117 protein-coding genes, 5 tRNA genes, 1 other RNA gene and 2 pseudogenes (2 of these 125 cut by a window edge) are annotated in these 115,343 nt (G+C 38.6%); 58 read left to right on the forward strand and 67 right to left on the reverse strand.

What is annotated here, in order from left to right; genetic code table 11:
* The 7 genes from ccoG to aroC form a co-directional block, all read left to right on the forward strand.
* Positions 1 to 929: the 3' portion of a cytochrome c oxidase accessory protein CcoG gene (gene ccoG, locus ETP70_RS00285; RefSeq protein WP_151899292.1), read on the forward strand. 517 nt of this gene lie to the left of the window's left edge; the window shows 929 of its 1,446 coding nt (coding positions 518–1,446); its start codon lies beyond the left edge, outside the window; the stop codon is at positions 927 to 929.
* A 134-nt stretch (positions 930 to 1,063) separates the two neighbouring features.
* A complete protein-coding gene (locus ETP70_RS00290) occupies positions 1,064 to 2,128 on the forward strand; it encodes a YeiH family protein (protein WP_151899293.1) in 1,065 nt (354 codons plus the stop codon).
* A 92-nt stretch (positions 2,129 to 2,220) separates the two neighbouring features.
* A complete protein-coding gene (locus ETP70_RS00295) occupies positions 2,221 to 2,691 on the forward strand; it encodes a hypothetical protein (RefSeq protein WP_151899294.1) in 471 nt (156 codons plus the stop codon).
* Positions 2,688 to 3,734: a tetratricopeptide repeat protein gene (locus tag ETP70_RS00300; protein WP_151899295.1), complete on the forward strand. Its 1,047-nt coding sequence runs from the start codon at positions 2,688 to 2,690 to the stop codon at positions 3,732 to 3,734. Before ETP70_RS00295 ends, ETP70_RS00300 begins: the two co-directional genes overlap by 4 nt.
* Positions 3,709 to 4,143 (forward strand): ribonuclease HI, encoded by a 435-nt coding sequence (rnhA, locus tag ETP70_RS00305; protein ID WP_151899296.1) that lies wholly within the window; start codon positions 3,709 to 3,711, stop codon positions 4,141 to 4,143. Before ETP70_RS00300 ends, rnhA begins: the two co-directional genes overlap by 26 nt.
* Before the next feature lie 13 nt (positions 4,144 to 4,156).
* On the forward strand, positions 4,157 to 4,840 hold the full coding sequence (gene rnc, locus ETP70_RS00310) for a ribonuclease III (RefSeq protein WP_151899297.1): 684 nt from the start codon (positions 4,157 to 4,159) through the stop codon (positions 4,838 to 4,840).
* A complete protein-coding gene (aroC, locus tag ETP70_RS00315) occupies positions 4,837 to 5,910 on the forward strand; it encodes a chorismate synthase (protein WP_151899298.1) in 1,074 nt (357 codons plus the stop codon). Before rnc ends, aroC begins: the two co-directional genes overlap by 4 nt.
* Positions 5,911 to 5,913: 3 nt before the next feature.
* Here aroC and ETP70_RS00320 read toward each other — a convergent pair whose 3' ends face one another.
* The 18 genes and pseudogenes from ETP70_RS00320 to ETP70_RS00395 all read right to left on the reverse strand — a co-directional run bounded on the left by ETP70_RS00320 (position 5,914) and on the right by ETP70_RS00395 (position 18,406).
* On the reverse strand, positions 5,914 to 6,654 hold the full coding sequence (locus tag ETP70_RS00320) for a DUF4395 domain-containing protein (protein WP_151899299.1): 741 nt from the start codon (positions 6,652 to 6,654) through the stop codon (positions 5,914 to 5,916).
* 22 nt (positions 6,655 to 6,676) lie between these two features.
* Positions 6,677 to 7,645 (reverse strand): DUF302 domain-containing protein, encoded by a 969-nt coding sequence (locus ETP70_RS00325; RefSeq protein ID WP_151899300.1) that lies wholly within the window; start codon positions 7,643 to 7,645, stop codon positions 6,677 to 6,679.
* A 91-nt stretch (positions 7,646 to 7,736) separates the two neighbouring features.
* Positions 7,737 to 8,180 carry an MOSC domain-containing protein gene (locus ETP70_RS00330; RefSeq protein WP_151899301.1) on the reverse strand — a complete coding sequence of 148 codons (444 nt, stop codon included), beginning with the start codon at positions 8,178 to 8,180 and terminating at the stop codon, positions 7,737 to 7,739.
* Positions 8,181 to 8,277: 97 nt separating this feature from the next.
* Positions 8,278 to 8,592, reverse strand: a complete 315-nt coding sequence (soxZ, locus tag ETP70_RS00335; RefSeq protein ID WP_151899302.1) for a thiosulfate oxidation carrier complex protein SoxZ — start codon at positions 8,590 to 8,592, stop codon at positions 8,278 to 8,280.
* A gap of 48 nt (positions 8,593 to 8,640) precedes the next feature.
* Entirely contained in the window at positions 8,641 to 9,093 is a 453-nt protein-coding gene (locus ETP70_RS00340; RefSeq protein ID WP_188110005.1) for a thiosulfate oxidation carrier protein SoxY, read from the reverse strand.
* A 17-nt stretch (positions 9,094 to 9,110) separates the two neighbouring features.
* Entirely contained in the window at positions 9,111 to 10,268 is a 1,158-nt protein-coding gene (locus ETP70_RS00345) for a c-type cytochrome (RefSeq protein WP_230973281.1), read from the reverse strand.
* Positions 10,269 to 10,429: 161 nt separating this feature from the next.
* A pseudogene (locus ETP70_RS12790) lies at positions 10,430 to 10,615 on the reverse strand (sulfite dehydrogenase); the annotation flags it as partial.
* A gap of 86 nt (positions 10,616 to 10,701) precedes the next feature.
* A pseudogene (locus ETP70_RS00350) lies at positions 10,702 to 11,613 on the reverse strand (molybdopterin-dependent oxidoreductase); the annotation flags it as partial.
* A gap of 277 nt (positions 11,614 to 11,890) precedes the next feature.
* On the reverse strand, positions 11,891 to 12,160 hold the full coding sequence (locus ETP70_RS00355) for a hypothetical protein (RefSeq protein ID WP_151899304.1): 270 nt from the start codon (positions 12,158 to 12,160) through the stop codon (positions 11,891 to 11,893).
* Entirely contained in the window at positions 12,160 to 12,297 is a 138-nt protein-coding gene (locus ETP70_RS12335) for a hypothetical protein (protein ID WP_188110006.1), read from the reverse strand. Before ETP70_RS12335 ends, ETP70_RS00355 begins: the two co-directional genes overlap by 1 nt.
* A 3-nt stretch (positions 12,298 to 12,300) precedes the next feature.
* A complete protein-coding gene (locus tag ETP70_RS00360) occupies positions 12,301 to 12,900 on the reverse strand; it encodes a DUF2231 domain-containing protein (RefSeq protein WP_151899305.1) in 600 nt (199 codons plus the stop codon).
* Positions 12,901 to 12,995: 95 nt separating this feature from the next.
* A complete protein-coding gene (locus ETP70_RS00365; RefSeq protein ID WP_151899306.1) occupies positions 12,996 to 14,042 on the reverse strand; it encodes a DUF6781 family protein in 1,047 nt (348 codons plus the stop codon).
* A 9-nt stretch (positions 14,043 to 14,051) separates the two neighbouring features.
* Complete coding sequence (locus ETP70_RS00370) at positions 14,052 to 14,327, reverse strand: HP0495 family protein (RefSeq protein ID WP_151899307.1); 276 nt, start codon at positions 14,325 to 14,327, stop codon at positions 14,052 to 14,054.
* A complete protein-coding gene (moaC, locus tag ETP70_RS00375; RefSeq protein ID WP_151899308.1) occupies positions 14,308 to 14,778 on the reverse strand; it encodes a cyclic pyranopterin monophosphate synthase MoaC in 471 nt (156 codons plus the stop codon). The genes ETP70_RS00370 and moaC overlap by 20 nt, the downstream gene beginning before the upstream one ends.
* A 51-nt stretch (positions 14,779 to 14,829) precedes the next feature.
* A complete protein-coding gene (gene mobA / locus ETP70_RS00380; RefSeq protein ID WP_151899309.1) occupies positions 14,830 to 15,411 on the reverse strand; it encodes a molybdenum cofactor guanylyltransferase MobA in 582 nt (193 codons plus the stop codon).
* Entirely contained in the window at positions 15,412 to 16,536 is a 1,125-nt protein-coding gene (locus tag ETP70_RS00385) for an OmpA family protein (protein ID WP_151899310.1), read from the reverse strand.
* Between the two features lie 31 nt (positions 16,537 to 16,567).
* Complete coding sequence (gene leuC / locus ETP70_RS00390; protein WP_151899311.1) at positions 16,568 to 17,827, reverse strand: 3-isopropylmalate dehydratase large subunit; 1,260 nt, start codon at positions 17,825 to 17,827, stop codon at positions 16,568 to 16,570.
* 75 nt (positions 17,828 to 17,902) lie between these two features.
* The gene (locus ETP70_RS00395; protein WP_151899312.1) at positions 17,903 to 18,406 is read right to left on the reverse strand and encodes a hypothetical protein; all 504 of its coding nucleotides are present in this window, start codon (positions 18,404 to 18,406) and stop codon (positions 17,903 to 17,905) included.
* A 178-nt stretch (positions 18,407 to 18,584) separates the two neighbouring features.
* On the opposite strand from ETP70_RS00395, the gene ETP70_RS00400 reads away from it, so the two are divergent.
* The 4 genes from ETP70_RS00400 (at position 18,585) to ETP70_RS00415 (ending at position 23,231) form a co-directional block, all read left to right on the forward strand.
* The gene (locus ETP70_RS00400) at positions 18,585 to 19,808 is read left to right on the forward strand and encodes a NifS family cysteine desulfurase (RefSeq protein ID WP_151899313.1); all 1,224 of its coding nucleotides are present in this window, start codon (positions 18,585 to 18,587) and stop codon (positions 19,806 to 19,808) included.
* A gap of 185 nt (positions 19,809 to 19,993) precedes the next feature.
* A complete protein-coding gene (locus tag ETP70_RS00405; protein WP_151899314.1) occupies positions 19,994 to 20,974 on the forward strand; it encodes an iron-sulfur cluster assembly scaffold protein in 981 nt (326 codons plus the stop codon).
* Positions 20,975 to 21,030: 56 nt separating this feature from the next.
* Entirely contained in the window at positions 21,031 to 21,630 is a 600-nt protein-coding gene (locus ETP70_RS00410; protein ID WP_151899315.1) for a 2OG-Fe(II) oxygenase, read from the forward strand.
* Entirely contained in the window at positions 21,627 to 23,231 is a 1,605-nt protein-coding gene (locus tag ETP70_RS00415; RefSeq protein WP_151899316.1) for a sensor domain-containing protein, read from the forward strand. The genes ETP70_RS00410 and ETP70_RS00415 overlap by 4 nt, the downstream gene beginning before the upstream one ends.
* Here the strand turns inward: ETP70_RS00415 and ETP70_RS00420 are convergent.
* Positions 23,228 to 24,370 carry a sensor histidine kinase gene (locus ETP70_RS00420; protein ID WP_151899317.1) on the reverse strand — a complete coding sequence of 381 codons (1,143 nt, stop codon included), beginning with the start codon at positions 24,368 to 24,370 and terminating at the stop codon, positions 23,228 to 23,230. The two genes, ETP70_RS00415 and ETP70_RS00420, sit on opposite strands and share 4 nt — an antisense overlap.
* On the reverse strand, positions 24,363 to 25,016 hold the full coding sequence (locus tag ETP70_RS00425) for a response regulator transcription factor (protein ID WP_151899318.1): 654 nt from the start codon (positions 25,014 to 25,016) through the stop codon (positions 24,363 to 24,365). Before ETP70_RS00425 ends, ETP70_RS00420 begins: the two co-directional genes overlap by 8 nt.
* A gap of 26 nt (positions 25,017 to 25,042) precedes the next feature.
* Between ETP70_RS00425 and ETP70_RS00430 the strand changes: the two genes are divergently transcribed.
* A complete protein-coding gene (locus ETP70_RS00430) occupies positions 25,043 to 25,822 on the forward strand; it encodes a TrmH family RNA methyltransferase (protein WP_151899319.1) in 780 nt (259 codons plus the stop codon).
* On the opposite strand, the gene ETP70_RS00435 is transcribed toward ETP70_RS00430, so the two are convergent.
* The 5 genes from ETP70_RS00435 to ETP70_RS00455 are packed head-to-tail and all read right to left on the reverse strand — an operon-like array spanning position 25,809 to position 33,606.
* Entirely contained in the window at positions 25,809 to 27,524 is a 1,716-nt protein-coding gene (locus ETP70_RS00435; RefSeq protein WP_188110007.1) for an ATP-binding protein, read from the reverse strand. The two genes, ETP70_RS00430 and ETP70_RS00435, sit on opposite strands and share 14 nt — an antisense overlap.
* Complete coding sequence (locus tag ETP70_RS00440) at positions 27,517 to 28,482, reverse strand: two-component system response regulator (RefSeq protein ID WP_151899321.1); 966 nt, start codon at positions 28,480 to 28,482, stop codon at positions 27,517 to 27,519. The genes ETP70_RS00435 and ETP70_RS00440 overlap by 8 nt, the downstream gene beginning before the upstream one ends.
* A complete protein-coding gene (locus tag ETP70_RS00445; protein ID WP_188110008.1) occupies positions 28,483 to 30,096 on the reverse strand; it encodes an ATP-binding protein in 1,614 nt (537 codons plus the stop codon).
* Positions 30,083 to 31,633, reverse strand: coding sequence for an ATP-binding response regulator (locus ETP70_RS00450; RefSeq protein ID WP_151899323.1), 1,551 nt, complete (start codon positions 31,631 to 31,633; stop codon positions 30,083 to 30,085). Before ETP70_RS00450 ends, ETP70_RS00445 begins: the two co-directional genes overlap by 14 nt.
* A complete protein-coding gene (locus tag ETP70_RS00455) occupies positions 31,630 to 33,606 on the reverse strand; it encodes an EAL domain-containing response regulator (protein ID WP_151899324.1) in 1,977 nt (658 codons plus the stop codon). The genes ETP70_RS00450 and ETP70_RS00455 overlap by 4 nt, the downstream gene beginning before the upstream one ends.
* A 96-nt stretch (positions 33,607 to 33,702) precedes the next feature.
* Between ETP70_RS00455 and ETP70_RS00460 the strand changes: the two genes are divergently transcribed.
* Both ETP70_RS00460 and dbpA read left to right on the forward strand, forming a co-directional pair.
* Complete coding sequence (locus ETP70_RS00460; protein ID WP_151899325.1) at positions 33,703 to 34,362, forward strand: response regulator transcription factor; 660 nt, start codon at positions 33,703 to 33,705, stop codon at positions 34,360 to 34,362.
* Between the two features lie 27 nt (positions 34,363 to 34,389).
* The gene (gene dbpA, locus ETP70_RS00465; RefSeq protein WP_151899326.1) at positions 34,390 to 35,748 is read left to right on the forward strand and encodes an ATP-dependent RNA helicase DbpA; all 1,359 of its coding nucleotides are present in this window, start codon (positions 34,390 to 34,392) and stop codon (positions 35,746 to 35,748) included.
* Here the strand turns inward: dbpA and ETP70_RS00470 are convergent.
* The gene (locus ETP70_RS00470) at positions 35,745 to 37,577 is read right to left on the reverse strand and encodes an ABC-F family ATP-binding cassette domain-containing protein (RefSeq protein ID WP_151899327.1); all 1,833 of its coding nucleotides are present in this window, start codon (positions 37,575 to 37,577) and stop codon (positions 35,745 to 35,747) included. The genes dbpA and ETP70_RS00470 overlap by 4 nt on opposite strands.
* 81 nt (positions 37,578 to 37,658) lie before the next feature.
* Between ETP70_RS00470 and ETP70_RS00475 the strand changes: the two genes are divergently transcribed.
* On the forward strand, positions 37,659 to 37,886 hold the full coding sequence (locus tag ETP70_RS00475) for a hypothetical protein (RefSeq protein WP_151899328.1): 228 nt from the start codon (positions 37,659 to 37,661) through the stop codon (positions 37,884 to 37,886).
* 5 nt (positions 37,887 to 37,891) lie between these two features.
* Here ETP70_RS00475 and ETP70_RS00480 read toward each other — a convergent pair whose 3' ends face one another.
* Both ETP70_RS00480 and ETP70_RS00485 read right to left on the reverse strand, forming a co-directional pair.
* A complete protein-coding gene (locus ETP70_RS00480) occupies positions 37,892 to 38,431 on the reverse strand; it encodes an RBBP9/YdeN family alpha/beta hydrolase (RefSeq protein ID WP_151899329.1) in 540 nt (179 codons plus the stop codon).
* A gap of 2 nt (positions 38,432 to 38,433) precedes the next feature.
* Positions 38,434 to 39,318: a DUF234 domain-containing protein gene (locus ETP70_RS00485; protein ID WP_151899330.1), complete on the reverse strand. Its 885-nt coding sequence runs from the start codon at positions 39,316 to 39,318 to the stop codon at positions 38,434 to 38,436.
* Between the two features lie 145 nt (positions 39,319 to 39,463).
* On the opposite strand from ETP70_RS00485, the gene ETP70_RS00490 reads away from it, so the two are divergent.
* The 8 genes from ETP70_RS00490 to ETP70_RS00525 all read left to right on the forward strand — a co-directional run bounded on the left by ETP70_RS00490 (position 39,464) and on the right by ETP70_RS00525 (position 47,156).
* A complete protein-coding gene (locus tag ETP70_RS00490; protein ID WP_151899331.1) occupies positions 39,464 to 39,748 on the forward strand; it encodes a hypothetical protein in 285 nt (94 codons plus the stop codon).
* A gap of 162 nt (positions 39,749 to 39,910) precedes the next feature.
* A complete protein-coding gene (locus tag ETP70_RS00495) occupies positions 39,911 to 40,351 on the forward strand; it encodes an HvfX family Cu-binding RiPP maturation protein (RefSeq protein WP_151899332.1) in 441 nt (146 codons plus the stop codon).
* Between the two features lie 3 nt (positions 40,352 to 40,354).
* Positions 40,355 to 42,106, forward strand: a complete 1,752-nt coding sequence (locus tag ETP70_RS00500; protein ID WP_151899333.1) for an FMN-binding glutamate synthase family protein — start codon at positions 40,355 to 40,357, stop codon at positions 42,104 to 42,106.
* 68 nt (positions 42,107 to 42,174) lie between these two features.
* Positions 42,175 to 42,366 (forward strand): hypothetical protein, encoded by a 192-nt coding sequence (locus tag ETP70_RS00505; protein WP_230973282.1) that lies wholly within the window; start codon positions 42,175 to 42,177, stop codon positions 42,364 to 42,366.
* Entirely contained in the window at positions 42,350 to 42,838 is a 489-nt protein-coding gene (locus ETP70_RS00510; protein ID WP_188110009.1) for a gluconate 2-dehydrogenase subunit 3 family protein, read from the forward strand. The genes ETP70_RS00505 and ETP70_RS00510 overlap by 17 nt, the downstream gene beginning before the upstream one ends.
* A gap of 13 nt (positions 42,839 to 42,851) precedes the next feature.
* The gene (locus tag ETP70_RS00515; RefSeq protein ID WP_230973324.1) at positions 42,852 to 44,516 is read left to right on the forward strand and encodes a GMC family oxidoreductase; all 1,665 of its coding nucleotides are present in this window, start codon (positions 42,852 to 42,854) and stop codon (positions 44,514 to 44,516) included.
* Positions 44,513 to 45,688: a peptide-methionine (S)-S-oxide reductase MsrA gene (msrA, locus tag ETP70_RS00520; protein ID WP_151899335.1), complete on the forward strand. Its 1,176-nt coding sequence runs from the start codon at positions 44,513 to 44,515 to the stop codon at positions 45,686 to 45,688. Before ETP70_RS00515 ends, msrA begins: the two co-directional genes overlap by 4 nt.
* Positions 45,689 to 45,755: 67 nt before the next feature.
* A complete protein-coding gene (locus tag ETP70_RS00525) occupies positions 45,756 to 47,156 on the forward strand; it encodes an MBL fold metallo-hydrolase RNA specificity domain-containing protein (protein ID WP_151899336.1) in 1,401 nt (466 codons plus the stop codon).
* A 3-nt stretch (positions 47,157 to 47,159) separates the two neighbouring features.
* On the opposite strand, the gene ETP70_RS00530 is transcribed toward ETP70_RS00525, so the two are convergent.
* From ETP70_RS00530 to ETP70_RS00560, 7 genes are all read right to left on the reverse strand, one after another.
* Positions 47,160 to 47,528 (reverse strand): HvfA family oxazolone/thioamide-modified RiPP metallophore, encoded by a 369-nt coding sequence (locus ETP70_RS00530; protein ID WP_151899337.1) that lies wholly within the window; start codon positions 47,526 to 47,528, stop codon positions 47,160 to 47,162.
* Positions 47,529 to 47,540: 12 nt separating this feature from the next.
* Complete coding sequence (locus ETP70_RS00535) at positions 47,541 to 49,844, reverse strand: copper-transporting P-type ATPase (protein ID WP_223176107.1); 2,304 nt, start codon at positions 49,842 to 49,844, stop codon at positions 47,541 to 47,543.
* Between the two features lie 14 nt (positions 49,845 to 49,858).
* On the reverse strand, positions 49,859 to 50,068 hold the full coding sequence (locus tag ETP70_RS00540; protein ID WP_151899338.1) for an SHOCT domain-containing protein: 210 nt from the start codon (positions 50,066 to 50,068) through the stop codon (positions 49,859 to 49,861).
* Positions 50,069 to 50,078: 10 nt separating this feature from the next.
* The gene (locus tag ETP70_RS00545; RefSeq protein WP_151899339.1) at positions 50,079 to 50,459 is read right to left on the reverse strand and encodes a DUF302 domain-containing protein; all 381 of its coding nucleotides are present in this window, start codon (positions 50,457 to 50,459) and stop codon (positions 50,079 to 50,081) included.
* Between the two features lie 126 nt (positions 50,460 to 50,585).
* Positions 50,586 to 51,788: a hypothetical protein gene (locus ETP70_RS00550; protein WP_151899340.1), complete on the reverse strand. Its 1,203-nt coding sequence runs from the start codon at positions 51,786 to 51,788 to the stop codon at positions 50,586 to 50,588.
* Positions 51,789 to 51,930: 142 nt separating this feature from the next.
* Positions 51,931 to 52,614, reverse strand: a complete 684-nt coding sequence (locus tag ETP70_RS00555; protein WP_188110010.1) for a copper resistance protein B — start codon at positions 52,612 to 52,614, stop codon at positions 51,931 to 51,933.
* A gap of 10 nt (positions 52,615 to 52,624) precedes the next feature.
* Positions 52,625 to 54,340, reverse strand: a complete 1,716-nt coding sequence (locus ETP70_RS00560; protein WP_151899342.1) for a copper resistance system multicopper oxidase — start codon at positions 54,338 to 54,340, stop codon at positions 52,625 to 52,627.
* Between the two features lie 296 nt (positions 54,341 to 54,636).
* Here ETP70_RS00560 and ETP70_RS00565 point away from each other — a divergent pair, with 296 nt between their 5' ends.
* The gene (locus ETP70_RS00565; RefSeq protein WP_188109952.1) at positions 54,637 to 55,875 is read left to right on the forward strand and encodes an IS110 family RNA-guided transposase; all 1,239 of its coding nucleotides are present in this window, start codon (positions 54,637 to 54,639) and stop codon (positions 55,873 to 55,875) included.
* Between the two features lie 317 nt (positions 55,876 to 56,192).
* Here the strand turns inward: ETP70_RS00565 and ETP70_RS00570 are convergent, their stop codons facing one another.
* A complete protein-coding gene (locus ETP70_RS00570; RefSeq protein WP_151899344.1) occupies positions 56,193 to 57,554 on the reverse strand; it encodes a protein-disulfide reductase DsbD family protein in 1,362 nt (453 codons plus the stop codon).
* 12 nt (positions 57,555 to 57,566) lie between these two features.
* Positions 57,567 to 57,953, reverse strand: coding sequence for a FixH family protein (locus ETP70_RS00575; protein WP_151899345.1), 387 nt, complete (start codon positions 57,951 to 57,953; stop codon positions 57,567 to 57,569).
* 136 nt (positions 57,954 to 58,089) lie between these two features.
* On the opposite strand from ETP70_RS00575, the gene ETP70_RS00580 reads away from it, so the two are divergent.
* From ETP70_RS00580 to ETP70_RS00605, 6 genes are all read left to right on the forward strand, one after another.
* Positions 58,090 to 58,572 (forward strand): putative iron-sulfur cluster-binding metallochaperone, encoded by a 483-nt coding sequence (locus tag ETP70_RS00580; RefSeq protein ID WP_151899346.1) that lies wholly within the window; start codon positions 58,090 to 58,092, stop codon positions 58,570 to 58,572.
* A 35-nt stretch (positions 58,573 to 58,607) separates the two neighbouring features.
* Positions 58,608 to 58,922 (forward strand): nucleotidyltransferase family protein, encoded by a 315-nt coding sequence (locus ETP70_RS00585; protein ID WP_151899347.1) that lies wholly within the window; start codon positions 58,608 to 58,610, stop codon positions 58,920 to 58,922.
* Positions 58,915 to 59,277 carry a HepT-like ribonuclease domain-containing protein gene (locus ETP70_RS00590; protein WP_151899348.1) on the forward strand — a complete coding sequence of 121 codons (363 nt, stop codon included), beginning with the start codon at positions 58,915 to 58,917 and terminating at the stop codon, positions 59,275 to 59,277. Before ETP70_RS00585 ends, ETP70_RS00590 begins: the two co-directional genes overlap by 8 nt.
* On the forward strand, positions 59,274 to 59,921 hold the full coding sequence (locus ETP70_RS00595) for a response regulator transcription factor (protein WP_151899349.1): 648 nt from the start codon (positions 59,274 to 59,276) through the stop codon (positions 59,919 to 59,921). Before ETP70_RS00590 ends, ETP70_RS00595 begins: the two co-directional genes overlap by 4 nt.
* Positions 59,914 to 61,029, forward strand: a complete 1,116-nt coding sequence (locus ETP70_RS00600) for a sensor histidine kinase (RefSeq protein WP_151899350.1) — start codon at positions 59,914 to 59,916, stop codon at positions 61,027 to 61,029. Before ETP70_RS00595 ends, ETP70_RS00600 begins: the two co-directional genes overlap by 8 nt.
* Positions 61,030 to 61,096: 67 nt before the next feature.
* Positions 61,097 to 61,609, forward strand: coding sequence for a ferritin-like domain-containing protein (locus ETP70_RS00605; protein WP_230973283.1), 513 nt, complete (start codon positions 61,097 to 61,099; stop codon positions 61,607 to 61,609).
* 9 nt (positions 61,610 to 61,618) lie between these two features.
* On the opposite strand, the gene ETP70_RS00610 is transcribed toward ETP70_RS00605, so the two are convergent.
* Complete coding sequence (locus ETP70_RS00610) at positions 61,619 to 64,741, reverse strand: efflux RND transporter permease subunit (protein WP_151899352.1); 3,123 nt, start codon at positions 64,739 to 64,741, stop codon at positions 61,619 to 61,621.
* A gap of 124 nt (positions 64,742 to 64,865) precedes the next feature.
* Here ETP70_RS00610 and ETP70_RS00615 point away from each other — a divergent pair, with 124 nt between their 5' ends.
* A complete protein-coding gene (locus tag ETP70_RS00615) occupies positions 64,866 to 66,140 on the forward strand; it encodes an MFS transporter (RefSeq protein WP_151899353.1) in 1,275 nt (424 codons plus the stop codon).
* Positions 66,141 to 66,148: 8 nt separating this feature from the next.
* On the opposite strand, the gene ETP70_RS00620 is transcribed toward ETP70_RS00615, so the two are convergent.
* Genes ETP70_RS00620 through ETP70_RS00635 form a run of 4 tightly spaced genes read right to left on the reverse strand, consistent with a single transcriptional unit; the run spans position 66,149 to position 68,880 of the window.
* A complete protein-coding gene (locus ETP70_RS00620) occupies positions 66,149 to 66,421 on the reverse strand; it encodes a type II toxin-antitoxin system RelE/ParE family toxin (protein ID WP_151899354.1) in 273 nt (90 codons plus the stop codon).
* Entirely contained in the window at positions 66,414 to 66,662 is a 249-nt protein-coding gene (locus ETP70_RS00625) for a prevent-host-death protein (RefSeq protein WP_151899355.1), read from the reverse strand. The genes ETP70_RS00620 and ETP70_RS00625 overlap by 8 nt, the downstream gene beginning before the upstream one ends.
* Positions 66,663 to 66,706: 44 nt before the next feature.
* The gene (locus ETP70_RS00630) at positions 66,707 to 67,705 is read right to left on the reverse strand and encodes an efflux RND transporter periplasmic adaptor subunit (protein WP_188110011.1); all 999 of its coding nucleotides are present in this window, start codon (positions 67,703 to 67,705) and stop codon (positions 66,707 to 66,709) included.
* On the reverse strand, positions 67,702 to 68,880 hold the full coding sequence (locus ETP70_RS00635; RefSeq protein WP_151899356.1) for a TolC family protein: 1,179 nt from the start codon (positions 68,878 to 68,880) through the stop codon (positions 67,702 to 67,704). The genes ETP70_RS00630 and ETP70_RS00635 overlap by 4 nt, the downstream gene beginning before the upstream one ends.
* A 154-nt stretch (positions 68,881 to 69,034) precedes the next feature.
* Here ETP70_RS00635 and ETP70_RS00640 point away from each other — a divergent pair, with 154 nt between their 5' ends.
* Positions 69,035 to 69,373: a hypothetical protein gene (locus tag ETP70_RS00640; RefSeq protein ID WP_151899357.1), complete on the forward strand. Its 339-nt coding sequence runs from the start codon at positions 69,035 to 69,037 to the stop codon at positions 69,371 to 69,373.
* Positions 69,374 to 69,421: 48 nt separating this feature from the next.
* The gene (locus tag ETP70_RS00645; protein ID WP_151899358.1) at positions 69,422 to 70,906 is read left to right on the forward strand and encodes a sensor domain-containing diguanylate cyclase; all 1,485 of its coding nucleotides are present in this window, start codon (positions 69,422 to 69,424) and stop codon (positions 70,904 to 70,906) included.
* Here the strand turns inward: ETP70_RS00645 and ETP70_RS00650 are convergent.
* Together ETP70_RS00650 and ETP70_RS00655 are read right to left on the reverse strand one after the other, a co-directional pair.
* Complete coding sequence (locus ETP70_RS00650) at positions 70,889 to 71,794, reverse strand: A/G-specific adenine glycosylase (RefSeq protein WP_230973284.1); 906 nt, start codon at positions 71,792 to 71,794, stop codon at positions 70,889 to 70,891. The two genes, ETP70_RS00645 and ETP70_RS00650, sit on opposite strands and share 18 nt — an antisense overlap.
* A gap of 29 nt (positions 71,795 to 71,823) precedes the next feature.
* On the reverse strand, positions 71,824 to 73,596 hold the full coding sequence (locus ETP70_RS00655; RefSeq protein ID WP_151899360.1) for an ABC transporter ATP-binding protein: 1,773 nt from the start codon (positions 73,594 to 73,596) through the stop codon (positions 71,824 to 71,826).
* Positions 73,597 to 73,698: 102 nt separating this feature from the next.
* Here ETP70_RS00655 and ETP70_RS00660 point away from each other — a divergent pair, with 102 nt between their 5' ends.
* Both ETP70_RS00660 and ETP70_RS00665 read left to right on the forward strand, forming a co-directional pair.
* The gene (locus tag ETP70_RS00660; RefSeq protein WP_151899361.1) at positions 73,699 to 73,953 is read left to right on the forward strand and encodes a hypothetical protein; all 255 of its coding nucleotides are present in this window, start codon (positions 73,699 to 73,701) and stop codon (positions 73,951 to 73,953) included.
* Positions 73,954 to 74,094: 141 nt separating this feature from the next.
* Positions 74,095 to 75,096 (forward strand): cytochrome-c peroxidase, encoded by a 1,002-nt coding sequence (locus ETP70_RS00665; protein ID WP_151901467.1) that lies wholly within the window; start codon positions 74,095 to 74,097, stop codon positions 75,094 to 75,096.
* A gap of 13 nt (positions 75,097 to 75,109) precedes the next feature.
* Here the strand turns inward: ETP70_RS00665 and gltX are convergent, their stop codons facing one another.
* On the reverse strand, positions 75,110 to 76,498 hold the full coding sequence (gene gltX, locus ETP70_RS00670) for a glutamate--tRNA ligase (protein ID WP_151899362.1): 1,389 nt from the start codon (positions 76,496 to 76,498) through the stop codon (positions 75,110 to 75,112).
* 174 nt (positions 76,499 to 76,672) lie between these two features.
* Between gltX and ETP70_RS00675 the strand changes: the two genes are divergently transcribed.
* From ETP70_RS00675 to ETP70_RS00695, 5 genes are all read left to right on the forward strand, one after another.
* Positions 76,673 to 77,509, forward strand: coding sequence for a peptidylprolyl isomerase (locus ETP70_RS00675; RefSeq protein WP_151899363.1), 837 nt, complete (start codon positions 76,673 to 76,675; stop codon positions 77,507 to 77,509).
* Between the two features lie 3 nt (positions 77,510 to 77,512).
* Positions 77,513 to 77,950 carry a deoxycytidylate deaminase gene (locus ETP70_RS00680; protein WP_151899364.1) on the forward strand — a complete coding sequence of 146 codons (438 nt, stop codon included), beginning with the start codon at positions 77,513 to 77,515 and terminating at the stop codon, positions 77,948 to 77,950.
* 221 nt (positions 77,951 to 78,171) lie between these two features.
* Entirely contained in the window at positions 78,172 to 78,405 is a 234-nt protein-coding gene (locus tag ETP70_RS00685) for an addiction module protein (protein ID WP_188110013.1), read from the forward strand.
* Between the two features lies 1 nt (position 78,406).
* Positions 78,407 to 78,700: a type II toxin-antitoxin system RelE/ParE family toxin gene (locus tag ETP70_RS00690; RefSeq protein ID WP_151899366.1), complete on the forward strand. Its 294-nt coding sequence runs from the start codon at positions 78,407 to 78,409 to the stop codon at positions 78,698 to 78,700.
* 131 nt (positions 78,701 to 78,831) lie between these two features.
* Positions 78,832 to 79,020, forward strand: a complete 189-nt coding sequence (locus ETP70_RS00695; protein ID WP_151899367.1) for a hypothetical protein — start codon at positions 78,832 to 78,834, stop codon at positions 79,018 to 79,020.
* Positions 79,021 to 79,097: 77 nt separating this feature from the next.
* Here ETP70_RS00695 and arsC read toward each other — a convergent pair whose 3' ends face one another.
* On the reverse strand, positions 79,098 to 79,457 hold the full coding sequence (gene arsC, locus ETP70_RS00700) for an arsenate reductase (glutaredoxin) (RefSeq protein ID WP_151899368.1): 360 nt from the start codon (positions 79,455 to 79,457) through the stop codon (positions 79,098 to 79,100).
* A gap of 40 nt (positions 79,458 to 79,497) precedes the next feature.
* Between arsC and ETP70_RS00705 the strand changes: the two genes are divergently transcribed.
* Complete coding sequence (locus ETP70_RS00705) at positions 79,498 to 80,037, forward strand: GAF domain-containing protein (RefSeq protein ID WP_230973285.1); 540 nt, start codon at positions 79,498 to 79,500, stop codon at positions 80,035 to 80,037.
* Position 80,038: 1 nt separating this feature from the next.
* A complete protein-coding gene (locus tag ETP70_RS00710; RefSeq protein WP_151899369.1) occupies positions 80,039 to 80,533 on the forward strand; it encodes a GAF domain-containing protein in 495 nt (164 codons plus the stop codon).
* Between the two features lie 21 nt (positions 80,534 to 80,554).
* Here ETP70_RS00710 and ETP70_RS00715 read toward each other — a convergent pair whose 3' ends face one another.
* The 10 genes from ETP70_RS00715 to ETP70_RS00760 all read right to left on the reverse strand — a co-directional run bounded on the left by ETP70_RS00715 (position 80,555) and on the right by ETP70_RS00760 (position 89,364).
* Entirely contained in the window at positions 80,555 to 80,788 is a 234-nt protein-coding gene (locus tag ETP70_RS00715) for a DUF1931 family protein (RefSeq protein ID WP_151899370.1), read from the reverse strand.
* 12 nt (positions 80,789 to 80,800) lie between these two features.
* Positions 80,801 to 81,781 carry a lytic murein transglycosylase gene (locus ETP70_RS00720; RefSeq protein WP_151899371.1) on the reverse strand — a complete coding sequence of 327 codons (981 nt, stop codon included), beginning with the start codon at positions 81,779 to 81,781 and terminating at the stop codon, positions 80,801 to 80,803.
* Positions 81,771 to 82,430, reverse strand: coding sequence for an N-acetylmuramate alpha-1-phosphate uridylyltransferase MurU (gene murU / locus ETP70_RS00725; protein WP_230973286.1), 660 nt, complete (start codon positions 82,428 to 82,430; stop codon positions 81,771 to 81,773). The genes ETP70_RS00720 and murU overlap by 11 nt, the downstream gene beginning before the upstream one ends.
* 292 nt (positions 82,431 to 82,722) lie before the next feature.
* Positions 82,723 to 83,667, reverse strand: coding sequence for an aminoglycoside phosphotransferase family protein (locus ETP70_RS00730; protein ID WP_151899372.1), 945 nt, complete (start codon positions 83,665 to 83,667; stop codon positions 82,723 to 82,725).
* The gene (locus tag ETP70_RS00735) at positions 83,654 to 84,748 is read right to left on the reverse strand and encodes an anhydro-N-acetylmuramic acid kinase (RefSeq protein ID WP_151899373.1); all 1,095 of its coding nucleotides are present in this window, start codon (positions 84,746 to 84,748) and stop codon (positions 83,654 to 83,656) included. Before ETP70_RS00735 ends, ETP70_RS00730 begins: the two co-directional genes overlap by 14 nt.
* 305 nt (positions 84,749 to 85,053) lie before the next feature.
* The gene (locus ETP70_RS00740; protein ID WP_151899374.1) at positions 85,054 to 86,568 is read right to left on the reverse strand and encodes a sodium:solute symporter; all 1,515 of its coding nucleotides are present in this window, start codon (positions 86,566 to 86,568) and stop codon (positions 85,054 to 85,056) included.
* Positions 86,561 to 88,243, reverse strand: coding sequence for a glycoside hydrolase family 3 N-terminal domain-containing protein (locus ETP70_RS00745; RefSeq protein ID WP_151899375.1), 1,683 nt, complete (start codon positions 88,241 to 88,243; stop codon positions 86,561 to 86,563). Before ETP70_RS00745 ends, ETP70_RS00740 begins: the two co-directional genes overlap by 8 nt.
* Positions 88,244 to 88,259: 16 nt before the next feature.
* A complete protein-coding gene (locus tag ETP70_RS00750) occupies positions 88,260 to 88,805 on the reverse strand; it encodes a 5'-methylthioadenosine/S-adenosylhomocysteine nucleosidase family protein (RefSeq protein ID WP_151899376.1) in 546 nt (181 codons plus the stop codon).
* A 196-nt stretch (positions 88,806 to 89,001) separates the two neighbouring features.
* An RNA gene (gene ffs, locus ETP70_RS00755) (signal recognition particle sRNA small type) lies at positions 89,002 to 89,099 on the reverse strand.
* Between the two features lie 28 nt (positions 89,100 to 89,127).
* Positions 89,128 to 89,364, reverse strand: a complete 237-nt coding sequence (locus ETP70_RS00760) for a hypothetical protein (protein ID WP_230973287.1) — start codon at positions 89,362 to 89,364, stop codon at positions 89,128 to 89,130.
* A 74-nt stretch (positions 89,365 to 89,438) separates the two neighbouring features.
* Here ETP70_RS00760 and rpmI point away from each other — a divergent pair, with 74 nt between their 5' ends.
* The 4 genes from rpmI (at position 89,439) to ETP70_RS00780 (ending at position 93,145) form a co-directional block, all read left to right on the forward strand.
* Complete coding sequence (gene rpmI / locus ETP70_RS00765) at positions 89,439 to 89,633, forward strand: 50S ribosomal protein L35 (RefSeq protein WP_151899377.1); 195 nt, start codon at positions 89,439 to 89,441, stop codon at positions 89,631 to 89,633.
* 107 nt (positions 89,634 to 89,740) lie between these two features.
* Entirely contained in the window at positions 89,741 to 90,100 is a 360-nt protein-coding gene (rplT, locus tag ETP70_RS00770) for a 50S ribosomal protein L20 (protein WP_151899378.1), read from the forward strand.
* A gap of 223 nt (positions 90,101 to 90,323) precedes the next feature.
* Complete coding sequence (locus tag ETP70_RS00775; protein WP_151899379.1) at positions 90,324 to 92,597, forward strand: methyl-accepting chemotaxis protein; 2,274 nt, start codon at positions 90,324 to 90,326, stop codon at positions 92,595 to 92,597.
* A gap of 224 nt (positions 92,598 to 92,821) precedes the next feature.
* Positions 92,822 to 93,145 (forward strand): hypothetical protein, encoded by a 324-nt coding sequence (locus ETP70_RS00780; RefSeq protein ID WP_151899380.1) that lies wholly within the window; start codon positions 92,822 to 92,824, stop codon positions 93,143 to 93,145.
* A gap of 24 nt (positions 93,146 to 93,169) precedes the next feature.
* Here the strand turns inward: ETP70_RS00780 and ETP70_RS00785 are convergent, their stop codons facing one another.
* Positions 93,170 to 94,141 (reverse strand): IS30 family transposase, encoded by a 972-nt coding sequence (locus ETP70_RS00785; protein ID WP_151899381.1) that lies wholly within the window; start codon positions 94,139 to 94,141, stop codon positions 93,170 to 93,172.
* 82 nt (positions 94,142 to 94,223) lie between these two features.
* Here ETP70_RS00785 and ETP70_RS00790 point away from each other — a divergent pair, with 82 nt between their 5' ends.
* The gene (locus ETP70_RS00790) at positions 94,224 to 96,320 is read left to right on the forward strand and encodes an EAL domain-containing protein (protein ID WP_151899382.1); all 2,097 of its coding nucleotides are present in this window, start codon (positions 94,224 to 94,226) and stop codon (positions 96,318 to 96,320) included.
* A gap of 2 nt (positions 96,321 to 96,322) precedes the next feature.
* Positions 96,323 to 97,342, forward strand: a complete 1,020-nt coding sequence (locus tag ETP70_RS00795; protein WP_151899383.1) for a GGDEF domain-containing protein — start codon at positions 96,323 to 96,325, stop codon at positions 97,340 to 97,342.
* A gap of 7 nt (positions 97,343 to 97,349) precedes the next feature.
* Here the strand turns inward: ETP70_RS00795 and ETP70_RS00800 are convergent, their stop codons facing one another.
* Genes ETP70_RS00800 through hrpB form a run of 3 tightly spaced genes read right to left on the reverse strand, consistent with a single transcriptional unit; the run spans position 97,350 to position 103,660 of the window.
* Positions 97,350 to 100,202: an EAL domain-containing protein gene (locus ETP70_RS00800; RefSeq protein ID WP_151899384.1), complete on the reverse strand. Its 2,853-nt coding sequence runs from the start codon at positions 100,200 to 100,202 to the stop codon at positions 97,350 to 97,352.
* Complete coding sequence (locus tag ETP70_RS00805) at positions 100,199 to 101,119, reverse strand: cytochrome-c peroxidase (RefSeq protein WP_151899385.1); 921 nt, start codon at positions 101,117 to 101,119, stop codon at positions 100,199 to 100,201. Before ETP70_RS00805 ends, ETP70_RS00800 begins: the two co-directional genes overlap by 4 nt.
* Before the next feature lie 36 nt (positions 101,120 to 101,155).
* Positions 101,156 to 103,660 (reverse strand): ATP-dependent helicase HrpB, encoded by a 2,505-nt coding sequence (hrpB, locus tag ETP70_RS00810; RefSeq protein ID WP_151899386.1) that lies wholly within the window; start codon positions 103,658 to 103,660, stop codon positions 101,156 to 101,158.
* A 188-nt stretch (positions 103,661 to 103,848) separates the two neighbouring features.
* Between hrpB and ETP70_RS00815 the strand changes: the two genes are divergently transcribed.
* Positions 103,849 to 105,309 (forward strand): sulfurtransferase, encoded by a 1,461-nt coding sequence (locus ETP70_RS00815; RefSeq protein WP_151899387.1) that lies wholly within the window; start codon positions 103,849 to 103,851, stop codon positions 105,307 to 105,309.
* Positions 105,310 to 105,380: 71 nt separating this feature from the next.
* Here ETP70_RS00815 and ETP70_RS00820 read toward each other — a convergent pair whose 3' ends face one another.
* The 7 genes from ETP70_RS00820 to ETP70_RS00850 all read right to left on the reverse strand — a co-directional run bounded on the left by ETP70_RS00820 (position 105,381) and on the right by ETP70_RS00850 (position 106,915).
* Positions 105,381 to 105,926: a hypothetical protein gene (locus tag ETP70_RS00820; RefSeq protein WP_151899388.1), complete on the reverse strand. Its 546-nt coding sequence runs from the start codon at positions 105,924 to 105,926 to the stop codon at positions 105,381 to 105,383.
* Complete coding sequence (locus ETP70_RS00825) at positions 105,914 to 106,327, reverse strand: thioredoxin fold domain-containing protein (RefSeq protein ID WP_151899389.1); 414 nt, start codon at positions 106,325 to 106,327, stop codon at positions 105,914 to 105,916. The genes ETP70_RS00820 and ETP70_RS00825 overlap by 13 nt, the downstream gene beginning before the upstream one ends.
* Before the next feature lie 59 nt (positions 106,328 to 106,386).
* A tRNA-Ala gene (locus tag ETP70_RS00830) sits at positions 106,387 to 106,462 on the reverse strand.
* A gap of 43 nt (positions 106,463 to 106,505) precedes the next feature.
* Positions 106,506 to 106,594, reverse strand: a tRNA-Ser gene (locus tag ETP70_RS00835).
* A 25-nt stretch (positions 106,595 to 106,619) separates the two neighbouring features.
* Positions 106,620 to 106,693 (reverse strand) — tRNA-Cys (locus ETP70_RS00840).
* A gap of 19 nt (positions 106,694 to 106,712) precedes the next feature.
* A tRNA-Leu gene (locus ETP70_RS00845) sits at positions 106,713 to 106,799 on the reverse strand.
* Between the two features lie 41 nt (positions 106,800 to 106,840).
* Positions 106,841 to 106,915, reverse strand: a tRNA-Gly gene (locus tag ETP70_RS00850).
* A 142-nt stretch (positions 106,916 to 107,057) separates the two neighbouring features.
* Between ETP70_RS00850 and ilvD the strand changes: the two genes are divergently transcribed.
* The 9 genes from ilvD to nosZ all read left to right on the forward strand — a co-directional run.
* The gene (ilvD, locus tag ETP70_RS00855; protein WP_151899390.1) at positions 107,058 to 108,749 is read left to right on the forward strand and encodes a dihydroxy-acid dehydratase; all 1,692 of its coding nucleotides are present in this window, start codon (positions 107,058 to 107,060) and stop codon (positions 108,747 to 108,749) included.
* 15 nt (positions 108,750 to 108,764) lie between these two features.
* A complete protein-coding gene (gene thrS, locus ETP70_RS00860; protein ID WP_151899391.1) occupies positions 108,765 to 110,573 on the forward strand; it encodes a threonine--tRNA ligase in 1,809 nt (602 codons plus the stop codon).
* Complete coding sequence (infC, locus tag ETP70_RS00865; protein ID WP_188110014.1) at positions 110,570 to 111,088, forward strand: translation initiation factor IF-3; 519 nt, start codon at positions 110,570 to 110,572, stop codon at positions 111,086 to 111,088. Before thrS ends, infC begins: the two co-directional genes overlap by 4 nt.
* Positions 111,089 to 111,216: 128 nt before the next feature.
* Positions 111,217 to 111,729: a YeeE/YedE thiosulfate transporter family protein gene (locus tag ETP70_RS00870; protein WP_151899392.1), complete on the forward strand. Its 513-nt coding sequence runs from the start codon at positions 111,217 to 111,219 to the stop codon at positions 111,727 to 111,729.
* Positions 111,719 to 112,324, forward strand: coding sequence for a YeeE/YedE thiosulfate transporter family protein (locus tag ETP70_RS00875; RefSeq protein WP_230973288.1), 606 nt, complete (start codon positions 111,719 to 111,721; stop codon positions 112,322 to 112,324). Before ETP70_RS00870 ends, ETP70_RS00875 begins: the two co-directional genes overlap by 11 nt.
* A 71-nt stretch (positions 112,325 to 112,395) precedes the next feature.
* Positions 112,396 to 112,845 (forward strand): hypothetical protein, encoded by a 450-nt coding sequence (locus tag ETP70_RS00880; protein ID WP_151899393.1) that lies wholly within the window; start codon positions 112,396 to 112,398, stop codon positions 112,843 to 112,845.
* A gap of 7 nt (positions 112,846 to 112,852) precedes the next feature.
* Positions 112,853 to 113,521 carry a Crp/Fnr family transcriptional regulator gene (locus tag ETP70_RS00885; protein WP_151899394.1) on the forward strand — a complete coding sequence of 223 codons (669 nt, stop codon included), beginning with the start codon at positions 112,853 to 112,855 and terminating at the stop codon, positions 113,519 to 113,521.
* Positions 113,514 to 114,467, forward strand: coding sequence for a hypothetical protein (locus ETP70_RS00890; protein ID WP_151899395.1), 954 nt, complete (start codon positions 113,514 to 113,516; stop codon positions 114,465 to 114,467). The genes ETP70_RS00885 and ETP70_RS00890 overlap by 8 nt, the downstream gene beginning before the upstream one ends.
* 109 nt (positions 114,468 to 114,576) lie before the next feature.
* A protein-coding gene (gene nosZ / locus ETP70_RS00895) for a Sec-dependent nitrous-oxide reductase (RefSeq protein WP_151899396.1) crosses the window boundary here: on the forward strand, positions 114,577 to 115,343 show its 5' portion. The gene runs 1,840 nt beyond the window's last position; only the first 767 of its 2,607 coding nucleotides appear in the window; its start codon is at positions 114,577 to 114,579; the stop codon falls past the right edge of the window.

Raw genomic sequence — 115,343 nt, forward strand, 5'->3', positions numbered from 1 at the left:
AGCATTTGACGATGATTGGTTTTGTTGTAGGGATTGCAGCATTTTTGATTTATGACATTGTATTTTTAAAAGAAAATTTTTGTATTTATGTCTGTCCATATTCCCGTGTACAGTCAGTACTCTATGATGAACACACAGTTATGGCGATTTATGACTTTAACAGAGGCGGACATATCTATGACGAGCATCACCATAAAAAATTTGAAAAACAAAAAGAGTTGCAAGCAGCAGAACCAAATGCCGAATGTACGACATGTGAAAAATGTGTAACAGTCTGTCCTACTCATATTGATATACGTGAGGGACTGCAACTTGAATGTATAAACTGTCTGGAATGTGTTGATGCCTGTACAACAGTTATGGGTAAACTTGGAAAACCATCACTCGTGACATGGTCAAGTGAGTATGAGATTGCTGAGAAAAAGGGAAAAACAAAATATTTCCGTCCAAAAATCATAGCATATATGGTTTTACTTGTGGGTCTTATGTTTGCACTTGGATATATGAGTACGACAAAAGAGCATATGCTGTTAAATATCAATAAAGAGACAAGACTTTATTCTGTCAAGCATCTTGCAAATAATAAATTTGCAGTTGAAAACTCTTATGTCTTTTTATTGCAAAATACTGAGAATGAACCAATGAAGTTTTTCTTTGAAGTTATTCCTCCAAAAGGAATGGAAGGGAAAATTCAAATAGTAAAACCGTCAAAACCTTTCAGAGTGGTACCTGGTGTTAAAAAGAAAAAAATTGTAACACTTAGAACAACAGAGATGTTGGTTGATGACAAACGCAAGGATACTATTATTCCTATTACTATTCATGCATATGCTTTGGATAAAGACGGAAAGCCTAGCAAACTTATTTCTGTAATGAGACATACAATTTTCGTCTTTCCTAAAGAGAATGTCCTTTTAGACTCAAAATAAATTTAATAATAAGAAATCACACCATGGTGTGATTTCTATCAAATTCTTCGCAAATAAATAATTTGTTTTCTCCTCAGCATAAAATTTGCTATAATTCGCCTCTATTTATAAATTTATAATAAAAGGTAATAACTATGGCATTCTCAAAAGAAAATAGAAAAGGTACTGTTTCAGGTATCATCTTTGTTGCAATTTTTGCAGCTGCTGCAACATCAATAGCGCAAATTGCATTTGTCAAATCACTTGGCATCTCTCCTCTTGTTATCGGTATAGTATTAGGTATTTTTTATGCAAATACTTTACATAACCATATTCCGAGTGCCTGGGGAACCGGTATTACGTTTTCAGGCAAAAAAATTCTTCGTTTTGCAATCGTATTTTATGGTTTTCGTATAACATTTCAGCAGATTATGGATGTGGGGCTCAGTGGTTTTACCGTTTCACTGATTATGCTTTCCACGACTTTTTTACTGGGAACATATTTAGGTATAAAAGCGTTTAAGATGGATAAAGACACATCAATGCTTACAGCAGCAGGTGCCTCTGTCTGTGGTGCTGCAGCAGTTCTTGCAACAGAACCTGTTTTAAAAGCAGAAGGGTATAAAACTGCAGTAGCGGTTTCAATGGTTGTGCTCTTTGGTACAATTTCTATGTTTTTGTATCCTGTTTTGTATGCATCAATTATTGAGCCGGCAACAGGATTTTTGCATATGACTCCGGAACAGTTTGGTATCTATACGGGTGGAACTATTCATGAAGTGGCACAGGTTGTAGCCGTGCCTGCTTCTATTCCAGGTGCACCTGAAATTATGGCAAACTCTGCAGTGATTGTTAAAATGACTCGTGTTATTATGATTGCACCAATGCTTATTGTTTTGGGAATTTATTTGTCTATGCAGGCAAAAAAAGAGGGAAAATCTGGCGGTAAATTACAGCTTGTTATCCCTTGGTTTGCAGTATATTTTATAGGTATGGCCGGATTTAACTCTTTAGATTTGGTACCGCATACTATTGTTGATACTATCAATACAATTGATACTTTTCTTTTAACGATGGCAATGACAGCACTGGGTATGGGAACAATCTTTTCCAAATTCAAAGGGCTTGGTTTGGCACCGCTGTATACTGCCGGTGCGATGTTTGCATGGCTGGTTATAGGCGGTTTTGTGGTGACTAAGTTTGTAACAGCTGCTCTTTAGCAGCTGTTGCAGCTTTGGCAATGAAGCTTCTTAATATACTTATTTAAATAAATATTATATAATATTTATACTAGTTCACAAGGAGTTTAATTTTGTCATATATTCCAAATACATTAAACTCTTTTTGGCTTTGGAAAGAGGTTTATGTAAAACTGGGGATTTCTAATCCTGCCTATAAATATTGGAAAAACACTCCAACGTTAAAATTGAATAATAAATATATTTTTATTCAAAAACAGACACTTCCAAAAAAACATGAACATGTTGAAAATATTCTAACAGATCTTTCGGGGTATTTGCCAATTAAATATGCATCAGATCAGTTACATGTAAATGAACACTTGTTCGTAAGTGATAAAATGGCACTTCATACAGAGTTTGAGTATAAGTTTGTCGAAGATGTAAAATTTGTAAATGTAAAAAGATTTTTCAGAGAATATGGAATTAAAGTGAACAAAAATTCCATTGTACAGTTAGGGAAAATCAAAGATTTGGAAATATCTTCGGATGCAATATTTTATAATTTGAAAAATGATTACGGATTGGTGGTATATAATTCATGAATACTTTTTTTATAGAGTTTCGAGACCCTCTTTTTTCCATTATTATTTTCTTTACCATTATATTTATAATTACTTTTTTTTCTTATTGGTGGGGGAGATATAAAAGAAAAGAGGACTCTAAACAAATAAGTAAATTTTTGGAACAGTTTCGTACCTTACCATCACATAACGAATTGAAAATTTTAATAGCTGAAGGAGGGCTGTCAGAAAAATCATGGCTGCTTCTTGCGAGTGCATACTATAAAAACGGCGATTATGAAAAAAGTATAGAGATATATAATGAAATATTAAAACTCGGAAATAAAAGAAATACGAGAGAAACAATGTTCTTACTTGGAAAAACATATTTTAAAGCAGGATTTTTAGAACGTTCCAAGCAGGTTTTTTTAGAAATTCTGAAAAAGAATCCCCGTACACCGGAAGCTTTGCATTATTTGCTTCTTGTGTATGAGTATATGAAAGATTATAAATCCGCTTTGGAAGTTTTAGAGCCGTTGGATGAACTTCAAGAAGATGTTATTCTTGAACGTGCATATCTGCATGTTTTGGAAGCTCTTGATTCGCCGAATATGACAAAAGAAGAAAAAGTCCAGAAGTTGTTGGAGATATATAAAAATACTCATCGTCTGGCTTATTTGATATTTGATTATATTTTTCAGGTAGATCCGCAACTTGCCTGGAAAAATATTGACATCTCTAAAAGCGAACTTTTGACAGAACTCTTCTGGCGATGTGATTCAAAAGATTTGAATTTGGATATAATTACAGACAATGGCTATCTGCGGGAACTTTATACTGCAAGAGGTGATGTGAAACTTGCATACAACAGCAGTATATTTGAGCTTGATGTGCTGATAAAACTTGAGGGAAAATCAAATGCAACACTCAGTTTTGAGTATGTGTGTGATAACTGTAAAGGGACATATCCTTTTGCTTTCAGCCGTTGCAGTTCATGTCATGCGATAGATACAGCAAGAGTGGAGTACAGTTTAAGTAAAGATTACGCTAAGGAATTCAGTGAAGAAAATAACTCTTTTCAGTGACGGCAGTGCCTTGGGAAATCCAGGTCCTGGAGGTTATGGTGTTATTTTGCGATATGGTAAAAGTGAAAAAGAGCTTTGGGGCTCGGAACTCCATACTACAAATAACAGAATGGAACTCAAAGGTGCAATAGAAGGGCTTCGTGCTCTAAAGGAGCCTTGTGAGGTCGATATAATTTCTGACTCCTCTTATGTGGTGAAAGGAATCAATGAGTGGTTGCAAAACTGGATTAAAAGAGATTTTAAAAAAGTAAAGAACCCTGATTTATGGAAAGAATACATAGAAGTGGCAAAACCGCATAAGATTCATGCCATATGGGTACGGGGACATGACGGTCATGAAGAAAATGAGCGATGCGATGTATTGGCAAAAGAAGCGGCGCAAAAAGCCAAAGAGGCTTTAACACAATGAGGAGAAGGTATTTATGCATAAAAATATAAAGACATTGGAAGAAAAATTAGGATATGAGTTTCGTGACAAAAAGCTCATTATCGAAGCGCTGACACATAAAAGCTATAAGCAGCCCTACGATAATGAGCGATTGGAATTTTTGGGTGATGCCGTATTGGACCTTGTGGTCGGAGAGTATCTTTTTAAAAAGTTTCGGACATCTGATGAAGGAAAACTCTCCAAAATCCGAGCATCACTGGTCAATGAAACAGGTTTTGACAAACTGGCACGGGCTTTGAATCTGGGTGATTATATACTGCTTTCAAATGCTGAAGACAATAATGGCGGACGCGAAAAATCTTCTCTGCTTTCAAATGCTTTTGAAGCTATAATGGGTGCAATATATTTGGAAGCCGGTTTGGCAGAAGTACGAAGAATAGCCATTGATTTAATAGAAAAAAATCATGATGAGATCTCTTTGGATTCTTTGTTCCGTGATTTTAAAACAACACTTCAGGAATTGACACAGGCCCGCTTCGGGATAACGCCGGAGTATAAAGTTTTGGCATCACGTGGTCCTGATCATCAAAAAGAATTTGAAGTGGGTGTATTTATAGAAGATAAAGAGTATGCCAGAGCAAAGGGAAAGAGTAAAAAAATTGCACAACAAGAGGCAGCGAGAGTTGCTGTAGATATGTTAAATAAGGAAAAAAAGTGAACAGTTTTGGAATGAAATTACGATTTTCAACATTTGGAGAGTCTCACGGAAAAGCATTAGGCTGCCTTTTGGATGGTGTTCCTGCGGGCTTGAATATTGATGAAGAATATATTCAAAGTGAACTTGACAGAAGAAAACCCGGAAAGAGTAAATTTGAAACCGCCAGAAAAGAAGCAGACAAGGTTGAAATCTTAAGCGGTGTGTTTGAGGGAAAAAGTACAGGTACTCCAATTGCAATGGTTATATACAATACAAACCAAAAATCCAAAGACTATACAAATATAAAAGATGTGTTTCGTCCCGGGCATGCAGATTTTACCTATTTTCACAAATATGGTATACGAGACTACAGAGGCGGGGGGCGCAGCTCTGCGAGAGAGACTGCTGCAAGAGTAGCAGCAGGGGCTATTGCAAAACTAATGCTTCAAGAGCTTGGTATTACAGTGCTTAGCGGTATCAGTGAAGTTGCAGGCATACAGGCAGAAGATTTTAATTATGAAGGTGCGAAGAAAAGTGTAATTTATGCACTTGATGCCAATAAAGAAGAAGCACAAAAAGCAGCAATACTTAAAGCAAAAGAGGAGCATGATTCTGTCGGCGGTGTTTCGCGTGTTCTCATCAAAGGCACACCCGTAGGTTTGGGACAGCCTCTTTACTATAAACTAGACGCTGTTTTAGCGGATGCTATGATGGGTATTAATGCTGTAAAAGCTGTTGAGATTGGAGATGGTGTATTGAGTGCCAAGGTACACGGTTCCCAAAACAATGATCAGATACGTGCAAACGGATTTGAATCCAATCATTCGGGTGGAATACTCGGTGGTATCAGTAACGGGGAAGATATAGTGCTTAATGTCTATTTTAAACCAACGCCATCTATTTTCAAAGAGCAGCATACTGTTACAACAGCAAATGAAGAAGTTGATTTTTCACTCAAAGGCAGGCATGATCCTTGTGTTGCTATTCGCGGTACTATTGTATGTGAATCAATGGCTGCTTTGGTTATAGCTGATATGATACTGCTCAATATGGGTTCAAAAATGGATGGTGTCATTAAATATTATAAATAATATTTAAAAATCATCATCTCCAAATTCTTTTTCCATTGCTTTTTGATACTTTAATTCTTCTTCTTTTTGGAGTTGTTGTTTTGTTAAGACGGCTTCATGAAGAAACGCACCGAAAAATGTCTTTGGTTCTAATTTTGCCAAAGCAAGATAAATACCGCTGATAAGGGCAATGATTGTTATACCTGCTACTGCTTTTTGTATAGGATTAAATCTCTGTATAGGTTCTTTTATTCGCATTTCACAGGTTCCGCCCGGGCAGAGTGTTGGATTTTTTCTTGTGATAAACTTGTAAATCATACAGCCTACACATATCGAAAAAGCACTTTCGAGAAACATTAATGCAAGGCACAGTACACAGATGAGTACTTTGTAAAAAGTAATATCCCAGTTGAGAACAAACCATTGCATCATAGGCAAAGATATCAGCCAGCCAAGAGTCCAGGCAAAGCGTTTTTGGAGACCGCCTACATATTCCGGTTTTTGATTTTGTACAGCCAGTTTTCCCAGCAGTAAAGAGGGCGAGTATTTGGGAGAAATCATCCTTGCTGTAAAGTCAATAAACAAAAATGTCAAGTAGACTCTTGCTACGATGACATGTCCAAATCCTATTCCTATAAAAATTACAAGCATTCCCAGCAAGCCAAGTATGCCAGCAGCAGCTCTTGCCTCACGCTCGTTAATGACGGTTACATCATAACCCGGAACTCTTTCTCCGTAGTCTAGTAAAAAACTTTTTAAATTCATAAAATACCTTTAGTTGTAATAATTATTCTGTCATTTCTTTTAAAATTTTGACAATCATCCCCTGGGCCTCTTTTAACGGACGGATAGATTCTTCGTCTTGTATGTCGAGTGTATTTATCCAGTTTTCAACACCCAAAAATCCCATATACATCTTTGATTCATTTTTTTTCTTGTAAAGATAAAAAGAACACGGTGCCCAGGCACCTGCTTCGGGATGAAGTTTTGAAACAGGGTATATTACATCAAATTTGCAAATGGAATATGTATGAAAAAAATCATATTCATGAAAATCGTAATCATCAAATATTTCTTCTTGCAGATTAGTATAGTTTGGAAACAAAAATCCCAAAGGTTCTAATTCACCTTCAAATTCTGCTTCAAAATCTTCTATATAGTCTTCCATTGGCAGGTCGGTCTTTACTTCTGTGGCCATATCAATTGCAAATGATTTTTTTGGAAATTTTACAGTGTAATTTAAGTCTTTAAAATGTCCGTCTGGCATTGCTTTTTTCAGTCCTGTTTGTATCAAAGCAGCATATTCTATTAGATCCGGATCATTTTTCGGGATACCTGTCGCTCTTGACATTCCGTTGAGCGTCAAGGTTGCTATATTCATATTGCCGTCTCTGTCTTCCCAGATAGACATAGTTAAAGGTGTCAATGCACCAAATTTTGGATATTTCTTGATAATCTTATATGTGAGTTCACTGTTTATATACATAGCAAGGTTGTAAGTTTTATAATGCACTTTACCAAATCTGGTTTTAAACGGCTTATTCATATCATTGTTTCCGGGAACACTCAGTCCAATGGCATCAAAAGCAGCTTCTATTGTTTTGGGAGTAACCTTTTTGTTTGTATTGTGTGTTGTAAAAACCTGCACATCCTGTGTTTGGACAGGTTTGGAAGGTGTTGCGGTAGATGTAGCATTACAGCCGTTAATAGACAGCGTTGCTAAAACAACCATTATCAGAGTGTATATCTTTTTCACTTAGTCTCCTTGAGTTTTCTATTGCATAATACGGATTAAATTTATACAGTGTAACTTTATCATTATTGTTATATAAATAATATTAATAGAGTCAAATACTTACTGTATCTCCGACTTTAATTACGCAAGGACCACTTATTATTTTTGCAAATATACCTCTGTCGTTTTTTAGCAGTTTAGGCAACTTTGGGTTTATGATGGACAAGCCTTTGCACAGAGTGCAGTTTTGTGTTATTTCCAATGTTGTATCACCTATTGTAAAGGTCTCCCCTGTATTTAAATGGTAGGGGTTGATATCAATTAAAATATTTTCGCCCAGTGCTCCGTCTGATAGGTTTATGTTTGTATCATATGCCATATTGTAGCTTTGGATAGAGGTAATTAAAATAGCTCTTTGATCATTTTTATTGTAAAATTTGTCATTTAGAATTCCGTGTTCGTCGGCATCTATATGAGAGGTGTTTATTCTTGTTTTATCTGTATCATTTTTTGTGATGAATAATTTCAGAACTTTACCCTGCAGGTTTTTCTTCATCTGTTTTTGCTCATTATTTGTATTTGTTGTAGTTGTTGTAAAAAATTGAGAGTATGAGAGCCAATGTAGTAATTGGCTCTTAAAAAAGAGGGTAAAATTATTTAATTTTACCTTTGCCTTTGTAAGTTTTACCTTTAAGGTCAACTGCTAACATTTCAACCTTATCACCTTTTTTACCAATTCCTTTAAATTGAAATTTGAAAATAGGATTTTTAGATAAGAATTGTGAAGTAGACATATCTAAAACAGTCTCACCATTGACTGTAGCAGTTAAATGAGTAATAAAGTTTGCGTTATCTCTGCTACCGGTTTTCTTTTCTGCCATATTGTAAGTCATCATTTGATGTTTAACCATTGCTTTAACTTTAACAACACCGCCTTTTAATTTTGCTTTTACTTTAATTCCAGCCATTGTATTTCCTTATTTATTTTATTTTTTTTGTATCAAAATGAGAAGGAATTATCCTTCACATCCACCAAGAGCAACATCAAGAGTTTTCTTAGCAGCGTATAGTTTGCCGTCTTTACCCTCAGCAACGATTGTTATCGTACCGGATTTAGCCATTTTGATTTTAATAGAATATTTGTTTACACTGTACTTGTTTGTTTCTACGACAAGTACTGCTGCTTCCGGATTTGCATCTTGAAATACAGAAATTGTTTTTACATCTTTGTCAGTTGAAAAATCAACCGGAATTGCACCACCGTTACTTGCAACATCAGGAGCAGTAAGTTTCACGCCTTCCATTGTTAATGCATTTGAACCATACATTGCTTTTATAGCATCATCAACAGTTTTTGCTGTCCATACAGTCGGTTTGAGTTTTCTGTAGTCTTCTGCTCTTACACTTGCCGGTACAACCGCTAACGCCAGTGCGCCTAAAGTCATGCTTAAAAATTTTCTTCTTTCCATCATTTTATCCTTTTTGTTTATTTACTTTGGTTGATAATATAGTCAACAACTGATTTGAATTGTTTGTCAGAGAGTGATGAACCGCCTTTAGGAGGCATTCCTGTATCAGTCCCTTTTAAACCATTTTCATATACTTTATCCATTCCTTTTACAAGCAACGGTGCCCATGCGGACTTGTCCCCAGGTGCTGGAGCAGCACCTGTGTCATGGCACATTGCACAGTTTGCCGCATATGCTTTTTTCGCATCAAAACTGCTCTCTTCTTTCTCTTTTGGAAGATCTCTTACTGCAGACAAAGGCGGATGAAAGTCACTGATTCCGGCACCTTTTATATAAACAACTTTTGCAGTCGGTTCCTGGCAGTTTTTCATACATCTTGATGCAGGGTTTTTGACATCATATTTCTGTCCGCCAAAGTTTTTTGCATTTGCATAATACTTACGTACATTTTCAGGACCATTCGGACCAGCGATATCCGGTTCAAATCCGTCTCTGTTTGGCATTTTTATTTTTAGGAATTTTTCACGATTAAGTACATACTCATCATCAACTTCCACACCGTCTATTTCCATTTCATTGGCATTTAATATATATGCAACCAAAGCATATACTTCATCATCACTGAGACTGTCAGTCAACGGATGAGGCATCGCATCTTTGATGTACCACCATAGAGTACTTGCCTGTGGCCAGTATGTACCAAAAACACGTACTGGACCGTCAGTATCTGGTTTGATTCTTTGATTTGTTAATGTTTTATGCAATTCATAGGCATTTCCTTTGGATAAAGCAGGATAGCCACCGCCGCCTGAACCAAAGTCACCATGACACATGACACATTTTGCTTCATAAATATTTTCGCCTTCTTCTACACTTCCCTGACCTTCCGGTAAACCGGTACCGTCAGCCATGACATCAGAATTCCACTCATCATATTCCGCTTTTGTCGGAGTACGGCCATATTTTACATCTGCATTATGCGCATTTGTATTGACATAGTATGGTCCTGTTTTTCCGTTTACAACAGGATAGTCTACTCCACCGTCAATAGAAGCTTTTGTAGGCACATTTGAACCTGCAGGTGAAGCATTTTCCACACATGCAGAAAGTCCCAGTGACAATACAGCTGCAGTAGAAATTGAAATTAATAATTTTTTATTTAATGTAAACATCATTACGCTTTTCCTTCTATTACTAACTCGCCATTTGCTTTACGCCCTAATTGAGAACGTACTTCAACGTGAGTTATCTTTCCGTCTTTTTCAACTTTCCATGTTTCCACTGCATTTCTATGGTACACAGCTTCTACACCTACAGTAAGAATTTCCTGGTCAACTGTCGGTTGGATGTATCCTGCATCATCTCTGGCACGAGAAGTAAGGAAGAGTTCCTGTCCTTTTTTGTATGTATGCATATAGCTCCAGCGTGTCCAGCATTTAGGAAGAACCAAACCTTTGAGTTTTGCTTCAACATAATTTCTTCCACCGTCAAAAGAGAGATCCACACCTGTAATTGTTCCCATTTCCCACCATCTTCCAGGTCTGTCCAGTCAATTTCCGGAGACGGAGAAGTTACTGTTGAGTTTACTTCATTTGCATAGAAGTGTTGGATAGCCTTTCCGGTTGGTTTCAAGACTGTGTATTTAGATGTTTCTTCTTTACAGTACCAAGGCTCACTTGCGAAGTCTAAACGTCTTAGCCATTTTACACAGAGATTGCCTTCCCAGCCCGGAACAAGTAAACGAATCGGATATCCTTGTTCAGGACGCAGTGCTTCACCATTTTGACCCCATACAATCATGGCATCATCCCAGACTTTTTCCATTGGAATGGTTCGACCCATTTTTGAGGAGTCTCCGCCTTCTGCAAGCATCCACAGTGCCTCTTTTTTTACACCCAGGTCTTTGAGGATGTCTTTAATGTAAACACCTGTCCATTCTGCACAGGACATAAAGCCTTTTGCAAACTGTAAAGAGTTGTATTGTGGACCTCTCCATTCTTGACCGCCGTTTGCAGGACACTCAATAAAGTGAGTACGTGTTACACTTGGGTAGCGCTTCAGCTGTTTCATAGTAAGAACCAGAGGTTTTTCAACCAAACCGGTAATCATAAGTCTGTGCTCATTCGGGTCAATATGTGCCACACCACCGTGACAACGACTGAAAAAGAGGCCGTTTGGTGTGATGATTCCGCTTGACTCTTGTAAAGGCGTAACCGCAATAGATGCTCTGAAGTTACCCGAAGCAAGGAGCTTCGTGTATCTTCTTGTTACGTTATGCTCATACTTGGATGGCATTCCGTAAAGATTCTTTGTTACAGGATCTCCCCATTTTGTTCCCCACGGTGTAGGTTCTAAAATAGCGGGATCGCCTGCTTCTTCTGATGCCAGCAGAGAAGTTCCAGCAAGTGCAGTTACAGATAATGCAGCTGTTTTTCTGAAAAAGTCTCTTCTGCCAAGACTTGAGTCGTTACTGTTGTCAGTAGCAGACTCTACATCTTGTTGAGATTTTTTTATATCCACAATGTTCTCCTTGGTAAGTTGTTATTCTGTTTAATACTTTTAATATCTCATTAATTTCCAGGCAATACAAATAATTGCTGATTTGTATTATGCCATTGTATGCTTAAATTATAAATACATAGCAAAAGGTATTATACAAAAAAATGAGACAAAAATGTGATATTAGCACCTAAAATGCACTAATTGGTTACTTATTGAAACACTCTCCATATATAACTAAAAATAATATTTGTACAGGTTATTTTTGGAATAACATAAACTTATTAGATAATAAAAATTATTTTTCAACTATACCCAGCACAAGATAGGTTTCAGAGGCTTTGTCAATGAAAAACGGTATTATAAATCCCTGGTGCTCAAGGTCTTTTATGTTTTCATCATTAAAATAGACAGACTGCTTGTATTTTTGTGCTTTTGTCGGAATATTGATTATTACAGTATCCAAATACATTTTAAAGTTTTTTGTTGCCATAAAATCTTCTTTTGCGAATTTTTGCAAAATATCCTGTAGCTGTTTTTCAAACAGGTCAGTGCATAGTATTTGCATCATTTGGCCTTTTCGTTAAGCCAGTTTGAAAGTTTTTGTGTGCAAGGATAGAACTCTTTTACAGAGTTCTTGTCCTGTTTGTATTTTTCAAATGCTTTTTGCATCTTTTTTTTTGCATCTTCATTAATCTTTTGCATTATCTACTCGTCATCATCTTCTTCTTGGGTTTTTGGTGTATTGCCATAAATAGCATCCACTTCTTCTGAAAGTGAACTAATCTCATCTATTGCGTCTTCATAGGCTTCCACTTTTTCATCACAGTCCTCAGTGGCTTCAGCATTAGCTGTTGCTTCATGGAGAGAATCTTCTATCATATAGGCTTTAAAAGGCATACCGTAGTTGTAAACTATTTCTCCACCGTGTTTTCCTTGCAAAAGTGTTGTTGCTGTTGCTGCAAGTAAAAGAAGAATGGCCAATGCCTGCACAGCAAAATTTTTCATTTTATATCCGACTATCTGCACCAATGCGATAATACCCGTTGCTATTGCCAGATACAGCCCAAGCTCTTTATGTTCCAGGAGTTCTTCTTTACCGGCTTTGCTCAGATAATCAAAAATTTCCGGTCCGGCCTGATTCCCTGTATACCAGGCTACTGTCATTGCAAGTGCTGCCGCAAGTGTCATTATAAGAGAAGTTTTCGACATCATTTCACTTTTGCTGTAAAGATAAACAAGTCCAAAAACTGAAGCAACTACAGGTAAAGCCATCGCAAAGTGTACGGTTGCAGGGTGTAACATCATAGTAAATCCTTTGTATTTGAGTTTAGAAAATTATATTAAAACATTCAAATTTATTTTTTAGTTAATTATAATAATAAATTATCTTAAGATGAAATTTATCTATCTTTTTTTTCCATCGCATCTTTGGCTGACTTTATTGCACTGCCAAGTGCTGCCCGGGCAACTTCCCATGCCTGTATGCCCATTTTTTTGGCTTCCTGTGCCTTTGGCGAATGCAGGGCATTGTCTGCTTTCTTGGCTGCAATTTTTGCAAAGGCAGAAAACTTTTCTTTGATAACTTCAGCTGTTTCTTTGGAGATAAGAATAAGCTCTTCGAGATCATAACGCATTTCTTTGTTAAGTTCGAGAAGGATTTTTTTAATGTATTGTGAACTTTGGGAAGCCTGCGTGATGATTATCTGTGAAAAAAGTGTATCTGTCTGATGCAAATCTTCTATGATAGTATCATAGTCTTCGATAAGTATATGTTTGGCTTCTACAGGCATAAATGCAACTCTTTGTTTAAATCTGTCAATAGATTTGATCAATCCGCTTCGCATACCTTTGAGTGTGGCAGAGAGAATCTCTTGGGCTCTTGTCGGTGTTGCTTCTGCAACTTCTATAGTCGTTGCAAGAATTGTGGAGAGGATTTTTCTCACACGTATTGTATTGAGAGAACCTTCTTTTATAGACTCAAAGGTAATATCTTTTATAACCTCTTTGATTGATTCGTTTACATCACCGTCTGTATCTTTTTCCAGTGCTGTAATAATGGCTGATTCCACCATTTCGCTGAGCATATCATACAGATCAATGGACTGCAGTTTGATTTGATGTAACATATGAACAGCTTTGTCATCTTTGAGTTGCTCTTCAATAGCATTGAAAACCTCATATTTTGCTATTTGCAGCTCTTCTGATTTTTTGTGCAAAGCTCTTTCGATGGCTTCTTTTTGTTCCAAAAGCTTTTCAACCTCTTCTTTCAAAGTATGTGTTTCTTCTTCAACAAAAGTATTTGTTAAGGCTTTCATCTCATCCAGTGAGATGTTTTTCAGATCTACTTTTGCATCGGACAATGCATGTCCGATTCTTTTTTCTATACTTTTAAATTTATGACTGTATGCTTCTTTGAGTTTTGTTTGCAGGGTTTGATTTTGATCCATGGGTTACTCCTAAAGTACCATTTTAATATCTTGATGATTTTTCAAAGCATCATATATAAATTTTCTGTCATCTTCGTTATGAACAAGTAAATCAAGGTTCATGCTGACATATTTGCCTGTTTTAGACTTGTTTGAGTCTGTAAGTTTGTGTGAGCGTTCATCAATGACCTCTTTTATGGCATTTTGCAGAGCCTCTTTTTCACTTGCAATGACTTTATAGCACCAGTTACAAGGATATTCAAGTTCCAATTGTTTGTCTTTGAGTTTATCGTTTAAAGTCTCCACTTTTTCCTCCTGATTTAGATTCAAGTTGAACATTCTGTATCACCATTCCTTTGTCGATAGCCTTTACCATGTCATAAATTGTCAAAAGCCCGATGCTGACTCCTGTTAATGCCTCCATCTCAACACCTGTCTGTCCTGTGAGTTTCGCAGTAACTGTAAGCTTAAATCCGGGAAGCTGTGTCAGTTCTTCTACCTCACAGTTTATGCCGCTTAAATTTAAAGGATGACACATAGGAATGAGTTCGCTGGTTTTTTTCGTCCCCATAATAGCTGCAATAACGGCTGTTTGCAATACAGGACCTTTTTTTGTCTTTTCGCTGACTATGGCATCGTAGGCATCTTGACTCATTTTTATGATACCGCTTGCTATTGCTACTCTTGTTGTATTGTTCTTATCACTTACGTCAACCATTTTAGGTCTTTGGTTTTCATCAAGATGCGTTAAATTCATTACTAAACTGCTCTCTGTTAAATTATTTTGTACTATTATAGCAAAGTGCCGTTAATAATGCGTGAGAATTTCAAGAGCTTTTTGATAATCTTTAGGGTGATTCATATTTAAAAAGGGTTTTGAATCAGGAAAATAAACATAGCTTGTTTTGGAATTTTTTAAAAGAGAACCAAGTTTATGATTGTTTTCATGAAGCATCTGTAAAAATTTTGGTTGTAAATTTTTGGAATAGATCCCGCATAAGGGCTGTGCACCCTCATCTGTTTTGGCAATAACCGCATCAGAAGCAGAGTTGTCGGCAAGTATGATTTTTTCTATTTCTCTTTGGGAGACAAAGGGGGTGTCAACGCTCAGAACAAATATTTTTTCTGCACTGAATGTATCAAATACTGTGACAAACCCAAGAGTAGGAGCGAAAACAGAAGAAACTTTTTTATCTTCTATGAAGTTCGCATCAAAAGAAAAAACTGATTTGTTTTTGCAGGAGATATAGACCTTTGTAAAAATTTTACCCAGTCTGACGTATTGGTACTCTGTCAGGGTACTGAAACCGGCAAAAGGGAGAAGCGATTTGTCCTCTCCCATTCTACTGCTTTTGCCGCCTGCAAAGATGACACAGGGAATATCGAACATTTAGTTGAGTGTTAAGTTTGCTTCAATACGTCTGTTTTGTGCGCGACCTTCAGCCGTTTTATTACTTGCAATAGGGTTAAGCTCACCCATTCCTACCGTTGTCAGTCTTGAAGCAGGTACTCCTTTTTGTACAAGAAGTTTTTTTACTTCATCGGCTCTTTTTTGAGAAAGTTTTTTGTTATAAGCTTCGCTTCCTCTGCTATCAGTATAGCCGACTATCTCAGCACTGTAGTTTTTGTATTTTTTCAAAAAGTTTGCAAATGCATCTATTTTTGCAAGAGATGTTTGCTTGACTGCATACGAATTGCTTTCAAAATGAATGTCTAAGTTAATCGTTTGAGGACATCCATCTACATTTACCGGAGTTCCTACAGGAGTGTTGGGACATTTGTCTAAAGAATTTTCTACTCCGTCATGGTCATCATCAAGAGAAATTTTGCAACCGTTTATATCAACTGTACTGTTTGGCGGAGTATTTGGACATTTGTCGAGGGCATCATAAATGCCGTCACCGTCACTATCTACTTCCGGTTTTTCTATGAGGATAACTTTTTCTTCGACAATTGTAACAACCTCAGGGGTTGTTTGTGCTTTTTGTGCACCAAAAGAGTAAGTAAGACCGACAAGACCTACAAGGTTGCTGTCAGCATTTCCGGCATTGTTTGAAGCAATTTTTGCCATATAAATAGCTTCTAATTTAAGCGCCCAGTTTTGAGTAAAAGGGATTTTCACTCCTGCCCCTGCATCTAAAAACATACCGGTTTCATTATTTCTGTTTGTATCAGAAATATTTTCAATGCCTACACCCATTTTTGCAAAAGGGATGACGGTATGTGTTTTTTCAAAAGTATACACGCCATTAAAAGCACCACGGGTAATTTGTGTATCTCCACCTGACTTATAATCTACGCCGCGAGAATGAAATACTGAAAATTCCGGGCTTATTTTACTTTCTAAAGTATTGAATTGTACTTCAACGCCTCCTGTAAAATAGCCGTCATCTTTAATGCCAAGATTGCCTTCTGCGATATCGTATCCTATCATTGGAGAGATTTCGTATTTGTAATCGCTCGCTTGAATCAGTGTCCCTGCCAATAAAAGTGGTAGCAAAAATCTTTTTTTCATAAAATATTCCTTATTTGTTATTAATATATCATTATCTCGGGTCTGTAATATACCCTGTAATTGCTGATGCGGCGGCAACGGCTGAGTTGGCCAGGTAGACTTTTGAAGAGCGGCTGCCCATACGACCGACAAAGTTTCTGTTGGTCGTACTGATTGCTACTTCATTGTCCCCTAAAATACCCATGTATCCGCCGAGGCAGGCACCGCAAGTAGGATTGCTCACAACACCGCCGGCATCGACAATGATGTCGATATAGCCCAAATGGTTTGCTTCACGCAGGATTTTTTGTGTTCCCGGTGTGACAATGAGACGGACATCAGGATGGACTTTTTGTCCTTTGAGTATCTCGGCGGCTACTTTGAGGTCAGCAAGCCGGCCGTTGGTACAGCTTCCGATAAAAGCCTGGTCCACTTTGATTTTATCTTCGACCGCTTTTTTGACAGAGTGACCGTTTGACGGCAAGAAAGGATAGGCAATAACGGGGTCAAGGTTTGCAACATCAATCTCTAAAACCTGAACATACTGGGCATCTTCGTCAGAGTAGTGAATACGAGGCTCACGGGCTAAATTTTTATCTGCCAAAAACTCTGCTGTAATCTCATCATAGGCTACGATACCGTTTTTTGCACCGGCTTCAATCGCCATATTGCACATAGAAAATCTGTCATCTATCGTAAGGTGTTTAATCGTACTTCCTGTAAATTCCAAGGTTTTGTAGAGTGCACCGTCGACACCGATAAGACGGATAATCTCCAGGATAATATCTTTTCCTGTTGTATATTTTCCGGGTTTGCCTGAGAGTACAACTTTGATAGATTCGGGTACTTTGAACCAGTTTCCGCCGGTAATCATAGCAAATGCAAGATCCGTTGAACCCATTCCTGTTGAAAATGCACCGAGTGCTCCGTGCGTACATGTATGTGAATCGGCACCGATGATGACATCACCCGGAACAATCAGCCCTTTTTCCGGTAATAAAGCATGCTCGATGCCCATATCCTTTTCATCAAAATAGTTTTTGAGTTGGTGTTTTTTTGCAAAATCGCGGGAAATTCTTGCCTGATTCGCTGATGCAATGTCTTTTGCCGGGATAAAGTGATCAAGAACGATAGAGAAACCGTCCGGGTTTGCCAGTTTTTGTGCACCACTCTCTTCAAAAGCTTTGATAGAAATAGGTGTAGTAATATCGTTTCCGATAACCATATCAATATCGCAACGGATAATTTCACCCGCTTTGACTTCACGACCGATATGCTGTGAGAATATTTTTTCAGTTATAGTTTGCCCCATGATGGTTACCCTCTTATAATATAATTAATTTCGCGATTATAACATAAGAGATTTAAAGTGATATTTCAGGAGATGCTAGATTTGATATTTAATGGCTTTTTTAGTAAATTCGGTTGAATAAAAAAACAGAGCAATAAAAACAGGGTTAAATACGATAACATCATCTTCAAGCGTTTCAAAAACAGTAAAACTGAAACCTTCTCCGTCATTGGGATTTTGGGGAGTGATGACAAACTTCAAAGGTGCAAGTGCCCGCGACATGTTGATGATGCTCTTTTTTACTTTTGAATTTGTCCCGTGTAAGATATTGAAATCTTTTTCTTCAGCCTCTCTGTGCGCAACGAGAATATTTTGAATCAGATCTATTTTGTCTTTAAAAACTACTTTGTTCCATTTTATGATTGTATTGTTTGAAGCAATTTGGCAGTTCTTTTGCATAAGCGGATGCGGTTTTTTTGCACGCATGGCTTCAATGAGTGCAAGTAAATAGTTTACGCCACCTATATTTTTGGCTGCTTTTGTTAAAAAAAGATGTAAAAACTCTTTTTTCTTTTGGTCTAGATTGTTAAAATTACACATTGTTTTTTCCTTGTTAATTTGTTATTATAACATTATTATTGGCTGTTTGAATTCTTAAACAAAATGTAAACTCAGTTTGGCTTAAGCAAATCATAATGACAAAACTATTATGATGTCAAAAGTAAAAGAAGACAAAAATAGTCTGATTTAAAATATAACCCAATTAAGAGGTAAAAATATGCAAGTTTATTTAGACAATAACGCTACTACAATGACGGACCCGCAGGTAGTAGAAGTAATGCAACCATTCTTTAGTGAAATTTACGGAAATCCCAATTCGCTTCACAAGTTTGGTACAGCATCACATCCATACCTGAGAAAAGCAATAGACCAGGTTTATACAGCACTCAATGCGAGTGACAATGATGATATCGTATTCACATCATGTGCAACAGAATCAAACAACTGGGTATTAAAGTCCATCTATTTTGACAAAATTGTCAATGGAGAAAAAGACCATATCATTACAACAGAAGTTGAACATCCTTCAGTGCTTGCTACATGCAGATGGCTGGAAGAGCAGGGCGTGAAAGTAACTTACCTTCCTGTCAATGAAGAGGGTATTGTTGAGTCACATACGGTAAAAAGCTTCATCACGGACAAAACCGCACTTGTAAGTGTTATGTGGGCTTCAAACGAAACAGGGATGATTTTCCCTATTAAAGAGATTGGTGAGATTTGTAAAGAAAAAGGGGTTCTTTTTCATTCGGATGCTGTTCAGGCAGTCGGAAAAATTCCTGTTGACCTACAAGATGTACATGTAGATTTTTTAAGCATGTCTGCGCATAAATTTCATGGACCAAAAGGTATCGGGGCACTTTATATTAAAGATTCACAGCCTTTGACTCCACTGTTTCACGGTGGAGAGCAGATGGGTCACCGTCGTTCTGGAACATTGAATGTTCCCTATATAGTAGGCATGGGAAAAGCTATCGAACTTGCTACAACAAACATTGAAAAGACAATGGCTTCTATTCGTGCAAAACGTGACAGACTTGAAGATGCACTTTTGGAGCTCAGTGATACTTTTGTTGTCGGCAGCCGTGAAAACCGTACACCAAATACAATTCTTATTTCCATAAGAGGTGTTGAGGGCGAAGGGATGCTTTGGGACTTGAATAACGGTCAAATCGGGGCATCTACAGGTTCAGCATGTGCTTCTGAAGATTTGGAAGCGAACTCTGTTATGCTTGCAATCGGTGCTGACAATGAACTTGCACACACAGGTATCAGACTATCACTTTCGCGTTTTACAACAGATGAAGAGATAGACTACACAATAGAGCATTTTAAGAGTGCGGTGGCAAGACTTCGTGCTATATCGAGTTCGTTTGCAAAAGTAGCACCGACTCCGGGCGGCGAAGCCGGGGAGTGTCACATTCCTCACCACATGGCACATTAATAAGTAAGTGTTGCCATGTTTTTCTCTATAAAATTCCGAGGGCGAATCCTCCCTACGGTCTGAGCCTCTTCATTTTACAGAGAAAAACATTATGGTAAAGCAACGGGTTGCGCGAGCGTTGGCGTGACATGAGGGAATAAAAAAGGTTCCCTTAAATTTATGAAATAAATCAAAGGAAGAATAGTATGGCAAAAGCAGATATGTTAGGCGAGTCTCTATGGGACGCGTATTCAAATAAAGTAACTACATTAATGAACAATCCCCAGCATCAAGGGGAAATTACACCGGAAGAAGCTGAAGCACACGGAAACAAGCTCATCGTAGCAGATTTCGGAGCGGAGAGTTGTGGAGATGCAGTAAGACTCTACTGGGAAATTGATCCAAAAACAGACAAAATTGTAAACTCAAAATTCAAATCATTCGGTTGCGGTACGGCTATCGCATCAAGTGATGTAATGACAGAGCTTTGTATTGGTAAAACAGTACAGGAAGCGGTAAAAATTACAAATATTGATGTGGAAAAAGCACTGCGTGACGATCCGGATACTCCGGCAGTTCCACCGCAAAAAATGCACTGTTCGGTAATGGCATATGATGTTATTAAAAAAGCAGCTTCATTGTACCTCGGTGTAGATGAAGAGAGTTTTGAAGATGAAATCATTGTATGTGAATGTGCACGTGTTTCACTCGGAACGATTCAGGAAGTTATTAAACTGAATGACCTCAAAACAGTTGAAGAGATTACAGACTATACAAAAGCCGGCGGTTTTTGCAAGTCTTGTATCAAACCGGGCGGTCATGAAGACAGAGAGTGGTATCTGGTTGACATTTTAGAGCAGACTCGCAAAGAGATGGAAGCAGAAAAAATGAAAGCAGCTGCAGATGCGATGAGTGCAGGCGGCGGAAATTTTGAAGAGATGACACTTGTACAGCAAATCAAAGCTGTTGATGCTGTCATTGATGAGAGCGTCAGACAGTTCCTGATTATGGATGGCGGAAATGTGGAAATCATAGACATTAAAAAGAATGATGACAACATTGATATCTATATCCGCTATCTCGGTGCATGTGACGGTTGTGCCTCATCTGCTACGGGTACACTCTATGCAATTGAATCAACACTAAAAGAAAAACTTTCTAACAAAATCAGAGTTTTGCCTATCTAATTTTCTTCTCTGACTCTCCTCTTGACGGAGAGTCTTCTTCTTGCTACAATACTTCCATGTATAAAAAGCTTTACTCAAAAATAACAGATGCCCTGGTCGACAACGGCTATATTATTTTAGAAAATGTGTTTGAACCTGCACTTGCAAAGCAACTTTTACAGATGTCACAAAATATCAGACAATACAAACAGGCGGGAATTTCCCATCACTCTACGATCAATACAAATCGCAGAAAAGATAAAATATACTGGATAGATGCAGAGAATGAGCCAACTGCCAGGTACCTGGATTTTATGAACGGACTTCAAAATTATTTGAACCGGCAGCTTTATCTTGGGATTAAATACTATGAGGCACATTTTGCTTTATACCAGGCAGGTGATTTTTACGAAAAACATCTTGATGCTTTTGGCGGTACAAAAAACCGTGTTGTTACGACTGTCTATTATCTTAACGAAGCGTATGCGTCTCAAAATGGAGGAGAGCTGGTCATGTATGACAAAAATGATAGACAAATGCAAACAGTTACGCCTCTTATAAATACTCTGGTTGTATTTTTGAGCGAAGAGTTTCCTCATGAAGTTCTGGTTTCCAAGAAAGAGAGATACTCTATTGCAGGTTGGTTTAGAGTTGATGAAAGAGGAGTGAATATTTGAGCTTGCCATATCATGATGAAATTCAGAAACTCAAGCAGTATAAGATGATTTTGGATCATAACAGTATTGTCTCCAAAACGGATGTCAATGGCATTATAACCTATGTGAATGACAAATTTTGTGAAGCTTCCGGTTACTCCAAAGATGAACTGATCGGGAAAAATCATCGCATTATCAAACATCCCGACAACCCGGAACATATCTATCAACATATGTGGGATACGATAAAAAATAAAAAAATATGGCAAGGTACGCTTAAAAACAGAAAAAAGAACGGAGAGGCCTATTATGTAAAGTCAACTATTGCCCCTATTCTGAACTCCTATGATAAAATTATAGAATATATCGCTGCTAGAATTGATGTGACGGACCTTGTGCACAAAGATGAAATCATTAAAAATCAGTTTATGGACGAACTTACCGGTTTGCAAAACAGAACGGCATTGTTACACGATTTAAAGCTAAACGGAGAGAATAAAGCCTCTTTGGTTCTTATCAATATAGACAGGTTTTCAGATATTAATGATTATTTTGGATATGAAGTCGGAGATGAGGTGCTAAAAAGTTTTTCACAGACTCTGTTGCAGGCCCATAAAAAAGTCTACAGAATAAGTGGTGATGAATTTGCAATCTTGTGTGAGCATACATTAAACAATACGACGAAGCAGGCAATTACAGCAATTCTGGATACCCTTCAAAACAGCAGTTACTCTTTTGAAGGGATGAACATCTCACTGTTTCTCTCTTGCGGCGTCTCCTATGGAAAAAAGAAAGATATTTACAAATTCTCCCATATTGCCTTAAAAGACAACAAAAGAACAAACAAAAAAGTGACATTTTTTAATGAAAATCCGGATCTGCAAAACCGTATCAAAGAAAATCTTGAAATAATAACAAAGATTAAAAATGCGATTGACAATGACAGGTTTGTCCCATACTATCAGGGTATTGTAGATAACAAAACACAAGAGATTGTTAAATATGAAGCGCTTATCCGCTTACAGGAAAAAGACGGGAAGATTATTTCTCCTGTCTTTTTTTTAGAACATGCCAAAAAAGCCAAACTCTATACACAATTGACAAAGATTATGCTTGAAAAAGTATTCCAAAAATTTGCTGATTCAGCGTGCTCATTTGCAATCAATTTTACACTTGAAGATATAGAATCACAAGAGGTTGTGCAGACTTTGGTGGAGAATCTGCAGAAGTATGCATGCGGAGAGCGGGTAACTGTAGAGATTGTGGAATCCGAGGGGATAGAAAATTTTGATGAGGTCTCAAATTTTATAAAAAAAGTAAAAATGTATGGATGTAAAATTGCTATTGATGATTTTGGAACAGGATATTCAAATTTTTCATATCTTGGAAAACTTGATATAGATTTTATAAAGATTGACGGTTCTCTGGTTTTGAATATGCATCAGGGTGGTGCTGAAATGGCAACCCTGGAAAGTATTTTGCATTTTGCGAAAAAAATGCAGATTAAGACAATAGCAGAGTTTGTTAAAGATGAAGAGACATATGAAACATTGCATCAAATGGGTGTTGACTATTCACAGGGGTACTACTTTTGCAAACCGCAGGAAAATTTGAGAGATTAAACAAATATAAGTGTAATTTTGGTTCCTAAATTTTCTTTGGACTCTATGTTTATTTGAAAGTTATACTCTTCTATGATACTCTGGACAATATTTAAACCGACTCCAAATCCGCCGGCATAGGAATTTGCCCGTACAAAACGGGTAAAAATTTCCTGCAGTTTTTCTTGTTTGATACCGATGCCTTCATCTTGAATGACAAAAGAGTTGTGTGTGGTTGTGATTTTTATCTTTGTGTTGGGATGAGAATATTTTATGGCATTGCCAAGCAGGTTGTTTATAATCATTTTTGCTTTTGTCGGTGCTATTTTAAGCGGACAGTTTTGCAAATCGGTTTGGACAGTAATATTTTTTTTCTCCACAAGTTCACTGAAATAAGCAATATCTTCTTTGATAATTTCATCAAACAGAAGAGAAACGGCCTCTTCACTCTCATTGTCAAAACTTAAAAAGCTGAGTGATGCATATATGTCATAAAGCTGTTTTGTACTGATGGAGATGTTCTTGACCGTTTTTTCATCATACTCCTTTTTTGCTTTTAATCTTGAAGTACTCATCATAATTGCTGTAATGGGTGTATTTAATTCATGGGTTGTGTCTTTGACGAAATCCTCTATCTCCTGCATTTTGTCTTTGAGCGGTTTGAGAAAAATATAGGATAAAAAGACGGCGATGACAATGATGAGAAAAGCTGTAATAATGACAGCATAGGCAATCTTGTTTTTTATCACTTCTATATTTTTTACACACTCGTCACTTTGTACAACAATGTACTTTACATGTAAATGTCCGGCTGTCCTTTGGGTGATGAGAGTGAAAATATCATCTTTCATGTAAAAATCTTTTGAAAAATCAACCGCTTGGACAACTCTCCCGTATAACAGGTGTTTTTGTGCATCAAAAAGGGCGATAGCTTCTTTTTGAAACGCATCAAGTTTGAATTTTTTATGGTGCATATGGGCATCAATGACTTTGGCACTGACAATGTCAGCGATGTGGTTCATTTTGTAAAAATTGGCATTTTTTTCCATGGCTACCTGAGATGTGTAAAACCAGTAAGCCGCCAAAGACAAAAACATAAAAGAGCTAAGAAGATAAAGAGAGAGAAAAGAGTAGAAGGATTTTTTTGTTATTTTATTCAAAAATATACCCTTCCCCTCGAACAGTTTTTATTTTTTCTTTGCCTATAATTTCTCTGAGTGTTCTGATGTGCGAACGAAGCGTAGCATCACTGGGCAGCGAATCAAAGTTCCAGATATTCTGCACAAGTTCTTCGTTGGTAATGAGGCGGGATCTGTTTTTTAAAAAATAGGATAAGAGCAGTGTATCTTTGGCAGTGAGAGAGATTTTTTTGTTGTTTGCATGTACTGTTTTTTGCACAGGGTAAAATAGAGTTTCGTCATCCAGGATGATAAACTTGTTATTTTCAATATTGAAAACTCTTTTGATGCTGAGTATTCTGGCATGCAGTTCTTCAAGTTCAAAAGGTTTTTTAATGTAATCATGCGCACCGGCGTCAAAAGCACGCTGCAGGTGTTTTGTATCTCTGTAGGCGGTGATAAAAACAGTGGGGGTTTTGTTGCTGAAAGCTCGGAGTTCTCTGAGGAGGTCTATGCCGTCTTGACCCATCACATTGATATCAAATATAAACAGGTCATATTTGGAGTTTTCAAGATGTACATAGACTTCCTGCGCATTGTAAGCATAATCCACATGCCACTCTTCTCGCAAAAAATCCAGCAAAATATCGGACAAAACAGGGTCATCTTCCATTAAAAGTATGTTCATAAGTTATTTTATCCTAAAATAATGAAATGATTATAAAAATTGATAATATTAATACAGATGAACTGCAGATTTACAAAGAACTCAGAGAGAATGCTTTTCGGAGTGACAGAAGTTTTATAGCTGACAGTCCGAAAGTCGTCAATCTTTTGCTTGAGAGTGATTTGGAGATAAAAAGTATACTTGCAACGCAGGAGTATTATGATGAATTTATGCCTCTTGTGCAGTCAAAAAATATTCCCAAAGTCTATCTCACAACGAAAGAGGAGATGAGCAGGATTGTCGGGCATAAGATACATCATAACTGCATGGCACACGGCATACGTCCTGATGATATTACTTTAGAGGGGGCAGGTGAGCGTATCATCATGCTCGATAATATCACTTCAAGTGAAAATGTAGGCTCGATTGCCAGAAGTGCTGCCGCACTTGGCGTAACGAGTTATTTTTTGCCAAAATCCTCACCTCATCCGTTTAACAGGCGTGCTCTGCGTGTCTCTATGGGCTATGCGCACAGGCTGGGCATACATGTCTATAAAGATATTTTTGAGACGATTGCTGCTTTAAAATTTGCCGGTTACCGAGTCTATGCCGCAGAAGTTACCGAGGATTCCACTCCCTTGTCCTCTTTACATGTAAGCGGCAAATGGGTACTTCTGATGGGACATGAGGGTCAGGGAATCGCACAGGATATTTTGGATCTCTGTGATGAAATTGTCAGTATAGAGATGCAGGCGGGCATTAAAAGTTTTAATGTAGGTGTGGCTGCATCCATTCTTATGTATAGCTTTGTGCTTAAGAAACAGTAATACTAAAAAGAGCACCTTTGTCGGTATTGCGAACACAGAGTATGCCCGCACAGTAGTTTTCAATGATAATTTTACTCATATAGAGCCCCAGTCCTGTTCCAGTATCATCTTTTGTGCTGAAATAAGGGTCAAAAATTTTGTTCATAATATCCTGAGGAATACCTCCTGCGTTATCTTCTATTGTAATTTCAGTCTGATTATGCTGCAGTGTCAGTGTAATGTATATATTTTTATCTTCAATATTATTTTCAATTAATGCATCTTTGGCATTGTTTAAAATATTAATGATCACTTGTCCGAGAATATCACTTTGCATTGTAAGTGTTTTTGTATTTTTGTTTTCATAGGTAATGGAGATATTCTTTGCCTGAAATACCGGTTTTACAAGATTGATACTGTGAGTGATAATTTCATCTATAGAAAATTCCAACTTGTCTTTTGGCCGAAAGTAGTGCATAAAATCGTTTGTGACTTTTGTCATTTCCTGGAGTTGTTTTTTTGCATTTTTGTCAAAATACTCAATAAAATCATCATTGAGTTTAGACTGTTTGTACTTGTGCCTGACTGTTTGCATAAGCATAGAAAGTGCATTGAGTGGTTGTTTCCATTGATGCGCAATCATATTCATCATATTCCCCATCTGTGCCAGTCTGTTCTGCTGCAGCATGTGTAATTCCTGTTCTCTCTGTTTTTCTACTTCTTGTCTGACCTGCTGCTGAAGGTTTTGATTGAGTGCTCGTAGTTTGTCTTGGGCATCTTTTCTTCTTTTTACTTCGTGTTCGAGCGAGAGGTTTATGAAATAAAGGTAAATAGAAAATGGTAAAATAATTCCAAAGGCAATGGCTAAATAAATAAGTGTCTGCTTATCGAAATAACGCTCTTTTTCTTTAATATAGCCCCATTTCAGGTAAAGAGACTGCAACTCCTGTTGGGGTAAATTGGTCACCGCTTTACTTAAAATAACATTAAGCACAGGCAGACTGCTTTGGCTTGCTATACGAAGTTGATAAAGGTAGTCCAAATCACCGGCAACCCGCAGGTTTTGAATATTATACTGACTCATATAGTAGCTCGCTCTCACAGGTTCACTGATGGTTGCCTCTGCTGTTCCTGCTGCTACAGCCTGCAGGGCTTTGAGCTCTGTTTCGCAGGGTTTTATCACAATAGAGGGATATTTGTTTTGAATGTATGCAAAAATTGCACTTTTGTCAACAAGTGCAACACTCTTTGCCTGCAGTGACTCAATATCAGAAACCAAAAAATTGTCACGCTGCGTGATGATTTTGTTTTGCTGTGTGAGAATAACATCTGTAAAATCCAGATACCCCAGACGTTCCTGAGTTTTTTGCGCTGCAAAAACTATATCGATTTTCCCTTTTTTTGCAGCGTCCATTAATGCATGCCATGTAGGAAAAGAGATGTATTTAAAAGAGATACCCAACTCCTGTTCAAGGAGATGAAAAAGATCCAAAGAAAAACCGGCAGTTTTGCCATCAGGAGATATAATAACCTGGTTTGGAATGTTGGTAATACCGACAGTCAGGGGCTTCTTTAAAGTACGCAGCCATGTTTTTTCTTTTTGATTTAAGAAATTTTTTGTTGTTATCTGTTGAGGTTTTGAGAGCTCTTTAAGCTGCATGAGGAGAAAAAAACTCAAGAGGATTACAAAGGCAATGAAAAAGAGATAGCTTTTTTTATACATCTGAACTCCGCTCTTGAGTTGTGGGTGCTGTAGAAGAATCGCCGAGTTTAAAATGAGATTTTGCCTCTTTCTTTGCTGCATACATTGCCATATCTGCACTGTGTAAAAGTGCCTCTTTTGAGCTGCCCTGTATTGGGTAAACTGCTATGCCTATACTGCATGTAATGTGAAATGTATACTTTTGAAATACTACAGGAGTGCTTACAGCCTGTATAATTTTCTCGGTAAGACTCTTTGTATCAGAGATCCTTTTTACACTTTCTACAATTAAAGCAAATTCATCACCTCCTATGCGGGCAAAGGTGTCTTCGATGCGAATAACTTTTTTTATATTTTGCGCGACAGACTGCAGCACTGCATCTCCTGCTGAGTGTCCGTATTGATCATTAATACTTTTAAAATTGTCCAAATCAATAAAAAAAAGAGTAAAGTTTTCATGGGAGTGTTGTGCTTTATTTACAGTTTCATTGAGTTTGACACTAAAGAGATGTTTGTTTGCAACCTGTGTCAATGTGTCGTAATGTGCAAGCGCATACAAGACCTCGAGCTCTTTTTCTTTTGCCTTTTTGGCATCTATGTCATTTTGAAGATTCCTGGCAATAGCGTGGAGTCTGTCATAGAGCATTTCTATGTCAACCGGTTTTGGAATAAAATAGTCTATACCTGTATTGATCGCTTCAAGCAGTTTTTCTCTTTCATCAAATGCAGAGAGAATGACAATCGGTTGCCATTTGTCGATTTTTTTAATTTCTTTGGAAAGTGTCAGTCCATCTGAGTGGGGAAGCACAATATCTGATAAAATAATATCAGGTTTTTTTTCTTTATAGACAGCTAAAGCCTCTTCTGCGTCAAATGCCTGGTAAAATGCTTTGAAATCATCCGCTAAAAGCATCTTCATATGTTCCTGTGCCTGCATGTCATCTTCAACATACAAAAGTGTAAAATTCTTTAAGTTCATTTATTTTTTTCCTTTTGGCAGACGGATAACAAAGTTGGCTCCCTCGTGGGTATTGAAAACTTCTATTGTAGCATGTAACTGTTCCTGCAAGACCATTTTTGCCATATACAAACCCAGACCTGTTCCGTTTTTTTCCTGTTTTGTTGAGAAGTAAGGGTCAAAGATTTTGTCTTTTATGGCTTCGTCAATTCCCCCGGCATTATCCTGTATGGCAAGGAGTAGCTCTGTGCCGGTATCTTCAAGTGTTATCTGTATCTTTTTTTCATTTTGTGTTGTTTGCAGCAGAGCATCTTTCGCATTGTTGAGAATATTTAAAAGAACCTGGTTCAGGGCATTTGGATTTGCAAAGAGTTCATAATCCTGTGCGGCATTAAATTCAATGAAAATTCCTTCATTCTTAAAAATATCGGCCGTAATATTTAAAACTTCATTGATAGCATCCTTAAGAGAAAAGGCATATATCTGATCTTCCTGTTTGAAAAAGTTTTTAAAATTATCTATAGTGTCAGACATTAAATCTATCTGTTTTTTAGAGTGGCTTTTAAAATACTCTATTGCCTTGTCATCAAGTTTTCCTTTGGCATGTTTTGAAATTGTCAGTTGGTTGATGAGGGCAAGATTATTCAGGGGTTGTCTCCACTGGTGGGCTATCATGCTAATCATCTCTCCCATTTGGGCAAGTCTGCTTTGCTGGTAGAGAAATAATTGCTGTTCTTGGCTTTTTTTTACTTCTTTGGCAATGGTTTCTTCAAGTGTTTTCGTGTATCTCTTTCTCTCTTCAACAAGCATTCCGATGGTGAGGATTACAGAGACATGGACCAGAATAAAAAGGTTGTAGTTGATGACATTGTCTATATGGTTGTTGAGAGTAAACGCCCCAATATCCAGATAAACCGTATAGGATGCAATGAGAGCTACAAGTACATTGAAAAAAGTTCCGTATACCAAGCCTTTGTATGCACTCGCGAGAGCGACAACAGGAAGTGTTAAGCTCAAAAGAAGAAAACTGTTTTCAATGCCAAATACTATCTGGAGTATATACACATAGGCACCAAACAGCCCTGCGCAGAGAAAAAATTCTTTCCATTGGATTTTTTGAAAGTTTGTAAAAAGGAGGAGTAAAAAGGGTGTAAAAACCAACTGCCCCATTACATTGCCAAACCACCATGAAAAAAGATAGAGCGAAAACTTTTCAATAGAAATATAATGTGCCATAAGCAGTACGGTGTTTGAAAGTAAAGCACTCAAAGGCTGCAATACAAAAAATATCAGCAAAACCAATCCAAAAATATCACGAAATTTTTCAAGGCTGACACGGAGATGAAATTTTTTAAATAAAACAACAGCCAGGTAGGCTTCGGCTGTATTTATAAGAGCAATGCTGAGTGATACCGCAAATGAGATTTCATTGCCAAGGGCTAAGAAAAACTGTCCAAGAAAAATCCCCGGGAGAACTTTTTTGCCGAAATACAGGGCAAATGCCAAAGCAATGCCTTCTGCTGCAAAAAGTCCGACATTGATAATCGAGTTTCCGCTTAAAAGACTGAGGCTGAGTGTTCCGCTTGCATAGTATAAAAAAGCAAGAAGAAAAATAAGGAGACTATTGCGTATCATTCTCTTCTCCTTCATAAACAGGCATTTCTATAATAAATTCGGCACCCTCTTTTGTGTTTTTGACAGAAAGATTTCCTCCGCTGTGTTTTTCTATAATCATTCTTGACATATAGAGACCGAGGCCTGTTCCGTTTTTTTCTGTTTTTGTAGAAAAATAGGGCTGAAAAATTTTGTCTTGTATATGTGAAGGAATGCCTCCTGCATTATCGATGATATGTAAGCTGTTTTTGTCAATCTTCAAAGTGATTTTCGGATGCCTAATGTTGTTTTGGACTAAGGCATCCTGCGCATTTTTTATAATATTTAACACAACCTGTACAAGTTCATTTTCAAAGGCCAAAAACTGTTGGGGTGCAGTAGTCTTTTTTTCAAAATGTATATTTTTTTGTTCGAGACTGTGTTGAACCAAAGCAGTGACAGTACGAAGAATTTTTTCAAAATCTGTCACTTTTTTTTCTTTTTGCGGTTTAAAAAAGTTTCGAAAGTCATCAATAGTATGACTTAAATAGTTGATATAGTTTTGCAGTTTTTCAGAGATTTTTTTTGCTTCTTCTGCATTAAGTTTGTCATTTTGCGCTTTGAGTTCAAGTACGATTGCCGCCGTTGCCATAGCATTGAGCGGTTGTCTCCACTGGTGGGCAATCATGGCTATCATTTCACCCATTTGGGCATGGCGGGACTGGGTGAACATAATTTCATCTTTTTTTCTGTTTTTTTCAACCTCTTCATAAACAAGGCGTTCAAGGTTGTCATTTGTGTATTTGAGCTGAAAGTTTGCTTCTGCCAACTCTTTCTCTTTTTTGAAGTAATCTATCCACAGGTCGACTTTGAGGATAAACTCTTCAAACACATAAGGCTTTTTTAGAAAATCATTGGCTCCGTTTTTTAATACATCCCGAATAATATCCGGCGTGGAAGTTCCCGAAAGTACAATAATGGGAATAGACAAAAACCGGCTGTCTTTACGTAAAAGTTTTAAAAATTCCAGGCCGTGGATATCCGGGAGCTCCATATCCAGAATGATAAGATTATACTCCTCTTTTTTGAGCTTTTCAAAGGCTGTTTTTGCTTTCATCGCTGTGTGCACATTATAGTTTCTGGGTTCAAGAACTGTTTTGATCTGTTTGCAGATAAATCGGGAATCATCGACTACCAAAATTTTATCTCTCTTTTTTGTACTGATTGTGTGAATTATTTTTACTATTTCAGAAATAGAGTATAAAAAATTGGTATCTTTGATAATGTAATCAAGTATACCGTACTGAAACAGTTCTTCGCGAAGATCTGCATCTTGAGAAGATGTCAGGACAATAACTTTTGTTTTTGTCAAAGACTGTATATGGGCTATGAGCTCAGAACCTTCTCCGTCAGGCAGATGTAAATCTAAAATGATAAGCTGAAACTTCAGTGTCGTCAAAAACTCTTTTGCCTCGGCAAGTGTATGGGCCTGTGAGATCTCAAAACCAAGAAGTGTCAGCTCTTTTTTTATGAGATTGTTTATGGTACGGGAATCTTCTATTACTAAAATATTTTTCATAACAACGGCTCCGGTTTTCCAAAATAGTATCCTTGAGAAAAGTCAATTCCAAGCTTTTTGACTATCTGAAAAATGGCTTCATTTTCAATAAACTCTGCAACAGTTTGCAGTTTCTGCTCTTTTGCGAAAGTAACGATACTTTTTACTGCAGAAAGGGAGTAGGTGCTTGTTTCTATATCGCGTATCAGGCACCCGTCTATCTTGAGAATATCCGGCTGATACTCTAAAAGTCTTTCAAAGTTGGAATATCCGGCTCCAAAATCATCAATGGCAATTTTCACCCCGTATTGCTTTATCTCTGCAATGAATTGTTTGACGGTTTCAAAGTCTTTGATCCGTTCGTCTTCAAGCAACTCAAAAACTATTCTGTGGGCACTCTCTTTGTATTTTTGTAAAAGGGAGAGAATTTTTTTGCGCATACTCAGCAGTTCAATATCCAGGGCAGAAAGATTGATGGAGATATCTGCCTCACAATGGCGTAAAACAGTAAAAGAGTGTTCTAAGACGATATTCGTGATTTTGAGATAATAATTACTTCTTTTGGCAGTTTCCAGAAAAAAGTAAGGTGAGAGCACTGTACCGTCTTCTTTGACCAGCCGCACCAGGGACTCATATTTTTCTATTTTCTGTGTGTTGTTGTTGATGATGGGCTGAAAGTAAGAAATAATTTTTGAACTTCGAATGGCATCCTTAATCATATGCACTGTTCTTATATTCTCTTGTGCTTTTCTCTGCTCATGGGAGGCAAAATTATTGGCAAGTAAAAAACGCTGCTTCTCTTTTACAAGCTTTTTCATGCCGAGTTTTACCGATTCGTAAAGTTTGTCATTTTCATAGGCGAAAGTGAGTAAAATTGCAATATCATACTCAAGATCTTCAAAAGCAATGGTATCATCGCGGACCTGCTGTTGCAGTGCCTGTAACTCCTGTACAAATAATGTTATATTGTCGGTGTGTTCTTTGGCATCAAGTATAAAAGCATATTCTCCGTTTTGCAATTGATATATTTTGTCAAAACTGTATTTTTTTGCAAAAGTATTCTGTAGATATATTCGTGCTTTTTGCTCAAGAATATAGAGCGTATTTGTATCATAAAAATCCTCAAGATCATCATAGTCTTCAAGTTTGATATAAACCAGTAAAGGATCATGGGCATTTTTGAGTTCGTTTTTGAGTTGTTTGAGCGGATGCATAATGTCTGTAATATCGTGCCGCAATGAAATATACTCAAGAATGTTTCCCTCTAAATCAAGAATCGGTTTTACTGTTGCATCAAGATAGTAACTTTTTCCGTTTTTCGTTCTGTTTCTTATGCTGCCTTTCCAAATCTTTTTTTTATTTTTTATGGTATCCCACATTTCTTGAAAAATTGATTTGGGATTGTCCGGGTGGCGTATAATGTTGTGATTTTTTCCGATAAGTTCCTCTTTTGTATATCCGGAAATTTCACAAAAAGCATCATTGACATAGGTGATGATGCCTGCTGTATCTGTTTTGGAAACGATAGCGCTGTTGTTTGTTGCTTCTTGATACTCTTTGAGGAGATGAAGATTCTGTTTGGCCTGCAGTGCATATTTGTATCTTTGTGTTACCTGAAAGATGGTACTGGAGAGCTGTTTCATATCAATGGGTTTTAAAAGGTAACCGTTAATGCCGATTTGTATGCTCTGGAGAAAAAAGTCCTCTTCGTTATGGGCTGAAAGTATGATAATAGGGACTTCTTTGTTAATGGCTCTTATTTTTTTTGCCATTTCCAGGCCGTTCATGTGGGGCATATTTATATCTGTAATAATGATATCTATAGACTCTTTTTGAAATTTTTCCAAGCCCTCCTGCCCGTTTTGTGCGACAATGATAGTATCGAAAAAATCCTCCAAAAGCATCGTTGTAATCTCTCTTGCATCAATGTCATCCTCAACATACAAGACTTTTAAACTCTGCGAATACTTAGTGACTTCTTGGATTTCAATCATAACAACACCCTTTAAAACAGATTTATAATTTTAAAATACAAATCTAAGCAAAATTACACTAAAATCTGTTAAATCTGTATTTAACTGGGAAAACACATGCAAAAGGGCAAAATATTACTTGTAGAAGATGATGAACTCTCTTCGGAACTTATTTTCGAATATTTGAGTGACTGCGGGTTTTTTGTTGAGGCTGTATTTACGGCGACTGATGGTGTGGCAAAAGTAAAAAATGAGCCGTTTGATCTTGTATTACTTGATATAAATCTGCCTGATTTTGACGGGTTTGAAGTCTTGAAAAGTCTTAAAAATCACTCTTCTGTGCCGATTATTGTGACAAGTGCCTACAGTGATACACAGAAAAAACTTTTGGCTTTTAGATACGGAGCGAGTGACTATATGACAAAACCTTTGGATCTTGAAGAACTTGAGGCTAGAATATGGCTACAGCTTGGAAAAAACAGTGCGATTAAAACAGAAGACGAAAAAAAAATCTTTGAAATAAAAAACAATCATGTCTATTTTCAACAAAAACAGCTTGATCTGACGACTATTGAGTTTGAACTCCTCTCCTTGCTTATCAAAAACAAAAACAGTGTTATGCAGAGGGAAAAACTTGTCAATGCCCTCTCCTCTATCAGTTCGCACCGTTCTTTGGATAACCATATAAAAAATATTCGTAAAAAAATAGGCGATACCGGAACAAAAGCCCAGTATCTTAAAACGGAGTACGGTGTTGGCTATAAATTGACATTTTAGCTATAATTACAAAAAAGAAACTACTCAATGAACTTTACTACACTTCCGCTTTCTCCAAAAATGCTTCAGACTATAGAATCACTCGGTTACACACAGATGACTGCCATTCAGGCTCAGGCACTTCCTGCTGTATTGGAAGGACGTGATGTTATTGCACAGGCTAAAACAGGCAGCGGGAAAACAGCTGCTTTTGGTATAGGACTGTTGCATCATCTGGATGTGAAAAAGTTTCGTGTGCAGTCTTTGGTATTGTGCCCGACCCGTGAACTTGCCGATCAGGTTGCCAAAGAGCTGCGCCGTCTTGCACGGTTTCAGCATAATATTAAAATTTTGATGCTCACAGGAGGAGAGTCTTTTGGCAGACAGCTTGGCTCTTTGGCACATCAGGCACATGTTGTCGTGGGAACACCCGGGCGTGTTTTAAAGCACTTGCAAAAAGAGAGTCTGGATCTGAGCAATCTCAAGACTCTTGTTTTTGATGAAGCAGACAGAATGCTTGATATGGGGTTTATAGAAGAGATAGATGCTGTGCTTTCTTTTGTGCCCAAGCAAAGACAGACGCTGCTTTTTTCCGCCACTTATGATGATGAAATTTTAGCAATCAGCAAAAAACTTCAAAGCAATGCTTTACATGTAAAGACAACAGCACAGGAAATAGAAAATAAAATAAAGCAGGAGTTTTATCAAACAGAGCATAAAACAGAAACACTCATTCGTATATTTTCTACCTATAAACCGCAAAATGTAATCGTCTTTACAAATACAAAAGTTGAAGCAAAAGAGCTTGCAGAGTCTTTGGTGCGGAACAAAATAGACGCACTGGCAATTCACGGCGATTTGGAACAGTATGAAAGAAATGACGTGCTGGTACAGTTTGCCAACAAATCCTGTCCCGTTTTGGTGGCAACTGATGTGGCAGCCCGCGGGCTTGACATAAAAGAGCTAAGCATGGTTGTCAATTATGACCTGCCCCATACCCAAGAAACATATACGCACCGTATAGGACGTACCGCAAGGGCAGGGGCAGAGGGCATTGCAATTACGTTGTATAACGAGTATGAGGCACAAAAGCTTGAACCATATGAAAATGATGAAAAACATCAATTTTTAGATGTCTCTGTGCTTAAAAAAGAGCAGGGTTTTGAAATGAAACCAGAGTTCGTGACTTTGGTCATAGAAGGCGGCAAAAAGGATAAAATCCGTGCCGGTGATATACTCGGAGCCTTAACAGGTGATGCCGGACTGCAGGGAAAAAGCATCGGTAAAATTGATTTGTACGACAGACAAAGTTATGTGGCAATTGAAAATTCTTTGATAGACGAAGCGCACAAAAAGCTCAAAAACGGAAAAATCAAAAACAGAAAATTCAGCGTCTGGGTGCTTTAGCTTACTTCTTCTATCTTTAAAGTATACTCTTCTAAAATTGTATCAAGTTTGGTTTGTTCTTCTTCAAGTTTTTCAAACATCTCTTCTACCTGCTTTTCCATCTCCGAAACAGTTTTTGAAAGTTCCATGAGCGTGGCGCTGTCACCTGCATTGGATGCTTCTATAAGCTCTTCATGTTTACATGTAAGTGTATCTTCAAGTTCCATTATTGTGTTTTCGAGATTTTCGACTTGTTTCTTGAGCGGGGAAGCAAGTTTGTTCCGCTCCCGTATAAGTTCGGCACGCAGTTTTTTGTTTTCTTTGTGATTTGATTTTGGTACTGTTTTCGTTTTTTCTTCCTGCTCTTCCTCATCCCAGCCGATTTTTTCTAAAAAGTCGTCGTACCCGCCGTCAAAATATTCAGCGCCATCTTTTGCAAAGATGATGAGTCGGTCACATACACGGCGCAGTAACTCTTCGGAGTGGGTCACAATGATGCTTGAGCCTTCAAACGCATTGATGGCATTTGTAAGGGCTTCAATACTTTGCATATCAAGGTGGTTTGTCGGTTCATCCAAAAGCAGGAGATTGACATCTTTGGCAATTATCTGTCCCAGCATTACGCGGCTTTTTTCTCCGCCTGAAAGCAGGGAGATTTTTTTCTCGGCGTGTTCACCGCTAAAGAGCATCGCCCCGCAGATACTTCTGACTTTTGCTTCACTTAAGTTTACATTGGCATTGTAGATTTCATCCATGACGGTATTGTCAGGGTTTAAATGGGCGATGTTTGTCTGTCCAAAGTGGGCAGCTTCAGTTGCGGTGTTGCAGATAACCTCCCCGCTGTTTTGTTTGAGTTCCCCTGCAATGGTGTTTAAAAGGGTTGATTTCCCTTTGCCGTTTTTTCCGATGATGCCCAGGGTTTCGCCTTTTGCAAGTGTGAAGCTGATATCTTTAAAAAGTATTTTATCTGCTGTGTAGCCAAAGCTTAAATTTTTGACATCAAGCAATACTTTGGCAGGCGTATCTTTGTAATTAAATCGAAATGCAAGCGAGGCATCCGTGTTTAAATCTTCAAGCCTGTCCATCTTTTGCAGCTGTTTTACTTTGGACTGTGCAAGCGAGGCCGTAGAGGCACGTGCTTTGTTTTTGGCGATGAACTCTTCAAGCTCTTTTACTTTTCTGTCCTGAGAGAGCTTTTGTTTCTGGTGCAGTTCGTCATCGCTTGCAAGCTGGGCATAAAACTTGTGTGTATTTCCCTCGACAAGTCTGATGTTTTTTCGTACAATGCCTGCGGTATGTGTGCATACTCCGTCCATGAAATTTCTGTCATGGGTAATAAGGATAACCTCTCCCTCAAAACTTCTTAAAAATGTCTGCAACCAGCGCAGCGAGACAATATCGAGATAGTTTGTCGGTTCGTCCAGAAGCAGTAAATTTGGCTCAGTGACCAAAAGTTTTGCGAGATTGATGCGTATCTGGTAACCGCCAGAGAAAGAGAGCGGGTCTTTTTGCAAATCCTCTGCAGTAAATCCAAGCCCGAAAAGGATTTTTTCCACTCTGTAGGTATCATACTGCATCTCTTCGCCAAGAGCGAGTGCCGCTTCTTCTCCCAGTGTTTTTTCACTGAAACTCAAGTGTTGTTTGAGTATGCCGATACGGTAGTTTTTTGGCAGGAGAATCTCACCCTCATCGGCTTCTTCCTCACCGGTAATTATTTTAAAAAGGGTCGATTTCCCGCTGCCGTTACGTCCTACAAGCCCGAGACGGTTGCCGGAGTTGAGTTTGAGGCTGAGGTTTGAAAAAAGTTCTTGGGTGGTAAAAGATTTTGAAATATTTGTTAATTGAATCATAAAGGTATTTTACACTCTTGTCTATTAAATTTTTACATGCTTTGTGCTATAATTGGGAAAAACAGCTTAAGAGAGGACGATATGAATATTGCGCAGTATACATTCCAGTCACCTTATCCGAGTCCTGTTCAGGTTGGGAGACTGGATCCGAGTTCACTCAAAGATTCCTCTTCATCACAAAGTGATACATCCTCATTGCTCAAGGCGAGCAATGAAACTTTGCAAAAAGCACAGGTTTTGGAGACATCGTTGAAGAGTGAAGTAAAGCCGAGCGTTACTCAGTCAAAGTCGTTGGATATTTACGCGTAAGAGAGCTATAAAACAGTTTGCAGCTCTTTGCGCATCCATTCCCATTTTCCATATCCGCTGTCTGTATTGATATGCCCTGCATTGTTGAGTATTTTTATCTTTACATGTAAAGTTTTCTGTAATTCTTTTGCTTCATCCAGACTCATATAAGGGTCATTTGTAGAGGCAATAAGCAGGGTCTCTTTTGCAAACAGCTGAGCCGGTGTCGATACCGGAAAAAATTCCTCAAGTTCTTTTATCTTACATGTAAGACTCGGCGGTGCGACAAGGTACAATTTCTCTATTTCGGGTATTTTTTTTGTATTGCACAGATGAAACCATAAGGTATTTGCGAGCGAGTGGCAGATGACGATATCTGGTTTGAAATCTGCAAGAGCAGATTCAAGCTCCTGCATCCAGACAGCAAGTTTTGGCGTATCAAAATTTGAAAACTTTAAAAAATTGACACAGCCGTATTCTTTGGCAGTCTCTCCCGCAAGCCAGCTTTGCCAGTGCGGATAATCGCTTCCTCCCCAGCCATGCAGCAGCAATACTTTCTTGGCCATGACTATTCTACCAGTCTGGCAAAGTTTTTCAGTGTTAACAGACGCAGATTTTGTCCTTTCAAAGCTTTAAGTTCACTGGAAAAACCCTTTTTTGAGACAATGACAAATATATCTGCATGAATGCCTGCTTTTTTTGCAAGCTCCTGCAGGCGAGTAAGTTCACTCTTTTTGATTTTTGTATTTGTATATTTTGTACTGCCGACAACTGTCTTGCCTGATTCTGTTTTGGCAAAGATGTCAAACTCTGCTTCTTTATCCCAGTAGCCTGAAATCTCTTCAACAGGGTCCTCTTTTGCAAAAATATCTTTGAGAAGCTCATGGGAGAGCTGGGTAAAAATCAGATTGGCAAACTCCGCTTCTCTGTTTTGCCAGCGTTTTTTAACTTCGCTGTAGTCGCCGTCACGAATCCCTTTAAAAAGCGGAGAGACGAATGCAAACCAAAAACGTAAAAATGGTGTTGTAAAGTAGAGTTTGTTGTCAAGTTTTTCATCATTTTCCCAGGAGGTAAACTCTTTTTTGGGCTTTTGGACACGTATAATCCCTCTTGCTGCAAGCTCCTCTACTGCTTTGTCTCCGACTTCTTTTTCAAGTTTTGCCCGCTTGTAGCTTGCATGTGTTTTGCCGTCACCCATGGCAATGGCACTCAAAAGTGCATGATACAGCGGGGCTCCACCCGTAATCTCACTGATATCATTGCGAATGTAGTGATAGTCTTTGAGTATGAGTTTCTCTATAAGCTCATAGGAAGGCTTTGATGTATCTATCTCGCCCCATCCTACACCGCCGAAGATTGCAAATTTTTCCAGCAAATCTTCAAAACTCTTGCCTGGATGCTCTTTGTAAAATATTTTGAATGCTTCTTTGAGTGTCTGTTTTTCTGAAATCACAGCGAATGCCTTTTTTTATAAAATTATACACTAAATAATCACTACACAGATACTACACATTTAAAATGTATAATTTTTTAATGTAATAATTGTAATATATTTTATGCTACAATTGTTCTAACTTAAAATATCAAAGGATAACAATATGAACAGGTTAAATCTTACAGCTTTACTTTTGGGCGCGGCTCTTTTTACAGGACTCGGTGCAGTTTCACTGAGTGCAGGCGATATGAAATGCGGTGCAGGAAAATGCGGATCTTCAATGGACAAGCCAATGAAAAAAGAGGGTGATTCCAAATGCGGTGCCGGTATGAAAAAAGCGGGCATGAAATGCGGTGCTGCCATGAAAGAGATGAAAGAAAAGAAAGAGATGCAGGAAAAGAAAAAAGGCGGTATGAAGTGCGGCAAAGGAAAGTGCGGCGCTAACTAGCGGGCATTTTATAACAGAGGCCTCCTCTGTTATATGAATATTATCGTATACGCTCTTGCATAAAAACACGCTCTCTTCCAAAAAACATTAAATTTTCCTGATTATACACACTTATTACACACAAAAGCAGTAAAATTTTTCATACAACTTAAGGAGTTTGTTATGAATTTGAAAAAGGTATATCTTGAGTTTTCACGTTTAGGAGAATATCTGCAGCCGTTAAGTCTGCTTTTTGCAAGACTCTTGGTAGCATACGGTTTTTATGAACCGGCAATGATGAAATGGAATGATATGAAGTCTGTTGCAGAGTGGTTTGGCTCAATGGGTATTCCGTTTCCGACACTGAATGCCTACATGGCCGCCAGTACAGAAATAACAGGGGTTGTGTTGTTGACATTAGGATTTTTTACGAGACTCATTTCTATTCCTTTGATTATCATAATGATTGTGGCCATAGTCACTGTCCATCTGCATAACGGCTTTGCAGCAGGTGATAACGGTTTTGAAATCCCACTCTATTATATGGCATTTTTATTTCTTTTCTTATCTTTTGGTGCAGGAAAATTTTCATTGGACAGACTTGTTTTTGGAGAAAAAAATTAAACAATGGAAGCATTATTCAGGTTTACGCATGAAATAGGAGAAATCCAATTCCCAATATTGATGTTTCTATTTAAGGCAATAACTATTCTTTTTATTGTAACTTCTATAGTTTTATTTATTTATGACAGGTATATTCAACGGGAAAACCAGCTGCTGATTAACTATCCGTTAATCGGTCGTTTGCGGTATCTGTTTTATGCACTGCGTGACCCGATGCGTCAATATTTTGGTGATGAAAAGTTTTATGAATCGTTTGACAAGGTCAAATGGGTATATGACTCGGCTGAACGAAAATCCGCCTATGCCTCTTTTTCTCCCGGACAACCGCAAAAAACTGCAAGACTTGGCATTAAAAATGCCAACTGTGTGCTTAATACAGAAGATGTGAGCGATGATTTTTCTGCAACTTTTGGAGAAGATTCTCCCAAGCCTTTTACAACAAGATCTGTTCTCGGGCGGAGTGCCATGAGTGACGGGGCCATCTCTCCTGAGGGAACACGTGCTTTTACAAAAGGGGCTTATCTTGGAAAATTTCCTATCAATACAGGAGAAGGAAGTCTGACTTCAAACTTTTTTTATACCCATAAATATACAAGAGAGTGTCAATTTTTTCAAATCCAAGAGGGAACTTTCTTTGCAAAAAATATGTATAGAATTGTAAAATTTTTGATCAACCCGGCCACTGCACAAAAGGTATACAAACATATGGTTGTGACAACTCCTGCTCCTGACAGTTATCTTTTTGATAAAACGGAATTGGTCTTTTACCGGGTTAACTGGGATGCGCCAATGAGCACTTTTCCTTCACAGGTGCCTGATGATATGCCTGATATTATTTTTCAGATGGGAAGCGGACTCTACGGTGTGCGGGACAAAGAAGGAAATTTCTGCGAGGAACGCTACCAAAAGACAATGCGTTTTTGTAAAATGACAGAGATTAAAATGGCACAGGGAGCAAAGCAGACCGGAGGGAAACTGCTTGCATCCAAGGTAAGCGAAGAGATCGCCTATTATCGCGGGGTAGAAGCACACAAAAATCTTTTCAGTCCAAATCAGTTTCCTTTTGCACACAGCATAGAAGAGCTTTTTGATTTTACGGGCAGGCTCAAAGCCTTGTCTGAAAAACCGGTAGGCATCAAGCTTGTGATTTCATCCCAGGAGAATTTTACAGAGTATGCAAATCTTATCCAACAGCGCCTTGCTGCCGGTTCAAATGCCTATCCTGATTTTATTACCATAGACGGCGGAGACGGAGGAAGCGGTGCTGCACCACTGGAGATGATGATGAGTGTCGGCATGAATATTGCAAAGGCACTTTATATAGCAGATAGCGAGTTAAGAAGAGTAGGCGCACGACAAAAAGTCAAACTCATTGCAAGCGAAAAAGTACTGACACCTGATGATGCTGTTGTCCTGTTCGGTTTGGGCGCGGACTATGTAGCCATAGCAAGAGCTTTTATGATGAGTGCCGGATGTATCCGAGCACGGGAGTGTTCAGGGGCACACGGTCGTGCCTGTCCTGTCGGTCTGGCAACACAGGACAAGAAAAAAAGAGCCTCCTTCTTGATAGAGAAAAAAGCAAGAAACATTGCATCATATCATGAACAGTTGCTTTTTGGAATACGAAACCTGCTCGCTGTGATGGGCTTACACCATATAAAACAACTTGAAAAAGAGAATCTTATTTTCAGAGACAACAGTGGAAAAACATACATGGATGTTGAACGTTATTTTGAAGAAATGCTGATAAACTAAAAAGGTGTTACACAATTATTACACACTTTTTGAGTATAATAGTTGTAATAATTAAAAAGAAGGAGGCTATGATGTGTATTCCTCACAGTACCGCAGGTACAGTTACACAAACTTTTGTGAAAGAGAAAAAGCCTAAAAAACATATACAAAAACCTTCAAAAGAGATGCTTGAAAAAGGGGATCCTGATTTTGTGGATGAACGGACATCCTCTTATAAACCAAAAAAGAAAGGTTCTTTTTTTGATGACCTTTTCTCGTAGAAAATTTTTACAGGCAAGTTTTCTTTCTGGTGCCGTTTTTTTAATGGACGGATGCACCCTTTTTGGCGTGACAACACCCTTGCAAACCTTCACCCTTTTACACAAAGACCTGTTCCCTCAGGCACAGCATTTAGGGATACAAACTGCTCCGTACATGCAAAAAATATTTCATCACAGCCGTATAAGCGATGCGGATAAAACTTTCTTAAAAAACGGTGTGAAATGGCTGAATGAAGAAGCCATTCAAAGCTATAGACAAGAGTATACAAAGCTTTCGCCAATGCAAAGGCAAAGTATTCTTGAAAATATAACACAAACAGAGTGGGGAGAGAGTTTTGTTTATGATGTGATGAACTATATGTTTGAAGCAATGCTCGGTGACCCTGTATATGGCGGAAACAACAAAGAAGCCGGTTGGCAATGGCTCAATTTCAAAGGCGGACAACCCAGACCGCAAAAGGCTTACATGTAATGGCAAAGATATAATGGTTGATGTATGTATAATCGGCAGCGGAGCAGGCGGTTCTCCCGTAGCGTATGAGCTGGCAAATGCCGGGTTCAGTGTTGTTGTTTTGGAAAAAGGGCAAAACTATACAGAGCGTGATTTTAACAAAGATGAAATAGCCGTCACACGACGTGATATGTTTACCCCGCCGCTGAGTGAACAAAAACATATTATAAATGAGTATAACGCAGACGGTAGTTTTACCCGTTATGACGGGGAAGCATCGGGCTGGAATTTTTGGAACGGCTCTATGGTGGGCGGTTCCTCAAACCTGATGAGCGGATATTTTCACAGACTCAAGCCAAATGATTTTAAACTCAAGAGCGTATACGGCGAGATCAAAGGGGCAAATATTGTTGACTGGGCGATCAGCTATGAGGACTTGGAACCGTATTATGACAAGGTTGAAAAAGTTGTGGGTGTGAGCGGGAAAATTGTCAAACACAAATATCTTGAACCGCGCTCAAGTACAGATCTGCCTTACCCTGAGTTGCAGACAAACGGTGTAACAAAATGGTTTGATCTTGCATGTAAAGAGCTTCATTATACCCCGATACCCACACCGCGTGCCATCTTGTCCCAAAATGCACTTGGACGCAATGCCTGTTACTATTCCAATTTTTGCGGCAGTTACGGCTGTGCAAGCGGAGCAAAGGGAAGCGGTCGTGCCGCTTTGTTGCAAAAATGCAAGGCAAAAATCATTACAGATGCTTTTGTGTACAAACTTCAAAGCAATGATAAAAAAGTGACACGGGCGTACTACTACACAAAACGCGGTATCAGACACTCTGTGCAGGCAAAAATTTTTGTTGTGGCCGCACAGGCGATTGAGACCTCAAGACTCTTGCTTAATTCTAAAAATGAGCATTTTCCAAATGGTTTGGCAAACTCCAGCGGCGAAGTCGGGAAAAATCTTATTTTTTCTGCAGGCGGCAGCGGAAGCGGACGCTTTGTCTTTGAAAAACTGACACCGCAGCAGCAAAAAGAGCTGATGGAAGTCGGTGTTTTTTTCAACCGTTCTTTACAAGACTGGTATGATTTTGAAATGAATGCAAAGATGCAAAAAGGCGGAACGATTGACTTTTTGTTTGAGCATCAAAATATTATTTCCCGTGTGATGCGTGAAGTTTATGATGAAAACGGAAATCTCTTGTGGGGTGATGCCCTTGCCAAGAAAATTAAAAAACGCATAACACGCTCAAGAGTACTGACCTTTGAAGTCTTTAACGACTGGCTGCCCACTGATAAATGCTTTGTGAGTGTGGATGATACAGTCAGAGACAAATACGGTGTACCAGTCGGGGTTATAAATCTCTACGGACATCCGCATGACCTGGAAGTAGGAGAATATTTGGCACAAAAAGCAGTGAAAGTGTTGCAACAGCTTGGGTGTGAAGAGATCGACTATTCCATCTCTTCTGCACCGCCGCCTAACCTTGTTGCGGGCGGATGCAGATTTGGCGAAGATGTCAAAACATCGGTACTGGATAAAAACTGCAAAGCCCATGATTTGGAAAATCTCTATGTCGCGGATGCCTCTTTTATGCCGACAGGCGGGAGTGTTCCCTACACATGGACGATTTACGCAAACGCATTTCGTGTGGCGGATGTTATCAAAGAACAATTAAAGAAGGAAAAGTCATGATAGTCTCAATAGTATTTGCAGCAGGATGTTTTTGGGGTGTTGAGAAACATTTTGAACATATGCAGGGGGTTATCAGTGCCGAATCCGGTTATGCAGGCGGAAATTATCCTAATCCGACCTATGAGAAGGTACTGAAAAACCGTTACACAAAAAACGGCAAAAAAATCATCAACTACACCGAATCGGTCAAAGTCGTTTATGACAATTCTAAAACAGATGCAAAAACACTGATAAAATCTTTTTGGGAACTGCATGACCCGACACAGGCAAACGGGCAGGGCAATGACATCGGAAACAATTACAGAAGCGCTATCTTTTATACAACGCCAAGACAGGAAAAAATTGCGCATCTAACAGAACAAGCCTATCAAAAATTACTTACGAAAAAGGGATACGGCAAAATAACAACACAGATAAAACCGCTCAAACATTTTTATACGGCAGAGACCTACCATCAGGATTATCTGCAAAAACATCCTCATGGGTATTGTCCCAACCATGCTACCGGTGTCAAGTTTCAAAAAGAACAAGCAAAACATGATTTTGTAACACCTTTGGGCGGCAAAGAGATTTTGGTCATTAAAAGTCCTAATTTTTGCCCCTACTGTGAAAAATTTGATGCAGAGGTGGCAAAAAATTACAAAGGTAGAGTGCCGATGCGGACAGTTTTGGCAAGTGATTTGAAAGGCTTTGCAATACAAACAAAACTTTATGCAACGCCTACTGTACTTTTTATAGAAGATGGAAAAGAAATAGCCGGTCATGTCGGTTTTATGAATGAAAAAGAATTTTATAAAGCCCTGGGTGATTTTAAACTGGGTAAAAATTCCGAGAGTTACAAGGTAGCGTTTAATCAGGGCACGGATAACCGCTTTTGCAAACAGTATGATATATTTAAACATACGTCTGAGGGTGTATTTGTAGACAAACTCAGCGGTGAAGTGCTGTTTGACACACGTGACAGGTTTAATTCAGGAACCGGATGGCTCAGTTTTTACAAGGCGGTTGACGGTGCGACAATACAAAAAGAAGATGACAGTTTTGGTATGAAACGCATTGAAATTATTGCGAAAAAAAGCGGTATTCATTTAGGGCATGTTTTTCCTTTGCCTGACGGACGCAAACGGTTTTGTATCAATGCAAGTGTCCTTGAATTTATACCAAGAAAGTAGTTTGGCAGATTTTTAAGAAATATTGGCGTATAATCGTTACATGTAGATTACATGTAAAGGATTTGTGATGGCAACAGTGAGATCGTACGGTGCAACAAAAGAGGTGACAGGTTCGTGTCATGTCCTCAAAATTGATGGCGTGAAAATCATGATAGACTGCGGGATGTTTCAGGGCGAAGATGAAGAGAAAAACGAAGAGGCCTTTTACTTTGAACCCTCGAGTATAGATTATCTTTTGGTGACACATGCCCATCTTGATCATATCGGACGGATTCCCAAACTGGTCAAAGAGGGTTTTAAGGGAAAAATCTATGCTACTGCCGCCACAATGGATTTGGCAGAGATTATTTTGATGGACAGTGCGAAAATAATGAGTGAAGATTTTCAAACAAAGTACAGAAAAGCACTGCGCAAAGGAAGAGAAAAAAAACTTTCAAAACCACTCTACCAGCCTTTGGATGTGGAAAAAACATTTCAAAGTATAGAGTGGGTCAATCCTGAATATGACAAATATTATGATTTATGCGAAGGTGTGAGTTTTGTCTACCGTAATGCAGGGCATATCTTAGGTTCCGCTTTTATCGAACTCTCTTATATGGACAAGAGTGATTCGCATACTATTGTATTTTCAGGTGACATCGGAAATGATAACGGCCTTGTCATGCCAAATTTAAACAAATGTGACAAAACACAAAGTCTGTATGTTGAAACAACCTATGGAGACAGAGACCATCGATCTATTAAGGCAACTATTAAAGAATTTAAAAGGGTCATTGTAAAAACTTTGAACAATCAAGGGAATGTACTCATTCCTTCTTTTGCGATTGAACGTACTCAGGAGCTGCTGTGTATTTTAAGAGAGATGCATGAGAGCGGAGAGTTGCCAAAATGCAAAGTGTTTTTGGATTCTCCCATGGCAACGCGGGCAACGGCTGTATATCGCCAGTATGTCAAGGATTTGACGAAAAAATGCCAGGCAAATATGCAAGAAGACGGAACCGTTTTTAATTTTGATTCGCTTGTCTATACAGAAACACCTGAAGCTTCAAAAAGCATAAATGATACAAAAAGCCGTGCTATCATCATTGCTGGAGCAGGAATGTGCAACGGCGGACGCATTACACACCATTTTAAACACAGAATCTGGGATAAACGCAATGCCGTGATTTTTGTAGGATTTCAGGCTGAGGGAACCTTGGGACGTGAAATCGTCGAGGGAGCAAAATGGATCAATGTTTTGGGAGAAGATATTGTTGTCAAGGCATCTATTCATACAATTAACGGTTTTTCTGCCCATGCGGACAGAGACGGAATATTGGAGTGGATCTCGAGTATGCAAGATTTGAAAAAAGTCTTCTTGGTACATGGAGAACTCAAGAGTCAAAAAGCTTTTAAGAAAATGCTAAATAAAAAACTGCATTTGGATGCGCATATCGTTTCTTTTAAAGAGAAAATAGTTCTCGACTAAGAACTATTTCATGGAACCGCCGCATTTCCCTGCACCGCATTTCATTGTGGGTGCCGGCATGGCTGCACCGCACTTGCCTTCCCCGCATTTGAGTGTCATAATGTGTGTTTTGGGATCTCTTACACAATCATACATTTTTTTTGTACTTTTTGCATTTTTTACACAGTTTTGACGCGGATCATCCTGTCTCATCTGTGCTAAAATATTTTTCTTTTTTTTGACAAGTGCTGCACTGCCGTCAAACATATTTGCGCCGCATTTTCCGGAGCCGCATTTCATCCCCGGCGCCGAAGATTTGGCAACTTTTTTCTCATCGCTGCAGGCACTTATGAAGAGTACAAAAGTGCTGAGCGTCAGTAAAACAATTTTCATTATACCTCCTGATTACAGTTTTACATTTTTTAAACGCAGTGCGTTTGCAATAACAGAAACAGAGCTGAAACTCATAGCTGCTGCGGCAATAATAGGGGAGAGTACAATCCCAAAGAACGGATAGAGTACCCCTGCCGCAATCGGGACGCCGGCGCTGTTGTACACAAAAGCAAAAAAGAGATTTTGTCTGATGTTTTGCATTGTGGCGCGAGAGAGCCGCAGTACTTTTACAATACCCAGCAGATCGCCTTTTATAAGAGTGACTCCCGCACTCTCAATAGCCACATCTGTACCTGTTCCCATGGCAATTCCGACATCTGCCTGTGCCAGTGCCGGAGCATCATTAATGCCGTCACCGGCCATAGCAACGCGTGCTCCATTACTTTGGAGCTCTTTTACAACATCTGCCTTGCCGTCTGGCAGGACATTGGCATATACTTTTGAAATGCCAAGTTTTTTGGCAACAGCATTGGCTGTAAATTCATTGTCTCCACTGAGCATGACAACTGTTATGCCCTCTTTTTCCAATGTATGTACAGCTTCAACAGAAGTCTCTTTTATAGGGTCTTCTATCGCAATAATTGCACAATATTTATCATCTATTGCCATAAAAATAATACCTTTTGCATCATTGCGCATGGCATCTGCTTTTGTCTGGACCTCCTCGATGGAGATACCCTGTTCCTGCAGAAGTTTTTCACTGCCCAGAATTATTTTTTTACCGTCAATTTTGGCAATGACGCCTTTGCCGGGCACCGCTTCAAAATTGTCTACATTGATAAGTGAAATATTTGACTCTTTTGCATAGTCTATAACAGACTGTGCAAGAGGATGCTCACTGGCACGCTCAAGTGAAGCAGCATATTTTATAAGCTCTTGCGTATCATAGCCGGGTGCAGTGAGAAAATCGGTCACTTTTGGTTTTCCAAGCGTCAGTGTTCCTGTTTTGTCTACTACGAGAGTGTCTATTTTTTCCATCGTTTCAAGTGTTTTTGCATCTTTAATCAGTATACCCGAGAGTGCCGCACGACCGGTTGCCACCATAATTGAGATCGGTGTAGCAAGGCCGAGGGCACACGGGCAGGCAATAATTAAAACAGAAACGGCAGCGACAACGGCATACGCCAATTGCGGAGACGGTCCCCAGATATACCAGCCTGTAAAAGCAAGTACCGCTGAAATGACAACTGCAGGTACAAAATAACTTGACACTGTGTCGGCAAGCTGTTGGATCGGTGCACGGGAGCGCTGGGCCTGTGCTACCATCTGGACAATCTGTGCAAGCATCGTATCCGAGCCTACTTTTGTCGCCTGCATAACCAAGGTGCCGTTTTTATTGATGGTAGCCCCTATGAGTGTATCGCCTACTGTTTTTTGCACAAGAACAGGTTCTCCTGTAATCATAGACTCGTCAATATTGCTTTGTCCTTCGATAACAATGCCGTCAACAGGAATTTTTTCTCCAGGTTTGACTCGGAGTTTGTCACCTACATGTACAAGTTCGAGATTTACTTCCTCTTCATTTCCTTCTTCATCTATAATTCTATGCGCTTTTTTTGGCGCAAGATTCAGAAGTGTTTTGATGGCTGTGTTTGTTTTGCTTCTTGCCCGCAGTTCCAGCACCTGTCCTAAAAGAACAAGGGTGGTAATGACGGCTGCTGCTTCAAAGTAAACAGGGACAACACCTTCTTTTGTGTGCATTAAAGGCGGAAAAATTTCAGGAAAGAAAAGAGCCACGACACTGTAAAGATAGGCGGCTCCCACACCCATGGAAATGAGTGTAAACATATTGAGGTTCCATGTTTTTACCGACTGGTAGCCTTTGACATAAAAAGGCCAGCCACCCCAAAGTACAACAGGCGTTGCCAGAACAAATTCAATCCACTGTACTAATTGTGCACTCAGCCAGGAGGGAATATACTGCGGAGTAATGTCATGAACCATTGCCAGGGCAAACAAAGGAATTGACAAAACGGTGCTTATCAAAAAGCGGCGGCTCATATCGTCAAGTTCTTCGTTTTTCTCTTCGGCCTGTACGGTGACAGGTTCAAGATGCATACCGCATATAGGGCAGTTTCCCGGTTCATCACGGATGATTTCGGGATGCATGGGACAGGTGTACTGTGTCTTAATCGTCGGCAGTGCCTCAACCTCTTTTTCAAGGGTCATGCCGCATTTTGGACAGTTTCCAGGATGATTTTGGTGAATCTCAGGGTGCATAGGGCAGGTATAAAATACATTGCCTATTTCACAGGAATCATCAATACAGTATATATTTTCTTCTTCTGTGTTTTCTTCTGTTTTCTTTTCACTCATAATACACCTCCAAATCAGTGTTTCAGCAGTTCTTTTTTTCGTTTATACTCTTCTTCGTCTATTTCGCCGTTTGCATACTTTCTGTCTAAAATATCTCGTGCCGATTCTCTGTCAGTGTTGTTATTGTTGTTGATAAAATAAAAAAGCGCAAAAATTAAAAGCAACGGTATAATCCATCCTAAACCCATTGTAAACCCCCATCCTGTCATTGCATGATCAAACATACTGTTTCCTTTAAAAAGCACTCATAAGAGTACGCAAGTTATTGAAAATTTCGCTCATATGCTGTTTAAAATCTTCGTCTACATCGACTGCATTGAGCATCTCTTCTATGCCGATTGTCGCCAGAACCGTTTTACCGTTTTGTTCGTAAATGGATATTCTGCAGGGAAGATACACGGAAATTTCGGCAATGGCATTGAGTGCCATGTTTGCAGCAGGAGGATTGCAAAGTTCATACACTGTGATTGGTGTTTTAAGTTCAAATCCCTTGCTTTTCAATATCTTTTGAAAATCATAAGACCCCAATACACCAAAACCCAATGTTTTTGCTTTTTTCTCAAGCTGTGCTTTGACTGTTTCAAGAGGAGTGCTCGTTTGTGTTTTGTAAATCATCTTCTATCCTTTTAGAATTTATTTTAGAAAAGTATAGTAAGAGTTTGTGGTGAATTTGTGAGTTTCGTAAAAGATGTCATGCTATGGAGGAGAAAAGTCTATAGCATGACAGAAAAAAAGGAAGTGTTAGAAAACCGCACGTAATGTAAAGTATATTTCATTGCGTTTTTGAGAATTTTGATTAAAGACATAATCAAACTGACATTGCACATTTTCTTTGTAAAAATATTTGACAGCCAGAAGTTGTGCATTGTCTGCAGAGTTTGTATATGCACCGTTGTCTGCCGCCCTGTAGCCTGCTGAGAACATAAGAATATGTGCAACAGGCGCTATTTCACCCATAATGGTAGCTGCTTTTACCTTGTTTGGAGTCTGTGCAAAGAGACTGCCTTGTTTTGCCTGGGCATAGGTGAGAAAAACACTCACAGGAAGTGTATCAACGGATCCCATAGCCTGAAAGTTCAGTGCGAATTTGTCTGTTTTATCTTCTATTTTTGGTAAAGATGTATTCGCATCATCTCTTGAGGCTGTTCCCCACCAGATTTGAGTGCTCATGCCAAGATCCCAGTTGCCGACCTGCGGTGTAAAAGCAAGGGAAGCGTAATGTGCGGGTGTAACACCTGAGACGGTACCGACAGTTGGTACATAGGCAGAGTAAACACCGTACCATAAATCACTTGCAATATAAAAGCCGATACCTTCTGCGGCAGCTTCTTCTCCTGCATTATTGACAATGTAAGACTGCGCAGATGTGACAGAAACAGCTTCAAGTGTCTGCCCGTTTGCTTTGGAACCGGTTGCCAGTGTGTCATAAGAAGCGGCTGCTCCAAATTCACTTGTTCGGTAAAATACAGTTCCGAGTGTATAGTTTGGAAGTTCATAGACAACAGGCACTACCAAAGTAGCGAGTTGAAATACAGGATCATTTCCGTCTTCTGATTCGTAACCGATTTCGGTAAATACACCAATATTGTTGGCAACACGCCCCGCTATCATAAAGCCAAGAGCCTGTGGAAACTGAATTTGGGCTGCTTCGGCAGGATCTTCTCCTTGAACATACCCGATTTTAACATTCAAAGAGAGGTTGAGTGTGTCTGTCAGTGAAAGAAATTTCCCGTTTTGGTCATCATAAATCGACTTTTGTGCACCGACCATTGTGTAGCCGCTTGCCTTAAAGCTTCGTCCGAAACGATTGAGCGCAGGAAATCCGTTTTGTGAATGGCAGGCATTACACGAGATTCCCATCTGTCTTGCAAATGCCGGAATAGCGTAAGCATTTGTTACAAAAGTGACGAGACTGATACCGAGTAAAAAAAACATTTTTAACATAATATACCCCTTATTCTTAAGTTTTAAAATTAGTTTTGAAATGCAAAACAACACTTAAGATATTGATACGGTATCAAAAAAGTGTGATGAGTTTGTGAGGAAATACTGTAAGCCAAAAAAAGCTTACAGGTTTAGTAGCGAATTAAAACCAAAATCGAAGACCAAAAGTCGCATAAGCTTCATTAAGCGGAGAGTAGGTATTTGTTGTCCCAAAGTTTTTTGCCCATTCAATGCCGACATAGGGGGCGAACTGTCTTCTGAATTCATATCGAAGTCTTGCGCCGAGAGTAAGATTTGAGATGCCTGAACCGTAACCCATAGTCGGGGCATCTTTTGCATAGGCATCGAGTGTAAATTTTGGTGTGAGGATGAGTCTTTGGGTGATGAGTGCCTCATATTCCATGTCAATTCTCAGACCAATATTGCCATCGTCACTAAAAAGTAAAGCTGCCCGTGTTTCAAAAAAGTAAGGAGCCAGGCCGGAGAGAGCAAGAACGCCCCATGTTTTGTTGTTTGATCCGGCTATATCGTAACTGATACCGGCCTGCACATCCCAAAAAGGGGCAACCGCACGGGAGTAAAGGAGTTGATTTTCACTGCTTGCATCGCCACTGTTGGGCTTTTCTCCCTCACTGTAGAAGTAGAGTTTGTTGAGATCATAGCCAATGTATCCATAGGTGTCCCAGTAAAGATTTTTTTCGCTGTTTGTCTGGTACTCCAGGTTGTCAGCGGTAAAAGTTGCACGCAGGGTATCACCACCTCCACCGGCAAAAGAGAGCGTTGCCAGAGTCGTTAAAAGTGTTAATTTTGTGAGTATATTTTTCATCATAAATCCTTTAATCAACCACGACTTTTCTAAACATATCTGTCATGTGATAGAGTAAGTGGCAGTGGTACGCCCATGCACCTTTTGCATCCACTGTGACACGAAAGCTTATTTTGGAACCGGGCTGTGAGATAATAGTGTGTTTGCGTACCAAATGATTTTCATCACCGGTTTCAAGATCACTCCATAAGCCATGCAAATGCATTGGATGGTTCATCATAGTGTCATTTATATAAGTGATACGCAGACGTTCGCCGTAATGAAACTCCAAAGGTGCCGCTTCATGATAAGGAATACCGTTAATAGACCACATGTAACGCTCCATATTTCCTGTTAGATGCAAAACGATCTCTCTGTCTGGATATCTGTCTTCTTTTGTAGAGCGCAAAGAGCGTAAATCTGCATAGGTTAATACTTTTCTTCCGTTGTTTCTTAGTCCGACACCCGGGTCATCGAGTCTGTACTGCGGATTCATTGCCCGCATGGTTGTGCCGACATCCCATCGTATTGGCAGTTTTGTAAGGGGAATGGGCTTTTGTAGAGATGGCATTGATTGTTTCTTTGCCATATCCATACTTTTCATCTGTGCCATATCTTTACTCATGCCCATATCAAGCATTGTAAGTGCTTGCGGCGGATCCATTTGCGGCACTTCTGCCAATATATTTGCATCTGTTGAGAGGTTTCCGAGTGCATAGCCTTTTCTTGCTATACTTTGTGCAAAAATAGCATAGGCTTTGTCATTTTCGGGTTCAACTATGACATCATATGTCTCTGCAACACCTATGCGAAACTCATCCACATCCACAGGCTGTATATTATTGCCATCTGCTGCAACAACTTTCATTGTAAGCCCTGGAATGCGAACATCAAAAAATGTCATTGCGGCTGCATTTATAAATCGAAGCCGTACTTTTTCTCCGTTTTGAAAAAGTGCCCTAAAACGTGTTGCCGGATTTTGCCCGTTCATCAAAAAAGTATAGGTGTAGGCTGTTACATCAGAGAGATCTCTGTCTGACATACGCATTTTATTCCACATTTGACGTGCTTTAAAGGCTTCAACAAATCCTTTGTCTTTGACTTCCCAAAAGAAATCGCCGACAGTTCTTCTGTTAAAATTATAATAATCAGGAAAAAGCTTCAGTTTTCGGTAAATAGCTGCGGGTTTTTCATCTGAATAATCGGATAAAAGGACAACATAGTCTTTGTCGTATTCATAGGGATCTTTCTCTTTTGGTTCTATGACAATGGCGCCGTAAACACCTGTCTGTTCCTGAAAAGCAGAATGGGAATGATACCAAAAGGTTCCGCTTTGACGGACGGTAAATGTATAGGTAAATGTCTCTCCCGGCGCGATACCGTCATAGCTGATTCCCGGAACGCCGTCCATTTGGTAGGGTAAAATGATACCGTGCCAGTGAATAGAGGCGGATTCGTTGAGATTGTTGGTTACGTGTAAGGTAATTGTGTCGCCTTCGCGCCATCTGAGTGTAGGACCCTGCAGCATAGCATTGACTGCCGTAGCATATGAGGGTTTTCCTGTTACATTGACAAGAGTTTTGTCTATAGACAGATTAAAAACCGTTCCTGAGAGTTCTTCGGTCTTTTTGCGCTTTTTAACTGTGTCGGTTGAAGCGTTGAGGTTTATTCCGTAAAGCATTGCACCTGAAGCGACAACGCCTTTGACAAAAGTTCTTCTTGATAAAGAGTGTTTATTGTGTTTCATAAGAATGCCTCGTATAATAAATTTATCAAATCATTACATCCAAAGGAGTAGTGATTTGATATTTATTTTTTAGTTTTTGATAAAGTTGTTATGTTTGTCAAATACTAAAACAACTTACAGTTAAAGAGTTGAATGACAGTCATTTTTCCTTATGAGGTGTAATGCCAACTATCTAAGAAAGCATACTGCGTTTAACCTGAGTAACTTACCCATAGGATGCCAGGATGAGTTCTATCTCAATCCTCTATCGTTACGAGGCTGTAAGAAAAAAGTTAAACATACGAAAGGATGTACAGATGCACTATTATGTAGGTATAGATATAGCAAAAGGTTTTCATGTTGCCTGTGTGGTTAATCAAGATGATAAAGTGATAAAGAAGTCACTTAAGTTCAGCAATGATGAGAATGGCTTTAATGAGCTACTTTTACTTTTAAACTCCATTGATGAAGTATCAACCTTTACCATTGGTATGGAAGCCACTGGAATTTTCTTTGAAAATCTCTATCTTTATCTGAGTGAAAAAGGATTTAATGTACTATTACTCAATCCTTATCAAACAAATAGATTTAGAGAGATGGACAGCATGAAGAAAGTAAAAAATGACAACATTGATGCTTTAATGATAGCAGCTCTTATTAAATCAGGCAGATACTCTAAAGCCTATGTAAGTGAAGATACTTATCAGAGTATCAAATCACTCTATAGACATAAGAATAATCTACTTGAAGAGATGAAAAAGCATAAAAGACAAATCTCTACACTCTTAGCTGTGGTATTCCCAGAGATGGAACAAGTGATAAGAGATCCCTTTAATGTGACAGGCTTGGCACTTTTAGAGAAGTATCCAACTGCAAAGCATTATCATCATGCGAGTGTAGAGAGAATACTAAAAACCTTTCGGGGTATCAAAGGCAATAACTTCAATGAAGAAAAAGCTACAAAGCTTTTAGAGTTAGCCAAACACTCTGTTTATCAAGGCAATGGTGTAGATGAGAGAGCTTATGTTATTAAATCTCATATCCGAGTGATTAAGCTTCTACAAGAGGAGCTTAAAGAGCTTGAGAATGAGATGTTAAAGCTTTTTAATCAAACACCGCAACTTGAGAGTAATGAAGAGCAAGAGATTATGAATATTATTGATAATCTTAGAACCATACCAGGTGTGAGTGATAAAACCATCTTTGCTCTTATTAGTGAGTGTGGAGACTTAGCGCGATTCAAAAATAATTCTCACTTCATTGGTTATTTAGGTCTTTATCCTACACTAGAGCAATCAGGTAATAAACTCACCTACGGTGCAATCGCAAAAAGAGGTGCAAAGCTTGCTAAAAAAGCTCTCTATCAAGCCGCTATTGCTGCCATTAGGCATAATGAGCAACTCAACAAGCTTTTTCTTGACAAGGTCTCTCAAGGTAGAGCCAAAAAGGAAGCTGTTGTGATTGTTGCAAGGAAGCTTGCACATATCATTTTAGCTATATATAAAAACAATGTTGCCTATAACCCACAAAGGGTATTTCAAGCATCACTATCCTAAAGTTTAATTCAACTATTTAACAATAAGTTGTTATAGAACTTGATAAACACTATATAGGAAATTATATAAATTGTCCTATACCCTCAAGGGGCACCTAGTACCTTATCATTGTCAACCAAACAGTTTTTAGGTGTTTGATCATTGAAACACTTGAGTCAAATTCTAGATAATGACTTTAATAAAGTGCTTCAAAAATCAAACAATCCCAAGAGTTTTATACTCTTGAAAATGTTCTTTGAGGTTTTATTGTTACTGGGCTATTGTTTTTTTTATTTTTTTACTCCGTTTAAGTTATTCTTTATAGGATTGCTTTTTTGTTATTCTGCATTTAAATCAAGTACATCAAATAATTCTTTTGCACCTTCATAGCCGTAATGTATTGAATCCGTTTGGGGTGTTCCGTCACTCTCTATGAGCAAGAATGCGGGATAGCCGAAAACACCGTATTTTTCTTTAATAGCCAGTGTGTCTTTATTGCTTTTATCAGACAAATCAACCACTAAGGCAATATATTTGTTATTAAGAATTTCAATAATTTTTGGATCTTTGAATGTTGTTTCATCGAGTTTTTTGCAAACCTTGCAATATTTTGAATGAAAATAGACAAATACAGGCTTGTCGGTTTGTTTTGCCAGCGCTAATTTTTCATCCATTGTTTTGAGGTTTGGTACTTCTGTAAAAAGAGAAGGTGTTTTTGTAACCGTCTGCAAACTTGATGTTGATTGTTGTACAGCGTTGCTTTTGAGTGGCATATATATGTTGTCATGCCCCATAGCAGCTCCTGTCAAGCTGATAGTTCCCCAAACAAGACACAGTATTGCCAGAGTTCTTAAAAACCTCTGCCATAGCGTCAAGGACTCATCTGTTGTTGCCAAGGGATATATAAATGCGCCGATTATTATAAAATAAACACCCCACAGATACAAAGAAGAAAAGAGTTCAAGCTCGGAAAATATACTTACAGCAACACCTAAAAGGAGAATACCGAAAAAGTACTTTACATAATCCATCCATGCGCCTGCTTTTGGAATCAGATATCCGGCACCCAGACCAACGAGTAAGAGCGGAACACCCATACCAAGAGAGAGTGCAAACATCATCTCTGCTCCCAAAACAGGATTTGCCTGTGCAATGGCAACACTTAGAAATGAGATAATGACAGGCGAGACACAGGCTCCTAAAATAAGGGCCGAGAGTAAACCGAGCAAAAAAACGGCAAAAAAGGTACCGCCTTTAATATTTCGGGTTTGACTGTCAAGTTTTGACTGAATAAAAGAGGGCATTTGCAGGTTGAAAAAACCAAACATAGAAAGTGCCAGCAGAAAAAAGACAAAGCTCATAATACCAATCGCCCAGATATTTTGAAAGTAGGATTGCAGCTGTTCACCTGTAGCCCCGGCAAGAGCACCCATAAGTGTATAGGTCAGTGCTGTGCCAAGAACATAAGCAACAGAGAGGAGTAAACCGTTTTTCTTGGTAAGCTTTTCACCCTGTCCGGCTATAATACTTGAGAGAATCGGAATCATAGGCAGTACACAGGGAGTAAAAGTAAGCAGTAATCCGGCTCCAAAGGCTCCGAGTAACAATCCTAGAAGCGTGTGTGTTTGGAGACTTTCTGCATTGGCAAACAACGGAATTGTTACTAACAGCAGAAAAAGTAAAATAATCTTTTTTCTCATCTTTTTTGCCTTTTAAAAGTTTAATGTTGTTTTAACACGAGACCTTTTTCCTGTTTTAGGTGTGATAAATATATGCAGTTGCCATGTTCCGCTCATTGCAAGATTGAGTGTTGCTTTGTATTTTCCGTTACCAAGATTTTGGGCATTTGCTTTTGAGCTCATAGCAGGCATCCCCGGCATGGCTGGCATAAAGGCTTTGAGTGCTACTTTTGCATCAGTGACAGGTTTGCCGTTTTTCTTGATAGTGACAATAAGTGTGTTGGAACCGGTAGTAAGCGGTTTGTCTGCGGTGATATGTACTGCTGTTGTTCTGAATTTTGCATCCTTGGAGAATGCGGCTGCCTGAACAAGTGTTGTGCCTAAAAGCAATGCGAAAAAGATTTTTGCCAAAGTTTTCATAAGAAACTCCTTTTTGTTTTGTTAGGAGAAGTATATAACTTTTTTGTGGTGTGTTTGTGTAGCACAGGGACAAAAATGTATGACACAAAGATTACACAGGAAAAATATATAATTGACTTTTTAAAAAGGATAAGTCATGACAGATCTGTTTAGAACAAAAAATGAAGGTGATAACTGCTGTACGCCTCAGCCAAAAGGCAAAGTTGCCTGTCCGATATGTGGAGAAAAAGCCAAAGGGGTGCTGGGCAAAACACTGCAGCATCTTTTAACAGAGGAGGCAAAATCAAAACTTTCCTGTTTTGACGGTTTTTACTACTGTAAAACAGCTGCATGCGAAGCAGTCTATTTTCGGGGCGATGAGATACTGACACAGGATGATATGAGCGTTGTCGTCGGACTCAAAGAAGGAGCAACTCCGGCTACTGTATGCTACTGTTTTGGCTGGAGCAAAGAGAAAATAAAAGCGGAATTAGAGGCAACAGGACAAACAACAGCACTTGAAGACATCAAAGCAAAAATGAAAAATCCCGGCTGTGCCTGTGAAGTGCTGAACCCAAGCGGCGGATGTTGTCTTGGAGATGTAAGCATGGCGATAAAAGAGCTTATAACACAGAGTTAGGATGTTAGTGGCACAGATATGCTATAATCTGTCTTATGAAAGCGACAAAAAACAATATCATAGAGTATCTCAAACAGATAAAACCTGAACTTTACAAAAATGGCATCAGCTCAGTCGCTCTTTTTGGGAGTTTTGCAAAAGAGACACAAACAGTTTACAGTGATATTGACATTGCCATATCCAAAGATGAAAATTTCTTACAGACAAACACATCTTATGATTACTTTGATACAGTAGCAACGATAAAATCAAAAATACGAAAGCAGTTTCATAGAAATATAGATATTTTTGACTTAGACAGCAACAGTCCATTTAAAGAGAGTATCAAAAAGGAGCTTATATATGTTTAGTCAAAAATCTGTAGAGAGAATAAAAGTTATAAAAAAAAAGATTCTCTTTATAGAGGAGATAGTGAAACAAAACGGCTCTATTGAGAAAGCGTTAGAAGACGAACAAAATGCAAGAGCAGCTATACTTATGCATCTTACATCCATTTCAGAACAGTTTGATAAATTACTTCATAACGGTGAACTTGAGATACTTTCAAAGTTTGCAAAAGAGGATATAAAAGGAAGTTACGAACTAAGAAATTTTATAGCGCATGATTATGAAGGTGTGGACCTGTATATAGTGGAAGATGTAATAAAAACAAGATTACCCATCATTAAAAAAACGACTGAAGATATACTTATAAACGAAAAATGAAAATATTACTCCTTGAAGATGACACGGCACTGGCAAACATTTTGGTTGATTTTTTGGAAGACGAATATGAGGTTGTGCAGACTTACAGTATGAAACAGGCACTTGAACTCTCGGAAAATGAAAAATTTGATTTGTATATTTTTGACATTAATGTTCCGGATGGCGACGGTATTTCACTACTGCGGGAACTGAGAGACTTCCATGATGAAACACCGGCTATTTTCATTACCGCTTTTCATGATACAAAGTATCTCAAATCCGCTTTTGAATCAGGCGCGAACGATTTTATAAAAAAACCTTTTGATTTGGAAGAGCTGGCACAGCGTATAGAAAACATTAAGAGACATTTTGGACTGGAAAGTCTGGTGAAACTGGATGAACATATCATATTTGACACAAAAACACATATACTCAAAACGCCAGAAAAAATGATCAAACTGACACATAAAGAGAGTGACTGTCTTCATTACTTTTATAAAAACCGTCATCGTGTGGTAAGTTCTGACGAACTGTTGCAAAATTTTTGGGAGTATGAAGATATGCCGAGTGATGATGCTATTCGTACCATTGTAAAAAATCTGAGAAAATACATCGGCAAAGAACATATTGTCAATATCCGGGGAGAGGGCTACAAATTTGAATGAGTTGGAAAAAAAGTCTTTTTACTCTTTTGTAACGCTCTATCTTGTCTCTTCCTTTTTGTTTGTTTTGCTCTCAGGATACTGGTACTACAGCGCACAGAAAAATTCTTTGGAGAGTGCAACCTATTATAAGCTCAACCATATCGCCGACAAACTTTCAGGACTCATAATTAATGCACAGATGAAAGGGACAACATTACAGCTCCCAAATGAAAAAGGGTATGAATACAGTTTGATTGGTGCAAATGAAGCTGCGGGTTTTAAAACAGGATATTATGAAAAAAACGGTTATAAGGTTCTGGTTTCGGATGCACCGCAGGAACATCTGAATATTGAATATGTCCTTGTCAGAACAAAAGAGTATTTCAAACAGCTCAAGGAGCTGCAAAAAAATGTTCTTTTGGTTATGAGTGTGGGTTTTTTCTTTATTGTCCTCATCTCTGTCATACTGGCCAAACTCTTTATGAAACCTGTGCATCAGAGAATGGAGCAGATAGAGAGCTTCATTCAGGATGTCTCACATGAATTGAATACTCCTATAACCGCTTTGAAAATGAGTGCGAGCCGAGCAATCAAGAAAAAAGTTTATGATAAAAAAATATTGACGAATATCTCTATAAGCACAAAACAGCTTGAGAGTATCTATAAGTCACTGACATTTTTAAATTTTAATCAAAAACAGCAAGAAGCAGAGGATGTGAATCTTAAAAATATTTTGGAGCAGACTATCAGTTACTACAGTGAACTTACAAATGCAAAAAATATAAAAATAGAGAGTCAGCTTGAAGAATGTTATTTTCATATAATTCCCTCACGGGCAGAACTGTTGTTTTCCAACCTGCTCTCAAATGCCATCAAATACTCTCTTCCCCAAACAAAAATAAGCATAAAACTTGATAAAAATGCCTTTGTTATAGCAGATGAGGGTGTCGGTATAGAGCAAAAAAAACTTGATGCAATTTTTGAAATGTATAAACGTGAATCAGATATAGCAGGCGGATTCGGTGTGGGTCTGAGCATTGTGAAACAGATATGTAATGCATATGGTATCACAGTCAATGTTACATCCCAACTTGGAAAAGGAACACAATTCACACTTCTTTTTAAATAATAATAATTTTCTTTTAAGAAGAGTTGCCTTATACTTGAGGTAATTCAAATCAGAGGAGAAGAATATTATGACACGAGGAAATTCGATTATTAAAGGCATAGAACCTGAAACAGTGGTGAAGTTGCTTAACAGAGCCTATGCTGATGAGTGGCTGGCCTATTATCAGTATTTTATAGAAGCAAAAGTGATTAAAGGCATTATGAAAGATGCGGCATTTGCGGAGCTGACACAGCATGCAAACGATGAACTCAGACATGCCAATATGGTTGCCGACAGAATCATACAGCTTGGCGGTACACCGCTTCTGAATCCGCAAGAGTGGTTTACGCATACAAACTGCGGCTATGAAGAGCCAAAAAACTTTGATGTGGTTGCCATCCTTGAAGACTCTATAAAAGGAGAACAGTGTGCAATCAGTACCTATTCGGAACTTGCCAATATTGTCAAAGACAAGGATATCATCACTTACGATATGGTTTCTCAGATATTAGCCGATGAGGTAGAGCATGAAGCAGATTTACAGGATCTGCATGATGACATTACAGAATTTGTTCAAAATATAAAAAGTACGATGCAATAAAAAAGAGGATTAAATATCCTCTTTTTGGGAAAGTTGTCGTTTTGCATAGATTTCAAACAGGATCGGAATGATGACAAGGCTCAAAACAGCTGAACTGACAACTCCGCCAAGCATAGGTGCGGCAATACGCTGCATGACTTCGCTTCCTACTCCGTGGGTATACATAATAGGTGTCAGACCTGCCAAAATAGCAAACACCGTCATAAGTTTTGGACGGACTCTTTGTACAGCTCCTTCATAAATTGCGGCATTGAGTTCTTTGATTCCAAAGTTTTTTCCATATTTTTCTTTATATTCATCCACCGCTTCCTGCAGATAAATTATCATGACGATGGCTGTTTCCGCGGCTACTCCAAGGAGTGCCAAAAATCCGACGATAACGGCTATACTCATGGCAAAGTTGAGGATGTCTATATAGATAAGTCCGCCTAAGAGTGCAAAAGGCAGAGTGAAAAAGACAATAATTGTCGGTCCCGGTTTTTTGAGTGCCATATAGATGAGTAAAAAGATGACAACAAGAACAGCAGGCACAATCCAGATGATACGCTTCATAGCAGAATCAAGATACTCTGACTGTCCCGCCCATTCTATATAGTATCCCGGATCAAATTTGATTTGATTGATGAACTTTTGTGCGCCTATTTTATACTCTGTTGCACTGATACCCTCTTTTGGTGTGATATAAATGAAGGTCACAGGTGCTGCCATTTCGCTTTTTATGACAGAAGCGCTCTGTCTGTAAGCCACTTTTGCAAGTGAACCAAGAGGAACAAAGCCAAGTTTGGTTTTGACCTGTATGTTTCTGATGGACTCAAGGCTTCTTCTCTCATTGTCTTCCAGACGTAGTGCGATAGGATAACGTTCAAGACCTTTGTACATTGTTGAAACTTTCATGCCCCCGATGGCAAAAGCTGTGTACTCCAAGAGCGTATCTTTTGTCATGTTGTATCGGGCAAGTTTCTCCTCATCAGGGATAATGTCAATGTAGTATCCGGCACTTGCCTGATCTGCAAATACGGAGAGGGTTTTGTCATACTCCCGCAGTTTGTCTTCTATCTGTTTGCCGAATTTTTGCAAACCTGCCGCATCCATTCCGTAGAGTTTGATACCGATAGGGGTTCGGATACCGCTTAAAAGCATATCGATACGACCGCGAATCGGGTAGGTCCAGGAATTTGTCAGTCCCGGAATCTGCAAAGCGGCTTCCATGTCTTCACGCAGTTTGTCATAGGTCATGCCTTTGGGCCACTCGGACTTTGGTTTGAGCGTGATGATAGTCTCAAGCATACCAAGAGGAGCAGGATCCGTTGCAGTACCTGCACGCCCGGCTTTGCCAAAAACATTTTCTACTTCGGGAAAACTTTTGATAATCTTGTCTGTTTTTTGCAAAAGCTGTTTTGTCTGGTCTATACTGATACCGTAAGGGGTAACAGGCATATACATGAATGTCTGCTCATTGAGCATAGGCATAAATTCCCATTTCAGACTCTTGTAAAGCGGATACATGTAACCAAGAGAGAGTAGAACAAGAACAATGACAAGATATTTTGCTTTGAGGCCGTAGACAATAATTGGACGATAGAGCCAGATGAAAAATCTGTTCAGTGGATTTTTGCTCTCTGGCAGGATTCTGCCTTTGACAAAAAATATCATCAGTGCAGGGACCAGAGTGATGCTCAGCAGTGCGCCTGCAGCCATTGCAAATGTTTTGGTAAAGGCAAGCGGAGTAAACAACAGTCCCTCTTGACCTGTCAGTGCAAAAATAGGCAGGAATGATACGACAATAAGTGCAAGTGCGAAAAATATCGGACGCCCGACAAGCTGTGAGGACTTGAGTATGATAGCAATGCGCTCTTTTTCTGTCGGGATTCTTCCTTCTTTGTGTTCAAATTTGTGCAGCATTTTGTGGGCATTTTCTATCATGACGATGGAGGCATCAACCATGGCACCTATGGCAATGGCAATACCTCCAAGACTCATAATGTTTGAGCCGATACCAAAGATTTTCATCAGCAAAAAGGTAAAACCGACTGTTAAAGGCAGAACAATAATGACAATAAGCGAAGAGCGAAAATGCATCAAGAAAAGTCCAATAATGATGACAACAATAACGCTCTCCTCAATAAGCGTATCTTTTAAAGTGTCTACCGCTTTGTCAATGAGACCTGAACGGTCATAGACGGTGACAACATCCACACCCTCAACTTTAAGCTCTTTCATTTTTTCCTGAACACGCTTAATCATTGTATAAACATCTTCGCCGTAACGTGCCATAACGATACCGCCGACAACTTCGCCTTCGCCGTTTAAGTCTGCCAGACCGCGACGCGGTGCAGGGGTAAGTTCTACCCGTGCAATATCACCGAGTTTTACAGGTGTACCGGCTTTTGTTGTGACAACAAGTCCTCTGATATCATCAAGGTTTTTAATATAGCCTTTGGCCTGTACCATCCACTCATATCCGTTTTTAATGACGATACGCCCGCCTGTATCATTGTTGTTCTTGGCCAATACTCTTTTGATGTCCTGTATGCTGAGATTGTAGCGAACCAGATTGTCATTGTTTACTGTCACCTGAAAGGTAGGAATAAATCCGCCGATACTCGCTACTTCACTGACACCGTCAACACCCATAAGTGCATATTTATAGTAATAGTCCTGGAGGGTACGCAACTCGGCAAGATTCTTTGTTTTTGATTTGAGGGCATATTCATACACCCAGCCCACACCGCTGGCATCGGGACCAAGGGATACATTCATGTTTGCCGGCAATTGCGACTGAATGGAAGCAAGCTGTTCAAGAACACGGCTTCGTGCCCAGTAGAGATCTGTTCCCTCTTTGAAAATGATGTAGATAAGACCGTTCTCATAGGTAGAGTATCCACGTACCGTATCAATATTGGCAATAGCCAAAAACTGTGCAACAAGCGGATAGGTTCCCTGATCTTCGACAATTTCAGGAGACTGTCCTGCCCAATTGATTTGTACAATGACCTGAGGAGGAGACAAGTCAGGCAAAGCATCCAAAGGCGTGTTTTTCATACTCCAAATAGAAGCACCGACAAGAGCAAAAGCCGCCAAAAGAACAATAAACTTGTTTTTTATACTAAAAGCGATGAGTTTTTCTATCATAATTTGTCCATTTTTTTAGTTTTGAAAATTATAGCACGCTAGTGTGTAGCGTTTGTGAGAAATAGTATGAGACAATCAGGATTTTTAGAGGTTCTCTTAATATATTTTCTTATAGAATTAGGATATGAAAAACAATAATAAAAAATCTATATACTCCTGGGCACTGTATGACTGGGCAAATTCTGCCTATGCAACCACTGTTATGGCTGGGTTTTTCCCTATATTTTTCAAGTCTTATTACAGTGTGGGAACTGAGGTGACTGTGAGTACCGCGCAGCTCGGATTTGCAAATTCAATTTCGAGTTTTGTGGTAGTGCTTCTTGCGCCTTTGCTTGGGGCTGTGGCTGATGCAGGTTCACTCAAGAAGCGTTTTTTGTTTCTTTTTGCATTTTTGGGTATTTTGATGAGTGCCTCACTGGCTCTTGTCGAGCAGGGAAACTGGCAGATGGCGGCACTTGTCTATACGCTGGGAAATATCGGTTTTATGGGATCAAATATTTTTTATGACGCTTTGCTTCCCTCTGTGAGTAATGATAAAAATGTTGACTATGTTTCAGGCCTGGGCTTTGCCCTTGGATATCTCGGAGGCGGTATTTTGTTTGCCTTGAATGTTTTTATGGTACAGGAACCCGCCTTTTTCGGTTTTGAAGACAAGGCTGCGGCGATAAAAGCTTCTTTTGTCAGTGTTGCAGTGTGGTGGGCGGTTTTTTCATTGCCTCTTTTGCTTTTTGTAGAGGAGAAGAAGGGAGACAAAGAGCAGAAAAATATTTTATTGGTTGCAGGGTATCTGCGTTTGAAAAAAACCTTTCAAAGAGTGGCAAGTCTTAAAGGACTTTTGCTTTTTTTGGTGGCATACTGGCTCTATATTGACGGGGTGGACACTATTATCCGTATGGCTGTTGATTACGGAATGGCGCTGGGGTTTGACAGCAGCAAGCTTATAATGGCCTTGCTTATTGTGCAGTTTGTCGGTTTCCCTGCCACACTCATTGTTGCCAAACTTGCCGATATCTGGGATACAAAAAAAGTTATCTATCTTTGTATCGCTGTCTATATATTTATTATTGTTTATGCTGCGATGATGGAAGATGTCTATGAATTTTATATACTGGCAATACTTATTGCATTGGTTCAGGGAGGTATTCAGGCACTGAGCCGTTCCTATTATGCCAAAATGATACCGCAAAAATATGCGGCAGAATTTTTCGGATTTTATGATCTTCTTGGAAAATTTGCAGTTATCATAGGGCCGCTTTTGGTAGCCTTTGTCGCACTCTTTAGCCATAATTCAAGACTCTCGATTGCTTCTGTTGCCATTCTTTTTATTCTCGGCGGACTGCTTCTCTTTTTTGTAGATGAGAAAAAAGTCGCAAAAGATGTGCGCCAGGCAATGGAATGAGATGCAAATTAATATACCTCATCATGTGAACCGATGTCTATAAGAATGATCTGCTCATCTATAATGATAAAATCTATGAGGATTCTGTAATCCATATCAATAGAGACAGAATGATATTCACTTAACGGCCCCTGCAGTTTGTGCAAACGCAGTGAAGGGTGAAAAGGGTTTTTCTGTAAAAGAAGAATAGTTTTTGTGTATTTTCCTTTTAAATTTTGATGCTTTTTAAAAAACTTTTTTACTGTTTTTTCATACTTTTTACTAAAAGTGATTTCATACATCAGCTATCTCTTTTAAATGTTTTGCAATATCTGTATGATAATCTTCATTTTTAATATCCTCCATTACCTCTGTATAAGCACGGTCAAGTTCCAAAGCACGAAGCTCTTTATACCTTTCTATGTCCATAACGACATACTTTTTTTCACCACGAAAATTGATAATAACCTCGTCCCATTTCTCCAAGAGTTCTCCAAAAAGAGAAACGCCTCGTTTTTTTACTTCATTTGCGCTGACTGTCATAAGAATATCCTTAAAAGTACTTTTAAGAGTATTATAACACAGTTTTAATACAAGCCGTTTATCTGCGCATCACTGTCCATCATAAAGAGGGCATTGTTGACAACTTCATCGCCGGCATTGAGTCCGCTTGTTATGATGTATGTTTCATTATTGAGCGGTTTGACATTGACTTCCATCGGTTCATACTCTCCCTCAAATTCTCCGACAACAAAAACATAGTATTTTCCGTCTTTTAAGATAACCGCACTCTGCGGCAGTGTCAGATACTCTTTTGCCTTGTCTTTTGAAATTACATCCGCATACATTCCCGGAAAAAGTGTATGGTCTTTGTTCGCCAAAGTGAGTCGCATAGTGAGCGTTGCCTCTTTTGGACTCAGATTTGGATAAAGAAACTTTGAATGCGTCTCGTATGTTTTATCGGTTGTTTTAAAACTGACACGAAAGTCATTGGCATGTTTGAGCCATTTGACATCATCTTCAAAGACCTTTACCTCAACCCAGACGTCATCAAGATTGACTATCTCAAAAAGATTTGTTTTTGCATTAAAAGCAGATCCTTCATTGATATTTTTCATAAAGATATAACCGCTTTGCGGTGCATAGATTGTTGTGTTCGGTGATACTTTTCTCATCTTTATAACTTGAGAAATCTCATTTGGCGCGACTTCCAGCAAAGAAAGTTTCAGCTTTGCACTCTTGAGCATACCTTTGTTTGGTCTGTTTTTTGTGTAGTTGTACGAGTTGACATAGTCCTCTTTTGCTTTGTATACTTCAGGAGAGTAGACAACTGCCAAAGGCTCGCCTTTTTTGACATATTTGTAAATTTTGTCGGCATAAAGTTTTTCGACAAATCCTCCAAAACGGGGACTCACTTCATACACTCTCGCTTCATTTGCTTTGACAAAACCGTAATTTTTTTTGCTGTGGCTTGTTTTTGTTTTTTGTACCTTGACGGTCTGAACTGAAAAAAGCTGTTCCACCGATGCTTCTTTTGCCGATACCATCAACGGCAGCAAAAGTAGTAATAATTTTAAATTTTTCACTGTAATTCTCCTTTAAGTTGTGCTATTTTGGCTTGTGCCAGGTTGTAGTTTGCGACGGCTTTGATACTTTTTTGTTCCAAATCAAGTTTTTGAAACAGGACATCTATATATTTGAACAAATCAGCCCCGACAGAGATGGAAGAGCTTGAAAGCTCAAACATGTGAGCAACCTGGGGAAGAGCTTCATCTTGAATAATATGATATATTTCATAAGAAGAGAGCATTTGCGCATAATAGGCTTCAAGCTCGGCATTGACAGATATCTGAGTATCTGCTTTTTGGCTTGTAGCGGAGAGAACCAAGGCGCGTGCTTCTTCTTCTTTGTAGTCTTCCGTGCCGTATATAGGCAGGCTCAAGCCGAAACCAAAATTAAAATAGTTGTTGAAATTTTCTCGAAGAGCATAGCCTGCGATGAGATTAATGTCCGGATAGTTGTTGAGATCTGCCATTTTTAACTTTGCATTTTGTTTGAGAATCTCTTTGTCTTTTATTTTAATATCCGGGTTCTCTGCTAAAGATTTTTGCAGTTGTCCCAAATCCGGTTTTTCCCCCATTTGTATATTTATATCCAAATGGTGTACTTTAAATGAGGCCAGATAGGAGAGTCTTGCATAGGCAGCATTGATTTTTTCACGCAAAACACTTTTTTGGATTTGCAGATCTGAGAGGGAGAGTTCCGCTTTCATTATTCCGATATGCTGGTTCTCATCAATACTTGTGTAGGATTCGTACAGATCAATGTTTTGCTGTGTCAGTGTGACATACTCATCAATAATTTTATACAATTCATTCAGTTTCCAAATGGTATAGGCTTCACTCTTTATCTGTGCAACCAGTTTTGTTTTTGCTGCATTTAGTTTTTCCTGCAACAAAGCATCTTCCGCTTCTGCAATTTTTTTGTTGGTTTCACGTTTATTGTAAAAAGGAATTTTTTGTTTGAATGTCACCACAGACTGACTCATCGCCTGCGAAGAATTGAGTGTATTTTTTGTTATGAGCAGTTGGGGGTTTTCAAATTGGTCGGAGACTGCTATATTATATCTGTTTGCCTCAATTCTTTCATTGATAGCTTCCAGCGACGGTTTTTTTGCCAAAGAGATGTCAATAATTTCACTCAGGCTGACTGCCTGTGCTCCGGAGCAAAGTAGGAAAATACCCAGTATCACTGTTTTCATAAATTATTCCTCTGTTTTTTTAGTTTTCAAAGTATAGCATGCTAATGTGTAGTGTTTGTGAGTTTTGTTGCTTATATGTCTACGCTAACTCAGTCAACGAAGCGGTGAGAAAGCCTTTTATTGTTAAGATGTTGTTTTAATAAAAAGGGAAAAAATGAAAGAGATAGAAGAATTACTGCAAAAGTACAACCACTTTAAGCATGAACAACTGCGTTCAATACAACAGCTGCCCGATACAAAAATTGTGACACTTGTGGTGCAGGATGACGAGGGGGAGGATATTCACACTGTTAAAATTACTTTTAGCGGTATCAATGCTTCGAGAATTTTGGAAAACCATGTCCTCTCTTTCTTAGATATGGGCTTTGGGATAACACTTATCAAAGAAAACAACCTCTATGGCTTTGCCCTTGGAAGCGGAAGTACAATGTTACATGTACACAATGCGCCTTTGTACATTGTCGCTTCTGATATCAAGATAGAAGAGAGCTAGCTTTATTCCTTAACATAGCTTTCAGTTTGTTTGCTATAAGCTATTTGTATGAAGAACTCAAAAAATAAATTTTTTATGATTGGGATTACCATTTTGCTTGTATGGGTTTTTATAGAAGCATACTTCTACATGATAGCTGTAGAGGCACAAAAAAACTATACTGACAATTTACTCAAAGATGCACGGGAACATTACGAAGAAATAGAAAATATCCGTAATCTTCCTGCCGAGATTGGAACTTTTTATGTGAAAGAAGGTGATGCCTTTAAAAAAGTTGATCCCAGTCTGCCTGTACAAACCCTCTTGAAACAATACCAAACAAACGATTTTTACTATACAGTGACTCCAAAGGTGCAACAAAAAGCTCTTTATAAGCTTGAGAGCGAAAAAAAAAGGCTTTATTATGTTTATAAAGAGATTGCCATTGATATGGATGCCTCTTTCTATGTAGAGAAGATACAGAGCGTCTGGTTCAAGTTTTTTGCAGTAAGTTTTTTATTTACTGTTTTTACACTTGTCCTTCTTTTTCTCATCAGGTTTTTACAAAAAAAGAGTAGTAGTTATGAAAAGCTAAGCAATACGCTTGAACTCAAAGTTCTCCAGCAGACAAAACTGCTCGAAGCAGAACATGCCAAAAAAGAGATTTATCTGGAGACGCTTTTTGAAAAGAGTCCCAATATCATCATTATCACAACCGGCAACAGTATTACCCGGGCGAATGAGGCATTTTTTAAATTTTTCAAAGAGTATGCTTCTTTGGAAGAGTTTAAAAGAGAGCATGAATGCATTTGTGACTTTTTTTGTGCATCATGCCATGGTGATACCATCAACAGCACAAAAATGCAATGGGTGGAAGATGTTCTGGGTGAGGAAGAGCCAATCATAAAAATCTGTTACCTGGAGCAGGAATACTATTTTTCTGTGTATGCCAAAAAGATATATGAAGAGAATAAAATGCATATGATGGTGACATTAAATGATATAACAGAAATATATAATATTCGGCATAAATTTGAAGATTTGTCCATGCAGGACGCACTGACAAATATTTACAACAGGCGGTACTTTAATGTAGTGTTTCCGCAGGAGCTAAACAGAGCAAAAAGAACCCATGAGAGTTTTTGTTTTGTGATTATGGATGTGGACAATTTTAAACTCTACAATGATAACTACGGGCATGATGCAGGGGATGAGGCACTTCAAAGCATTACTGCAAAAATCACAGAACTGACACAGCGTGCCAATGAGTTCTTTTTCCGTTTGGGCGGAGAAGAGTTTGGCTTTGTCTGCAGTGCCTATACAAAAGAGGAAGCCTTTAGACACCTGCAAAATATATGCAAAGAGGTGCAAAACCTGAAAATTGAGCATCTTTACAATGAAAAGTATGGAGTGCTTACTATATCTATAGGCGTATGTTATCTCTCTGATGCACGCGAGGGTGAAGTGAAATATATTTATAAAAGTGCGGACAATGCCCTCTATAAAGCAAAAGAGAGCGGAAGAAACAAAGTTGTTCTATTTGAAAACTGTTGAGAGCGCTTTTTTTGTCAAAGAAGAGATTGGAGCGCTGTGCAAGGCCTTTGTTTCTACCCAGATGCCATCTTCAAAAGAGTCGAGTGTGTAGAGCTTTACATGTAGGCGGTATTTTGTGTAGGCGTGTTTGAAACTGCCTAAAAAATCTTCTTCTATCGGGTCGACGGCAGGAAGTTCAAGCATGCCTTTGTACATGTTTCCTGTAGCAGGGGTAAGAGCTATTTTTTCATTTTGTATGCAAATACCGTAAAAAAGTTCGAGTGATTCATACTCTTTTTTCTTTGTTTTTGTATATAACTCCGCTTCTGTTTTTCCCTGACAGGTTTTTTGTAGCGGACACTCTTCGCATTTTGGATTTTTGGGCAGGCAGACAAGCGAACCCAAATCCATAAGGGCAAGGTTATGGCTTCTGGTGTCTTTGTGATTAAGGAATTTTTGTGCGTATTCCCAAACTGTTTTGTCCTTTACATGTAAGAGGGCAAAATAACGCTTGAGCACTCTTGCTATGTTTGTATCGACAACAGGAATATTCTGATTGCAGCCGAAACTGCAAACGGCACTTGCGGTGTATTGCCCTATGCCGGGCAGAGAGAGCAGCTCCTTGTAGTCTGTCGGCAGAGATTTTGGTGAAAGTCGGGCTGTTTTATGAAGATTTCTTGCACGCGAATAGTACCCAAGTCCGCTCCATGCCGCTAAAACATCATCCAGCGGTGCATTTGCAAGGCTTTGAAGTGTGGGAAATTTCTCCAAAAACTGGGGGTAGTATTCATCCCGTACACGATTGACCTGTGTTTGTTGGAGCATGATTTCGCTGAGATATACACGGTAGATGTCCTGTGTATTTCGCCAGGGAAGCTCATGCCTGCCTGCTTTTTCATACCATGCCAAAAGTTCTTTCTGTGCCTGTTTTATCTTTTTTATAACAACTGCTCCTTGAGAAATTCGCTGTAGTGCCCTTCTTGTTCTTCAAGTTCTTCATGCGTGCCGCGTTGGACTATTTCGCCTTCATTGAGGACATAAATCATATCGGCATTTTTAACAGTGCTGAGTCTGTGGGCGATGGTAATGACTGTTTTTTTCTCAAGCAGGGGAGCGAGTGCTCTAAAGAGTTTGGCTTCGGTGTGTACATCGAGTGCAGAAGTTGATTCATCAAAAATGACGACACTCGGATTTGCAATTATCATTCTGGCGATGCTGAGTCTTTGTCGTTGCCCGCCTGAAAGGCGTATGCCGTGATGCCCGACGAGGGTGTCAAGTCCGCTTGGCATAGTTTGGAGCATGTCAGAGAGCTGGGCGATTTCAAGAGCTTTGTGGATGGCCTCATCGCTAATGTTTTCATGTCCCATGGTGATGTTAAATCTGAGTGAAGCGTTAAAGAGGATAGGCATCTGCAGGACTAAAAATATTTTTTGGCGCACGGAGTGTTTGTCCAGCTCTTCTGTGGGAATATCATTATATTTGAGTTCGCCGGATGTTTTTTCATAAAAACCGGCAATAATCTGAGCAAGGGTTGTTTTGCCGCTGCCGCTTGCACCGATAAGCGCTGTTTTTGAACCGTATTTGACATCAAAAGTTATCTCTTTAAGAATGAGCTTATCACTTGAGGCATAACTGAAGCATATATTTTTTAAAGAAATATCAACGCTCTTTGTTGTAAGTTTTTTCTCCCCGCTCGTTTCTGTTTTGAGTGTCAGGACTTTGTTGATACGCTCTAAAGCAGCTTTGGCGGAGGCATAACTGTACTGCATGGAGAGGATGTCCTGGACCGGTGTCATGATAAACCAGATGTAGCCAAACATGGCAAACATCATACCGATACTCAGATCACTGTAGGCTACAAGCAAAAGTCCTGAAGCACGAATGAGTTCAAAAACACTTAAAAAGATTGTATAAGAGAGTTTTTCATAGGCGACACTTTTAAAGCTGAATTCATTGGAAGTATCCTGAATTTTTTTTGCCTGTTCTATCGCTTTGCCAAAAAAATGCTGTTCTTTGTTACTGGCCTTTATCTGCCCGAACAGTTCAAGCGTTTCGCCGACATTTTCCTGAAATTCTGCAATTGCCTGGTTCTCTTCTTTTTTGAGTTCTCCCACGCGTGCGGACATTTTCTTGCTGACAAACATGATAAGCGGCTGCACAAAAAGTATGAGTATGCCCAAAACAGGATTGATAACAATCATCACGATACCGACGGCAAGAAGGGTTAAAACAGAGGCAACAAAACGTGAAGCACTGCTCATAATAAATGCATCAAGGGTATTGATGTCGGTGATAAGATTTGCCGTAATAGCACCGCTTCCAAGGGTCTCATAGGCATTCATGGAAGTTTTTTGGAGATGTTTTAAAAGACGTGAACGTATCATAAAAGTGACATATTTTGAAATTTTTGTAAATATTTTTGTGCTGAGTACCCCTAAAAAGTAGTATAAAAAGCGTAAAAATATAACAGCAAAGGCAACAAGCCCAATATAGTAAAAAGCAGAACCGCTCCCTAAAAATTTGTTAATAGTTGGAACAATATACTCCGGCTTGTGCAGCAGGACTTCATCTACCATGACCGGCAGCATCAAAGGAATGGGAACACTGACGATGATAGCCAAAATGGTCAAAATCTGCCCGTTTATCAGAGAAGATTTTTTATGCAGCGCTAATGCAAAGATGGATTTTATAGTGACAGGTTTTTGATTCATAAAAGAATTATATCTCAAAAAAGCAGACTCTAAAGTTAACTTTTTTATGTTTTTAGATATTTCAGGTATAATATATTGTGAAAAAATAGATAAGGACAGGTTATGAAGAAAATATTATTGGCAGTTGTCTTTGCCGGCTTACATGTAATGGTGCTTAACGGGGATGATATTACACAAAAGCATATTCAGCAACAGATACAAAAAGAACAAAAATATGCAAAAGAGCAGAGGTTTTATCAGGGAAAAGATTATAATCTCTCAGCAGTGGAAGTGGACCCAAGTGATTTGGATGCAATCCCTACCATTGAACCGGAAAATGATTTTGATATGACGGATGTCTACAGAGATGATATTTAATGGGGATATTTTGAAAATAGACGGATTTTATAGCTGAATAAGTTCTTTTTAAGCAATAATATCAAATAATTCTTAAAAGATAATATTTTTCTATTAATGAAAGTATGCTCTTTACTAAAAAAAGGATTCTCCGTGAAGAAAATGATTTTTTCATTATCAGTTGTTATATCATCCCTCTATGCTTCAGACACTCTCCTGTTAGAACAGGCAAAACAAAATTTTGCGCTATTGCCAAAAACATTTTCTTCTGCGCAATATACCATGACGCCGGAAAAAATCAGACTTGGAAAGATGCTTTTTCATGAAAAAAGAGTTTCTATAGACGGAACAACGAGTTGTGCAAAATGCCATCCGTTTAGTTATTACGGAGCAGACAATCTTGAAAAATCAAGAGGGAATTTTGGGAAACTGAATCCAAGAAATGCACCAACGGTCCTCAATGCTGCAGGTCAGGTTTCTCAGCATTGGCGCGGAGACAGAAAAGATGTTGAAGAGCAGGCAAGAAAGGCATTGCTCGGAAAAGGCTCTTTTGGTGCACCTTCTAACGAGTGGGTGGAAAAGAAGCTGCAAAGTATTGAACAATACCGTATTTTGTTTAAAAAAGCATTTCCAAATGATACGAAGCCGATAAGCGTTGCCAATTATGCAAAGGCGATTGGAGCATGGGAGCGCACACTTTCAACACCTTCACGGTTTGACGAATTTTTAGAGGGCAAAACAAATGCTTTGACACAAAAAGAAAAAACGGGGCTTAAAACATTTATAAAAACAGGCTGTGCCTCTTGTCATTCAGGAGCACTGCTTGGCGGTACAATGCTGCAAAAATTTGGAGTTGTTGCGCCTTACTGGGAGTATACCAAAAGCAAGAAGATTGATGAAGGTCGCTACAATGTCACGAAAAAAGAAGAAGACAAATATCTCTTTAAGGTACCGCAACTTAGAAATGTTGCAATGACTTCCCCTTATTTTCATGATGGCAGTGTTGCATCATTGCAAGAAGCTGTAAAAATAATGGCAAAGGTGCAGTTAGGGGTAGATTTATCGCAAGAGGAAACAGAAAGTATTTATCTGTTTTTACAATCTTTAACAGGGAAATTATCGCAAGATATAGTGACTGTGCCTATTTTACCGGAGACAAATTAAAACACAGAAGCCATTATATATTGGCTTCTATGGCTCTGGCAATACGAAGGATGGTTTCATCCTTTCCGATGACAGACATAACGACATCAAGTCCCGGACCGCTCATTTTACCCAGCAGTGCCACACGAAGCGGATTGCCGATTTTTCCAAAACCGATTTCCATCTCATTGACAAGGGCTTCCATCACATGATGATAGTCACTTGGCAGGTGCAGCTCTTTTGCTTCATCAAGTTTGTTTGCAAAATGTTCAAGAATTTCAATCGCATTGCCTTTAAAGGCTTTTTTGACCGCTTTTTCATCATATGACTGCGGTGTTGTCACTATCTCATTGATAAGCGTTGCCAGCTCTTTGAGGGTTTTTGCCCGTTCTTTAAGGGCATCAAGCAAAATCTCTTTTTTATCGTGTGAACTTAGTACCACGCCAAAATCAGCGAGCAGTTCCGTCAGTTCTTCATTAGGTGTGTTTTTAATGTAGTGGGCATTGAGCCAGTCGAGTTTTTCCGTATTGTAAATGGAGGCTGATTTGTTGATGTCTTTTGGATCAAACAGCTCTTTCATCTCATCCATAGAAAAAATCTCCTGATCCCCGTGGCTCCAGCCAAGACGCACAAGAAAGTTAAGCAGTGCCTGTGGTAAATATCCCATCTCTTTGTATGCCATGACATCTGTCGCACCGTCACGTTTTGAGAGCTTTTTGCCCTGCGCATTGTGAATCATAGGGACATGGTAAAATTTCGGAACATCAAATCCGAGCGCTTCATAAACGACGATTTGTTTAGGAGTGTTTGAGAGGTGGTCGTCTCCGCGGATAACTTCATTGATACCCATCAAAGCATCGTCTATTGCCACGACAAAGTTATAGGTAGGACTTCCGTCTGCACGGGCAATGACAAAATCATCCAAAATATCTTCTGCCTGAAAGACAATATCGCCTTTGACACCGTCATGCACGACTATTTCACCGCTTAGAGGTGCTTTGATGCGGATGACAGGATCAACACCTTCGGGAGGAGTTCCGCAAAAGTCACGGTATCTGCCATCATATTTTGTCCGTTCTTTGTTTGCCATTTGTTGCTCACGCAAAGCATCAAGTTCCTCTTTGCTCATATAGCATTTGTAGGCTTTGCCCTCATCAAGCAGCTGCTGTATGTATTTTTTGTAAATATCTTCACGTTTGCTTTGGTAGGTGATTTCTCCGTCTGCTTCAAGTCCAAGCCATTCAAATGCTTTTAAAATGGCCTCTGTTGCCTCTTGAGAATTTCTTGCTTTGTCGGTATCTTCAATGCGAAGAAGAAACTTTCCCTTGTTCTTTCTTGCCCACAGATAAGAAAAAAGAGCCGTGCGTAAACCGCCAATATGCAGATAGCCTGTAGGAGATGGAGCAAAACGAGTAACAACCATGATATACCTCTTGTGTTAGTGTTCACTTCTTATGTAAACTTAGCGTGAGGCTCAGACTGGCAAGGAGAATTTGCCCTCTAAGTTAAGGTTACATAAGAAGTTTCTTGCAATTTTAGGCAATTGTTGGTTAAAGGCTGGTAAAATACTCTATTAAAATTAACAAAATGGATTTTTATGTTTAAATTACTCGTATTACTTATGCTTGCAAGCTTAGTAAATGCAGAAGTCTATGACGGTGTCGCAATTGTTGTAGAAGATAAAGCAATTACTCTGCTTGATATTGAAAAAGAGATGCAGCAGGCGCATATAGATGCAAAAAAAGCGTCCGACATCCTTATTCGTAAAAAACTTGAAGAGCTTGAAATTGCCAAAAGAGATATTTCGGTTTCAAGTACGGAAGTGTATGATGATATTAAAAAAATGGCTGAAGCAAACGGATTGACAATCAGTCAGTTGTATGATGCTGTGAGAGAACAAAGCGGTTTGAGTTCTACAGAATTCAAAGAAAAAATAAAACAAAAACTTTTAAGCCAAAAGCTTTATGTTGCCATTGCAATGTCATCACTCTCCGAACCGACTGACGAAGAGATAAAAGAGTATTACGAGCTGCACAAAAAGCAGTTTAACCATCCCGAATCTTTTTCTGTCATCATAAACGAATCAAAAGACAAAAGCCGACTGCAGGAAAAAGTAGACAATCCAATGTTTTATGCACCCGATATCAAGACACAGGAGCAGGTATTGCCTTACAATAAAATTCCGCCACAGCTTGCGGCAATCTTGGAAAAAACACCCCCAGACCATTTCACTCCGGTTTTGCCTGACGGCAGAGGCGGTTTTATGTGTTGTTATGTAAAGTCGACAACAAAATCAAAAAAAGTGGATCTGAAAAAGCTGAAACCGCAGATCATCAATGCGATTATGGCAGAAAAACGTGAAGCGGTTTTGAGTGACTATTTTGCACGGCTTCGTGACAATGCAGATATCAACATTATCAGACTGCCCAAATAAACTATGCTCAGCGATAAAAATTTTATAAACATAGCTTCAGAAATAGCCTCAGCATCCAAATGCGTTTCAAAACAGGTCGGTGCTGTCATTGTCAAAGACGGACGCATCTTAAGCACAGGCTACAACGGAACGCCTGCAGGCTATACGAACTGCTGTGATCACTGGAACGACGAATACACCAAAGAGCACCATGAGTGGAGCAAGACATACGAAATTCATGCAGAGATGAACGCGATTATCTGGGCGGCGAGAAAAGGCATCTCCATTGAGGGCGGAACAATTTACGTCACTTTGGAACCTTGCAGCGAATGCAGCAAAAACTTGATCGCCAGTGGCATCAAACGCATTGTATATGCCAAAGAGTATGAACATACTCACTCCAAAACCATCTCAAAGTTTTTGGAAGATAACGGAGTAAGCATAGAGCAGTTAGCTCTTTAAAAGTTCTTTTGCTTTAGATATAGGAAGACGATTGCCATGCCTTGCGGGTATTTATTTATATCTAAACTACTTAAAAAAATATAAAGGTTGGACACAACAGCAACAGATGTTAGTTGCTTAAGAAAATTTATCATTGTTTTTTGAAAATAAGTTTTAAATTTAATAGAAAAGCATCTATTATTTTGTTAGAATAGTAGTATATGCTTAAAATGGAGTTCATTATGCTAACCTTAAAACAAGAACAACTATTTGAAGAAATAGACATTTTACCGATAGATTTAAAAACTAAAATTGTTGATAAGTTACTGGCAAGTATCACACCTTCAAATGCTGCAATAGATTCTTTATGGATTAAAGAGGTAAATAGACGTAGAGATGAGATAGAAACCAATCAAGTTTCACATGTTAACGGGGATGAAGTTTTTAAAAAAATTTTTCAAAGATTAAACGCATAGTATGATATATTTTTTTCACCCTGATGCAGAAGCTGAACTTAATGCTTCAGTAAATTATTATGAAGAATGTCAAACTCATTTGGGTTTAGAGTTTGCACATGAAATTTACAAAACAATCCAAAGAATTATAGAATTTCCAGATGCTTGGCAAAAGCTTGATAAAGATATTCGAAGATGTTTAACAAATCGTTTTCCCTTTGGTGTAGTTTACTATCAAAAAGATGATGAAATAATAATTTTAGCAGTTATGCAACTTCAAAGAAAACCTAACTATTGGAAATCAAGAAAGACATAGGAATTCCACCCCTGTGAGTAAATCTCCACTTTTAGGGTGTAAAGTAACAAAGATGGCAGTTACTCACCCGAGTCCCCTCTGTAGTAAGAATCTATAGTTTTAAATTTTAAATAAAATTATGATAAATTAAAATGATAAAAATAATTTCAAAAGGTAGCAAAATGACAGCACCAATAATTGAAGCAAAAAAAGTTATTGAAACTTTATTACAAGAGTCATCATATGATGAGATTATAAGAGAATTGGCTTTTGATAGAATGATTAAGAAGGGTTTGCAAGAATCTAAAAAAAGAAAACTTACTATTGAGAGTCTTTTTTAGATTACAAAACTAACTGTGCTTAAATGTCAGCAAAACATACGAGCCAAATGAATGATAAAAGAGTAAGCATAGAGCAGTTAGCTCTTTAAAAACTCTTTTGCTTTTTCTGGCGGACGGGCGATGATTGCCTCTTTGTCATCTTTTATAATGATGGGACGTTCTATCAGTTTTGGATGCTCCGCCATCGCTTCTATAAGTTTGTCCTCATCTTTTTCATTTTGCAAATCAAGTTCTTTGTAAATGGCCTCTTTGGTACGCATCATCTCTCTCGCACTTTGCAGTCCGAGCATTTTTATAATGTTTTTGAGTTGTGCGGCACTCGGACGTTCGTCAAGATACTTGACAACATCGGCAGCAATACCGTTTTCTTCTAATATTTTAAGCGCCTCTCTCGATTTTGAACATCGCGGATTGTGTAAAATAGTGTATTTACTCATTCTCTTTCCTTTTTTTTAGTAGAATTTTACACTATAATAGTTGCAATTGATTAATAAAGAGGGTTTTGGAATGAAATATAAAAACAAATCATTAAAACTTGCCGAGTTTGCAAGGGAGTTGTTGACAAAACATTCTCTTGAAGATGGTCTGCCTCTGATTGCAAAATATGTCAAAGATGTCATAGGTGCCGAGCGGTGTTCTATATTTATATATGATGCTGCTGCAAATGAGGTGTGGACAACCCTGGCGGATGAAGTTAAAAAAATAACACTTCGTGCAGATAAAGGGTTGGTGGGGTATACACTCAAGGCAAAGAAACCTGTTGTAGCAAATGATGCCTATGCCCATCCGGAGTTTTTGCCCGAAATTGATTCGGCGACAGATTATATTACAAAAAATATCATAACAGCACCAATATTCAGTTCCAAAAGAGAGATTATCGGGGTGATGGAACTTTTAAACAAAGAAGAAGGATTTGATGAAGAAGATGTCCGTTTTATGATATTTTTTGCACATTATGTCAGCGGATTTTTAGAACTGCTGCATACGTATTTAGATCAAGAAAAGAGAGTGGATTAATATGAAACAATTAAAGAGAATTGCCGAATTCGGTAAAAAACTGATGACAACCAATGCGATTGATGATGCAATTGTTTTGATAAGTGATGAGGCAAAATCTCTTGCAGAGGCACAAAGATGTTCTATATTTATTGTGGACAGTGATGATGAGATACTCTGGACGACACACAGTGACGGAATGGGAAAAATCGTTGTCAGTGCGGATGCGGGGATAGTTGGCGCCACATATAAAAGCAAGACACCGCAGATAGTGAACAAACCTTATGAAGACGAGCGGTTTTTACAGCACATAGATAAAAAAAGCGGCTATCTGACCGAAAACATGCTGACAGTTCCTGTATTTGATTCAAAGAGAAATGTAATGGGCGTGATGCAGCTGCTTAACAAAGAAACAGACTTTACCCCGCAGGATCTGGAGACACTCACTTTTTTTGCCAATTATGTAAGTGGAAGCCTGGAACTTGTACTGATAACACAGATACAAGGCGGGGAATAAACACCTTGTATTTTCTCGACATTACATTGTAATATTGAGAACTTTGTGTGCTTTACTGATAAGTTCGTGATCAACAGCTCTGTCTGCAGGATCAATGGCTTTCATTGTTTTTGCAAGGGTGACTAAAAGTGCTCCTGCTATTTCCGGAAGTTTGTTTTCAAGCTCAATTTCAAGTGATAAAACCGGTGGATAAAAGCTAAGCGTTTGCGCAACATCTTTTGCATCTGTTTCTGCTTCAAGTTTTTTAAATGCCACCTATGTAGCAAATTATTTAGTTTTTAGTAAAGTGTGAGCATCATAGGCTAATCGAATGACGCCGACGGCATAGTTTGAGGAGTTGTTGTAACGCATAATTTTTTGTACATATTTTCTCATATACTGCAGGTGCTTTTTGCCTTTGCTGAAACATTGGTATGCTTTGCCGCTTTTGCTGCTTTTTTCATAGCAAAACGATGCATTGTCGTATTTGTAGGCATAGGCGTACCACTCTTGTTCTGTTTTTGGAATATCAGGCATTTTTTTCCAGTCAATGAGTGTGTCAAATTTTGCCTTTACATGTAAGAACTTCGCAGCAGAGAGGATGGCGTCTTCCATTTTACTCAAGTCTGCGACTTTGCCTTTGTAGCTGTCCGTGTAGATAAAACTGTTTGGCATAAACTGCGGGATGCCTATGGCACCGGCGTAGGAGCTTGCTAGATTACACTGTTGGGGTTTGACACCTTTTTTGTAGCAGTGTTCTATAATCGAAGCCATATTTGTTTTGCCCATTTTTAAGAGCCACTTGTTTCGGTGGGTATCGGGTTTTGTGCGTGTTACGATAGTGTTGAAAACAATGAAGGCATCATGTGTCGGTTTTATTTTGCCGAGTTTTGTCTCTTTGAGCAAAATGGCGGCAATGATTTCACGGTTGACATGATATTTATTTTCGGCATAGTCGTAAACATCTTTGTATTTTTGAAGATTTTTTACCATTTTTGGAACATATTTTATCAGTACATTGTTTGCCTGTTTCTCTTTTTCTTTATGGTATTTTATTTTTGAAGGCTGTATGTATTTCCAGGTTATTTCATCATACTTTTGTGTTTTAAAATAGGAGAGTAGAAATTGGTTGGCATATTTGTAACTGACGCCGTGTTTGACGACTTTTTTGCAAATATCTTCATAATGTCTGTTTGTAAAATTGCAGTTGTCATATTTTGCAAAAAGTACACTGCCAAGGAGCAGTAAAAATATAAATTTAGTTTTCATTGATTTCTTGAAGCCTTTGTGGTGTGCCTATATCATGCCACATTTTGTTAAATACTTCGCCACTGACAAGATTTTTGTCGATATTTTTTCTCAAAAGCGGAGCGAGCGGGCTTTTTTGTAACGCTTCGTTTTCAAAGAGTTTTGGATGGTAGTAGCCTATGCCGGAAAAGGTGTACATTGTTTTGTCTTTATTTGTTACAAGTCCATTTTTGAGTCCAAAGTCTCCTGTTGGATTGTGTACAGGATTGGGTACCAAAACAAGATGGGCAAACACGTCGATGAGTTTGAAATTCGGATTGAATTCATATTCGCAAAATATATCGCCGTTGACAACCAAAAAAGGAGCATCTCCTAAAAGTGGCAGTGCTTTTTTGATACCGCCGGCACTCTCGAGGGCTCCGCTGTTTTGCTCATTCGAGTAGTGAATTCTGACATGCCACCGTGAGCCGTCTCCGAGAGACTCCTGGATTTTATGGCCAAGATGGGCAATATTGATAACGATCTCCTCAAAACCGTTTTGAGCCAGCTTTTCAATATGCCACTCTATCAGCGCCTTTCCCTTTACATGTAACAAGGGCTTTGGCAGAGTATCGCTCAAAGGACGTATGCGCTCACCCCGACCTGCCGCAAGTATCATCGCTTTCATCATATGCTCTCCTTTTTTTATGGGTTTTAACCTGGCTATTCGTCTTGAAAGACACAAAGCCCGCGCTACAGAAAAAAATTTAGTTTTTTTCTAAGTCATGCTTTAGCATAGAAAGTACGGGTTCCGGGAAAATCATTTAACTTAATGGAACCCAGACTTCAGTCTGGGCTGAGTTGCTGTCAAAGTACAAGGCGAAGCTAAAGCATCGCTTCCGAAGAGTTTAGCACATGTTCTTTGAAACCTAGACTTCAGTTTCAATGACATTAAGTTAAGCGGCTTTTTCGGAACCCAGACTTCAGTCTGGGCTGAGTTGCCGTAAAAGTTTCCCAAACTCTTTGGTCTCCTCATATCGTAAAGCCGTTTCAATCACATAACGCAGTGTCAGCGGAATATTTTTTACATATCCCTCTTTGCCGTCACGCAAATGCAGACGCGAAAAAATCCCCAACACCTTTATATGCCGCTGCAGCCCCATAAAATCAAACCACTTTAAAAACTCTTCATTGCTTACATGTAAACCCTTTTTACGGGCAAACAAAAGTGCCAGCGCCTCGATCTCTTTGCGCTCAAAAGAGATATAACAGTCTTTTAAAAGCGAAACCAGATCATAGGTGAGTGCCCCGCTCATGGCATCCTGATAATCAATTATACCGAGTTCATTTTTGCTTGTGAACATAATATTTCGCGAGTGAAAATCACGATGTACAAAAATGTTTTGCGGCTGAGACAGTACAACACCGGATATCGCCTCAAGGGTAGAAGATATCAGCCTCTTTTGTTCTTTGTTTACATGTAAAGCAAGCTTTTTCTCCAAATACCACTCTTGCATTAAATCCATCTCTGTATGGAGAAATTTTTTGTCATACAGCGGCAGGTTTTTCGTATCGGCACTTTGCATTTGTATTATTGCATCAATGGCTTTTTCATACAGGCTTTTAAAGTTTTCACGCTTGAGTACATCCAGCAGTTGCGTATCACCGAAATCTTCTAAAATAAGATATCCAAGAGAGAGATTTTTTGCAAGAATTTTTGGTGCTTTGACCTTTACATGTAAGAGTCTTGAAGTGATGTTTACAAAGGGTGACAAAGAGTGTTTTTCCAAAGAGGCATCCAGCAAAATAACAGAATGATTTTTATATGAAAGCCGATAATATTTTCTAAAACTTGCATCGGCAGAGGCAATATGTATGTCATAATCTTTATAGGGAGTGGTTTGCAACCATGCTTTAATCTGCTGCATAAATAGCTCCTGCTACGGAATCTTTTTGGGCACCGGTAACTTTGGCGAGGGCAAGCGGCTCTTTGTGCAGGCGTTTCTTTGCAAACCAGGCAAATGCCATGGCTTCTAAAAAATCACTGCTGATCCCGAGGGCATCGCTTGCAATTACTTTGGCGTGGCACAGTGTGCTGAGTCTTTGCATCAAAAAGCTGTTTTTTACGCCGCCGCCGCAAATTATGAGCTGTGTAGCCTGTGTGGCATTGACGTCATTGGCAATGGAGCGGGCGGTAAGTTCGAGCAGGGTTTTTTGTATCTGTGCATCGGATAAATGTGCAAAATTTTGCAGTTGTTGTTCAAGCCATGCGGCATTAAAATACTCTCTGCCCGTACTTTTTGGCGGTTTTTGCCTGAAATAGTCATCGTCAAGCATTGTTTTGAGCAGTTCTTCATCTGCTTCGCCGCTTTTTGCAAATGCTCCCTCTGCATCATAATTTTTCTGTTGAGTTTTTTGCATCCACACATCCATCAAAACATTCCCGCAGCCGACATCCCAACCGCCAAAAGTATCAAAAAGCAAAGAGATATTTGCCATCCCTCCGATGTTTAGCACCGCTCTGTTTTCTTGTGTATCTGCAAATAAAAATTGATGAAAAGCAGGAGCAAAAGGCGCTCCCTGACCGCCGTTGGCTATGTCTTTGCCTCTAAAATCAGCTACAGTCGTGATGCCTGTCTTGGCTGCAACGATGTTTGCGTTGCCTAGCTGCATGGAAAAAGGATACAAAGAATCAGGTTCGTGCCAAAGTGTCTGTCCGTGCAGACCGACGGCAACTATACTCTTTAGATGTAAAGCATTGCTTTTTATAAAATCATTGATACTCTCTGCAAAAAGAAGCCCGAGTCTGCTGTCACATTCTCCGATTTGTTTTAAAGTGGCAGAATTGGCTGCAAGTTTGAGAACTTCTTCTTTTAATTCGTCTGGAAAAGGATACTCCTGTGCCGCAAGGAGTTTGCAGTTTGCAGTATCTATTTCACACAGAGCAATGTCAATGCCGTCAAGACTTGTCCCGCTCATAACACCGATGTAGAGTTCTTTTTTTATCATGTTTTTCCTGTTTCTTTTGATTATTATATCTATTTAGTAATAATTTTTTGTAACCTGGGCTCTAGTTTTGAAAGACACAAAGCCCGCACTACAGAAAAAATTTAGTTTTTTTCCAAGTCATGCTTTAGCATAGAAAGTATGTGTTCCAAAAAAAGCAAAAGAAACGAAAAAAAAGTTTCAATACCATTAGGCTCTCAACGGCTTTTTCGGAACCCGTACTTCAGTGCGGGCTCAAAGTGTTAAAGTGCTGGCAACAGCCGGCACTGAAGTACCGGTTCCAAGACGATACCAAGCTTTTGCTTAAGCTAATGGTTTATCCTTTTAGTTTGGGCTGTACTGCTTGCGAGAGTTGTATGCGAAGTATCTGTCTGCATAATCACAAAAGCAACCAAGGTTCCTAAAATCATCTGCCAGGCAAATCCTATATGAATGCTAAATACATAGGGCTGTAAGGCTAATACACTCACAAAGCCTCCGACAAGGGCAAAAGGAACGGTCGCGGCACTTCCTCTTGTTGTAAAAACCGCCGAGAAAAAGACGCCTAAAAGTCCGGTGTAGGCAAAGGTCATTACCCCCAGGGCAAAACTGACAAGGGAGAGTTCACTTTCTCTTTGCCAAAAATAACTCACAATTGCCATAAAAAAGAGAATAAATGCAAAGATAAGTACGGCATTTCGGGAAGCTTTTAAAAAATGTATTTCTTTCGTATGGGGATCTTTTTGCAATTTCCACGGTCGGTACAAATCTTCAACGGCGACAGAAGCCATGGCACCCAAAACAGAGTTTGTGCTTGAAAGTGCTGCGGCAATGGCACCGACTGTTACAAGCCCTCTCAGTCCTGAGGGCATTTCATTGAGGATGTAATACATAAAAACGGTAATGCTCTCGCCTTGAAAATTCTGACTTACCGTATCCGTCTGGTAATGTACAAAAAGCAGTGCTCCGATGCCAAGAAAAAGCATGACAATGGGAATAGTCAAAACAATGGAGAGAATGAGTGACTGCGCAGCTTCGTTTTTGTTTTTACAGCTGAGTACGCGCTGGGTCATGTCCTGATCAAGTCCGAAAGCGGCTATGTTTAAAAGCAGCCAACCGCTAAAAAGTGCCATCATACTGAACTTCCCATCAAGTGAATTATCTATTACATGTAACTTGTTATGTGCTTGCAGGATTGCTAAAATATCTATATTGTGCAAAGAGAGATACAAATACCAAAAAACTAAAAGACCGGCACCGACATAGGTAAGGGCTTGAATGATATCACTGAAGATGATGGACTTGATACCGCCGAAGTAAGTGTAGGATAAAGCGCCTGCAATTAAAAGAGTGATGGCAACAAGCATATGAAAAAAGCCGATATCCAAAAAAAGTATCATACTCACAGCCAGTGCGCCGATGTAGAGCCGTGCCCCGCTCGCCATAATGCGTCCAAGCAAAAACATGATGCCTGCCTGCTTTTTGGCACGTTCGCCGTAGCGTGTTTGTAAAAGTTCATAGACGGTGACAACTTTGTATTTGTAAAATTTCGGGACAAAAACAAGGCTGATAAATACAACAGCCACCAGCGCAGAAAAATAAAACCCCAAAAAGGTAAAATCATGGACATAGGAAAATTCCGGAACACCCAAAAAAGTTGCAGCAGATTGAGAAGTAGCGATGATTGAGACGGCAACAGCGAACATTGGCATAGTATTTGAGCTGACAAAATAGTCTCTTGAGGAACTGATTTTGAATTGGGAAAAGAGGTAGGAACTGATGGCGAGCACCAGAAAATAAGCACCAAAAACAAACCAGTCAAGAGAAGAAAACCCGCTACTCATCGGCACCTCTGAGATGCAGGTCTGGCACACCTGCTCTTACTTCCTGCATAAAAAGTACCCCGGGATCTGCTTTTTGGGTTCTGTACCCTGCATCATGTTCCAGCCAGAGGGGATTGTTTTGCATTTTTGTGTATTCGTAATGCCCGATGAGGTAGGCAATGTCAGGATATTGTTGTTTGAGATATTTTACAAGGGCAATGTTTGCACGTACCTGCGCATCTGTTAAATCCTCTTTTTTGTTTGCCTCACCGCCGACGTTTTCTATGCCGATACTTGAGTAGTTGAGTCCGATGACATGGCGTGCCATAACATCATCTGGCATCAGCTGGTAAATTGTTCCGTCTCGGTCCACCAAATAGTGTGCCGAGACATTCAATGCCGAGGCGTTTGCTATATCTTTTCTGTCAGAGAGCAGTTTTTGCGGATCAAGTCTGGCAAAACTTTTGTTTGCATCCATCACGGCAGTCCAGTGCAGAACAATTATTTTTGGCTTTATTTTTATCTCCTTTACATGTAAGCCGTAATGTTTTTGAATATATGCCCGCGTTAATGCTTTACGCTCTTTTTCAAATATGACAGGCTTTTGTACAAGTCTGTTTTTGAAATGCAGATTTGTGATTCGTGCATTGGATGCTATAATTTTGCTGAGCGGAATCTTTTTATTTTTGACCTGCTTGAAAATAGTCTCAACTATCTCTTGCGTCGAATTGTGTGCAAGCTGATTGCCAAAGAGTAAAATATTCACCCCTGCATTGATTGCCAGAGTCAGGGCATCTTTGAGTGAATAATTTGCAGAGATAGCCTTCATCTGCATATCATCACTGATGATGACGCCCTGAAAGTGCAATCTGTTGCGTAAAAGTTCTGTATTTATTTTATAAGAGAGTGTTGCCGGATATTTGTCATCCAAATGTGCATTAAAGACATGTGCAGTCATAATTGCATCAGCCTTATGGGCTTTGATGAGGATTTTATAAGGCTCCAGTTCTTTTTTGCTCCAGGTATTTGTGATGTCGACAAACCCTTTATGGGAATCTCCGAGTGAGGAACCGTGCCCGGGAAAATGTTTTAAAACAGAAAGGACATTGTGGCGTGTCTGGGCGTCTATCATTGTCTGTGCATATTTTGCAACCTCTTTGGGATTGCTTCCGTAAGAACGCTCTAAGCCTACTATGACTTTGTTGTCTGGGTTGGTGCTTAAATCGAGTACGGGGGCAAAATTTACATTAATACCGCTGTTTTGGAGCATTTGAGCCTGAGCCTTGTAAATTTGCTGTGCTCTTTGTAAAGGCATACATGAAACGGCAGCAGCAGAGGGGATTTTGACAAAGCCGTATTGTGGTTTGAGCCTGCTGACCTTGCCGCCTTCCTGGTCGACGGCTATAAAAAGTGGTTTGTGTGCAAAATATTGTAAATGCCAGGTAAGTTTTTTCAGCTGATAGGGTGAGAGGATGTTTTTAACTCTTTGTTTGTCTGTATAAAACCGGTCAAAGAGAATCACACCGCCCAAATCATACTTTTGTATATCTGAAACTATTTGGGACGTCGGTTCTACATAACTTTCATCAAAGCCGACAATCAGCATGCGCCCTATCATTTTTTTGAGTTGCGTATCTGTAGGCACTGTGGCATGAAGCGTTATGTAGAGACTTAAAAAAAGTAAAAAGATGCGCATTATAAGTAATCCTGATTTAGATATGCTTTTGCAATACTCTATTTATATCATGAATAACATTAAACAAAAGTGATTTTGTATTTTCTTTTGTAATGGTGTGTGGTGCAAAATGGTCACTGACGACCTTTAAAATATGAAATTTTTCAATGGCAGGATTATGAACAACCGCCTCATAAAAACCAAAACTTTCCATATCAACGGGTGTTTCGTGTTGTATTGCGGCTGCTTCGTCTTTACATGTAAGCGTATGTTTGTCAGCGCAAAAGGGATAAACGGTATTGTGATAGACTACAGTACCTATTTCTAAAAGTTCTCCGATTTTATGCTGCTTTGGTGCACCGCAGATACCGACATTGAGATAAATGTCTTCTTTTGTAATGTCAAAATTGTCAATCAGCGTCTGCGTCGCAAGTCTGGCATTGTCAACCCCGATACCGCTGATAATGAGTCTGATATCTGTGTTTGTAAAAAGTGTATAGTTTTGCAGTTTGTTTTTTTTGAGTCTGTATTTGTCAACGAAGGCCTGAGCTTCAGGTTTGAGAGCGGTTACTATGTAGAGCATAGTTTTTCTTTTTTATTTTTTAAGCCTAAACTATACAATAGGAATTTCTAAAATTTGTCTATGCTTGTGATGAAGGAGCGTTTAATAAAAATTTAAAGCTACCTAATTGGTAGTGTAAATTTTTAATGAATGTTACTTTGTTACAATGATAGATGAAGTTTTTAATTCTCTATTGTATAGTTTAGGCTTTAGGTGCCTCTCTCCAGATGGCTGCGGCACATAGCGTACTAAGGCGTGCTGCTGTATTCCTACCCTGACACATTACCTCAGTGCACCATTGCACAGGTCTAAAGAGAAGCGGTGAAATTATAGCAGATTTTTCTTAATCTTCTCTATATTTTGAAATGCCGCAGGGCTGATTTGGTGTTGGCGGGTGCTCTTTTAGGTAGGTTAAATCTTCTAAAGTCTGGTCAAGTACCCGTTTTTGCTGCAAAATCGGCAGCATCAGATTGTCTTTTTCATTGAGCGGAATACTCCAGTCGAGTAAAATCTTTTGTACTTCGTCATCGAGTTCTTTGAGGGCATTTTTTATATGTTTTATGGAATTATCTATCATCATGGCAGAAGTATAGCAAAATTTTAGAAAAGTTTGGGTATAATTGCACTTCCAAAATTTTACGAAAAGGATTATCGATGCCAAAAATGAAATCGGTAAAAGGCGCTGTAAAGCGTTTTAAAGTGAAGAAGAACGGTCAGATCAAACGCGGAACAGCGTTTAGAAGCCATATTCTTACAAAGCAGGATGCAAAAACTCGTCGTAAGCAACATGCTCCAAAAGTAGTTGCCAAGTCAGATGCAAAAAACATTAAGGAAATGATCGTTAGCTAGGCTAAGAGTATCATTAATCTCCAATTTTCAGTAATTGGGCAAGACCACCCGAGAGTGGCACCCTGACTACATGTAAAGTAGCTGGGTAAAGAAACAAAAGGAAAGATATGCCAAGAGTTAAAACAGGTGTTGTTCGCAGAAGAAGACACAAAAAAATATTAAAATTAGCGAAAGGTTTTTACAGCGGTCGCCGTAAACACTTCAGAAAAGCTAAAGAACAGATAGAACGCTCATTAATGTACGCGTTCCGTGACAGAAAGCAGAAAAAACGTGAATTCCGTAAACTATGGATTATCCGTATCAATGCTGCATGTCGTTTAAACGGTATGAACTACTCAACTTTTATGAACGGACTTCACAAGTCTGGTATCGAACTTGATCGTAAAATTCTTGCTGATATGGCAATGAACGATGCGGCTGCATTTACTGCAGTTGTTAAAGCTTCTAAAGCTGCATTGGCAAAATAACCTTCTATTTCAAAAGCCTTCAGGGCTTTTGTTATTACTTACATATTACTTACAATCTTCTCTACGCTATATTTCAAATCTTAAGTCAGTATAATAAAATATTATATTTTTAAACACTCTGAGTTTTTAATATTGATTACACTTATCAGATACTGTTTAATTTTATTGTATATTGAATTTTTTTTTGATATAATCTTTAACTGTAAAAAAAAAGGATTATTTTATGACAATCAAAACAAAATTAGTATCTGTTGTTATAGCGGTTATTATTGTATTGGCATCAGCTATTACCTACGTATCTATTACAAAGTCCAAAGAGGCTATAGATAAGAGTGAATTTGATAAGCTTAGCAGTGTAGAGGTGTCTAAGCATGGGGAAATTGCAAATTATTTTGATTATCTTGGTGGTCTTCTTACTTCTTTGGCAGGGCAAGAAGGAACAAAAGAAGCTTTTGTTTCTTTAGATAATGGTTTTTATAAGCTTGAAAATGAACTGCACCTGGATATAGAAAAAGTAAAATCTACATTAAAGAAAAATTATAAAAATGAGTATTTGAATGCAGTAAATTATAATGTGCCAAATGCAGCAAAACCCAAACCGCTAGAAGAGTATTTACCGCGTGAAGATGATGCATTGGTTGCACAATATATTTTTATTGTAAAAAATCCTGCGAAATTGGGTGAAAAAAATAAAATGGCTTTTAATCCAAAATATGACAGCAGTTATATGCGCGCCCATAAAAAATACCATACTTCTTTTGATAAGTTTTTAAATTCTTTTAGCCTGTATGATATCTTTTTGGTAAATATGAGAGGAGATGTTGTTTATACAGATTTTAAAGAAAAAGATTTCGCGACAAATCTCAAAAAGGGTGTTTATGCAGATACAGGGCTTGCTAAAGCGTACAAAAAAGCCTTAAGAATGAAAGAAGGTGAAATAGCATTTGATGATTTTTCCCCTTATGAGCCAAGTTACAATTCTCCGGCATCTTTCATAGCAACACCAATTTTTATAAATGGTACCAAAAAAGGTGTCTTGATTTTTCAAATGCCTGTGGATGTTATAAATTCTATTATGCGTTTTAATGATGATTTTGAAAAAGCAGGGTTAGGAAAAAGTGGGGAGTGTTATCTCGTTGGCAGTGATTATTATATGCGAAGTAATTCCAGGTTTCAAAAAGAGATAAAAGATAAAGTAGTACAGGAATTAGGGACTACGATAGGAGTATGGAAAGTAAAAACGCCTTCAACTGAGGCAGTAATAACTGGAGAACGCAAACGCGGGCAATGGATTATAAAAGATTACAGAGGTATTTCGGTTCTTAGCGTTTACGAAGAATTAAGTATTTTTAATGGACAGGGAAAATGGGTAGTTGTGGCTGAGATTGATGAAGCAGAAGCCTTTGCCCCTGCCTACAAGTTAAGAAATTATCTTTTAATTATATCTTTAATTATCATTATTATCTCTGTTGGAATATTACTGTTTATGATCTATAAAATTATTATCAATCCTTTAAATAAAATTGTGCAATATATTCAGCATATATCCAATGGTGAAAATATTGATTTGACAAAAGAGTTGAAAATGAAAGGGGATGATGAAGTTTCGATTATTGCACAAAACCTTTCTCGTGTTATGTCACAGTTAAGAGATTTACTCTCTGAGGTTAAAGTAACATCAGAAGAAAATGCTTCAATTTCACAAGAACTTTCACAAAGGGCTATAAGTGTGGGCAAAAATGTTGAGAGTTCAGTGGCAATAGTAAAAGAAACAACATCAAATGCAAAAGAGATACAAAATGAAATAGCTACGGCAATCACAGAGGCTCAAGAATCGAAAAATGATATTATAAATGCAAATGAAAATTTAGAAATGGCGAAAAACAATATTATTTCTTTAGCATCAAAAATTCAAACAACAGCAGAATCTGAGTCAGATTTAGCACAAAATATGGAGACTCTTTCTCATGATGCGAGTGAAGTGAAAAATGTATTAACTATTATTTCTGATATAGCAGATCAGACAAACTTGCTTGCTTTAAATGCTGCTATAGAAGCAGCACGAGCGGGTGAACATGGACGTGGATTCGCTGTTGTAGCTGATGAAGTCAGAAAACTAGCAGAGAGAACTCAAAAAACACTCTCTGAAATTAATGCTACAATAAATGTTGTTGTCCAGTCTATAATTGATGCTTCAAATAAGATGATTTCCAATTCTGATGAAATTCAGGAGTTGGTAACAATCGCTCAAGATGTGGAAGAAAGAATTAATTCTACTGTCACGACTGTGAATAAGGCGGTGGATGCAAGTGATAGAACGGTTAAAGATTTCGAAGATACAGGTAGAAATGTAGGTGAAATTGTAGGAAAAGTCGAAGAAATTAATGAAATATCATCAACAAATGCGCACAGTGTGGAAGAAATAGCTGCTGCGGCAGAACATCTTAATGTAATGACAGATGAACTTAATATGAAATTAACAACTTTTAAAATTTAATAGAAAAATTGTGAGACCGTTTAAAGTTCTGTGTTAATCTTCCAGGTCCATTTGGGCCTGATTCTCAAAATCACTTCTTTCAACTCTTTTTTATTAAATTTATCTTAGAATGCACAACCTTGTGTTTTTTGGATACGGATTATGACATTACTAGAAAAGCGGAAACGCTGTTTAGCTGTACTTTTTGCAATAAAGATGAAAACAATCCATAGAGTATGCAACAAATGATTGGAAACAGTAAAGCAGAAATTTTGCCAAAATTTGAAGAACAGGAATTTGAAAATCTGATAGGTACCATACAGGATAATTTAAAAATCCTTAAATTTGTACTCAACAGTGTGCCGATAGGTATTTTTATATATCAGCCCAATATTGTCTATGCAAACAACTATACACTGCAGCATTTTAAAATAGACGCAAAAGAGCTTTTTTCCTATACTCCAGAGATGCTTCTTGACAAGAGTACCCCGCAGCATGTTCGCAAAGACCTCATAAGCAAAGATACCGGTATCAAAAACTACGAACTGAGATTAAATCGCCAATTCTAATATCAAGTGCAATTTCCACCTAATTTAACTAGCTAACTTTTTACTCATTTCACTAAAAAACACCTCATATGGAGTTTTGTATCCAGAGATTTTTCTAGGTCGATTGTTAAGTCTGTTCTGAATCATAATGATTTCATCCTTTGAGACATTTAAAAAGGTGCTTTTCTTGGGTAAATACTGCCTGATTAATCCGTTAGTATGCTCATTCAATCCTCTTTCCAAGGAGTGGTGTGGATTAGCAAAGTAAAAATCTGTGTTCAGTGCAGCTACTACTTGTTTATGATATGCGAATTCCTTGCCGTTGTCACTTGTAATTGTATGAGTGATCTTTTTCATTGGTGTGAGCATCTCTATAAGTGCTTGGGTTACTACTTCGGCATGTTTAGTTGGTACATTTTTAATGATAGCAAATTTTGATTTTCTGTCAACTACAGTAACTAAAAATCCTTTATGATCTTTACCAACTACAGTGTCAATTTCCCAATCTCCGATGCGAGACTTTTCCTCTACAATCTTTGGTCTCTTATCTATCATGACACGGTCTATAATAGTACCTCTTGCCATATAGTCATTACTTCGCTTATGATACTTCTTGTTTTTGTGTCGGAGGTACTGGTAAAGTTTACCACCATTCTTTTTGTTGGTATAAATGTAGCGATATATAGTCTCATGAACTACTGATACCCCGGTATCGAGTTTCATACGACCTGATATCTGTTCTGGTGACCAGTCCTGTTTCAGCTTAGCTCTGATATATTTCTCGATAGGTTTAGTGAGTGAGTATCTCTTTCTTTTTTGCATCTCAGTTTTTGTTGAAATAATCTGAGCTAGTTCTGCATTATAGCCTCTTATAGTATCATTATTTCTTCTAAGCTCTCTGCTTATTGTTGATGGGTGCACACCAAGTTCATTTGCAACTTCTTTTTGGTTTAATCCAGCCTTTTGCAAAGCTGAAATATGGTATCGTTTCTCTAGGGTTAATTGTTTATATCTCATGCTACTTCTTATTTTTTAGTTGAAATAGATTAGCAGGTTATCAGTTAACCCTACCTTTCAACTTACTTTTAAAAAATTGCACTTGATATTAGAATTGGCGAATGTAAAAGGTGTCATTTTAGATGTTATTGCCGTTTCGCAGACTATTGTCTACAAAGGCAAACCTGCAGGTATTATCTGGTTTATAGACAATACAAAGTTTAAAGAGATAAAAGAAGAGTTTTCTGAGTTGCTGCACTATTTGCCGATTGTGGCCTATAAAGTACGTATATTTAAAGACAAGAGTTTTCAGATAACTGTTTCAAAGGCTATAAAAAAGTTAACAGGATTTACTCCTGACGATGTCAGATCAAATTTGTTCTGGTGGCAGGAACATATTTATGAGGCAGACAGAGACAAAGTTTTAAAAGTACAGAATACCCTTGCCCAAAACCAGTATTTGCAACACCAGTACCGAATAGTGTGCAAAGACGGCTCTTATATCTGGATTGATGACCGGCTTGTAAATCTGAATCGCGGTGATATGATTCTAGATATTTTAGGTTTTTGGAATGAAATAACCGTACTGAAACTCCATGAATTTGCAAATCAGGCAATAGCTGAAATCAATCAACATTTTATTACACAAAGCGATGAAGAACGGATCCTGTTTTGTATATGCAAACATTTTGTTGAGAGTGAATTTTGTGAGCAGGTTGTTTTAACACGAAAGTCAGGAAAGAAATACCGTTATCCCGAGAATGATATAAAAGATTTTGTCATGCAAAAACATCTGAAAGTTGCTTATGCAGAAGAAGTTTTAAAAATTGTTTTTTATTTTCAAGCCAAAATAACAAAACCGGAAGTTTTTGAAGGTATTTTAAATATGTTTAAAAACAATGTGGAAACCGGGCTGAAGGCTCTTAGGGATGCAAGAAAACTGAATTATCTGACCTACCATGAGTTTCTTTGCGATTATCCTAATGATAACGCGCTTAGAAAAAAACTAAAAAAGTATAAAGAGCCTTTTGCTCTGCTGATTATCAATATACGTTCTTTTTCAAATATTAACCTTCTGTATGGCTTTTCATTCGGAAATAAAGTACTTTGTGCGGTGGCGGATATAATGAAAGAGAGTTTGGCAGTCACCGACTCTGTTTATCATCTTGCAGGTGATAAATTTTGTCTTTTGATTAAAGATGTGAACCAGCTCAAAAAAATTGCCAAGAAAATAGCCAACCAGTGTGCACATAGTATTTTTGTCAAGCAAAGGCACATTCCCGTCAGTTGCAGATTCGGCATAGCAAAATACCCTCAAGACAGTGAAAACAGCTTAGAAGTAAGAGATTTAGCGATGACGGCACTCTCTTATGCAAGCAAACACAAACAAGAGATAGCAGTATATGAGCCTAAAATGAAAGAGACGTTAAGTACATACATTGAGACGGAAACAGTACTCATTGATGCAATAGAAAATAATGCCTTTGCGCTGCATTATCAGCCTGTAATAGATGTAAAAACAGAAAAAATTCTGTACTGTGAAGCACTTATCAGGCTTAAAGATAAAAACAATAAGCAGATAGTGCCGGAGTATATGATACATGTCGCAGAAGAGCTTGGGCTTATTAAAAAAATCACAAAGATTGTTATAACAAATGTTGCAAAGCAGCAGCAGATTTGGCGAAAAAAAGGTTTACATGTAACGGTTGCCGTAAATATTTCTTCTTATGATGTAGAGAGTGAAGAATTTCTGGATTTTTTTGAAGAGACCATGACAAAGTATGGCCTGAACAATAAGAGTATAGCAATTGAAATTACAGAAAGAACAGCGGTACAAAATTATGCGGCAGCAGAAAAATTTCTGCAGATTATGAAACAGCTTGGCATATCTGTAGAGATTGATGATTTTGGAATAGCACACTCTTCACTGTCTCAAATAACGCAAATGGAATTTGATACACTTAAAATAGACAAGTCTTTTATTGATAAAATTATACAAAGCGACAAAGAGCGAGAAATTGTAAAGATTATAATTGAGATGGCAAAGGTTTTAAATGTTACAACTTTGGCAGAAGGTGTTGAGAGCAAAGAGCAACTTGAATGGCTTAAAAAGAATGGCTGTGATATGATACAGGGGTATTATATTTCCAAACCGTTGAGTGCTCAAGATTTTGAAGCATATTTTTCTTTAAGGGGCTAAGATTGAATACAGATCTGCAAAAACAGTATGTTCACAATGAATATATACAGACCTATTTTCGTCTTTTTTTTATTGCTGTATCGGTTATTGCCATTACGTATTATACTTTTGTTGAGCATGCGCTTAGTGTTGAAGTCTATAAGTATATTATGCTGTTTCCTGTTTTGATGCTGAGTTTAATTGCCGTATATATGTTTATAGTTTACAAATATCCCTATTTTCTCCAAAACCAACGAATTGTTTTTATGAGCTTTGTTGAAACAACAGCAACTGGTTATGTTATGTACCTGACAGGACCGCTTTCGGCATATTTTCCTGCTTTGCTGTTATGGTTTTGTATAGGGTACGGAGTACGGTATGGAGAAAAGATAGGATTTGTCACCTATGGTATAGTTTTAATTACCTGGCTTGTTCTGCTCAACACCAGCCCGTTTTGGATACAAAACAGAGCACTCGGTTTTGGCTGGTTTATTGCTTATCTGGTTATTCCTCTGTATTTTTTCAAATTGCTGCAAAAGCTTCATAGCGATGTGGAAACATTCAACTATAAAGCAACACACGACCCCTTAACAGGTCTTCCAAACAGGTTTTTATTTGATGAGGTGCTATATCAATACTTAAAAGGCAAAAACTTTGCGTTGATATTTGTAGATTTGGACGGCTTTAAAGAGATAAATGACTCTTTTGGACACCTCACCGGCGATAAAGTTTTAGTAGAAGCATCCAAAAGAATAGAGCAGATAACTGATTTTACCTCTCGTTTGGGCGGAGATGAATTTGTTTGTATTGTGACATATGAGACAAAAAATGAATTAAAAGACCGATTAGACAAACTTGTTGCAAATCTTCAAAAAAATTGTCCAAATGAGCATATAAATCTTTCTGCAAGTATAGGTGTTTCACTTTATCCGAATGATTCTTTGTCTGCACATGAATTAAAGAAGAAAGCAGATGCGGCAATGTACAAAGCCAAGGAATCCGGAAAAAACAGATATTTTTTATACAGTGAGCTTGCCAGTTAAAAAATATTTACAGAATCTTTTCAGAGAATCTTTCAATAATCTCTTTACATGTAACCGGTCGTGAAAAAAGATAACCCTGTCCAAAATCACAGTTTGCTTCAGCCAGAAACTCTTCCTGATCCTGTGTTTCGATGCCTTCGGCAACTATCATATATTCGAGTGTTTTTGAAAGCGCTATAATTGCTTCGATGATGACATTGTCCGAACTGCCGTTGGCTATGTCATCGACAAAAGATTTGTCTATTTTGATGGTGTCGGTGGGGAGTTGTTTGAGATAGGACATAGAGGAGTACCCTGTACCGAAGTCATCGATTGAAATTTTAAATCCGTAGTTTCTGAAGTTTTGCAAAATATCCATATTGGCAACGGTGTGCTCCATTATGAAGCGTTCAGTGATTTCAATCTCTATCTCATGCGGTTGGACATTGTGTTTTGCCGCTATGGCTAAAAAAGTTTCCAAAAGATTGGCTTCTTTAAACTGCAAACTGGAGACATTGATAGCAATGTAGTGTATGTGAATGTTTGCTTCTTTCATTTGATTAAATGCTTTGCAGGACTCTTCAAAGACGAAGTACCCAAGTGGGATAATCGTACCATTTTCTTCGGCGACAGGAATAAATTTGTCAGGGGTAACATTGCCAAGTTTTGGATTTTTCCATCGGACAAGGGCTTCAACAGAGTGGATGGTTTTTGTTTTGAGTCTGTATTGTGGTTGAAAAACCATAAAAAGTTCATTGTTTTGCAAAGCGTTACGAAGTGCCATGTCAATGTCGAGTCTGTGCTGTATGTTGCGTGAAAGTTCTTGTGTGTAGTAGCGGAAGTTGTTTTTTCCTGACTCTTTGGCAAGATACATCGCACTGTCGGCATGTTTTATGAGTGTCTGGGAATCTTCTCCGTTTTGCGGATAAACGGCTATACCGATACTTGCCGTAGTGATAAGCGAGTGCTCATTTACATGTATGGGTTCTTCAAGGTTTTTTATAATGTTTTGAGCGACTATTGCCGCATCGCTTGCAAGTGTCAGGTTTTCCAAAATTATAACAAATTCGTCACCGCCCCAACGGGAAATAAAGTCACTTTCTCTGAGTGTCGTTTTCAGTCTTGAAGCAACAGTTTTTAAAACTTCATCTCCTATGTCATGCCCGAGTGTATCATTAATGACTTTAAAACGGTCCAGGTCTATAAACAATACAGCCAAAATATCCTTGTTTCTTTTGCTTATTATGAGTGCATGTTGCAAATACTCTTCAAAGTTGACACGATTGGAAAGTCCTGTGAGCGCATCATGATAGGCAAGATAATCCGCTTTTGCCTGTGAAGTCTCTATCTCTCTGAGGTCGGTCTGCACTGCAGTATAGTTGAGAACATCGCCTTTGGAGTTTGTGATTTTTTTAATTGTTGACCAAAGAGGAATCAGTTCACCGTTTTTGGTTTTATTGACAAATTTTCCTTTCCATATACCGTGTTCTATCAGTTGATTCCAAAGATCTTTGTAAAAACTTGTATCCTGTACTCCCGAATGGAGAAACTTGAGACTTTTGCCTTTTACTTCAGCAAAAGAGTAGCCGTATATATTTGTAAAAGCACGGTTGATAGAGATAATTTTTCCCTCTGAATCTGTTATGATGATGGACTCTTCTGTATTTTCAAAAACACTGGCTGCCTGGGCGAGTTGTTTGTTTTTTTCTATATATTCTGTGATGTCAAGCTTAAGCGCAATATAGTTCACCAGTTTTCCCTGAAGAAAAATCGGAACGATGGAAGCCTTTTCGTATAAAAGAGAGCCGTCTTTTCGTTTGTTGATAAACTGTCCCTCCCATTTTTCCCCTTTGGCAAGTTTTGCATTGAGTTCTTCATAGAGAGCCGGGTCCTGAATATCTGATTTTAAGATTCTTGGATTTTGTCCCAGTACTTCTTGTGCTTTGTATTTTGTTGTTTTTTCAAATGTTTCGTTGACATAGACGATATTTCTTTGTGCATCTGTGATGACTACAATGTTGTCACTGTGTTCTATGGCATATTTAAATGCCAAAAGTTCTTTTTTTGTTTTGTTTGACTGAAGATGTGAAAAAATAAGTATAAATAAAATCGAAACAGTTACAAGGAAAAATACTATCATCAGCCATGTCTGGTGCTGCAAGTCTTTTTCATAGTCAAGTGTTATATGACGCTTGAGTGCTTCGAGTTGCCTGTAAAGCGGATTTGTCTGTACTTCTTGTGAAACCTCTTTGAGTGATTGGAGTGTTTGGAGCATTACTTTTGCGTGCATATAAAAAGTATAAAGATATTGACTGTTTTTATTGCGGGCAATTATTTTAAGTTCATGAAGCTTTTTTTGTATGGTTTTTTTATCTATATATTCACTTGAAGCATATCGTAAGATATAAAAAAGAGCCTCATTTGTAAGGTTCTTTGCCTGAAGAGAAATATCAGCTGCATTGGAAATTGTCGTATGCAGACCAAAAAGAAAATGGGAGCTGTTTATAAGAGCAGAGTTTTGTGCTTTGAAGTATTCTAAATCATCAGCTTTTTTTTGAAAGTTTTGTGCAATTTTTTCTAAAAGAGGTGCAGTGTTTTTATTGTATTTTTGCATATCCTGACGCAGGCTTTTTAAAATTTTCTCAAATTGTTTTTTTTGCTGGTCAACTGTATCATAATTTGTGAATTTATTTGCAGTGAATGTAAAGTCATTGAGTTCTCTGTCTATAAGTTGCAGTTGGGTTATTTTATTGCTTTGGAGTGAAAAATGACTCATGTTTTCTTTGATTTTGTAGCCGTTTACAAACATTATAAAAACAAAAAGGATGAAAACAAAGAGAATGAATGTAGTTTTATCGGTATGCTTTAACTTTTCTATCATTCTGGCTCAATATTTTTAGGAAGTTCACCGTTGAGAGACTGTAAAAAAGCAGTTATTTTCGCAATCTCCTCTTTTGTAATGTGACGACCGAGTTGATACTGAGACATAATTTCTACCGCTTTTTTCAAATCATAGGTACGCCCGTCATGGAAATAGGGTGCCGTCCTTGCAATATTTCGAAGCGAGGGGACTTTAAAAAAGTATTTGTCCCGCTCTTTATGGGTAATATTGTATCTTCCCAGCCACTCGGAATTTGATTCATTGAAGATACCAAATTTGTTATAAAGATTGCCGCCAATGTTCTCTCCGTGATGGCAGCTTACACACCCCTTTGACTTAAAAAGTTCGTATCCCTCTTTTTCTTTTTGAGTGAGAGCACTTTTATCACCCCTGAGATATCTGTCAAAGCGGGAGTTTGGCGTGATGAGTGTTTTTTCATATTCCGCGATGGCATCTGTAATATTATTTTTGGTAATACCGTCATTATAAATTGCATCAAAAAGTTTTTTGTATTTGCTTTTTTTGAGTTTTGGTATGATCTCTTCAAAGCTAGAACCCATTTCAACAGGATTTTCAATAGGTCCAATGGCCTGTTCCTGCAGATTTTTTGCCCGACCGTCCCAAAACTGTCGAAAATTAAAAACAGCATTATAAACAGTAGGCGCATTCACTGAGCCTTCTTGCCCTTGAATACCAAAAGAGAATTTTAACCCGTCATCTCCGCCATTGTGCAAATCGTGGCAGCTTGCACAGCTGATAGTATTATCATGCGATAAAATAGGATCAAAAAAGAGCACTTGACCGAGTTTTGCCTTTGCCTGATTGACCTGTACACTTTGCGGTAAAGGTGTAATAGGCTCATTTGCCGTTAGCAAAGTAACATAAAAAGAGAAGATGAGAATTATTATTTTATACATACTGTAATATTATCACAAATAACCTAAAACAATATTTCATTGTCCGTACATATGTTTTTTCGTTTTACTCGTAGCAACAGCTTTAAAAGGATTTTGCGGCCAATAATGCCTTTTGTATTTTCCCCGTAACTCTTTTGCGACCTCGGCATAAGAGTTCTCCCAAAAGCTTTTTAAATCATAAGTGATTTGTATGGGTCGCATAGCGGGTGTGAGGAGATGCATCTGTAAAGGGAGTGTGCCGTTTAACACTTTGGGTGTTTCATGAAGTCCGAACACTTCTTGTATCTTTACATGTAAAGAGGGTTTGTGAACGTCGGTGTAATCTATATGAATACTTGAACCGCTTGGTACTGTAATACTTTGGGGTACCTGGGTGTCCAAAAGCTGCTGCTGTTCCCATGTCAAGAGTGAGCGCAACAGTGCATAAATATCTAAACTTTCCAACTCTTTTATGCTTGCAATGTTGTCAAGATGAGGCTCCAGCCAAAGGTCAAGTCTCTCAAGCAGCGCTGTATCACTAAAGTCTGCAAACTCTTGATGATGGTGTAAAAAATTGACTCTTTCTTTGAATTTTACAGCTTTTTTGCTCCATGTCAAAAGTTCCAGACCCTCTTTTTTTATTAACTCTGTAAGCAGCTTTTGAAAATCTTGCCCTTTTGCAACCTGTATCGGTTTTGCAAAAAGGAGCAGTTTTAAAAAGTAAGTCTCTTCTCTTATGTCAAACTTCTTGTTCTCTTTATTGTAGTTTATTGTTTGTTTGGTGTGCATAAAGGAAGAAAAGTATTGCTCAATCTGCGTCATTGTTACACTCAGTGCCAGATTTATAAGTGAGTCTTTGGCATGTGCATGAAGATTTGCCACAACCAGGTACTCTTCATTGCGCAAAGTGTCTTCGTCATGAAGCATGGCGCCTTTTGCGTTGCTGAGTATGTATTTGTTACTGTTGCTGTCTCGCCGTCTAGCGAGTCTGTCAGGGTAGGCAAAAAGGAGCAGTACCCCGAGTATATCTTTGTCAAGTGAACTGTTTTTTTTGTGTGCCTGTTTGATATATTTGAGTTTTTTATAAAAAAACTCTGCTTCGCGGAGTACTTCTTTGGCTCTGAATGTATGGATATAGCTACTGTTGCAGTCTTGCTCAAAAAGATGTATATATCGCGGCAGTATATCACTCTCTTTTGATGCATCTTTAAAAATATCTTTTTCTCCCAAAAGTGAGGCCAGCAGACAGGCTTCATAGGCAAAGCCCAAATCATTTGCTTTTAAAATCATATAGGAAAATCTTGGATGCAGTCCCAGACTCAGAGCATCTCTGCCAAAAGCGGTGATTTTGAAAGAAGCATCAAGCATTGCGAGCGCCTGTAAAATTTTTTTTGTTTTTTGAGTAGTGTCGGGATGCGGAATATCCAAAAATTTCAGTTCGCAAAAGTCATCAACACCCCATAAAGCCAAATCCAGCATCAGTGAGCTTAAATCCGTCCGGAGTATTTCGGGTTTTGTGGACGGTTGCAGTATTTTTGATGCATGCCACAGCCTGTAGCAGACTCCGTTTGAGAGCCTTCCGGCTCTGCCTGCTCTTTGAACGGCGGCATCTTCTGAGACAAAGGACATTTCCAAATGATTCATCGCATTGGCATGGTTGTAGCGTGAGAGCTTCTCCAGACCCGAGTCTATCACGACTGTCACGCCCTCTATGGTCAGAGATGTCTGTGCAATGTTTGTACTGAGTATGATTTTTCGTTTTGAGGAGGAGGAGAGTGCCCTGTCCTGTTCTTTTTTTGAGAGTGAAGAGTAGAGCGGTACAATGAGGACATCTTTGCTAACGGTATTAAGAAGTGCATTTTGCAAATTTTTTATCTCTTTGACTCCTGGCAAAAAGACTAAAATATCTCCTGTATGCTTTTTTAATGCCTGCAGTGTCGTTTTGAGAAGCAAAGCATTCAAAGAGCGTGCGTCAGGTTGTTTTGTTTTGATGTCAAGATATATATTTTGTACATCATATCTTTTCCCTTTTGAAGTTATCACGGGAACATCACCGAGCAGGGAGGAGATTTCGTTTGCATTGAGTGTGGCGGACATAATCAGGATTTTCAACTCATCACGTAAGAGTTCCTGTACCTGCAAAGACAGCGCAAGGGACAAATCAGTGTGAATACTGCGTTCATGAAACTCATCAAAAACAATCATAGCTACATCATCCAAAGTCTGATTGCTTTGGAGTTTGCGTACTAAAACAGCTTCGGTAACAACCAGAATTTTGGTGTTTTTTGAATAAACACTGTCCATTTTTATCTGATAGCCCACACGCTCTCCAAGTGGTTCACCCAGAAGTTTCGCCATTTGCGAAGCAACCATCCGGGCAGCCACGCGCCGCGGCTCAAGCATAATGATCATTTTGTTTCCAAGCCAGGCTTCATCAAGCAAAGAGATAGGCACAACAGTGCTTTTTCCTGCCCCGGGAGGAGCCTGTAAAACAAGCCTGTTATTATTTTGCAGTGATTTTTTTACATCTTCTAAGACGTCATGTATCGGTAGTTTTATCATATAGAGTATTATAGCATTTTATCCAAATAATTTTTTCTTATTTAAATGTTTATAAAAACTGATACTGCTTTTTCCAGTGTGTAATTTTTACTCACTTTTATTATTAATTTATATTATAACATCAAAAAATTATAAAAATTATATTTTCGTGATACAGTTACGGTAAATTTTTAAAATATGGAGTAAAAATGAACAAAACATCACTTATAGTGGTTGCAGCAACTTTGGCTGTATCACTTGAAGCAGGTACTTTTTCAAACTTTTTTGACAGAGTTTCTAAAAAAGGGCATTCTATAAAAGTTGTAAGGGGTTTGAACCACGATCAAAAAAGTTATAAAGATAATGAGTACGGTCTTGTAAATGCAGACGTTGCTGCAAAGTGGATTAATGACTGGGAAGCAAATAAACCAGCAGGTGTGAACGGGCGCCTGTTTGTGATGCAGGTAGGACTTTTGCCGGGAAGCAAACCATTTGTGAAGCATGACGATGTGCATGTATTTACTTTTGACAGAACAGCAGGGTGTACTACAACAGGCGATATTCGCAATGACGGAATTTCTGATATTCCTATGCCGATTTTTTCAGGCGGTATGACAGGTATGGATGGTGCTTTTTGGGCATACGATATCAATCCGAATGAAGATATGCTTTTGGTTGTAGTCGCATCAGATGATCCTCAGAATATGGCACTGGCATCACGCTTTTTGTGGACAATGAGTTATTGGGGAATGAAAGAGGATCATGTTTCATTAATGAACGGAACGGCAATGTATATGTTTGATCCTGAGCTAAACCCTCGTATAAAAAGAGCGGGTGTAACGAGCAAAGAGTCAATGTTTACAGAGATGGGGTCTGAGTATTTGATGGCTCCGGGCGGAAAACTTGATTTTGGTGACGCAAAAAGCGGTCGTGCACCGGCACAGCGCCAGAACTTTGAATCTATAAAAACACTGCCTACCCAACCAAACTTCTCATTGTTTGCCAGTATGGAAGATATAATGAATGTAGTTGATGCAAACCAAAAATCTGATGTTATTATTGATGGCAGAAGTGCGGCTGAATACAATGCTGAAATCGAAGTTAAAAGAAGCAAAACAGAAACAAAAGAGTGTGGTGTAAATCATGATCAGCAGTGCTATTCCGCGTTTGAAGGACATATCAGAGGTGCTGTTAATCTCGAATACCGCAGTGTTATTAACACTCAAGACTTTGTCAAAGATCTTAATGGTGACGGCATAGTCGATGAGCGTGATGCATCGATGACTTTTCTCTCAAAAAGAGAACTTAAAAGAACATTTAGAAAATTAGGCGTAAAGCGTGACAGTGATGTATATACATACTGCAGAACAGGTACCCGTGCATCGCTTGTGACTTTTGCATCGTATGAGATTTTAGGATACAAAACACACATGTATGACGGTTCATGGATTCAGTGGTCAAAACTTGCAGATGCGGTAGATACTTACGCAAAACAAATGCTTCCGGAAGATTCACCATGGAGAACAGATGTTTCGCGCTATACAGAAAATATAAAATATAACGATTCTGTTGATGTGGGACCGGCTTCTGCAACACTTTATCCTTATGCGCCTGAAGGTTCAGGAAACCGCATTGTAGAAGAAGATGAAGCCTATCGTTTTGACTTCTAGGTTTTAATATGCAATAGGGGAGGGGAGGTCCCTCCTTGTGTCGTTATTTTGCAGTGCGCTTTTTACATCTTTCAGCGTAAAAACTTTGCAACTCTCGGGTTGCGTTTGACTGCTTCCTGTTTTGCTTTTTGTGTCGCATTAATAATATTTTTGATAACAAATGGATTGAGTTTCACTGCTTCTAATTGCACTTTTTCTGAAGGGTAAGTGATAAATTTAATGATTTGCGGATTATGTCTTACTGCGACTATTTGTGCTTCTTCGTCAAATGATTCAATCAGTTTTGTTAATGCTATGTTAAAGCTGCCGTTTTTCATAATCTTGTTTACTGCAAGAATCTGAATCTCTTTCGTTGGATTTTCAATCTCTTCAATAGCTCTTGGAGAGGTTTCCAGTGCTGCTTTTTGTACCTTATACGAAGGGGCTTTTATAAATTGTATTTTCCACCAGTATTGTGTAACCGCTTTGATTTGTTCTTCTTCACTGAGTGAAGAGTAATACTTTGTTCTTTCTTTTATCTGTTGTGCATAGGAAAGGTTTTTTGGCTGGGCACATCCGGTAAGAAGTACAAATAAAGCAAGTGCACTGAAAGTAAAAAATTTCATTAAAGGTGCCATAAGTAGTTTTCCTCTTCCTGCCAGCCGTCAATCTCATCAATAATCTGTCCACTGGGTGCATCTATAATATAGGTAACCGGTGAAAAAGGTCTGATAAGTTTTTTGGGAATATTTTTATCTGTATCGCGATTTATTATAAGCTTTATATACTTTTTGTTGATATAGTCTCGTATATCTTTTTTTATTAAAATAGTATCTACCAGACGATGACAAAAAGGACATCCGTCACTTACCAGAATTACAAGAAGGTCTTTATTCTCTTTTTTGGCAATGTTAACAGCTTTGTTGTAATCTCTTTCGTATCCCATATACTCTGCAAAAAGATTGTAATCATCCCAATAGTTGGCATACAGAGAAATTGACAGTAAGGGCAATAATAATAGTTTCTTATAAAAATTCATGTTTTTATTTTAGCATAAAATGATAAATAAGGAATTTGATGGACAAAACGAATATGTGGTGGTGGAGCATAGCGGGATCGAACCGCTGACCTCTTCGCTGCCAGCGAAGCGCTCTCCCAGCTGAGCTAATGCCCCATATATATTTGTAAGTATCGTAAATGTTTTTTGATTTTATAAATGGTGGACCCTCAGGGATTCGAACCCTGGGAGGTGTTACCCTCGCCGGTTTTCAAGACCGGTGCATTCGACCAACTCTGCCAAAGATCCACATTTGTAGTTATGATTAAAAAACTGGAGGTGCCACCCAGATTTGAACTGGGGATAGCAGCTTTGCAGGCTGCGGCCTTACCACTTGGCGATGGCACCAGTTTCAGTTAATTATCAGTGGTGCCCGGGGCCGGACTTGAACCGGCACAGTATTGCTACCGGGGGATTTTAAGTCCCCTGCGTCTACCGATTTCGCCACCCGGGCAATATATTGAGTGTACCACAGTTTAACAATCTTAAATTAAATGGAGCGGGAAACGAGGTTCGAACTCGCGACCCCAACCTTGGCAAGGTTGTGCTCTACCACTGAGCTATTCCCGCAATTTCAGTTTACAATTTGTAAGTGAGCCGGAATTATAGCTTTTTTTTTTTGCTTTGTAAAGAGTTTTTAGTTAAAAATAGTAAAAAAGTGCTATAATCGCATTCATATTTTAAGATGTAAACTACTATACAGGGATTTTTTATGAGAAGTGATATAATCAAAAAGGGCTTTGATAAGGCGCCTCACCGTTCATTGTTGCGTGCTACCGGTCTAAAAGATGAAGATTTTGACAAACCGTTTATCGGAATTGCAAACTCTTATATTGACATTATTCCAGGACACTTTTTCTTGCATGAATATGGTGAAATAGTAAAAGAGGCCATCCGTGAAGCAGGCGGTGTGCCATTTGTATTTAACACAATCGGTGTTGATGACGGTATTGCCATGGGGCATGACGGTATGCTTTACTCTTTGCCGTCACGTGAAATTATTGCGGATTCTATTGAAACTGTTATGAATGCGCACAAACTTGATGCGATGATTTGTATCCCTAACTGTGACAAAATTGTTCCGGGTATGATTATAGGGGCACTCCGTGTGAATGTTCCTACTATTTTTGTCTCCGGTGGGCCTATGGCTGCGGGACACAAAAAAGACGGTACGCCGATTGACCTTGCAACTGCATTTGAGGCAGTCGGTCAGCATGCCGAGGGTAATATGACGGATGAGGAGCTGTATGAGATAGAGTGTGAAGCTTGTCCTTCCGGCGGAAGCTGTTCGGGTATGTTTACAGCAAACTCTATGAATACTCTCTGTGAGGCGATGGGTATAGCACTTCCTGGTAACGGAACTGTTTTAGCCATGACACCTGAGCGGATTGCAATGGTGAAAAAAGCGGCAAAACGTATTGTCGAGCTTGCAAAAATGGAAAATAACGAAAAATACAATTTTAAAAATATTTTGAATGAAAAAGCGGTGCATAATGCATTTACCGTAGATATGGCTATGGGCGGAAGTTCAAATACCGTACTGCATATGCTTGCCATTGCCAAAGAGGCAGATGTTGATTTTAAAATAGAAAATATTAATGCAATTGCAGAAAAAGTTGCACACATTGCAAAGATTTCTCCGTCATTAACAACTGTTCACATGAAAGATATAGATGATGCGGGCGGCGTCAATGCGGTAATGAAAGAGGTTTCCAACAGAGGCAATGATGTCTTGCAGCTTGATGCACTGACTGTTACCGGTGAAACTATCGGCGAGAGAATTAAAGATGCCGAGATAAAAGATACAAACATTATTCATACAAATGAAAATGCCTACTCTCCTGTTGGCGGGCTCTCGATTTTATTTGGAAATCTTGCGACTGAGGGTGCGGTTATTAAAGCAGCCGGCATTGTAGACTCTATGAGACACTTTAAAGGTACGGCTATCTGTTTTAATTCACAGCAAGAAGCAATAGACGGAATTATGGCGCACAAAGTCAAACCCGGCAATATTGTAGTGATTCGCTATGAGGGTCCAAAAGGCGGTCCCGGTATGCAGGAGATGCTTGCCCCGACGGCACTTATTCAGGGTATGGGGCTTGGCGAGAGTGTTGCGCTTATTACCGACGGGCGTTTTTCTGGCGCTACCAAAGGGGCTTCCATCGGGCATGTTTCTCCTGAAGCTGCCGAGGGCGGACTGATCGCATTGATAGAAGACGGTGATGAGATAGAACTTGATGTTGACAAACACATCTTACAGTTAAATGTAGACGGCGAAGAACTTGCAAGAAGAAAAGACCATTATGTTCCTTATAAAAATGAAGTAAAATCAAAATGGCTGAAACGTTATCAGTTGCTCGTCTCTAACGCATCAAACGGTGCTGTATTAAAAACAGAATTATAAGAAGGAAAATATATTTTGAATGAAATTGCTATAAAAAGAGACGGTGAAATTATAGATACACAGACAGCAAAAGAGCTGGGCTTTGAGGGTGAGCAGATTCACCTTGACAACTCTCCTGAGTCTTTGGAAGTTCTGCGTCACTCAACGGCACACCTTATGGCTCAGGCTATTAAGTCACTTTATCCTGATGCTGAATTTTATGTGGGACCGGTTGTCAAAGAGGGCTTTTATTATGACTTTAAAACTTCTGCTGAAATCGGCGAGGCTGATTTAAAGAAAATCGAGAAGCAGATGCTCTCTTTTGCAAAGAAAAAGTACCCGATAGAAAAGTATGAAATTACAAAAGAAGAAGCGATAGAGAAGTTTAAAAACGACCATTTAAAGCTTGAAGTCATGAAAAGAATTCCGAGTGATACAGTCAGTATTTACAAGCAGGGTGAGTTTGAAGACCTTTGCCGCGGACCGCACCTGCCAAATATCGGTCTTATCCGATACTTTAAACTGACAAAAATCTCCGGTGCCTATCTTGGCGGAGATTCCAAAAACGAAATGCTTACACGTATATACGGTATAGCATTTGCAACAAAAGAGGCCCTCAAAGAGCATATGACAATGCTGGCCGAAGCTGAAAAACGGGACCACCGCAAGCTCGGCAACGAGATGAAACTGTTTACCTTTCGTGAAGAAGTCGGTGCCGGTTTTCCTATCTGGCTGCCTGCCGGTGGACGCCTGCGCGCAAGACTGGAGTCTTTACTTTTTAAAGCGCACAGAAAACGCGGATACGAGCCTGTACGCGGTCCTGAAATGCTCCGTTCTGATTTATGGAAAACATCAGGGCATTATCAAAACTACGGTGAAAACATGTACTTTACCCATATAGATGAGCTTGAATTTGGGGTAAAACCGATGAACTGTGTCGGGCATATCAAAGTATATGAAGATGAACTGCACTCTTACCGTGATTTACCGATTAAATACTTTGAATACGGCGTTGTGCATCGTCATGAGGCAAGCGGGGCTTTGCACGGGCTTTTCCGTGTACGTGAATTTACACAGGATGATGCGCACATTTTCTGTCGTGCAGATCAGATTGAAGAACAAATCATTGAAGTAGTTGATTTTGTGGATAAAATTATGTCTACTTTTGAATTTGACTATAAAATGATGATTTCTACAAAACCTGAAAAAGCGGTCGGGAGTGATGAAGTGTGGGAAATTTCTACACAGGCACTAAAAAATGCAATGGATAAAAACGAACTGGCTTATGAAATAGACGAAGGCGGCGGAGCATTTTACGGTCCTAAAATTGACATCAAAATCACCGATGCCATCGGACGTGAGTGGCAGTGTGGAACAATTCAGCTTGATTTTAATCTTCCTGAGCGGTTTAAACTTGAATATAACGGCGAAGAGAATGATAAAATTCAGCCGGTAATGATTCACCGTGCCATTTTAGGCTCATTTGAACGCTTTATAGGGATTTTGACAGAGCATTATGCCGGAGAATTTCCGATGTTTATCGCCCCTACACAGGTAGCAATTGTTCCTGTTGCAGAAACACATAAAGAATATGCTAAGCTTTTATCAGATAAACTTATCGATATTAATGCCGATAGTGAAATCTATGCGAAAAATGATTCTTTAAACAAAAGAATCAGAACTGCAGAAAAAACCCGTGTTCCTATGATAGTTGTCATCGGGGATGAAGAGATTAAAAACAAAACTGTAGCCATTCGCGACAGACGAACTAGAGAGCAGTACAACTTAAGTGAAGAGGAATTCTTGAAACTTATACAAACTAAAATAAATGAGGTAAATTTTTGAGTAAAAACAAAGACCGCGTTATCATGAATGATGACATCCGTGTTCCAGAGGTGAGATGTAATGTAGATGGAGGTGAATCTTTAGGCGTCATCTCTACTGATGAAGCTATGACGAAAGCAAATGAATTGGGCTTAGACCTTGTGCTGATTGCTCCAAATGCCAAGCCGCCTGTTGCGAAAATCATGGATTATGGCAAGTTTAGATACCAAGAAGAGAAAAAGCTTAAAGAGCAGCGAAAAAATCAGGTAAAAATTGTTGTCAAAGAGATTAAACTTTCGGTGAAAATTGCAGAAAATGACATTGCCTACAAGGTCAAGCATGCAAGAGAGTTCCTTGAAAAAGGCTATCATGTAAAATTCAGAGTCTTTTTGCGTGGTCGTGAAATGGCACATCCTGAAGCTGCAAAAGAGGTACTTATGCAGGTATGGCCTATGGTTGAAGACATCGCCGTAATGGAAAAACCGCCAAAATTTGAAGGACGTTATTACAATATGTATGTCGTTCCGAAGAAGTAACTTTTTTTCAATTTTCTTCTATAATAAAGCCTAAAGGCTTTATTATTTTCTTCTCTTATCAGTAAGATAACAATCAATTAACAAAAATAGTATTATAATTACATGTAATTTATTATATAAGGATTATTATGATTAGACGTATGCCGTGGTGGTTAGCCGGAATCTTAATGGCGTTATTGGTACTGTTTACATTTTCAGTATTTGGAGCAAACAGGCCTTTTGGAGCATCAACCTATGTGCCTTATTTCGCAGGGATACTTTTTGATTTAAGTCCCGAAAAATACCCTTATCTCAAAGAGGTACATTTTGCCGGTGCCTGGGAAGGGGTAATGCTTTTGGGTGCTCTGACAGGCGGTTTTTTGACCTCTGTCTTTGTCACAAAAACTTTTCGTTTGAGTATTATGCCCACAGGCTGGAAAAAATATAAAAACTCTTCAGTCATATCACGGCTTGTTTGGAGTTTTATCAGCGGTTTTTTTCTTATAATAGGTGCACGCCTGGCAGGCGGATGTACAAGCGGGCATTTTTTAAGCGGGATGGCACAGACGGCTATAAGCAGTATGATTTTTGGCGGAGTAGTTCTTTTAAGTCTGATTATTACAGGAAAAGTATTTTATAAAAGTGAGGCAAATGATGTTTGATAGAATCTTAAACATGTTTACGACTGTCTCCAATGAATCCCACGGTTCGGTATTTGTCGTTTTTATGATAGGGCTTGTGTTTGGTGTACTGATTCAGTACAGCAGGGTGGACAAGTTTGAAAAAATTGCCGGTTTTGCAATGCTCAGAGATACAGTGGTGCCTAAAATGCTCTTTTTGGCAATAGGTTTAGCCTCTATAGGACTCTATTTTATGGTGGAAGCGGGATATGCATCGTACCATCCAAAGCCGATCATCTTAGGCGGACTGATTATAGGCGGTACGATTTTTGGTATTTCTATGGCAATACTGGGAAAATGTCCGGGAACCGGTCCCGTATCTATTGCAGAAGGGCGCATTGATGTTCTTGTGGGAGCCATCGGCGGAATATTCGGCGGGCTGGTCTTTACTGTTTATTTCGATTTTTTTAAAAAAATCATGGGTGAGAGTCTTGGAAAAACAACCTTGGTATCCTACTTTCAGGGACATGAAAATTTAAGTGTCTTTATTTTTGGTATTGTTCTTATTATTGTGAGTATTGTTATTCCTCTTCGCCAAGAGTTTGATGAAGCGGATCTGCAACAGCTGCAAGAATAATATTTATTGATAAATATCATCTTTTCACCGGATTTTCTTCTGTATAATATTCCTTAAAAAAGGAAATAGATATGCAGCAGATACAGAGAATAGCAATACTGTTTGGAGTTTTATTCCAGTTTGCAATAGCGCAAACACCAGAATTGGATACACAGGAATTTCCTTTAGAAGAATTGAAAAAACAAAATATTCAAATTGCTGCGCTCGCGGCAAAAGAGATGTCCAAAACACTGCCTCAAAAAGTCGACAGATATACTACTGTCACAAGTATCATTAATGACAAGAACACGCTGGTATATACATTTGTTATCGATACCGGCAAAAAAAGTGATGCAACTGTTCAAAAAGAAGACCACAGCAGAATGCAAAAAGCAATCACGACAGGTGTCTGTAAAACTTCAGAAAAATTTTTGCTTGCCGGAATTGATACTCTTTATGTTTACAAAAGCGAAAAAACAGGCAGGGTATTGTTCAGGTTTAAAATCACTCAAGAGAAATGCCCAAATCTAACCAGTCGATAAGTCTCTTATGCCGATTAAAAATATCATACGGTCTCAGAATTTTTTTTCCTCTTTGGAAGATGAAGACCTGGAGCGACTTGCATCCATATCCTTGCTGCATCATTATAAAAAAGAGTATATGCTTCAGTATGAAAATGAAGAGTGTAATGAACTGTTTTTTCTGTGCGAGGGTATGGCAAAAGCCTATAAAATTGACAAACACAATAATGAAGTTGTGCTGCACTACATATATGCAGATTCAATGATATCGGAGATTTCGGATACTGATGCTGAAAAACTCCGGTCCTTTTCAAATATTCAGCTGATTGAAGATTCCCAGGTTTTAAGTATAAATTATCAAAAATTCAAGAAGTATTTTTTAGAAACACATCTGTTGCAAAAGGAATTTACGGGTGAGATTGTAAAAAGATCATTACAATTACAATCTTTAATCAATCGGGAATTTATCTTTGATGCTGTTTCGAAGGTCAGCATGATGCTTTATGATGATTTGCAAATGTTTAACAAACTCAAGCGCCATGAGATATCCCTGATGCTGCATATTCAGCCGGCAACACTTTCACGTGTTCTTAACAGATTAAAACGAAACAATATTATTGATATAATACACGGGCAGGTAAAAATCATCAGTCAAAGAGGTTTGCAAAATATATACAAGGATAAAATTGATGACTAAAATAAAATTTCTAGGGGCATTGATTTTTTTTCTTTCCATAGTGCTTGCCCTGTACTCCAAACATATTGCTGCGCATAATGAAGCAAATTTGCGACTTTTGAAAGTGATTAATGAACAAAAAGCATTTACACAGGAGATTGCGAAAAATATCTTTTTTATGTATAAAAACAAAGATGCTTCAGTAGAAGAGTTGGACAAATATATACAGTCTTTTGTTGAAAATATGAACAACAAAGATGAGATACTCGATAAGATATTTTCAAAAGATATCAAACAGGAGTCGGAAAAAATTATTTCCCTGTGGAATAACTTTTATCTGCTTGTGCAAAAATTCAGAGATGCCTCCCGGATACACAACGGTTATACAAACATTGTAATTGACAAACTGGTCAAAGATATCTATGATACAAATCTGCAGCTTGTAGTAGAATTCAACAAACTGATAAAAATGCATAAAAAATATTTTGACACACTGCAGCATAAAAATAAAACTATTCAAGTTACGCTGTTTGTTGTTTTGCTTCTTTTGCTTTTATACCTTTTTTCCCAATTAAAATCTTTGCTTGGATTTATTCAGAAATTTCTCCATACTTCTAAAAAAATTGTGCAAAAATCAACGGTACTTGGTGTGGAGCCGATAGAAGAAAAGAGCAGTATTGCTGATGTGACACAGGCAGCGGATGCTTTTAATTTTCTTGTTCAAAAGATAGACAAATCAATTGAAAATTCGAGCAAGTCCATCCAGGCTGCTTCTAAATCACTCGAAGAGACAGAAAAAAGTATAGAGGATTTGCTGGAATTAATTGCTGTGATGGATGAAGAAAACAGACTTGACAAAAATTTGGTAAAAAAAGAGGATATCCTTATCGAATCTTTGGAAGAACTCACTACATCTCTGCAGAAACTCCATTCTCTGAAAATACATTTGGACAACTTTAAAAAATAAAACTAATTGAATAATTTGACCAAGGTCAAATTATTAGATGCCTTTGTGTATTAAGATTTTTCTATCATTTGGGAAAATTTCTCAAAATGAAAGAAAAAAGGAGAATACAATGGCTACTCATTTAAGTAAGCTGACTTCACTTATTTTAGGCACTTCACTGATGGCGACTGTTGCGTCGGCAGCTATCGGCGGTGAACTGCAAAAAGTAATGAAGGCAAGGGGACTTACGGAAAACGATATTATTCATGCTGCAAAAACATACACACCAAGCGGTGGCAGAGATGAATTTATTGTATTTAGTTCTGGTGGACAGTCCGGACAGATAATTGTCTACGGTGTTCCATCTATGAAAATATTAAAATATATTGCCGTATTTACGCCGGAACCATGGCAGGGCTACGGATATGACGAGGATTCCAAAAAAATCCTGGCACAAGGAAAAATCCGGGGAAAATCAATCACCTGGGGAGATACGCACCACCCGGCACTCTCTGAGACAAAAGGGGTGTATGACGGAAAATGGCTTATTATCAACGATAAGGCAAATCCTCGTCTGGCTGTAATTGATTTAAATGATTTTGAAACCAAACAGATTGTTGTGAATCCTGTTTTCAAATCAGAACACGGCGGCTCTTTCTTTACGCCAAACTCAAAACATATTTTAGAAGCATGTCAGTACGCTGCGCCGTATGACAATAACTATCACCCGATAGAAGAGTACAAAGAGACATATCGGGGCGGTGTGACTGTATGGAGTTTTGATCCAAAAATCGGTCGTATCAAACCAAAAGATTCATTTACGATTGAGATGCCTCCTTATATGCAGGATTTGAGTGATGCCGGAAAAGGCGCCTCTTTTGGATGGGGTTTTACAAA

Origin of the sequence: Sulfurimonas hydrogeniphila (assembly GCF_009068765.1) — a bacterium.
GTDB lineage: Bacteria > Campylobacterota > Campylobacteria > Campylobacterales > Sulfurimonadaceae > Sulfurimonas > Sulfurimonas hydrogeniphila.

Bases quoted from the DNA above. Each gene is read 5' to 3' on its own strand.
- ETP70_RS00290 (WP_151899293.1), top strand. From the start codon at position 1,064: ATGGCATTCTCAAAAGAAAATAGAAAAGGTACTGTTTCAGGTATCATC.
- ETP70_RS00300 (WP_151899295.1), top strand. From the start codon at position 2,688: ATGAATACTTTTTTTATAGAGTTTCGAGACCCTCTTTTTTCCATTATT.
- rnc (WP_151899297.1), top strand. From the start codon at position 4,157: ATGCATAAAAATATAAAGACATTGGAAGAAAAATTAGGATATGAGTTT.
- ETP70_RS00320 (WP_151899299.1), bottom strand. From the start codon at position 6,654: ATGAATTTAAAAAGTTTTTTACTAGACTACGGAGAAAGAGTTCCGGGT.
- ETP70_RS00330 (WP_151899301.1), bottom strand. From the start codon at position 8,180: ATGAAGAAAAACCTGCAGGGTAAAGTTCTGAAATTATTCATCACAAAA.
- soxZ (WP_151899302.1), bottom strand. From the start codon at position 8,592: ATGGCTGGAATTAAAGTAAAAGCAAAATTAAAAGGCGGTGTTGTTAAA.
- ETP70_RS00340 (WP_188110005.1), bottom strand. From the start codon at position 9,093: ATGGAAAGAAGAAAATTTTTAAGCATGACTTTAGGCGCACTGGCGTTA.
- ETP70_RS00345 (WP_230973281.1), bottom strand. From the start codon at position 10,268: ATGATGTTTACATTAAATAAAAAATTATTAATTTCAATTTCTACTGCA.
- ETP70_RS00355 (WP_151899304.1), bottom strand. From the start codon at position 12,160: ATGCAAATACTATGCACTGACCTGTTTGAAAAACAGCTACAGGATATT.
- ETP70_RS12335 (WP_188110006.1), bottom strand. From the start codon at position 12,297: ATGCAAAAGATTAATGAAGATGCAAAAAAAAAGATGCAAAAAGCATTT.
- ETP70_RS00360 (WP_151899305.1), bottom strand. From the start codon at position 12,900: ATGATGTTACACCCTGCAACCGTACACTTTGCGATGGCTTTACCTGTA.
- ETP70_RS00365 (WP_151899306.1), bottom strand. From the start codon at position 14,042: ATGGATCAAAATCAAACCCTGCAAACAAAACTCAAAGAAGCATACAGT.
- moaC (WP_151899308.1), bottom strand. From the start codon at position 14,778: ATGAATTTAACGCATCTTGATGAAAACCAAAGACCTAAAATGGTTGAC.
- mobA (WP_151899309.1), bottom strand. From the start codon at position 15,411: ATGTTCGATATTCCCTGTGTCATCTTTGCAGGCGGCAAAAGCAGTAGA.
- ETP70_RS00385 (WP_151899310.1), bottom strand. From the start codon at position 16,536: ATGAAAAAAAGATTTTTGCTACCACTTTTATTGGCAGGGACACTGATT.
- leuC (WP_151899311.1), bottom strand. From the start codon at position 17,827: ATGGGGCAAACTATAACTGAAAAAATATTCTCACAGCATATCGGTCGT.
- ETP70_RS00395 (WP_151899312.1), bottom strand. From the start codon at position 18,406: ATGTGTAATTTTAACAATCTAGACCAAAAGAAAAAAGAGTTTTTACAT.
- ETP70_RS00400 (WP_151899313.1), top strand. From the start codon at position 18,585: ATGCAAGTTTATTTAGACAATAACGCTACTACAATGACGGACCCGCAG.
- ETP70_RS00405 (WP_151899314.1), top strand. From the start codon at position 19,994: ATGGCAAAAGCAGATATGTTAGGCGAGTCTCTATGGGACGCGTATTCA.
- ETP70_RS00410 (WP_151899315.1), top strand. From the start codon at position 21,031: ATGTATAAAAAGCTTTACTCAAAAATAACAGATGCCCTGGTCGACAAC.
- ETP70_RS00425 (WP_151899318.1), bottom strand. From the start codon at position 25,016: ATGAACATACTTTTAATGGAAGATGACCCTGTTTTGTCCGATATTTTG.
- ETP70_RS00430 (WP_151899319.1), top strand. From the start codon at position 25,043: ATGATTATAAAAATTGATAATATTAATACAGATGAACTGCAGATTTAC.
- ETP70_RS00435 (WP_188110007.1), bottom strand. From the start codon at position 27,524: ATGTATAAAAAAAGCTATCTCTTTTTCATTGCCTTTGTAATCCTCTTG.
- ETP70_RS00440 (WP_151899321.1), bottom strand. From the start codon at position 28,482: ATGAACTTAAAGAATTTTACACTTTTGTATGTTGAAGATGACATGCAG.
- ETP70_RS00445 (WP_188110008.1), bottom strand. From the start codon at position 30,096: ATGATACGCAATAGTCTCCTTATTTTTCTTCTTGCTTTTTTATACTAT.
- ETP70_RS00450 (WP_151899323.1), bottom strand. From the start codon at position 31,633: ATGAAAAATATTTTAGTAATAGAAGATTCCCGTACCATAAACAATCTC.
- ETP70_RS00455 (WP_151899324.1), bottom strand. From the start codon at position 33,606: ATGATTGAAATCCAAGAAGTCACTAAGTATTCGCAGAGTTTAAAAGTC.
- ETP70_RS00460 (WP_151899325.1), top strand. From the start codon at position 33,703: ATGCAAAAGGGCAAAATATTACTTGTAGAAGATGATGAACTCTCTTCG.
- dbpA (WP_151899326.1), top strand. From the start codon at position 34,390: ATGAACTTTACTACACTTCCGCTTTCTCCAAAAATGCTTCAGACTATA.
- ETP70_RS00470 (WP_151899327.1), bottom strand. From the start codon at position 37,577: ATGATTCAATTAACAAATATTTCAAAATCTTTTACCACCCAAGAACTT.
- ETP70_RS00475 (WP_151899328.1), top strand. From the start codon at position 37,659: ATGAATATTGCGCAGTATACATTCCAGTCACCTTATCCGAGTCCTGTT.
- ETP70_RS00480 (WP_151899329.1), bottom strand. From the start codon at position 38,431: ATGGCCAAGAAAGTATTGCTGCTGCATGGCTGGGGAGGAAGCGATTAT.
- ETP70_RS00490 (WP_151899331.1), top strand. From the start codon at position 39,464: ATGAACAGGTTAAATCTTACAGCTTTACTTTTGGGCGCGGCTCTTTTT.
- ETP70_RS00495 (WP_151899332.1), top strand. From the start codon at position 39,911: ATGAATTTGAAAAAGGTATATCTTGAGTTTTCACGTTTAGGAGAATAT.
- ETP70_RS00500 (WP_151899333.1), top strand. From the start codon at position 40,355: ATGGAAGCATTATTCAGGTTTACGCATGAAATAGGAGAAATCCAATTC.
- ETP70_RS00505 (WP_230973282.1), top strand. From the start codon at position 42,175: ATGATGTGTATTCCTCACAGTACCGCAGGTACAGTTACACAAACTTTT.
- ETP70_RS00510 (WP_188110009.1), top strand. From the start codon at position 42,350: ATGACCTTTTCTCGTAGAAAATTTTTACAGGCAAGTTTTCTTTCTGGT.
- ETP70_RS00515 (WP_230973324.1), top strand. From the start codon at position 42,852: ATGGTTGATGTATGTATAATCGGCAGCGGAGCAGGCGGTTCTCCCGTA.
- msrA (WP_151899335.1), top strand. From the start codon at position 44,513: ATGATAGTCTCAATAGTATTTGCAGCAGGATGTTTTTGGGGTGTTGAG.
- ETP70_RS00525 (WP_151899336.1), top strand. From the start codon at position 45,756: ATGGCAACAGTGAGATCGTACGGTGCAACAAAAGAGGTGACAGGTTCG.
- ETP70_RS00530 (WP_151899337.1), bottom strand. From the start codon at position 47,528: ATGAAAATTGTTTTACTGACGCTCAGCACTTTTGTACTCTTCATAAGT.
- ETP70_RS00535 (WP_223176107.1), bottom strand. From the start codon at position 49,844: ATGAGTGAAAAGAAAACAGAAGAAAACACAGAAGAAGAAAATATATAC.
- ETP70_RS00540 (WP_151899338.1), bottom strand. From the start codon at position 50,068: ATGTTTGATCATGCAATGACAGGATGGGGGTTTACAATGGGTTTAGGA.
- ETP70_RS00545 (WP_151899339.1), bottom strand. From the start codon at position 50,459: ATGATTTACAAAACACAAACGAGCACTCCTCTTGAAACAGTCAAAGCA.
- ETP70_RS00550 (WP_151899340.1), bottom strand. From the start codon at position 51,788: ATGTTAAAAATGTTTTTTTTACTCGGTATCAGTCTCGTCACTTTTGTA.
- ETP70_RS00555 (WP_188110010.1), bottom strand. From the start codon at position 52,614: ATGAAAAATATACTCACAAAATTAACACTTTTAACGACTCTGGCAACG.
- ETP70_RS00560 (WP_151899342.1), bottom strand. From the start codon at position 54,340: ATGAAACACAATAAACACTCTTTATCAAGAAGAACTTTTGTCAAAGGC.
- ETP70_RS00565 (WP_188109952.1), top strand. From the start codon at position 54,637: ATGCACTATTATGTAGGTATAGATATAGCAAAAGGTTTTCATGTTGCC.
- ETP70_RS00570 (WP_151899344.1), bottom strand. From the start codon at position 57,554: ATGAGAAAAAAGATTATTTTACTTTTTCTGCTGTTAGTAACAATTCCG.
- ETP70_RS00575 (WP_151899345.1), bottom strand. From the start codon at position 57,953: ATGAAAACTTTGGCAAAAATCTTTTTCGCATTGCTTTTAGGCACAACA.
- ETP70_RS00580 (WP_151899346.1), top strand. From the start codon at position 58,090: ATGACAGATCTGTTTAGAACAAAAAATGAAGGTGATAACTGCTGTACG.
- ETP70_RS00585 (WP_151899347.1), top strand. From the start codon at position 58,608: ATGAAAGCGACAAAAAACAATATCATAGAGTATCTCAAACAGATAAAA.
- ETP70_RS00590 (WP_151899348.1), top strand. From the start codon at position 58,915: ATGTTTAGTCAAAAATCTGTAGAGAGAATAAAAGTTATAAAAAAAAAG.
- ETP70_RS00595 (WP_151899349.1), top strand. From the start codon at position 59,274: ATGAAAATATTACTCCTTGAAGATGACACGGCACTGGCAAACATTTTG.
- ETP70_RS00605 (WP_230973283.1), top strand. From the start codon at position 61,097: ATGACACGAGGAAATTCGATTATTAAAGGCATAGAACCTGAAACAGTG.
- ETP70_RS00610 (WP_151899352.1), bottom strand. From the start codon at position 64,741: ATGATAGAAAAACTCATCGCTTTTAGTATAAAAAACAAGTTTATTGTT.
- ETP70_RS00615 (WP_151899353.1), top strand. From the start codon at position 64,866: ATGAAAAACAATAATAAAAAATCTATATACTCCTGGGCACTGTATGAC.
- ETP70_RS00620 (WP_151899354.1), bottom strand. From the start codon at position 66,421: ATGTATGAAATCACTTTTAGTAAAAAGTATGAAAAAACAGTAAAAAAG.
- ETP70_RS00625 (WP_151899355.1), bottom strand. From the start codon at position 66,662: ATGACAGTCAGCGCAAATGAAGTAAAAAAACGAGGCGTTTCTCTTTTT.
- ETP70_RS00635 (WP_151899356.1), bottom strand. From the start codon at position 68,880: ATGAAAACAGTGATACTGGGTATTTTCCTACTTTGCTCCGGAGCACAG.
- ETP70_RS00640 (WP_151899357.1), top strand. From the start codon at position 69,035: ATGAAAGAGATAGAAGAATTACTGCAAAAGTACAACCACTTTAAGCAT.
- ETP70_RS00645 (WP_151899358.1), top strand. From the start codon at position 69,422: ATGAAGAACTCAAAAAATAAATTTTTTATGATTGGGATTACCATTTTG.
- ETP70_RS00655 (WP_151899360.1), bottom strand. From the start codon at position 73,596: ATGAATCAAAAACCTGTCACTATAAAATCCATCTTTGCATTAGCGCTG.
- ETP70_RS00660 (WP_151899361.1), top strand. From the start codon at position 73,699: ATGAAGAAAATATTATTGGCAGTTGTCTTTGCCGGCTTACATGTAATG.
- ETP70_RS00665 (WP_151901467.1), top strand. From the start codon at position 74,095: ATGATTTTTTCATTATCAGTTGTTATATCATCCCTCTATGCTTCAGAC.
- gltX (WP_151899362.1), bottom strand. From the start codon at position 76,498: ATGGTTGTTACTCGTTTTGCTCCATCTCCTACAGGCTATCTGCATATT.
- ETP70_RS00675 (WP_151899363.1), top strand. From the start codon at position 76,673: ATGTTTAAATTACTCGTATTACTTATGCTTGCAAGCTTAGTAAATGCA.
- ETP70_RS00680 (WP_151899364.1), top strand. From the start codon at position 77,513: ATGCTCAGCGATAAAAATTTTATAAACATAGCTTCAGAAATAGCCTCA.
- ETP70_RS00685 (WP_188110013.1), top strand. From the start codon at position 78,172: ATGCTAACCTTAAAACAAGAACAACTATTTGAAGAAATAGACATTTTA.
- ETP70_RS00690 (WP_151899366.1), top strand. From the start codon at position 78,407: ATGATATATTTTTTTCACCCTGATGCAGAAGCTGAACTTAATGCTTCA.
- ETP70_RS00695 (WP_151899367.1), top strand. From the start codon at position 78,832: ATGATAAAAATAATTTCAAAAGGTAGCAAAATGACAGCACCAATAATT.
- arsC (WP_151899368.1), bottom strand. From the start codon at position 79,457: ATGAGTAAATACACTATTTTACACAATCCGCGATGTTCAAAATCGAGA.
- ETP70_RS00710 (WP_151899369.1), top strand. From the start codon at position 80,039: ATGAAACAATTAAAGAGAATTGCCGAATTCGGTAAAAAACTGATGACA.
- ETP70_RS00720 (WP_151899371.1), bottom strand. From the start codon at position 81,781: ATGAAAACTAAATTTATATTTTTACTGCTCCTTGGCAGTGTACTTTTT.
- murU (WP_230973286.1), bottom strand. From the start codon at position 82,430: ATGATGAAAGCGATGATACTTGCGGCAGGTCGGGGTGAGCGCATACGT.
- ETP70_RS00730 (WP_151899372.1), bottom strand. From the start codon at position 83,667: ATGCAGCAGATTAAAGCATGGTTGCAAACCACTCCCTATAAAGATTAT.
- ETP70_RS00735 (WP_151899373.1), bottom strand. From the start codon at position 84,748: ATGATAAAAAAAGAACTCTACATCGGTGTTATGAGCGGGACAAGTCTT.
- ETP70_RS00740 (WP_151899374.1), bottom strand. From the start codon at position 86,568: ATGAGTAGCGGGTTTTCTTCTCTTGACTGGTTTGTTTTTGGTGCTTAT.
- ETP70_RS00745 (WP_151899375.1), bottom strand. From the start codon at position 88,243: ATGCGCATCTTTTTACTTTTTTTAAGTCTCTACATAACGCTTCATGCC.
- ETP70_RS00750 (WP_151899376.1), bottom strand. From the start codon at position 88,805: ATGCTCTACATAGTAACCGCTCTCAAACCTGAAGCTCAGGCCTTCGTT.
- ETP70_RS00760 (WP_230973287.1), bottom strand. From the start codon at position 89,364: ATGATGATAGATAATTCCATAAAACATATAAAAAATGCCCTCAAAGAA.
- rpmI (WP_151899377.1), top strand. From the start codon at position 89,439: ATGCCAAAAATGAAATCGGTAAAAGGCGCTGTAAAGCGTTTTAAAGTG.
- rplT (WP_151899378.1), top strand. From the start codon at position 89,741: ATGCCAAGAGTTAAAACAGGTGTTGTTCGCAGAAGAAGACACAAAAAA.
- ETP70_RS00775 (WP_151899379.1), top strand. From the start codon at position 90,324: ATGACAATCAAAACAAAATTAGTATCTGTTGTTATAGCGGTTATTATT.
- ETP70_RS00780 (WP_151899380.1), top strand. From the start codon at position 92,822: ATGATTGGAAACAGTAAAGCAGAAATTTTGCCAAAATTTGAAGAACAG.
- ETP70_RS00785 (WP_151899381.1), bottom strand. From the start codon at position 94,141: ATGAGATATAAACAATTAACCCTAGAGAAACGATACCATATTTCAGCT.
- ETP70_RS00800 (WP_151899384.1), bottom strand. From the start codon at position 100,202: ATGATAGAAAAGTTAAAGCATACCGATAAAACTACATTCATTCTCTTT.
- ETP70_RS00805 (WP_151899385.1), bottom strand. From the start codon at position 101,119: ATGTATAAAATAATAATTCTCATCTTCTCTTTTTATGTTACTTTGCTA.
- hrpB (WP_151899386.1), bottom strand. From the start codon at position 103,660: ATGATAAAACTACCGATACATGACGTCTTAGAAGATGTAAAAAAATCA.
- ETP70_RS00815 (WP_151899387.1), top strand. From the start codon at position 103,849: ATGAACAAAACATCACTTATAGTGGTTGCAGCAACTTTGGCTGTATCA.
- ETP70_RS00820 (WP_151899388.1), bottom strand. From the start codon at position 105,926: ATGGCACCTTTAATGAAATTTTTTACTTTCAGTGCACTTGCTTTATTT.
- ETP70_RS00825 (WP_151899389.1), bottom strand. From the start codon at position 106,327: ATGAATTTTTATAAGAAACTATTATTATTGCCCTTACTGTCAATTTCT.
- ilvD (WP_151899390.1), top strand. From the start codon at position 107,058: ATGAGAAGTGATATAATCAAAAAGGGCTTTGATAAGGCGCCTCACCGT.
- ETP70_RS00870 (WP_151899392.1), top strand. From the start codon at position 111,217: ATGATTAGACGTATGCCGTGGTGGTTAGCCGGAATCTTAATGGCGTTA.
- ETP70_RS00875 (WP_230973288.1), top strand. From the start codon at position 111,719: ATGATGTTTGATAGAATCTTAAACATGTTTACGACTGTCTCCAATGAA.
- ETP70_RS00880 (WP_151899393.1), top strand. From the start codon at position 112,396: ATGCAGCAGATACAGAGAATAGCAATACTGTTTGGAGTTTTATTCCAG.
- ETP70_RS00885 (WP_151899394.1), top strand. From the start codon at position 112,853: ATGCCGATTAAAAATATCATACGGTCTCAGAATTTTTTTTCCTCTTTG.
- ETP70_RS00890 (WP_151899395.1), top strand. From the start codon at position 113,514: ATGACTAAAATAAAATTTCTAGGGGCATTGATTTTTTTTCTTTCCATA.